The sequence below is a fragment of the Enterobacter sp. Cy-643 genome (genome assembly GCF_011752815.1).
Taxonomy (GTDB): domain Bacteria; phylum Pseudomonadota; class Gammaproteobacteria; order Enterobacterales; family Enterobacteriaceae; genus Cedecea.
The window spans coordinates 800,956-916,298 of sequence record NZ_VWWV01000002.1; the positions used below are offsets into that span (position 1 = coordinate 800,956).

General features: G+C 55.9%; 100 protein-coding genes (2 of these 100 only partly in view). 47 read left to right on the forward strand and 53 right to left on the reverse strand.

Annotated features, from left to right (window positions below; translation table 11 throughout):
- Positions 1 to 540: the final stretch of a muropeptide MFS transporter AmpG gene (gene ampG / locus F3J29_RS12145; RefSeq protein ID WP_166866350.1), read on the forward strand. It extends 936 nt beyond the left edge of the window; only the last 540 of its 1,476 coding nucleotides appear in the window; its start codon lies beyond the left edge, outside the window; it ends in the stop codon at positions 538 to 540.
- Between the two features lie 77 nt (positions 541 to 617).
- Here ampG and F3J29_RS12150 read toward each other — a convergent pair whose 3' ends face one another.
- The gene (locus F3J29_RS12150; RefSeq protein WP_166866352.1) at positions 618 to 3,395 is read right to left on the reverse strand and encodes a flavocytochrome c; all 2,778 of its coding nucleotides are present in this window, start codon (positions 3,393 to 3,395) and stop codon (positions 618 to 620) included.
- 645 nt (positions 3,396 to 4,040) lie between these two features.
- Here F3J29_RS12150 and F3J29_RS12155 point away from each other — a divergent pair.
- On the forward strand, positions 4,041 to 5,552 hold the full coding sequence (locus F3J29_RS12155; RefSeq protein ID WP_166866353.1) for an anion permease: 1,512 nt from the start codon (positions 4,041 to 4,043) through the stop codon (positions 5,550 to 5,552).
- A 47-nt stretch (positions 5,553 to 5,599) separates the two neighbouring features.
- On the opposite strand, the gene F3J29_RS12160 is transcribed toward F3J29_RS12155, so the two are convergent.
- Positions 5,600 to 6,919 (reverse strand): molecular chaperone DnaJ, encoded by a 1,320-nt coding sequence (locus F3J29_RS12160; protein ID WP_166866355.1) that lies wholly within the window; start codon positions 6,917 to 6,919, stop codon positions 5,600 to 5,602.
- Positions 6,920 to 6,921: 2 nt separating this feature from the next.
- Positions 6,922 to 8,622, reverse strand: a complete 1,701-nt coding sequence (locus F3J29_RS12165) for a molecular chaperone HscC (protein WP_166866357.1) — start codon at positions 8,620 to 8,622, stop codon at positions 6,922 to 6,924.
- A gap of 540 nt (positions 8,623 to 9,162) precedes the next feature.
- Here F3J29_RS12165 and cyoA point away from each other — a divergent pair.
- From cyoA to F3J29_RS12195, 6 genes are all read left to right on the forward strand, one after another.
- Entirely contained in the window at positions 9,163 to 10,125 is a 963-nt protein-coding gene (cyoA, locus tag F3J29_RS12170) for a cytochrome o ubiquinol oxidase subunit II (protein WP_008454597.1), read from the forward strand.
- 19 nt (positions 10,126 to 10,144) lie between these two features.
- Positions 10,145 to 12,136 (forward strand): cytochrome o ubiquinol oxidase subunit I, encoded by a 1,992-nt coding sequence (gene cyoB, locus F3J29_RS12175; protein WP_166866359.1) that lies wholly within the window; start codon positions 10,145 to 10,147, stop codon positions 12,134 to 12,136.
- On the forward strand, positions 12,126 to 12,734 hold the full coding sequence (locus F3J29_RS12180) for a cytochrome o ubiquinol oxidase subunit III (RefSeq protein ID WP_008454595.1): 609 nt from the start codon (positions 12,126 to 12,128) through the stop codon (positions 12,732 to 12,734). The genes cyoB and F3J29_RS12180 overlap by 11 nt, the downstream gene beginning before the upstream one ends.
- Positions 12,734 to 13,063, forward strand: a complete 330-nt coding sequence (locus F3J29_RS12185) for a cytochrome o ubiquinol oxidase subunit IV (protein ID WP_045781551.1) — start codon at positions 12,734 to 12,736, stop codon at positions 13,061 to 13,063. Before F3J29_RS12180 ends, F3J29_RS12185 begins: the two co-directional genes overlap by 1 nt.
- Positions 13,064 to 13,074: 11 nt before the next feature.
- Positions 13,075 to 13,962, forward strand: a complete 888-nt coding sequence (cyoE, locus tag F3J29_RS12190; RefSeq protein ID WP_008454592.1) for a heme o synthase — start codon at positions 13,075 to 13,077, stop codon at positions 13,960 to 13,962.
- A gap of 147 nt (positions 13,963 to 14,109) precedes the next feature.
- Complete coding sequence (locus tag F3J29_RS12195; protein ID WP_166866360.1) at positions 14,110 to 15,471, forward strand: MFS transporter; 1,362 nt, start codon at positions 14,110 to 14,112, stop codon at positions 15,469 to 15,471.
- A gap of 69 nt (positions 15,472 to 15,540) precedes the next feature.
- Here the strand turns inward: F3J29_RS12195 and F3J29_RS12200 are convergent, their stop codons facing one another.
- Complete coding sequence (locus tag F3J29_RS12200; RefSeq protein ID WP_008454581.1) at positions 15,541 to 16,032, reverse strand: YajQ family cyclic di-GMP-binding protein; 492 nt, start codon at positions 16,030 to 16,032, stop codon at positions 15,541 to 15,543.
- 141 nt (positions 16,033 to 16,173) lie between these two features.
- Here F3J29_RS12200 and panE point away from each other — a divergent pair, with 141 nt between their 5' ends.
- Both panE and yajL read left to right on the forward strand, forming a co-directional pair.
- Positions 16,174 to 17,091 (forward strand): 2-dehydropantoate 2-reductase, encoded by a 918-nt coding sequence (gene panE, locus F3J29_RS12205; RefSeq protein ID WP_166866362.1) that lies wholly within the window; start codon positions 16,174 to 16,176, stop codon positions 17,089 to 17,091.
- Positions 17,051 to 17,647, forward strand: a complete 597-nt coding sequence (yajL, locus tag F3J29_RS12210; RefSeq protein ID WP_008454578.1) for a protein deglycase YajL — start codon at positions 17,051 to 17,053, stop codon at positions 17,645 to 17,647. The genes panE and yajL overlap by 41 nt, the downstream gene beginning before the upstream one ends.
- Positions 17,648 to 17,902: 255 nt before the next feature.
- Here the strand turns inward: yajL and thiI are convergent, their stop codons facing one another.
- A complete protein-coding gene (gene thiI, locus F3J29_RS12215; RefSeq protein ID WP_166866364.1) occupies positions 17,903 to 19,351 on the reverse strand; it encodes a tRNA uracil 4-sulfurtransferase ThiI in 1,449 nt (482 codons plus the stop codon).
- Between the two features lie 221 nt (positions 19,352 to 19,572).
- Between thiI and xseB the strand changes: the two genes are divergently transcribed.
- From xseB to F3J29_RS12235, 4 genes are all read left to right on the forward strand, one after another.
- Positions 19,573 to 19,815, forward strand: a complete 243-nt coding sequence (gene xseB / locus F3J29_RS12220) for an exodeoxyribonuclease VII small subunit (protein WP_039290760.1) — start codon at positions 19,573 to 19,575, stop codon at positions 19,813 to 19,815.
- Position 19,816: 1 nt separating this feature from the next.
- Entirely contained in the window at positions 19,817 to 20,716 is a 900-nt protein-coding gene (gene ispA / locus F3J29_RS12225; protein ID WP_166866366.1) for a (2E,6E)-farnesyl diphosphate synthase, read from the forward strand.
- A 29-nt stretch (positions 20,717 to 20,745) separates the two neighbouring features.
- On the forward strand, positions 20,746 to 22,608 hold the full coding sequence (gene dxs / locus F3J29_RS12230; RefSeq protein ID WP_166866368.1) for a 1-deoxy-D-xylulose-5-phosphate synthase: 1,863 nt from the start codon (positions 20,746 to 20,748) through the stop codon (positions 22,606 to 22,608).
- Between the two features lie 183 nt (positions 22,609 to 22,791).
- The gene (locus F3J29_RS12235; RefSeq protein WP_166866370.1) at positions 22,792 to 23,766 is read left to right on the forward strand and encodes an aldo/keto reductase; all 975 of its coding nucleotides are present in this window, start codon (positions 22,792 to 22,794) and stop codon (positions 23,764 to 23,766) included.
- A 152-nt stretch (positions 23,767 to 23,918) separates the two neighbouring features.
- Here the strand turns inward: F3J29_RS12235 and thiL are convergent, their stop codons facing one another.
- From thiL to nrdR, 5 genes are all read right to left on the reverse strand, one after another.
- Positions 23,919 to 24,890, reverse strand: a complete 972-nt coding sequence (gene thiL / locus F3J29_RS12240) for a thiamine-phosphate kinase (RefSeq protein WP_166866372.1) — start codon at positions 24,888 to 24,890, stop codon at positions 23,919 to 23,921.
- Between the two features lie 63 nt (positions 24,891 to 24,953).
- The gene (gene nusB / locus F3J29_RS12245; protein ID WP_166866374.1) at positions 24,954 to 25,373 is read right to left on the reverse strand and encodes a transcription antitermination factor NusB; all 420 of its coding nucleotides are present in this window, start codon (positions 25,371 to 25,373) and stop codon (positions 24,954 to 24,956) included.
- A gap of 19 nt (positions 25,374 to 25,392) precedes the next feature.
- Positions 25,393 to 25,863 carry a 6,7-dimethyl-8-ribityllumazine synthase gene (gene ribH / locus F3J29_RS12250; protein WP_008454557.1) on the reverse strand — a complete coding sequence of 157 codons (471 nt, stop codon included), beginning with the start codon at positions 25,861 to 25,863 and terminating at the stop codon, positions 25,393 to 25,395.
- Between the two features lie 76 nt (positions 25,864 to 25,939).
- Positions 25,940 to 27,058 carry a bifunctional diaminohydroxyphosphoribosylaminopyrimidine deaminase/5-amino-6-(5-phosphoribosylamino)uracil reductase RibD gene (gene ribD, locus F3J29_RS12255; protein WP_166866376.1) on the reverse strand — a complete coding sequence of 373 codons (1,119 nt, stop codon included), beginning with the start codon at positions 27,056 to 27,058 and terminating at the stop codon, positions 25,940 to 25,942.
- Between the two features lie 5 nt (positions 27,059 to 27,063).
- A complete protein-coding gene (gene nrdR, locus F3J29_RS12260; protein WP_008454553.1) occupies positions 27,064 to 27,513 on the reverse strand; it encodes a transcriptional regulator NrdR in 450 nt (149 codons plus the stop codon).
- A 153-nt stretch (positions 27,514 to 27,666) separates the two neighbouring features.
- On the opposite strand from nrdR, the gene F3J29_RS12265 reads away from it, so the two are divergent.
- Positions 27,667 to 28,227 carry a SadB/YajI family lipoprotein gene (locus F3J29_RS12265; protein WP_166866378.1) on the forward strand — a complete coding sequence of 187 codons (561 nt, stop codon included), beginning with the start codon at positions 27,667 to 27,669 and terminating at the stop codon, positions 28,225 to 28,227.
- A 361-nt stretch (positions 28,228 to 28,588) separates the two neighbouring features.
- Entirely contained in the window at positions 28,589 to 29,443 is an 855-nt protein-coding gene (locus F3J29_RS12270; RefSeq protein WP_166866380.1) for a nucleoside-specific channel-forming protein Tsx, read from the forward strand.
- Positions 29,444 to 29,484: 41 nt separating this feature from the next.
- On the opposite strand, the gene F3J29_RS12275 is transcribed toward F3J29_RS12270, so the two are convergent.
- From F3J29_RS12275 to queA, 7 genes are all read right to left on the reverse strand, one after another.
- Entirely contained in the window at positions 29,485 to 30,186 is a 702-nt protein-coding gene (locus F3J29_RS12275) for a helix-turn-helix transcriptional regulator (RefSeq protein ID WP_166866382.1), read from the reverse strand.
- A gap of 60 nt (positions 30,187 to 30,246) precedes the next feature.
- Positions 30,247 to 30,612: a VOC family protein gene (locus tag F3J29_RS12280; RefSeq protein ID WP_166866384.1), complete on the reverse strand. Its 366-nt coding sequence runs from the start codon at positions 30,610 to 30,612 to the stop codon at positions 30,247 to 30,249.
- Positions 30,613 to 30,744: 132 nt separating this feature from the next.
- Positions 30,745 to 31,716: a protein translocase subunit SecF gene (gene secF / locus F3J29_RS12285; RefSeq protein ID WP_008454542.1), complete on the reverse strand. Its 972-nt coding sequence runs from the start codon at positions 31,714 to 31,716 to the stop codon at positions 30,745 to 30,747.
- Positions 31,717 to 31,726: 10 nt separating this feature from the next.
- Positions 31,727 to 33,574: a protein translocase subunit SecD gene (secD, locus tag F3J29_RS12290; RefSeq protein WP_166866386.1), complete on the reverse strand. Its 1,848-nt coding sequence runs from the start codon at positions 33,572 to 33,574 to the stop codon at positions 31,727 to 31,729.
- A gap of 27 nt (positions 33,575 to 33,601) precedes the next feature.
- The gene (gene yajC / locus F3J29_RS12295; protein ID WP_166866388.1) at positions 33,602 to 33,934 is read right to left on the reverse strand and encodes a preprotein translocase subunit YajC; all 333 of its coding nucleotides are present in this window, start codon (positions 33,932 to 33,934) and stop codon (positions 33,602 to 33,604) included.
- A 21-nt stretch (positions 33,935 to 33,955) separates the two neighbouring features.
- On the reverse strand, positions 33,956 to 35,083 hold the full coding sequence (gene tgt, locus F3J29_RS12300; protein ID WP_039290735.1) for a tRNA guanosine(34) transglycosylase Tgt: 1,128 nt from the start codon (positions 35,081 to 35,083) through the stop codon (positions 33,956 to 33,958).
- Between the two features lie 233 nt (positions 35,084 to 35,316).
- The gene (gene queA, locus F3J29_RS12305; protein WP_166866390.1) at positions 35,317 to 36,387 is read right to left on the reverse strand and encodes a tRNA preQ1(34) S-adenosylmethionine ribosyltransferase-isomerase QueA; all 1,071 of its coding nucleotides are present in this window, start codon (positions 36,385 to 36,387) and stop codon (positions 35,317 to 35,319) included.
- A 114-nt stretch (positions 36,388 to 36,501) separates the two neighbouring features.
- Between queA and acpH the strand changes: the two genes are divergently transcribed.
- Complete coding sequence (acpH, locus tag F3J29_RS12310) at positions 36,502 to 37,083, forward strand: ACP phosphodiesterase (protein ID WP_166866392.1); 582 nt, start codon at positions 36,502 to 36,504, stop codon at positions 37,081 to 37,083.
- Between the two features lie 200 nt (positions 37,084 to 37,283).
- Complete coding sequence (locus F3J29_RS12315) at positions 37,284 to 37,886, forward strand: peroxiredoxin C (RefSeq protein WP_008454530.1); 603 nt, start codon at positions 37,284 to 37,286, stop codon at positions 37,884 to 37,886.
- Positions 37,887 to 37,934: 48 nt separating this feature from the next.
- Here F3J29_RS12315 and F3J29_RS12320 read toward each other — a convergent pair whose 3' ends face one another.
- The 3 genes from F3J29_RS12320 to F3J29_RS12330 form a co-directional block, all read right to left on the reverse strand.
- Positions 37,935 to 39,803 (reverse strand): amidohydrolase, encoded by a 1,869-nt coding sequence (locus F3J29_RS12320; RefSeq protein ID WP_166866394.1) that lies wholly within the window; start codon positions 39,801 to 39,803, stop codon positions 37,935 to 37,937.
- Positions 39,804 to 39,823: 20 nt separating this feature from the next.
- Positions 39,824 to 40,369: an antibiotic biosynthesis monooxygenase gene (locus F3J29_RS12325; RefSeq protein WP_166866396.1), complete on the reverse strand. Its 546-nt coding sequence runs from the start codon at positions 40,367 to 40,369 to the stop codon at positions 39,824 to 39,826.
- A 66-nt stretch (positions 40,370 to 40,435) separates the two neighbouring features.
- The gene (locus tag F3J29_RS12330; protein ID WP_166866398.1) at positions 40,436 to 41,077 is read right to left on the reverse strand and encodes a hydrolase; all 642 of its coding nucleotides are present in this window, start codon (positions 41,075 to 41,077) and stop codon (positions 40,436 to 40,438) included.
- 164 nt (positions 41,078 to 41,241) lie between these two features.
- Between F3J29_RS12330 and F3J29_RS12335 the strand changes: the two genes are divergently transcribed.
- Positions 41,242 to 42,159 carry a LysR family transcriptional regulator gene (locus F3J29_RS12335; protein ID WP_166866399.1) on the forward strand — a complete coding sequence of 306 codons (918 nt, stop codon included), beginning with the start codon at positions 41,242 to 41,244 and terminating at the stop codon, positions 42,157 to 42,159.
- A gap of 24 nt (positions 42,160 to 42,183) precedes the next feature.
- On the opposite strand, the gene malZ is transcribed toward F3J29_RS12335, so the two are convergent.
- From malZ to phoB, 5 genes are all read right to left on the reverse strand, one after another.
- Entirely contained in the window at positions 42,184 to 44,001 is a 1,818-nt protein-coding gene (malZ, locus tag F3J29_RS12340) for a maltodextrin glucosidase (RefSeq protein WP_166866401.1), read from the reverse strand.
- Between the two features lie 548 nt (positions 44,002 to 44,549).
- Entirely contained in the window at positions 44,550 to 45,929 is a 1,380-nt protein-coding gene (proY, locus tag F3J29_RS12345; RefSeq protein ID WP_166866403.1) for a proline-specific permease ProY, read from the reverse strand.
- Positions 45,930 to 46,001: 72 nt separating this feature from the next.
- Entirely contained in the window at positions 46,002 to 47,321 is a 1,320-nt protein-coding gene (gene brnQ / locus F3J29_RS12350; RefSeq protein WP_166866405.1) for a branched-chain amino acid transporter carrier protein BrnQ, read from the reverse strand.
- Between the two features lie 425 nt (positions 47,322 to 47,746).
- Positions 47,747 to 49,054, reverse strand: coding sequence for a phosphate regulon sensor histidine kinase PhoR (phoR, locus tag F3J29_RS12355; RefSeq protein WP_166866407.1), 1,308 nt, complete (start codon positions 49,052 to 49,054; stop codon positions 47,747 to 47,749).
- 22 nt (positions 49,055 to 49,076) lie between these two features.
- Positions 49,077 to 49,766 carry a phosphate response regulator transcription factor PhoB gene (phoB, locus tag F3J29_RS12360; RefSeq protein ID WP_008454506.1) on the reverse strand — a complete coding sequence of 230 codons (690 nt, stop codon included), beginning with the start codon at positions 49,764 to 49,766 and terminating at the stop codon, positions 49,077 to 49,079.
- A 199-nt stretch (positions 49,767 to 49,965) separates the two neighbouring features.
- Between phoB and sbcD the strand changes: the two genes are divergently transcribed.
- Complete coding sequence (sbcD, locus tag F3J29_RS12365; protein ID WP_166866409.1) at positions 49,966 to 51,183, forward strand: exonuclease subunit SbcD; 1,218 nt, start codon at positions 49,966 to 49,968, stop codon at positions 51,181 to 51,183.
- On the forward strand, positions 51,180 to 54,335 hold the full coding sequence (gene sbcC / locus F3J29_RS12370) for an exonuclease subunit SbcC (RefSeq protein WP_166866410.1): 3,156 nt from the start codon (positions 51,180 to 51,182) through the stop codon (positions 54,333 to 54,335). Before sbcD ends, sbcC begins: the two co-directional genes overlap by 4 nt.
- A 457-nt stretch (positions 54,336 to 54,792) precedes the next feature.
- Here the strand turns inward: sbcC and mak are convergent, their stop codons facing one another.
- Positions 54,793 to 55,704, reverse strand: a complete 912-nt coding sequence (mak, locus tag F3J29_RS12375) for a fructokinase (protein WP_166866412.1) — start codon at positions 55,702 to 55,704, stop codon at positions 54,793 to 54,795.
- 125 nt (positions 55,705 to 55,829) lie between these two features.
- On the opposite strand from mak, the gene rdgC reads away from it, so the two are divergent.
- On the forward strand, positions 55,830 to 56,741 hold the full coding sequence (rdgC, locus tag F3J29_RS12380) for a recombination-associated protein RdgC (protein WP_008454497.1): 912 nt from the start codon (positions 55,830 to 55,832) through the stop codon (positions 56,739 to 56,741).
- A gap of 59 nt (positions 56,742 to 56,800) precedes the next feature.
- On the opposite strand, the gene ppnP is transcribed toward rdgC, so the two are convergent.
- The 4 genes from ppnP to aroL form a co-directional block, all read right to left on the reverse strand.
- Positions 56,801 to 57,094, reverse strand: coding sequence for a pyrimidine/purine nucleoside phosphorylase (gene ppnP / locus F3J29_RS12385; RefSeq protein ID WP_008454495.1), 294 nt, complete (start codon positions 57,092 to 57,094; stop codon positions 56,801 to 56,803).
- An 82-nt stretch (positions 57,095 to 57,176) separates the two neighbouring features.
- Positions 57,177 to 57,854: an AroM family protein gene (locus F3J29_RS12390; RefSeq protein WP_166866413.1), complete on the reverse strand. Its 678-nt coding sequence runs from the start codon at positions 57,852 to 57,854 to the stop codon at positions 57,177 to 57,179.
- Between the two features lie 249 nt (positions 57,855 to 58,103).
- Entirely contained in the window at positions 58,104 to 58,295 is a 192-nt protein-coding gene (locus F3J29_RS12395; RefSeq protein ID WP_166866415.1) for a YaiA family protein, read from the reverse strand.
- A 41-nt stretch (positions 58,296 to 58,336) separates the two neighbouring features.
- Positions 58,337 to 58,861 carry a shikimate kinase AroL gene (aroL, locus tag F3J29_RS12400; RefSeq protein ID WP_166866417.1) on the reverse strand — a complete coding sequence of 175 codons (525 nt, stop codon included), beginning with the start codon at positions 58,859 to 58,861 and terminating at the stop codon, positions 58,337 to 58,339.
- A gap of 351 nt (positions 58,862 to 59,212) precedes the next feature.
- On the opposite strand from aroL, the gene F3J29_RS12405 reads away from it, so the two are divergent.
- Positions 59,213 to 59,968: a DUF2076 domain-containing protein gene (locus F3J29_RS12405; RefSeq protein ID WP_166866418.1), complete on the forward strand. Its 756-nt coding sequence runs from the start codon at positions 59,213 to 59,215 to the stop codon at positions 59,966 to 59,968.
- Here F3J29_RS12405 and F3J29_RS12410 read toward each other — a convergent pair.
- Complete coding sequence (locus tag F3J29_RS12410) at positions 59,965 to 60,426, reverse strand: YaiI/YqxD family protein (protein WP_166866420.1); 462 nt, start codon at positions 60,424 to 60,426, stop codon at positions 59,965 to 59,967. The genes F3J29_RS12405 and F3J29_RS12410 overlap by 4 nt on opposite strands.
- A 324-nt stretch (positions 60,427 to 60,750) precedes the next feature.
- On the opposite strand from F3J29_RS12410, the gene proC reads away from it, so the two are divergent.
- Positions 60,751 to 61,560 (forward strand): pyrroline-5-carboxylate reductase, encoded by an 810-nt coding sequence (gene proC, locus F3J29_RS12415; protein ID WP_166866422.1) that lies wholly within the window; start codon positions 60,751 to 60,753, stop codon positions 61,558 to 61,560.
- 126 nt (positions 61,561 to 61,686) lie between these two features.
- Here the strand turns inward: proC and F3J29_RS12420 are convergent, their stop codons facing one another.
- The 4 genes from F3J29_RS12420 to F3J29_RS12435 all read right to left on the reverse strand — a co-directional run bounded on the left by F3J29_RS12420 (position 61,687) and on the right by F3J29_RS12435 (position 65,365).
- The gene (locus tag F3J29_RS12420) at positions 61,687 to 61,998 is read right to left on the reverse strand and encodes a PsiF family protein (protein ID WP_008454479.1); all 312 of its coding nucleotides are present in this window, start codon (positions 61,996 to 61,998) and stop codon (positions 61,687 to 61,689) included.
- A 102-nt stretch (positions 61,999 to 62,100) separates the two neighbouring features.
- Complete coding sequence (phoA, locus tag F3J29_RS12425; protein WP_039290692.1) at positions 62,101 to 63,519, reverse strand: alkaline phosphatase; 1,419 nt, start codon at positions 63,517 to 63,519, stop codon at positions 62,101 to 62,103.
- A 93-nt stretch (positions 63,520 to 63,612) separates the two neighbouring features.
- On the reverse strand, positions 63,613 to 63,873 hold the full coding sequence (iraP, locus tag F3J29_RS12430; protein ID WP_038475168.1) for an anti-adapter protein IraP: 261 nt from the start codon (positions 63,871 to 63,873) through the stop codon (positions 63,613 to 63,615).
- A 274-nt stretch (positions 63,874 to 64,147) separates the two neighbouring features.
- Positions 64,148 to 65,365: a multidrug efflux MFS transporter gene (locus tag F3J29_RS12435; protein ID WP_166866424.1), complete on the reverse strand. Its 1,218-nt coding sequence runs from the start codon at positions 65,363 to 65,365 to the stop codon at positions 64,148 to 64,150.
- Between the two features lie 232 nt (positions 65,366 to 65,597).
- Between F3J29_RS12435 and ddlA the strand changes: the two genes are divergently transcribed.
- Positions 65,598 to 66,698 carry a D-alanine--D-alanine ligase gene (ddlA, locus tag F3J29_RS12440; protein WP_166866425.1) on the forward strand — a complete coding sequence of 367 codons (1,101 nt, stop codon included), beginning with the start codon at positions 65,598 to 65,600 and terminating at the stop codon, positions 66,696 to 66,698.
- Positions 66,699 to 66,701: 3 nt separating this feature from the next.
- Here the strand turns inward: ddlA and F3J29_RS12445 are convergent, their stop codons facing one another.
- Entirely contained in the window at positions 66,702 to 66,914 is a 213-nt protein-coding gene (locus tag F3J29_RS12445) for a DUF2754 family protein (protein ID WP_166866427.1), read from the reverse strand.
- Between the two features lie 272 nt (positions 66,915 to 67,186).
- Between F3J29_RS12445 and F3J29_RS12450 the strand changes: the two genes are divergently transcribed.
- The gene (locus F3J29_RS12450; RefSeq protein ID WP_166866430.1) at positions 67,187 to 67,525 is read left to right on the forward strand and encodes a DUF2755 family protein; all 339 of its coding nucleotides are present in this window, start codon (positions 67,187 to 67,189) and stop codon (positions 67,523 to 67,525) included.
- A gap of 39 nt (positions 67,526 to 67,564) precedes the next feature.
- Here the strand turns inward: F3J29_RS12450 and F3J29_RS12455 are convergent, their stop codons facing one another.
- A complete protein-coding gene (locus F3J29_RS12455; protein WP_166866688.1) occupies positions 67,565 to 68,677 on the reverse strand; it encodes a DUF1615 domain-containing protein in 1,113 nt (370 codons plus the stop codon).
- A 135-nt stretch (positions 68,678 to 68,812) separates the two neighbouring features.
- Between F3J29_RS12455 and F3J29_RS12460 the strand changes: the two genes are divergently transcribed.
- From F3J29_RS12460 to F3J29_RS12470, 3 genes are read left to right on the forward strand one after another with little or no spacing between them, the layout of a single operon-like run.
- On the forward strand, positions 68,813 to 69,268 hold the full coding sequence (locus F3J29_RS12460; protein ID WP_166866432.1) for a transcriptional regulator, SarA/Rot family: 456 nt from the start codon (positions 68,813 to 68,815) through the stop codon (positions 69,266 to 69,268).
- A gap of 26 nt (positions 69,269 to 69,294) precedes the next feature.
- Positions 69,295 to 70,473 carry an HlyD family secretion protein gene (locus tag F3J29_RS12465; protein WP_166866434.1) on the forward strand — a complete coding sequence of 393 codons (1,179 nt, stop codon included), beginning with the start codon at positions 69,295 to 69,297 and terminating at the stop codon, positions 70,471 to 70,473.
- Positions 70,474 to 70,483: 10 nt separating this feature from the next.
- Complete coding sequence (locus F3J29_RS12470) at positions 70,484 to 72,019, forward strand: DHA2 family efflux MFS transporter permease subunit (RefSeq protein WP_166866436.1); 1,536 nt, start codon at positions 70,484 to 70,486, stop codon at positions 72,017 to 72,019.
- 219 nt (positions 72,020 to 72,238) lie between these two features.
- Here the strand turns inward: F3J29_RS12470 and sbmA are convergent, their stop codons facing one another.
- Positions 72,239 to 73,456: a peptide antibiotic transporter SbmA gene (gene sbmA / locus F3J29_RS12475; protein WP_166866438.1), complete on the reverse strand. Its 1,218-nt coding sequence runs from the start codon at positions 73,454 to 73,456 to the stop codon at positions 72,239 to 72,241.
- Positions 73,457 to 73,703: 247 nt separating this feature from the next.
- Positions 73,704 to 74,630 (reverse strand): kdo(2)-lipid IV(A) palmitoleoyltransferase, encoded by a 927-nt coding sequence (gene lpxP, locus F3J29_RS12480; protein ID WP_166866440.1) that lies wholly within the window; start codon positions 74,628 to 74,630, stop codon positions 73,704 to 73,706.
- A 412-nt stretch (positions 74,631 to 75,042) separates the two neighbouring features.
- Between lpxP and ampH the strand changes: the two genes are divergently transcribed.
- Complete coding sequence (ampH, locus tag F3J29_RS12485; protein ID WP_166866442.1) at positions 75,043 to 76,200, forward strand: D-alanyl-D-alanine-carboxypeptidase/endopeptidase AmpH; 1,158 nt, start codon at positions 75,043 to 75,045, stop codon at positions 76,198 to 76,200.
- A gap of 16 nt (positions 76,201 to 76,216) precedes the next feature.
- On the opposite strand, the gene F3J29_RS12490 is transcribed toward ampH, so the two are convergent.
- From F3J29_RS12490 to pheP, 5 genes are all read right to left on the reverse strand, one after another.
- Entirely contained in the window at positions 76,217 to 77,239 is a 1,023-nt protein-coding gene (locus tag F3J29_RS12490) for a sensor domain-containing diguanylate cyclase (RefSeq protein WP_166866689.1), read from the reverse strand.
- A gap of 133 nt (positions 77,240 to 77,372) precedes the next feature.
- The gene (locus F3J29_RS12495) at positions 77,373 to 78,275 is read right to left on the reverse strand and encodes an EamA family transporter (RefSeq protein ID WP_166866444.1); all 903 of its coding nucleotides are present in this window, start codon (positions 78,273 to 78,275) and stop codon (positions 77,373 to 77,375) included.
- 111 nt (positions 78,276 to 78,386) lie between these two features.
- Complete coding sequence (locus tag F3J29_RS12500; RefSeq protein WP_166866446.1) at positions 78,387 to 78,812, reverse strand: hypothetical protein; 426 nt, start codon at positions 78,810 to 78,812, stop codon at positions 78,387 to 78,389.
- The gene (locus F3J29_RS12505) at positions 78,805 to 79,509 is read right to left on the reverse strand and encodes a hypothetical protein (RefSeq protein ID WP_166866447.1); all 705 of its coding nucleotides are present in this window, start codon (positions 79,507 to 79,509) and stop codon (positions 78,805 to 78,807) included. The genes F3J29_RS12500 and F3J29_RS12505 overlap by 8 nt, the downstream gene beginning before the upstream one ends.
- Positions 79,510 to 79,761: 252 nt before the next feature.
- Entirely contained in the window at positions 79,762 to 81,156 is a 1,395-nt protein-coding gene (pheP, locus tag F3J29_RS12510; protein WP_166866449.1) for a phenylalanine transporter, read from the reverse strand.
- Positions 81,157 to 81,297: 141 nt separating this feature from the next.
- Here pheP and F3J29_RS12515 point away from each other — a divergent pair, with 141 nt between their 5' ends.
- From F3J29_RS12515 to F3J29_RS12540, 6 genes are all read left to right on the forward strand, one after another.
- Positions 81,298 to 81,693 (forward strand): VOC family protein, encoded by a 396-nt coding sequence (locus F3J29_RS12515; RefSeq protein ID WP_008454438.1) that lies wholly within the window; start codon positions 81,298 to 81,300, stop codon positions 81,691 to 81,693.
- Positions 81,694 to 82,019: 326 nt separating this feature from the next.
- Positions 82,020 to 83,729, forward strand: coding sequence for an ABC transporter substrate-binding protein (locus F3J29_RS12520; protein WP_502706558.1), 1,710 nt, complete (start codon positions 82,020 to 82,022; stop codon positions 83,727 to 83,729).
- Between the two features lie 53 nt (positions 83,730 to 83,782).
- Positions 83,783 to 84,742 (forward strand): ABC transporter permease, encoded by a 960-nt coding sequence (locus F3J29_RS12525; RefSeq protein WP_166866452.1) that lies wholly within the window; start codon positions 83,783 to 83,785, stop codon positions 84,740 to 84,742.
- Complete coding sequence (opp4C, locus tag F3J29_RS12530) at positions 84,742 to 85,689, forward strand: oligopeptide ABC transporter permease (RefSeq protein WP_166866690.1); 948 nt, start codon at positions 84,742 to 84,744, stop codon at positions 85,687 to 85,689. The genes F3J29_RS12525 and opp4C overlap by 1 nt, the downstream gene beginning before the upstream one ends.
- Positions 85,686 to 86,666, forward strand: coding sequence for an ABC transporter ATP-binding protein (locus F3J29_RS12535; RefSeq protein ID WP_166866454.1), 981 nt, complete (start codon positions 85,686 to 85,688; stop codon positions 86,664 to 86,666). The genes opp4C and F3J29_RS12535 overlap by 4 nt, the downstream gene beginning before the upstream one ends.
- Complete coding sequence (locus F3J29_RS12540; RefSeq protein ID WP_166866456.1) at positions 86,663 to 87,628, forward strand: ABC transporter ATP-binding protein; 966 nt, start codon at positions 86,663 to 86,665, stop codon at positions 87,626 to 87,628. Before F3J29_RS12535 ends, F3J29_RS12540 begins: the two co-directional genes overlap by 4 nt.
- A 9-nt stretch (positions 87,629 to 87,637) precedes the next feature.
- On the opposite strand, the gene F3J29_RS12545 is transcribed toward F3J29_RS12540, so the two are convergent.
- From F3J29_RS12545 to F3J29_RS12560, 4 genes are read right to left on the reverse strand one after another with little or no spacing between them, the layout of a single operon-like run.
- The gene (locus tag F3J29_RS12545) at positions 87,638 to 89,257 is read right to left on the reverse strand and encodes a cyclic peptide export ABC transporter (protein ID WP_166866457.1); all 1,620 of its coding nucleotides are present in this window, start codon (positions 89,255 to 89,257) and stop codon (positions 87,638 to 87,640) included.
- Between the two features lie 33 nt (positions 89,258 to 89,290).
- Positions 89,291 to 91,288, reverse strand: a complete 1,998-nt coding sequence (gene fhuB, locus F3J29_RS12550) for a Fe(3+)-hydroxamate ABC transporter permease FhuB (RefSeq protein ID WP_166866459.1) — start codon at positions 91,286 to 91,288, stop codon at positions 89,291 to 89,293.
- Positions 91,281 to 92,141, reverse strand: a complete 861-nt coding sequence (locus tag F3J29_RS12555; RefSeq protein WP_166866461.1) for an ABC transporter substrate-binding protein — start codon at positions 92,139 to 92,141, stop codon at positions 91,281 to 91,283. Before F3J29_RS12555 ends, fhuB begins: the two co-directional genes overlap by 8 nt.
- A 4-nt stretch (positions 92,142 to 92,145) precedes the next feature.
- A complete protein-coding gene (locus tag F3J29_RS12560) occupies positions 92,146 to 94,278 on the reverse strand; it encodes a TonB-dependent siderophore receptor (RefSeq protein WP_166866463.1) in 2,133 nt (710 codons plus the stop codon).
- 180 nt (positions 94,279 to 94,458) lie between these two features.
- Between F3J29_RS12560 and F3J29_RS12565 the strand changes: the two genes are divergently transcribed.
- The 3 genes from F3J29_RS12565 (at position 94,459) to dcuR (ending at position 97,626) form a co-directional block, all read left to right on the forward strand.
- A complete protein-coding gene (locus F3J29_RS12565) occupies positions 94,459 to 95,223 on the forward strand; it encodes an AraC family transcriptional regulator (protein WP_166866465.1) in 765 nt (254 codons plus the stop codon).
- Positions 95,224 to 95,287: 64 nt separating this feature from the next.
- The gene (locus tag F3J29_RS12570) at positions 95,288 to 96,910 is read left to right on the forward strand and encodes a sensor histidine kinase (RefSeq protein ID WP_166866466.1); all 1,623 of its coding nucleotides are present in this window, start codon (positions 95,288 to 95,290) and stop codon (positions 96,908 to 96,910) included.
- Entirely contained in the window at positions 96,907 to 97,626 is a 720-nt protein-coding gene (gene dcuR / locus F3J29_RS12575; protein ID WP_061277108.1) for a two-component system response regulator DcuR, read from the forward strand. The genes F3J29_RS12570 and dcuR overlap by 4 nt, the downstream gene beginning before the upstream one ends.
- Here dcuR and F3J29_RS12580 read toward each other — a convergent pair.
- Positions 97,607 to 98,575 (reverse strand): FAD:protein FMN transferase, encoded by a 969-nt coding sequence (locus tag F3J29_RS12580; RefSeq protein ID WP_166866468.1) that lies wholly within the window; start codon positions 98,573 to 98,575, stop codon positions 97,607 to 97,609. The genes dcuR and F3J29_RS12580 overlap by 20 nt on opposite strands.
- Positions 98,576 to 98,633: 58 nt before the next feature.
- Positions 98,634 to 101,414, reverse strand: a complete 2,781-nt coding sequence (locus F3J29_RS12585; protein WP_166866470.1) for a flavocytochrome c — start codon at positions 101,412 to 101,414, stop codon at positions 98,634 to 98,636.
- Positions 101,415 to 102,032: 618 nt separating this feature from the next.
- Here F3J29_RS12585 and F3J29_RS12590 point away from each other — a divergent pair.
- The 6 genes from F3J29_RS12590 (at position 102,033) to F3J29_RS12615 (ending at position 108,577) form a co-directional block, all read left to right on the forward strand.
- Positions 102,033 to 103,544 carry a DASS family sodium-coupled anion symporter gene (locus F3J29_RS12590; RefSeq protein WP_045781484.1) on the forward strand — a complete coding sequence of 504 codons (1,512 nt, stop codon included), beginning with the start codon at positions 102,033 to 102,035 and terminating at the stop codon, positions 103,542 to 103,544.
- Positions 103,545 to 103,599: 55 nt separating this feature from the next.
- Positions 103,600 to 105,249, forward strand: coding sequence for a class I fumarate hydratase FumA (gene fumA, locus F3J29_RS12595; RefSeq protein WP_166866472.1), 1,650 nt, complete (start codon positions 103,600 to 103,602; stop codon positions 105,247 to 105,249).
- Between the two features lie 111 nt (positions 105,250 to 105,360).
- Entirely contained in the window at positions 105,361 to 106,668 is a 1,308-nt protein-coding gene (locus F3J29_RS12600; RefSeq protein WP_166866474.1) for a sensor histidine kinase, read from the forward strand.
- Positions 106,668 to 107,285, forward strand: coding sequence for a response regulator transcription factor (locus tag F3J29_RS12605; RefSeq protein ID WP_166866476.1), 618 nt, complete (start codon positions 106,668 to 106,670; stop codon positions 107,283 to 107,285). Before F3J29_RS12600 ends, F3J29_RS12605 begins: the two co-directional genes overlap by 1 nt.
- 92 nt (positions 107,286 to 107,377) lie before the next feature.
- A complete protein-coding gene (locus F3J29_RS12610) occupies positions 107,378 to 107,875 on the forward strand; it encodes a GlcG/HbpS family heme-binding protein (RefSeq protein WP_166866478.1) in 498 nt (165 codons plus the stop codon).
- A gap of 18 nt (positions 107,876 to 107,893) precedes the next feature.
- Positions 107,894 to 108,577, forward strand: a complete 684-nt coding sequence (locus F3J29_RS12615; protein WP_166866480.1) for an outer membrane protein — start codon at positions 107,894 to 107,896, stop codon at positions 108,575 to 108,577.
- 35 nt (positions 108,578 to 108,612) lie between these two features.
- Here the strand turns inward: F3J29_RS12615 and zinT are convergent, their stop codons facing one another.
- Together zinT and F3J29_RS12625 are read right to left on the reverse strand one after the other, a co-directional pair.
- Positions 108,613 to 109,257: a metal-binding protein ZinT gene (gene zinT / locus F3J29_RS12620; RefSeq protein ID WP_166866481.1), complete on the reverse strand. Its 645-nt coding sequence runs from the start codon at positions 109,255 to 109,257 to the stop codon at positions 108,613 to 108,615.
- A 62-nt stretch (positions 109,258 to 109,319) separates the two neighbouring features.
- Positions 109,320 to 110,513: an MFS transporter gene (locus F3J29_RS12625; protein ID WP_166866483.1), complete on the reverse strand. Its 1,194-nt coding sequence runs from the start codon at positions 110,511 to 110,513 to the stop codon at positions 109,320 to 109,322.
- A 107-nt stretch (positions 110,514 to 110,620) separates the two neighbouring features.
- Here F3J29_RS12625 and F3J29_RS12630 point away from each other — a divergent pair, with 107 nt between their 5' ends.
- On the forward strand, positions 110,621 to 112,282 hold the full coding sequence (locus F3J29_RS12630) for an SgrR family transcriptional regulator (protein WP_166866484.1): 1,662 nt from the start codon (positions 110,621 to 110,623) through the stop codon (positions 112,280 to 112,282).
- 31 nt (positions 112,283 to 112,313) lie between these two features.
- Here F3J29_RS12630 and F3J29_RS12635 read toward each other — a convergent pair whose 3' ends face one another.
- Positions 112,314 to 113,417: a cytochrome P450 gene (locus F3J29_RS12635; protein WP_353620553.1), complete on the reverse strand. Its 1,104-nt coding sequence runs from the start codon at positions 113,415 to 113,417 to the stop codon at positions 112,314 to 112,316.
- Between the two features lie 599 nt (positions 113,418 to 114,016).
- Between F3J29_RS12635 and F3J29_RS12640 the strand changes: the two genes are divergently transcribed.
- Positions 114,017 to 115,343, forward strand: the 5' portion of a protein-coding gene (locus F3J29_RS12640; RefSeq protein ID WP_166866489.1) for an EAL domain-containing protein. It continues 125 nt past the right edge of the window; only the first 1,327 of its 1,452 coding nucleotides appear in the window; it begins with the start codon at positions 114,017 to 114,019; its stop codon lies off the right edge, out of view.

Consider the following 115,343-nt stretch of genomic DNA (forward strand, 5'->3'; position numbering starts at 1 on the left):
GATAAAGACATGATTACCATGGCGAGCGCGGTGTTCTTCGAAAACCTCTGCGGTGGCATGGGTACCGCGGCCTTCGTGGCGCTGCTGATGACGCTGTGCAATAAGTCATTTTCAGCCACTCAGTTTGCGCTGCTTTCCGCCCTTTCCGCCGTTGGCCGCGTGTATGTCGGCCCGATTGCAGGCTGGTTTGTGGAAGCCCACGGCTGGCCGACGTTCTACCTGTTCTCCGTGGTCGCCGCGGTACCGGGCATCCTGTTATTGCTGGTCTGTAAGCGCACGCTGGAATTCACACAGCAAAACGAAACCTTCATGTCACGTAGCGAATTTGCCCCGGCTTACCGCCTGGCGCTGCGTATTCTGGGCTTTGGCTGCCTGCTGCTGGCGGCGTGGCTGCTGGTCATTATCAGCAATGCGCTGGGGCTGACCGAATGGACGTTTGCTTTACAGCTGCTGGAATGGGGCGCTTTGTTCGCCATCGGTGGGATTCTGTTTGGCGGCCTGCTGGACTTCCTCGCCCTGCGCAAAACCGCGCTTATCTGATAAGAATAAAAAAATGGGCGGATGACCGCCCGGTAAGAGAAAGCCGGCGAGGTCACCCTTCCGGCTTTTTTATCGCCTTAAGCCAGCGCGTGGGCCGCTGCATTTTGCCCGGCAAGCGTACCAAAGATGATGATATCGGCGACGGCGTTGCCGCCAATGCGGTTGGCACCGTGGATACCGCCCACCACTTCACCCGCAGCCCAGACGCCCTGGATCACCTGATGCTGTTCGGTTACCACTTCTGCACTGGTGTTAATAGTCACCCCGCCCATCGTGTGGTGAACCCCCGGCGCAATACGGATCGCGTAATAAGGCCCGGTGTCCAGCGGGAAACGCATCCCGGTGGTACGCCCAAAGTCCTCGTCCTTTTTCTGCTTCACAAAACCGTTGTAGCGATCCAGCGTTTGCTGCAGCGCGTGCGCATCCATATTCAGCTTCACCGCCAGCTCTTCCGCCGTTGGCGCGCTGATTACAAACCCACGAGCGATGTATTCGTCCGCCGCTTTGTTGTTCTGGCGTACCTGCTCATCAAACAGGATCCAGGCACTTTTCTCCGGCAGAGCGATAATCTCTGCGGAAACCTTGTCACGGGTTTCCAGCTCATTGAAGAAGCGCTGTCCTTCCTGACTGACCAGAATAGCCCCGCCGCCGCGAATGGACTCGGAGATCAGATAAGAAGTCGTTTGCTCCACGGTCGGGTGGATCTGGATCTGATCCATGTCCACCGTACCGGCGCCGATCTTCTCCAGCAGAGCAATACCGCTCCCGGTCGCGCCTTTATGGTTGGTGGTCACAAAGCCTTTCAGTTCCGGGCGGTAGTGAACCACCATTTTACGGTTGGCGCTGAAGCCACCGGTGGCCACAACCACGCTTTTCGCCAGCAAAATATGGTGTTCGTTATATTCGTTAGCGACTTTAACCCCGGTTACCACGCCATTCTCATGCAGGATCTCTTCCACGGTGGTATCCAGCAGAACGTCGATACTGCGCTGGTTGACGTTGTTGACCAGGCCGCTTATCAGGAAGCCGCCGACGGCCGAGCGGTCTGCCGGGCGGTGTGTACGGTCAATGCTCATCCCGCCGGTGATGGTAATGTCGTTCAGGACGATATCCAGGCTTGCCAGCCAGTCAATGGCGCCGGGCGCGCGCTCGACGAACTCTTTGAGCAGTTCGGTATTGTTTCTGAATTTACCGCCTTTCAGCGTCTCATCGTAGAACAGCTCTTTGCTGTCTTTAATGCCCTTCATCGCCTGGAAGCGCGTTTCCGCGGCGTTCATGCCCACGGAGGCTTTGATGGTGTTGCCGCCGATGGTTGGCATCTTCTCGATGATCACCACGCGGGCACCGGCGTCAGCAGCACGAATAGCCGCCGCCAGGCCTGCACCGCCGCTGCCGATCACCGCCACATCGTAGCTTTGTGGCGCATCCGGGTTGCCGCCTTCTTCAATCACATGTTCTTTGCTGGAGGTGGTCATCGCGCGGGAGACCGCTTTCTTCAGGGCCTCACTTTGTGCCGTTGCCCCGGTCACCGCATCCACATACGGGCTGTTGGCCACCAGCATACGCGAGCGTAAAATTTCGAAACTTGGGGTGAAATCGACATCCACCGAATCGTCCTGAACCAGGGAAATGTCGGTAATACGGTCGGTGTCGAGCGTGACGCTGATTTTGAGCTTGAGCGCTTCGGCCTCTACTTTTTCCTGGAAGACCCCGGCTTTGTATTTGCGGCCAGTGGTGCTGGTGTCGCGGATCATGGCATCGACCAGCGAGAAGCGCCACAGCGGCTCAGGGATCAGCAATTCTTCGCGCTTAGTGCTGTCAATGAACAGATCAAGCGTTTCATTTTTTAGAATGCGATCGGCCCAGTCCGGGTAGGCAATACAGGCTTTCCCGACGGCAATCAGGTCGTACCCGAGGCCCAGCGCCTCTTCGGCATCAGTGCGGTTAACGACCCCGCCCACCCCGATAACCGGCACTTTCGCCAGCGTTTCAGACCGCATCGCCAGATACTTGTCGATCAGCATGGTCGGATCTTTGGTATCGACGATCGACGCACGCTTGAAGTAGCCCACGGAGAAGTGCACGTAATCAACGCCCCTTTCCGCCAGCTTTTCCAGCAGGTACATGGTGTCGTCGAAGCGAATGCCGGGCACCTCAATCTCTTCCGGCGAGAAACGGTAGCCGATAATAAAGGAAGCATCGGCGAAGCGGCTGGCCATTTTGTGGGTGATTTCGAGCACTTCCAGCGGGAATCTGGCGCGGTTGTCGCGGCTGCCGCCCCACTTATCGTCACGCTGGTTAGAGTTTGGCGAATAGAACTGCTGAATCAGGTAAGTGTTTGCGCCGTGGATCTCCACGCCGTCGAATCCGGCTTTGATCGCACGGTTCACGGCATCGCCAAACTTGGTGATCATCACATCCACTTCTTCGGCGGTAAGGGCTTCTGGCGTGGTGGCCCCTTCACGCGGTGCGGCAATGGCGCTCGGCGCGACGGGCTTCTTGCCGCCAATCAGCTCCGGCTCAACCATTCGGCCGCCGTGATAAATCTGCAGAATGGCTTTCGAGCCACGGGATTTAATCGCGCTGGCAATTCGCGCGAGTCCTGGAATTTTGTTGTCACTGTCGATAGCCAGTGCACCGGGGAAAGCGGGGCCTTTAGGATCGATAAAGCAGCATTCGACGATAACGGTACCGATGGTGCCCGCGCGTTCGCGGTAATACTCAACCAAATCGCTGGGCACGCTACCGTCGTAAAAACCGGTACAGGTGGTCATCGGCGCCATGATCAGGCGGTTTTTCAGCACCGCGCCGTTGGGCAAGGTGAGTGGCTTCAGGATCGGAGTTTTGGAGTTCATTCTTTATCATTCCAGCAGGTGAGGTCGACATTGTCCGGCACTCAATGAATAGCCCCGGCAGGCAACACAATTATCAGGGAGTAACGTAATTTGAATTAGAGAACAGAAACGGCAATTTTGCGGAATATATTTTTCGAATGTTAGTCAACGCCTTAAAAAAAGCAAATACAAATAATAACCATAAATAACAGAAGGTTTTATATCACTTTGCTTCTGCTGAATAGTCTATGGCAATCAGCGAAGCGGCTAATTTACATCAGGTTACGATTTGATCTTTAACCACCTAAAGACTATGGATATAAATGATGCAAATTTTTTAGTTAAATAAAATCGTTGGCTTTTTGCTATACAGAAACCAAAATCAAATACCGAGCACGGCCAGCAGGAGCGCAAAAGAAGGGATAATCTCTCATTGTTTCAGTATGATGAAGGATTCAAGAAACACTCGCTTATCACTTAATAAATATAAGGTTAAATGGAGTTCAGGAGTAGGTGCGATGAGCGGTCAGATTTGCACCGGTTAAAAAAACTATCATGAATGTATAAAATTCTGCCTATAAAAGATGAGGTGGAAATAAAAGTCGGGAAACAGGTTTTGCAGGGAATATTAATCGAATTCATCATGATAACTTTAAGGCACAGGCTATGACTAACACCTCAACAATAAGCGCGACGGCGAAAGCACCGCCCCCAGATGCGGGGAACAAAAAGCGCTTAATATTGCTATTTTTACCGATCCTGATCAGCATCATTATATTACTACTCCCGGTTCCGGCCGGATTAGAACCGTACGCATGGCACTTCTTCGCCGTCTTCGTCGGCGTGATTGTCGGGCTGATCTTCGAACCCTTACCTGGGGCCGTTATCGGGCTGACGGGCATCGTGGTTATCGCCCTTTTCAGCCAGTGGCTGTTGTTTAGCCCGGCCGAGCTGGCCGATCCTAAATTTAAGCTGGCGAGCCAGTCCTTCCAGTGGGCCGTCAGCGGCTTTAGTAACTCCACCGTGTGGCTGATCTTCGGCGCCTTTATGTTTGCCGCGGGCTACGATAAAACGCAGTTTGGCCGTCGTCTGGCGCTGATCCTGGTGAAGTACCTGGGCCGACGTAGCCTGACGCTGGGCTACGCGATCACCTTCGCCGACCTGCTGCTGGCCCCGTTCACACCGTCTAACACCGCGCGCAGCGGGGGGACTATTTACCCGATTATTGCCAACCTGCCGCCGCTGTATGGCTCTCTGCCTAACGACCCAAGTTCGCGCAGGATTGGCTCTTACCTGATGTGGGTGGCGATCAGCGCCGCCTGTATCACCAGCTCGATGTTCCTCTCCGCGCTGGCACCAAACCTGCTGGCGCTGGCGCTGGTGAAAAGCATCATCGGCTTTGAGATCTCCTGGGGGATGTGGTTCCTGGCCTTCCTGCCGCTGGGCGTGTTGCTGATCCTGACCATGCCGCTGCTGGCTTACTGGTTCTACCCGCCGGAAGTGAAGGTGAATGACGAAGTGCCGAAATGGGCTGCCGCAGAGCTGGAAAAACTGGGCAAACTGTCGCGCAACGAAATCCTGCTGCTGCTGTTTGTCTGTAGCGCCCTGCTGATGTGGATTTTTGCCGCCGCGTGGATTGAGCCTGCCATGGCCGCCCTGCTGGTTATCGTGCTGATGCTGTGGACCGGCGTGCTGAACTGGAACGACATTATCAGCAATAAACCGGCCTGGAATACCTTCGCCTGGTTTGCCACCCTGGTGGCGCTGGCCGATGGCCTGGCGCGCGTGGGCTTCATTGCCTGGCTGGGGAAAGAAGGTGCCGCGCTGCTGCACGGCTTCGACCCGCAGGTGTCGGCAGTGATGCTGCTGGTGGCGTTCTACCTGCTGCACTATCTGTTTGCCAGCACCACGGCGCACACCACCGCCCTGCTGCCGGCCACGCTGACCATCGCCGCATCAATTCCGGGGATTAATATGCCGGTCTTCTGCCTGATGATGGTGACCTCGCTCGGCGTGATGGGGATCATCACCCCTTACGGCACCGGCCCAAGCCCGATTTACTACGGCAGCGGCTACCTGCCCACCAAAGATTACTGGCGAATGGGTACCATCTTTGGCGCTATCTTCCTCTGTTCGCTGATGCTTATCAGCTACCCGTGGATGGTGCTGATGTTCTGATGCACAACGTTTGATGCAAAAGCCCCCGGCATACACCGGGGGCTTTTTTATTTTATGAAGTAAACCATTTCGATGGTGATGCCATAAAGCATAGGCAGCAATATCATGCCCAATAGATTCACCAGGGGAGGAAGCTGACGGATAAATAAAACCGGGAACATCAGGACAACAACCACAATCCTGACAGGTAAGTTACGCCAATCTCCACGTCTTTGCCAAAACGCCCATCCCACCGGGATAACAAGGAAGAGCAGGATAACCAGCGCCCGCATCGTTATGACATCTTTTCCCTGCCATGCACTCGCTCCACGCCATGCGCTATAAAATGCCATCGCAAGAAGCAGCCACGATGCCAGCCAGAAAACAGTATGGACGCATTTGCTTGCCGCTCCTCCGGATTTAAACCGGCGTTCAAGAAACGGATATCCCCAGAGAAAAGTCGCCACTACGGCCAGCATGACGCCTGACTGAAACGCGGCTTTCGGTGACTCATGGCCCGTTAGCCACGCCGTATACCCCCAGAAAACTACGGCAATAATGGCTCCCCAGCTTAGCGCCAGGCCAGGTTCAGACACACTTTCTAAAAGCTCTGGGTTAAGACGCTCCAGTAATGCAGGATGCTGCTGGCGTAATTCCCCCACCTGCTTCGCCAGCTGCGACAGCAGATCGGGAACCAGCCTTACCCACCCTGGAATCGCCATCCCTTTTTCCGTCAGCAGCCGCCATTTGAACTGAGCATAACGATTGCCTCCATATTGCCTGGCCAGATACTGCCAGTAGTTCTCCCGGTTAGTTATAGCAATTTGCTGTTCGAAGGCATGTACCAGCCAGTCTGGAAGTTGAGATGAGCGGTAGCTGTCAATCTGCCAGTCCATCACCGCAGAGACTTCATTTAACAGGCTGCGGTTAAGCCACTTCTGCTCGCTTAGTGCTTCGGCGAGCATCAGGCTAAACACGTGTCGGGCTTCAAGTGCATCGGGGATTTCATTATCAAGGTAACGATGCAGCGCCCCCAATCCTTCAAGTTCATCCCTGATTAACAGAGTCGAAACTGACTGCGCCTTTTCCCAGAGTTCATTTTTGCTCCAGAGTGTATGTGGCTGAGATGTCTGCTCCTGCATCAGTTCCCGAACATAATCCATCATCGGCGTAGGTTCAGGTTTATCAGGGAAATGCTCATCTTCGTCGTTCAGAACAACCGCCGAACTGGCATAGCGTTTGGCGCTATCAAACGCCTCGCGCAACGCCTGAAAGCCCTTCGGATCTTTGTCCGGCCGCCGTAGCTTTAGCTCCCGGGCATAAGCCCGACGAATTTCGCTTTCATCTCTTGTAGGCTCAATGCCCAGCACATCCCATATCGTCGCCATCTTTACAGTCCGTCGTTAAGCTGGTCTAACACCCGACGCAGGTCGTCCCGCGCGGCAGCAATAACACGCAGATCCTGGCGGTCCAGCGCCTGTTCAAACTGCGTCGCATAATGATCGATAATCTGGCGTCTGTCTCCCAGCGTCTGCTCATAGCGTTTTGCCGCTTCGGCAGCCAGTTGGCGATTTTCAGGCACGTCCCGGGGATGTTGTTTGAGCGCGTCCAGCTGTTTTAAGCGGTTTGCAATATCCTCAGCGCTGAGCATGCCCGGCGATTTCTCGATCACCATTGTGGACGCGGTTTGCTCGCCGCTGACTTTGCATTCCACTTCCAGGATGCCGTCAAGGGTATAGGTGAAACGCACGTCCACGCTAACTTCCCCCGCTTTGCGCGGCGGGATCTGAATCGACATGCTGTCCAGGCGCAGGTTGTCGCTGACTTTGCGGGATTCTCCCTGATAAACCTCAATATCGATCTTGCGCTGGTTATCATTCATGGTGCTGAAGGTCTGCATCACGCTAACCGGCACGAAGGCGTTGCGCTCAATCAGCGGCGAGAAAAAGCCTTCTTCTATTTTGTCCCCGTGCCGGCGGGCCACTTCGATCCCCAATGAATAAGGCATCACATCGGTGAGCACCACGTCGTCCAGCGCTTTGTCTTCCGCGATAAGTCCGGCCTGAACGCCGGCGCCCAGCGCCACCACTTCGTCAGGATTCAGTTCATTACGCGGGAAGCGACCAAACATGCGGGTCACCAGCTGGCGAACCAGCGGCATACGGGTTGCGCCGCCCACCAAAATAACGTGGTCGAGTTGCGCAACGTCAAATTGCGCATCCTGTAACGCCTGAACCACCGGTTTTTTCAGGCGGGACAGCAGCGCACTGCAACATTCCTGGAAAGTCTCTTCGGCCATATCCCAGCCGTACTCCTCACCGCCGTAAGTCAGTTTCGCAGTGGCTTTTTCCTGATTGCTGAGCTGGCGTTTTAACGATTCTGCCTGGCAGGTCAGTTCTGCCGCAAACGCCGGGTCATCAAGCGTTAGCTGGGGATAGCGGCTTAGCATCCACTGGCGGATGGCTTCGGTGAAATCATCGCCCCCCAGCCAGGCATCGCCGCTGCTGGCGCGCACCTCTATGACGCCTTCAAACATATCGACGATGGAGACATCAAACGTTCCGCCGCCTAAGTCGAAGACCAGGAATTTTTGCTCACGGCTGTCGGCCAGCCCGTAGGCCAGCGCGGCTGCGGTGGGCTCATTAAGAAGGCGCTCAACGTCCAGGCCGGCCATCTGCCCTGCAGCTTTCACCACTTTACGCTGGGTATCGTTGAAGTAAGCCGGTACGGTAATGGCCGCACGCGTGACGCTGCAGCCAAGCGTAACTTCAGCATCCGCTTTTAATTTTCTCAGCACTAATGCGGCAAGCTCTTCAGCACGAAATGACTGCTGGCCAAGAGTGAACGTTTTATCGGTGCCCATATAACGCTTGAAACTGGCGACGGTGAGATGAGGATGACTAACCAGTCGGGCCTTTGCCGCCTCGCCAACCAGCAGATGCCCATCGTCATCCAGCCCGACAACGGAAGGGGTTAAACGCTCACCGCGGCGGCCCAAAATTAACGTTGTCCCCGCGGCACTAAACCAGGCCACGGCGCTATTGGATGTGCCGAGATCGATACCAATAATGGGTGAAATATGTCCTGCCATGATCTTATCCCTGATTATAAAGTGGCTACTTAACGCCCTTAACCCTGTCGTTTTCACCTGCTTAGTGATTAAGAAAATGTAATTAATACCGGATAGTTACTTTTTTTGTCTATTAATTACCCAGGCCATAAAGTGTTACCGTCGAGGACTATTTATCGTAATTAAATACAGTTTTCTTTAATTACTTTGTTCAATAAGCATTAAAAGATTATCCTTAACGATTCAGCCCGGTGAGAAATTAATATTTGTTGGAAACATGTGACAAATGATGCTGCATTGTTAATTAAATGTATTTTAATTTGGCTGGTTATACTCATTTCCCCGGACTATTTCCGCCAACATAGGTTTTCGTTATAACCTGCGGAGCCCGCGCACCAACGCTAGATTTTACAGTTTGTTGCATTCTGTGTGACATCGTAGGCAGAACCCGGTAACACCCTACTGACACTGCGCCATTCATGTTTACAGTAATGTAACCTTCCCGTAAAATGCCGGCACACTTTAAACGACAATAGAGCTCCCTGGAATTGAGGTCGTTAAATGAGACTCAGGAAATACAATAAAAGTTTGGGATGGTTGTCATTAATCGCAGGCGCATTTTTACTCAGTGGCTGTGATTCTGCACTCCTGGATCCCAAAGGACAGATCGGACTGGAACAACGTTCACTGATACTGACGGCCATCGGCCTGATGTTGATTGTCGTTATCCCTGCAATTGCAATGGCTATCGGTTTTGCCTGGAAGTATCGGGCATCCAACAAAGACGCCAAATACAGCCCTAACTGGTCGCACTCGAACAAAGTAGAAGCTGTTGTCTGGACGATTCCTATCCTTATCGTTATCTTCCTCGCGGTACTGACCTGGAAAACCACTCACTCTCTTGAACCTAGCCGCCCGCTGGAACATGAAGCGAAGCCGGTGACCATCGAAGTTATCGCTATGGACTGGAAATGGTTCTTCATCTATCCGGAGCAGGGTATCGCTACGGTGAATGAAATCGCCTTCCCGGCCAATACCCCAGTGGAATTCAAAATCACCTCTAACTCGGTGATGAACTCCTTCTTTATTCCGCGCCTGGGTAGCCAAATCTACGCAATGGCAGGTATGCAGACCAAACTGCACCTGATTGCAGATGAAGCGGGCACCTACGACGGTATTTCGTCAAACTACAGCGGTAAAGGTTTCTCCGGCATGAAGTTCAAGGCTATCGCCACGCCGGACATGGACACCTTTAACCAATGGGTTGCCAAAGCGAAACAGTCTCCGGAAGTCATGAACGATATGGCGACCTACGAGAAACTGGCCGCGCCAAGCGAATACAACAAAGTCGAATACTTCTCCAGTGTTAAACCTGATTTGTTTAAAGACGTGATTAACAAATTTATGGGACACGGGAGCATGCACATGACCAAGCCGGAAGGTGAACAGGCTTCCCATGACGATATGAAAGGCATGGAAGGCATGGAAGGCATGGACATGAGTCACGCGGAAACCTCTCACTAAGGGGCCGAGGAATAATACGATGTTCGGAAAACTTACACTGGATGCAATCCCGTACCATGAGCCAATTGTCATGGTTACGGTTGCGGCAATCATCGTCGGGGGACTGGCGCTGCTTGCGGCTATCACTTACTTCGGTAAGTGGGAATATTTATGGAAAGAGTGGCTAACCTCCGTTGACCACAAACGCCTCGGCGTGATGTACGTTATCGTCGCTATCGTCATGCTGCTGCGCGGCTTTGCCGATGCGGTAATGATGCGTAGCCAGCAGGTGCTGGCTTCCGCGGGCGAAGCGGGCTTCCTGCCGCCTCATCACTACGATCAGATCTTTACCGCCCACGGCGTTATCATGATCTTCTTCGTGGCGATGCCATTTGTTATCGGCCTGATGAACATCGTTGTGCCTTTACAGATTGGCGCACGTGACGTTGCCTTCCCGTTCCTGAACAACCTGAGCTTCTGGTTCACCGTTGTCGGCGTGGTGCTGGTTAACCTGTCGCTGGGCGTGGGCGAATTCGCTCAGACCGGCTGGGTGGCTTATCCACCGCTATCGGGGATTGAGTACAGTCCGGGCGTCGGGGTCGATTACTGGATATGGAGTCTCCAGCTGTCCGGTATCGGTACGACACTGACCGGTATTAACTTCTTCGTGACCATTCTGAACATGCGTACCCCGGGTATGACCATGTTCAAAATGCCGGTGTTCACCTGGGCTTCGCTGTGTACTAACGTACTGATTATCGCTGCGTTCCCAATCTTCACCGTGACCGTCGCGCTGCTGACCCTTGACCGCTACCTTGGCACCCATTTCTTTACCAACGATATGGGTGGCAACATGATGATGTACATCAACCTCATCTGGGCATGGGGCCACCCGGAAGTTTATATCCTGGTGCTGCCGGTGTTTGGTGTGTTCTCTGAGGTGGTTGCAACCTTCTCTAAAAAGCGTCTGTTCGGTTACACCTCTCTGGTGTGGGCGACCATCGCGATTACCGTGCTGTCGTTCATCGTTTGGCTGCACCACTTCTTCACCATGGGCAGCGGGGCGAACGTAAACGCCTTCTTCGGTATTGCCACCATGATTATCGCCATCCCGACCGGGGTGAAGATCTTCAACTGGCTGTTCACCATGTATCAGGGCCGCATCGTCTTTAACTCTGCGATGCTGTGGACCATTGGTTTCATCGTCACCTTCTCTATCGGTGGGATGACCGGTGTTCTGCTGGCCGTGCCGGGCGCGGACTTCGTGCTGCACAACAGCCTGTTCCTGATTGCACACTTCCACAACGTTATCATCGGCGGCGTGGTCTTCGGTTGCTTCGCGGGTCTGACCTATTGGTGGCCAAAAGCGTTCGGCTTCACGCTGAACGAAACCTGGGGCAAACGCGCCTTCTGGTTCTGGATTATCGGCTTCTTCGTAGCGTTTATGCCGCTGTACGTGCTGGGCTTCATGGGCATGACCCGTCGTCTGAGCCAGCAGATCGATCCACAGTTCCACACCCTGCTGGTTGTTGCAGCCTGCGGTGCGGCGCTGATCGCTCTGGGCATTCTGTGCCAGCTGATTCAGTTCTACGTCTCTATCCGTGACCGCGAGCAGAACCGCGATCTGACCGGTGACCCATGGGGTGGCCGTACGCTGGAGTGGGCAACCTCTTCCCCACCTCCGTTCTATAACTTCGCCCACTTGCCGCACGTTCACGAGCGTGATGCATTCTGGGAGATGAAAGAGAAAGGTGAAGCGTACAAGCAGCCTGCGCACTATGAAGAGATTCATATGCCGCGCAACAGCGCAGCCGGTATCATCATCGCTGCATTCAGCACCGTGTTTGGCTTTGCCATGATCTGGCACATCTGGTGGCTGGCGATTGTTGGCTTTGCCGGCATCGTTATCACCTGGATTGCGAAAAGCTTCGACGAAGATGTGGATTACTATGTTCCGGTGGCTGAAGTCGAAAAACTGGAAAATCAGCATTTCGAAGAACTCACCAAAGCAGGGCTGAAAAATGGCAACTGAGACTGTAAATAACGCCCACGCCGCGGAGCACGGGCACCACGATGCGGGAACCAATAAGGTCTTTGGTTTCTGGATCTACCTGATGAGCGACTGCATTCTGTTCTGTTGCTTGTTCGCGACCTATGCCGTTCTGGTGAACGGCACCGCAGGTGGCCCGGCAGGGAAAGACATCTTCGAGCTGCCGTTCGTGGCCGTTGAAACTGCCCTGCTGCTGGTGAGCTCCATCACCTACGGCATGGCGATCATCGCCATGAATAAAGGCAACAAAAGCCAGGTTATCTCCTGGCTGGCGCTGACCTTCCTGTGCGGTGCGGGCTTCGTTGGGATGGAAATCTATGAATTCCATCACCTGATCAAAGAAGGCTTCGGCCCGGATCGCAGCGGCTTCCTGTCAGCGTTCTTCGCGCTGGTCGGTACCCACGGTCTGCACGTCACTTCCGGTCTGGTGTGGATGGCATTCATGATGATTCATGTTTCCCGCCGCGGCCTGACCAGCACCAACCGTGCGCGTCTGATGTGCCTGAGCCTGTTCTGGCACTTCCTTGACGTGGTTTGGATCTGCGTATTCTCTGTAGTCTATCTGATGGGGGCGATGTAATGAGTCATTCAACTGAACACAGCGGCGCCCACCACGGTAGCGTGAAGACCTACATGACAGGTTTTATCCTGTCTATCATCCTGACGGCTATCCCGTTCTGGATTGTAATGGAAGGCACGGCCTCTCACGGCACCATGCTTGCCGTGATCCTGGTGACTGCAGTCGTCCAGATTCTGGTGCACCTTGTGTGCTTCCTGCATCTGAACACCTCGTCGAGTGAGCGCTGGAACCTGGTGGCATTTGCCTTTACGGTGCTGATTATTGCCATTCTGGTGGTCGGCTCGATCTGGATTATGTGGAACCTCAACCTGAACATGATGGTTCACTAAGAGCGGCATGTATGATTAAGCAATACCTGCAAGTAACGAAACCAGGAATTATTTTCGGTAATTTAATTTCTGTCATTGGGGGATTTTTACTGGCCTCGAAGGGCAGCATTAATTACCCGTTGTTCCTCTATACGCTGGTTGGCGTGTCACTGGTGGTCGCATCGGGTTGTGTTTACAACAACTTTATCGACCGCGACATCGACCAGAAAATGGAGAGAACAAAAAATCGGGTGCTGGTTAAAGGCCTGATTTCACCGAAAATTTCGCTGGTGTACGCCACCGTGTTGGGTATTGCTGGCTTCATGCTGCTGTGGTTTGGTGCAAATCCGCTGGCGATGTGGCTGGCCGTGATGGGCTTCGTGGTCTACGTCGGGGTGTACAGCCTCTACATGAAACGCCACTCGGTCTACGGCACGCTCATCGGCAGCCTGTCCGGTGCTGCTCCTCCGGTTATCGGCTACTGCGCCGTGACCAACGAGTTCGACACCGGGGCCGCTATCCTGCTGGCTATCTTTAGCCTGTGGCAGATGCCGCACTCGTACGCGATTGCCATCTTCCGCTTTAAAGATTACCAGGCCGCCAATATTCCGGTTCTGCCGGTGGTAAAAGGCATTTCCGTCGCCAAGAACCACATCACGCTGTACATCATCGCTTTTGCGGTGGCGACGCTGATGCTTTCTCTGGGCGGCTATGCCGGATACAAATACCTGATCGTCGCCGCGGCGGTCAGCGTCTGGTGGCTGGGTATGGCGCTGCGGGGCTATAAAGTGGAAGACGATAAGGTCTGGGCGCGCAAGCTGTTCATCTTCTCTATCGTGGCCATTACCTCGCTGAGCGTCATGATGTCGGTCGATTTTATGGTGCCAGACTCACATAATCTGCTGACTTACGTCTGGTAAGTCGCGAAAAGCATAAAAGGGCACCTCGGTGCCCTTTTTTATCAGTATCATCAAAGCACCTGCCCTGTAATATCTGCTAAATAACTAACGATTTACCCTCCCCTGCCCTCGCACTACACTAAGGCCGACTTTTTATCTGAGGTGGTAATGAACGATTACAAAATGACGCCCGTCGAGCTGCGTGCGACGTGGGGTTTAGGCACTGTCTTTTCCCTGCGTATGCTGGGTATGTTTATGGTATTGCCGGTTCTTACCACCTGGGGTATGGCGCTGCAGGGCGCAAGCGAAGCGCTCATCGGCCTGGCAATCGGCATTTATGGCCTGGCGCAAGCCGTCTTCCAGATCCCTTTCGGCCTGCTTTCTGACCGTATTGGCCGCAAGCCGCTTATCGTTGGCGGGCTGGCTATCTTTGTGCTCGGCAGCGTTATTGCCGCCCTGAGCGACTCCATTTGGGGCGTCATTTTAGGCCGTGCGCTGCAGGGCTCTGGCGCAATCGCCGCCGCTGTTATGGCGTTACTCTCCGATCTAACCCGTGAACAGAACCGAACCAAAGCGATGGCCTTTATCGGCGTCAGCTTCGGGGTAACCTTCGCCATCGCGATGGTGCTCGGCCCGATCATTACTCAGGCGCTTGGCCTGCAGGCGCTGTTCTGGATGATTGCCGTCTTAGCCAGCTGCGGCATTCTGATTACGATTTGGCTGGTCCCGAATAGCAAAACGCACGTGCTTAACCGCGAGTCGGGGATGGTGAAAGGCTGCTTCCGCAAAGTGATGATGGAGCCGAAGCTGCTAAAGCTGAATTTCGGCATCATGTGCCTGCATATCATGCTGATGTCCACCTTTGTCGCCCTGCCGGGCCAGCTTGAACAGGCGGGCTTTCCAGCGGCTCAGCACTGGAAAGTCTATCTTTGCACCATGCTGATTTCGTTTGTTTCGGTCGTACCCTTTATTATTTATGCCGAAGTTAAACGCCGCATGAAGCACGTCTTTGTCGGCTGCGTGGCGGTACTTTTGATTGCTGAGATCGTGCTTTGGGGCGCGGGCCCGCACTTCTGGGATCTGGTGATTGGCGTGCAGCTGTTCTTCCTCGCCTTTAACCTGATGGAAGCGATTCTGCCTTCGCTTATCAGCAAAGAATCTCCGGCGGGCTACAAAGGCACCGCCATGGGCATCTACTCCACCAGCCAGTTTATCGGCGTGGCGATTGGCGGGTCGCTCGGCGGCTGGCTGAACGGGCTGTTTGATTCGCAAACCGTCTTCCTGGCGGGCGCGGTGCTGGCGATGGTTTGGCTGTTCGTCAGCTGGACAATGCAGGAGCCGCCTTACGTTAGCAGCCTGCGCATTGAGCTGCCGGAAAGCAGTGCGACCGACGAACATTTGCGTGAAAGGTTGCTGGCTCAGCCAGGCGTGAGTGAAGCGAACATCATTCCAGAAGAACGCAGCGCGTATGTGAAAATCGACAGCAAGCTGACGAACAGATATGAGATTGAGCAGGTGGTAAAAGGATAGAACATCCCTCACCTGATGCGGTGAGGGATTAAGCAAGGTTCCCTCTCATGTTTCAGGAGAGGGAATGGATCAGTCGCGGAAGTTCTTAAACTGGAACGGCTGCCCCAGATTGCCGCCACGAATCAGCGCCATTACGGCCTGTAAATCATCGCGAGCTTTACCCGTCACGCGGATCTCTTCGCCCTGAATCTGGGTCTGAACCTTCAGCTTGCTGTCTTTAATCAGCTTAATGATTTTCTTCGCAACGCTTGCTTCAATACCCTGTTTCAGCTTAGCTTCCACGCTCCAGGTTTTGCCGCTGTGAACAAACTCTTCAGGCACATCAATAGAGCTGCCTTCGATGCCGCGCTTAAGCAACTTGGCGCGCAGAATATCCAGCAGCTGGTTTACCTGGAAGTCAGATTCGCTGGCAACTTTGATGGTCTGATTTTTTTCATTCAGCTCAAAGCTTGCCGGCACGTTACGGAAGTCAAAACGGGTCGCCAGCTCGCGCTCAGCGTTCTCTACCGCGTTGTTCACTTCCTGCAGATCGATTTCAGAAACGATATCAAAAGATGGCATGTGTTTTCTCCCTCTCTGGTTTGCGTTGCATAATACCCGCTGGGCTGCGCAAAACAACCTGTTAAAGAGCCGGAAAGCCGATAACGCTATAATAGAAAGTAAGTTTAGCATTCGCGCAGTGTGCGAATGGGGGAGGCAATAATGAAAATCACCGTGCTGGGTTGCGGTGCGGTGGGTCAGCTCTGGTTGACCGCACTTCACAAGCAAGGGCATGAGCTTCAGGGCTGGCTGCGTGTGCCGCAGCCGTATTGCCACGTCAATCTGCTCGATACCACCGATGGCAGCGTCTTTAACGAGTCCTTCACGGCTAACGATCCCGAATTTCTCGCCACCAGCGACCTTTTGTTAGTGACTCTCAAAGCCTGGCAAGTTTCCAATGCCGTGCGCACTTTGGCCGCCCAGCTTCCTGCGGGCTGCCCAATATTGCTGCTACATAACGGAATGGGGACGCTGGATGAGCTAAGCGGCCTGCCACAGCCTTTGTTGCTTGGGTTAACCACTCAGGCTGCGAAAAGAGACGGGAATGTGATTGTGCACGTTGCTTCCGGCATCACTCACGTTGGCCCGGGTAACGCGAAAGCCAGCGACTACAGCTACCTTGCAGATACACTTCATGCCGCGCTGCCCGATGTGGCCTGGCACAACAATATCCAGCCGGCGAGCTGGAACAAACTCGCGGTAAACTGCGTGATAAACCCGCTTACCGCGCTGTACAACTGCACTAACGGCGAGCTGAAGCATCATCTCGATGAGGTGACCAGCATTTGTGAAGAAGTCGCCCAGGTGATGACGCGCGAGGGCCACCATACCTCACCCGAAAACCTGTTGGATTATGTCGGGCAAGTGATAGAAAGCACGGCAGAAAATACCTCATCAATGCTGCAGGACATTCGCCTGGAGCGCCACACGGAAATTGACTATATCACCGGCTATCTGCTGCGCAGAGCGAGAGCTCACGGCGTTCCAGTGCCGGTGAACGCCCGGCTTTATGAGCAGGTTAAACGTAAGGAGAATGAATATGAGCGCACAAGCGCTGGTCTGCCTGGCACCTGGCACTGAAGAGACCGAAGCGGTTACCACTATCGATCTGCTGGTCCGCGCCGGGATCAAAGTGACGACCGCAAGCGTCGCCCCCGATGGCGACCTTAAAATTGTTTGCTCTCGCGGCGTGAAATTACTGGCGGATGCACCGCTGGTTGAAGTGGCCGACGGCGATTTTGACATCGTGGTGCTCCCCGGTGGCCTGAAAGGTGCCGAATGCTTCCGCGACAGCCCGCTGCTGGTCGAGACCGTGCGCCAGTTTCATCTGTCAGGCCGGATCGTAGCCGCCATTTGTGCGGCGGCGGGCACTGTTCTGGTCCCGCATGAGCTGTTCCCGATAGGCAACATGACCGGTTTCCCTGGCCTGAAGGACACCATTCCCGAAGGGCAATGGCAGGATAAACGCGTCGTCTGGGACCCACGAGTTAACCTGCTCACCAGCCAGGGGCCGGGAACCGCGATTGATTTTGCACTGAAGATTATCGACCTGTTGGTCAGCCGCGAAAAGGCTCATGAAGTGTCGCAGCAGCTGGTGCTGGCGGCGGGGATTTATAGCTTCAGGGATTACCAGTAAGAGCCCCTCACCCTAACCCTCTCCCCAAAGGGGCGAGGGAACCAGAACGGTGTGCTCCCTCTCCTTTTTAGGGACAGAATACTCCGGCTGAATTCTCCCTCTCCCTTCAGGGACAGAATACTCCGGCTGAATTCTCCCTCTCCTTTCAGGGACAGAATACTCCGGCTGAATTCTCCCTCTCCCTTCAGGGACAGAATACTCCGTCTGAATTCTCCCTCTCCCTTCAGGGAGAGGGCCGGGGTGAGGGTCAGTCCTTTACGGGCGGTAAACCTTAATATTCTTAAAGCCCTGCTCGCTCAGATACAGCGCCTGCAGGCGGCTCATCACGCCACGCTCGCACCACAGCAGGTAGGTTTTGCTCTGGTCGAGATCGCCAAACTTAGTGCTTAACTTGTAGAACGGCAGCGCCACGACTTCAACGCCTTCCAGCGCAAAAGGTTTCTCATCGACTTCGTCGTTGGAGCGAATGTCCAGCAGCACCTCGTTGGCCCCAAACGCATTAACCGTTTCGACTTCCACAACGTCCTGCTGCGTCTGGGTCGCAATATCGCGAATATCAATATTGGTCGCCTCGGCAACCACGCGATCCAGAATCGAGAAGTCAAACTTCTGTTCTTCTTCCTCAATCTTCGCCTTCACCGCTTTCACTGTCGGGCTTTTCGAGATCACGCCGCAGTATTCTGGCATAGTGCGAGCGAAATCAGCGGTACCGATTTCACGGGCAAGATCGATAATGTGCTCTTTGTCGTGGGAAATCAGCGGGCGTAGGATCAGCGTATCGGAAACATTGTCGATCAGGCGCAGGTTGGTCAGCGTCTGGCTGGACACCTGGCCTAACGCTTCGCCGGTCACCAGCGCCTGAACGCCGTAACGCTCGGCCACCTGAGAGGCAGCACGCACAAACATACGTTTCAATACCACGCCCATCTGCCCGTCTTCGACTTTCTCCAGGATCTCGCCGACCACGGGCTCAAAGTTAATGGCAACAAAACGCACGCGGTGAGAGCTGCCGAAGCGGTTCCACAGATAATGTGCCACCTGCTTCACGCCGATCTCGTGGGCAGCTCCGCCCAGGTTGAAGAAGCAATAATGCACGCGGCAGCCACGGCGCATCAGCATGTAGCTGGACACGCCGGAGTCGAAACCGCCGGAAATCAGCGACAGCACGTCTTCCTGAGTCCCGATAGGGAAACCGCCAATGCCTTCATAGCGGCCTTTAACCAGCAGCAGGCGATCGTTTTCGATCTCGAGATTGACCGTCACATCCGGATCGTTGAGCTTAACGCGCGCGGATTCGATGTGCTGATTCAGCCCGCCGCCTACATAGCGCTCAACGTCAATGGAGCTAAATTCATGTTTCCCACGGCGTTTTACGCGCACGCAGAAGCTTTTGCCTTCCAGCTTGTCGCGGTACAGCTCCAGCGCCTGCTCAAAGATGTTGTGCATGTCGGTGTACGGCACATCTTCAACTTCAAGAATGTGGTGGATACCCGGAATGCGGGTCAGCGCTTCACGAATGGCAATACGCTGGTTTTCATCTTTGGCGCGAACTTCAATGTTGTCCCAGTGGCGAACAACCGCCAGGCTCTCATCGTAGTGTTTTAAAACGTTACGAATATTCCCGGTGAGCATCTTAATAAAGCGTATGCGCACAGATTGGCTCTTGATGGTGATTTCCGGGAACAATTTAATGATAAACTTCATGGCGGTAAGGGTTCGTTTAGTCAGCCGGGCTGGCTGCGCAGCACGCGGGCATAGAAAGAAGTACTTGCAGCGGCGTCATGCCACCTGCATCCGAGGCGCGCAAGTATATCACCATCCCACAAAGACTGCGCACCTTAACCGACTTACACGAGCTAGCTTGATAATCACATTGACTCCGCTACCATGTCGGCGTCGAATTAAAACAGAGTCAGACATTCACCATGCCGAAAAAAACCGAATCTCCGGCCAGCTTCGAAACCGCACTGGTCGAACTGGAGCAAATAGTTACTCGTCTGGAAAGCGGCGATCTCGCCCTTGAAGAGGCGTTAAACGAATTTGAGCGCGGCGTGCAGCTGGCTCGCCAGGGGCAAGTGAAACTCCAGCAGGCAGAGCAGCGCGTACAGATTTTACTGAGCGACAGCGAAGACGCCCCTCTGACTCCCTTTACCCCGGACGCCGAGTAATATGGATTTTAATCAACAGCTTCAGGCCCATGTTGTTCGGGTTAACGACGCTATTGCGCGTTTCCTGGCGCCGCTGCCGTTTCAGAACAGTCCACTGGTTGAAGCGATGCACTATGGCGCACTATTGGGCGGTAAACGTCTGCGCCCGTTCCTCGTGTACGCCACCGGGGAAATGTTTGGGGTCGCCGACGAAGCGCTCGACGCGCCAGCCGCGGCAGTGGAATGCATTCACGCCTATTCCCTGATTCACGATGATTTACCGGCCATGGACAACGACGATTTACGTCGCGGGCAGCCGACCTGCCACATTAAATTTGGCGAAGAGAATGCTATTCTGGCGGGAGATGCCCTGCAAACGCTGGCGTTTTCTATACTGAGTGATGCGCCAATGCCCGGCGTTAATATTGCCGATCGCTTAGCCATGGTTTCGGAACTCGCCGCCGCCAGCGGCGTGGCAGGTATGTGTGGCGGCCAGGCGCTGGATTTAGAAGCCGAAGGCAAGCAAGTTGACCTGGCTTCCCTGGAGCGCATTCACCGCCATAAAACCGGGGCATTGATTCGTTCCGCCGTTCGCCTGGGCGCGCTGAGCGCCGGTGAAGCGGGCCGTAAAGCCCTGCCGATTCTGGACCGCTATGCCGCAAGCATTGGTCTCGCTTTCCAGGTTCAGGATGACATTCTGGACGTTATCGGCGATACCGCCACGATAGGCAAACGCCAGGGCGCCGATCAGCAACTGGGCAAAAGTACTTATCCGGCGCTGCTGGGGCTTGAACAGGCGCAGGCAAAAGCGCAGGATCTCTATCAGGAAGCACTGCAGGCTCTGGCTGAACTTGCCGAGCTGTCGCTGGACACGGCGGCACTGCAAGCGTTAGCCAACTACATTATCCACCGTGATAAATAACGTATAACAACGATGAGTTTAGATTTCTGATGAGTTTTGATATCGCCAAATACCCGACCCTCGCTCTGGTGGATGCCAGCCCGGATCTGCGAGTGCTGCCTAAGGAGAGCTTACCCAAGCTTTGCGATGAGCTGCGCCGTTATCTGCTCGACAGCGTAAGCCGCTCCAGCGGGCACTTTGCCTCCGGCCTCGGCACGGTCGAACTGACCGTGGCGCTGCACTATGTCTATAACACGCCGTTCGATCAACTCATCTGGGACGTTGGCCACCAGGCCTACCCGCACAAAATTCTGACCGGCCGCCGCGATAAAATTGGCACTATTCGCCAGAAAGGCGGCCTGCATCCATTCCCGTGGCGCGCGGAAAGCGAGTACGACGTGCTGAGCGTGGGTCACTCGTCCACCTCCATTAGCGCGGGTATCGGGATCGCCGTTGCCGCAGAAAAGGAAGGCAAAGACCGCAAAACCGTCTGCGTGATTGGCGATGGCGCCATTACCGCCGGTATGGCCTTCGAAGCGATGAACCACGCCGGTGATATTCGCCCGGATATGCTGGTGGTGCTTAACGACAACGAGATGTCGATCTCCGAGAACGTCGGCGCGCTGAACAACCATCTGGCGCAGCTGCTTTCCGGCAAGCTTTACTCCACGCTGCGCGAAGGCGGCAAAAAAGTTTTCTCCGGCGTGCCGCCTATCAAAGAGCTGCTGAAGCGTACCGAAGAACACATTAAGGGCATGGTGGTGCCGGGCACGCTGTTTGAAGAGCTTGGCTTTAACTATATCGGGCCTATCGACGGCCACGACGTGATTGGACTCGTGAATACGCTGAAAAACATGCGCAGCCTGAAAGGCCCGCAGTTCCTGCATATCATGACCAAAAAAGGGCGTGGCTACGCCCCGGCAGAAAAAGATCCGATCAGCTTCCATGCGGTGCCGAAGTTCGATCCACAGAGCGGGACGCTGCCTAAAAGCTCCGGCGGCCTGCCGAGCTATTCGAAGATCTTCGGTAACTGGCTGTGCGAAACCGCAGCCCACGATGACAAACTGATGGCGATCACGCCTGCCATGCGTGAAGGCTCCGGCATGGTGGAATTTTCACGACAGTATCCTGACCAGTACTTTGATGTGGCGATTGCCGAGCAGCACGCGGTGACCTTCGCAGCGGGCCTGGCGATTGGCGGCTACAAGCCGGTCGTTGCCATCTACTCAACTTTCCTGCAGCGTGCTTACGACCAGGTGATTCACGACGTCGCGATTCAGAAGCTGCCGGTGATGTTTGCCATCGATCGCGCAGGCATTGTCGGCGCTGACGGCCAGACGCATCAGGGCGCTTTTGATATCTCCTTCCTGCGCTGCATCCCGGATATGGTTATCATGACCCCGAGCGACGAAAACGAATGTCGCCAGATGCTACACACGGGTTACCACTACAGCGCAGGCCCAAGCGCCGTGCGTTACCCGCGTGGCACCGGAACCGGCGCAGAGCTGGAACCGCTCGCAGAGCTGCCAATAGGTAAAGGCGTAGTGAAACGCGAAGGCGAAAAAATTGCGCTGCTCAACTTCGGCACTTTACTGCCGGAAGCCGCAGCGGCAGCCAAAGCGCTGAATGCCACGCTGGTCGATATGCGTTTTGTGAAGCCACTGGATGAAGCCCTGATTCTCGAACTCGCCGCCAGCCACGACTCGCTGGTCACGATTGAAGAGAACGCCATTATGGGCGGGGCCGGCAGCGGCGTGAACGAAGTGCTGATGGCCCACCGTAAACCCGTTCCCGTGCTTAATCTCGGCCTGCCAGATTTCTTTATTCCTCAGGGCACGCAGGAAGAAGCACGGGCGGCAATCGGCCTTGATGCGGCCGGCATCGAAGCGAAGATCCGGAGCTGGGTGGGTTAACTTCATCCGTACACTAAATAATTCAACCCACAGCACGACGGCAAGTGAGCATATCCCGATGAGCTTACTTAGGTAAGTGATTCGGGTATGAGAGCGCCGCCAACACCGCTGTGGGTTGAAGGATGACGTGTACGGCCTGCTATGCTTTTAGGATAACCCTACAACATCAGCAGGAGCGATATCATGCAATACAATCCTTTAGGCACCACCGACCTTAACGTCTCCCGCCTTTGCCTCGGCTGTATGACCTTTGGCGAACCGGACCGCGGCAGCCATGCCTGGACGCTTCCCGAAGAGAGCAGCCGGGAAATAATCCGCCGCGCGCTGGAAAACGGCATCAATTTCTTCGACACCTCAAATAACTACTCCGACGGCAGCAGCGAAGAGATTTTAGGCCGCGCGCTGCGCGACTTCGCTCGCCGCCAGGACGTTGTGGTTGCCACTAAGGTTTACAACAAAGTTGGCGATCTGCCTCAGGGTCTCTCCCGCCCACAGATCCTGCGTTCAATTGACGAAAGCCTGACACGGCTTGGCACCGACTACGTTGATCTGCTGCAAATCCACCGCTGGGACTACAGCACGCCCATTGAAGAGACGCTAGAGGCACTTAACGACGTGGTTAAGGCCGGGAAAGCTCGTTATATCGGCGCCTCTTCAATGCGCAGCGATCAGTTTGCTCAAGCCCTGACTATGCAGTCTCAGGCAGGCTGGGCGCGATTTGTCACCATGCAGGATCACTACAACCTGATTTATCGCGAAGAAGAGCTGGAGATGCTGCCGCTGTGCTACAAAGAAAAAATTGCGGTGATCCCCTGGAGCCCGCTCGCGCGCGGCAAGCTGACTCGCCCATGGGGAGATACCACGGCAAGATCTGTCTCGGATGAAGTAGGAAAATCGCTCTACCAGACCAATAACGAAAACGACGCGCTTATCGCCGAGCGCCTGGCAAATATCGCCGCTGATAACGGCGTTTCACGCGCGCAGGTAGCGCTGGCCTGGCTGCTCAGCAAGCCGGGTATTGCCGCGCCGGTTGTCGGACCTTCCCGCCAGGAGCAGCTGGACGACTTGCTTGGCGCGGTAGATTTAACGCTGAAGCCTGAGGAAATTGCCGAGCTGGAGACGCCGTATCAGCGGCATCCGGTGGCAGGATATAAATAATGCCCCTCACCCCGGCCCTCTCCCAAAGGGAGAAGGGGAAAACCGTTGCCGCCTTTAAGTCCCTTTCTCTTTAAGACTGAGAAGAAACCTTATGGTTTTAATTCCCCTTTCCCTTTCAGGGAGAGGGCTGGGGTGAGGGTCACGGTCAGCCACTACGAAAAGTGGTCATAACCCTTCATCTCCAGCGTCACCGGCTTGCCTTCCCGGGTAAACTGCAGCCCTTCAGAAGCGGAAACAATCTGCCCAATACAGGTATAAGGCACGCCCAGATTGCCGATAGCCACTTCCAGCGCGCCACGGTTTAGCTCGGGCACGGTGAAACACAGCTCGTAGTCTTCGCCCCCGGACATCGCCCATTTTAGCGCCTGTTCTGGCTCAACGTGCTCGCGTAATGCGTCGGAATACGGCAGTAAATCGAGGTCGATACGCGCCCCGCACTCGCTGGCCTTCAGGATATGGCCGAGATCGGAAATCAGGCCGTCTGAAAGATCGATGGCGCTGTTGGCCAGATCGCGAAGCGCCTGGCCGTGCAAAACTCGCGGCGTTGGGCGCAGATGTCGCTTAACCAGATAATCCGCATGCTGTTCATTCGCAACCTGCAGACGCTTCTGCAGGATCGCAAGACCAGCCGCGCTGTCGCCCGGCGTACCGGTGACATAAATCCAGTCCCCGGCTTTTGCACCGCTGCGCTTCAGCGCCCGACCGGCCGGGATCATGCCGTGAATACCCAGCGTCAAAGAGAGCGGGCCGCGGGTTGTATCGCCGCCAATCAGCTGCATATCGTAATAATCCAGCTGCTCAAACAGGCTGTCGCTGAATGCCTCCAGCCAGGCTTCATCCACTTCAGGAAGCGTTATCGCAAGCGTTAGCCAAGCCGGATCTGCGCCCATTGCCGCCAGATCGCTTAAATTCACCGCCAGCGCCTTGTAGCCCAAATCGCGCGGGTCGATATCCGGTAGGAAATGATTGCCGCTCACCAGCGTATCGGTGCTGATCGCCAGCAGTTTTTTTTCGGGTACCGACAGCAACGCACAGTCGTCGCCAATACCGGCTTCCACATCACGACGAGAACTTGTAACGCGATCGAAGTAACGGGCAATCAGGGAAAACTCACCGCATGCCATGCGTGATACCTCAGGAATGTCAGTTGCAGGAAAAAAGAAGGCCGGGAAAACCCGGCCAGGAGATTACTTCTTGTGGGGACGAATAGCGGGAGCGGCTTTGTCGAGAACGCCGTTAACGAACTTATGGCTGTCTTCGGCACCGAAGGTTTTCGCCAGCTCAATCGCTTCGTTGATGGCCACTTTGTAAGGCACATCATCACGTTTGGACAGTTCAAACAGCGCAATGCGCAGTACCGCTTTTTCCACCTGACCCAGCTCATCAAGCAGACGTGACAGGTAAGGCTTCATCAGCCCATCCAGATACGCGCTGTTGGTAGCCACGCCGCTCAGCAGCTCGCGGAAATAGACAACGTCAACGTCTTTGACGTCCTGTTCCGCCAGGAACTGGTATTCGACATCAGCGATGTCGTTTTTAGACAACTGCCAGGAGTAGAGCGCCTGGACGGCACACTCACGGGCGCGGCGACGAGCAGCAGGTTTCACGGATTTCCCCTTACAAAAATCAGGCCTTGATGGCTTTCAATACATTAATCATTTCAAGCGCGGTCAGTGCAGCTTCTGCACCTTTGTTACCGGCTTTGGTGCCAGCGCGTTCGATGGCTTGTTCAATGCTTTCAGTGGTCAGCACGCCGAAGGCAACGGGAATACCGCTGTCCTGGCCTACGCTTAACAGACCGTTGCTGGCACCGCCGGCAACGTATTCGAAGTGTGCAGTGCCTCCGCGAATCACGGTGCCCAGCGCGATAACAGCATCGTATTTACCGGTTTTTGCCAGTGCATCAGCGGCCAGCGGCAGCTCGTAAGCGCCCGGCACCCAAACTACGGTGATGTTTTTGTCTTTCACCTGACCAATGCGTTTCAGGGCGTCGATAGCACCTTCCAGCAGGCTGTCATTGATGAAGTTGTTAAAACGCGCGATGGTGATGGCGACGCGAGCGTCAGGAGTAGCAACAGCAGCTTCAATAATGTTCATAATCTTCCTTTACGGGTTCTGTTTAGCCCCGCAGGGGGGCGGATTTTATCATAATCTTTTCGTGACTGCTTACGTTTTACTGGCGTCCGTAAATGGGCGTCAAATGCAGGCACAAATCGGGGCCGACCTGGCGGACTTCGCTAAAGCTGAATTCCGGCGCATCAGCAAGTTTTTCAAGGCCGGGAAGCTCGCACAAACCGCGGGCATCGTTGCCTAATAATTTTGGCGCAACATAGACAATCAGCTCATCCACCAGGCCTGCCTGCAACAGCGCTCCGGCAAGCGTAGACCCAGCTTCAACCCAGACAGAGTTCACCTGGCGTTTGCCAAGCTGCATCATTAACACCACCAAATCAAGATGGCCGTTATGTTCAGGCACCAGCAGTTGCTCAACGCCCTCCGGCCAGGACTGTTCATCCGCCTGACTGCGGGCAAGCCAGGTTTGCCCCGGATTGGCAATAATTTGGTGCTGTGGCGTTACCCGGTTTTGACGATCCAGCACAATACGAATCGGCTGACGCAAATCCTGTTGGGCATAAATAGCCTGGCTGGCGCTATCCAGCTCATCCCAGCGCACCGTTAATGACGGATTATCCGCCAATACGGTCGCGTCGCTGGAAAGAATCGCGGCACTTTGCGCGCGCTGGCGCTGCACGTCGCGACGCGCCTGGGGAGAGGTGACCCATTTACTCTCTCCGCTTGCCATAGCCGTACGGCCGTCCAGCGAGGCACCTAACTTGAGCTGAATATATGGGAATCCGGTGCGCATACGCTTGAGGAACCCGCGGTTCAGCGCTTCGGCTTCGTTCATCATCAGGCCGTGGCTGACTTCAATGCCCGCCTGCTGCAAGCGGTAGAGGCCCCGGCCGGCAACCTGCGGATTAGGGTCCTGCATAGCGGCCACCACGCGAGAAACGCCCGCGGCAATCAAGGCATCGCAGCACGGAGGCGTGCGGCCATGGTGGCTGCAGGGTTCGAGCGTAACGTAAGCCGTTGCGCCCCGGGCCTGCTCACCTGCCATACGCAAAGCGTGCACTTCTGCATGAGGTTCACCGGCGCGAAAATGGAACCCTTCTCCCACAATATTGCCGTCTTTGACAATCACGCAGCCGACATTCGGGTTCGGTGCGGTGGTAAAACGCCCACGCTTAGCCAGCTCAAGCGCTCGAGCCATAAACTGTTCATCAAGGGACATCGGCATTAATCCTGTAAACGGGCGATTTCTTCACCAAATTCTTTGATATCTTCAAAGCTGCGGTAGACCGAAGCAAAGCGAATATAGGCGACTTTATCCAGCTTTTTGAGCTGCTCCATCACCAGGTTACCGATGAGTTTACTCGGGATTTCGCGTTCGCCGGTTGCTCGAAGGTGCGACTTAATATGGCTGATGGCCATTTCCACGTCGTCAGAATTGACCGGACGCTTTTCCAGCGCTTTCAGGATGCCGCTGCGCAGTTTGTCTTCGTTAAACGGCTCGCGCACCTCATTACTCTTCACCACTCTCGGCATCACCAGCTCCGCAACCTCAAAAGTCGTGAAGCGTTCGTGACAAACCAGGCACTGGCGCCGACGGCGTACGGAGGAACCTTCCCCCACCAGGCGAGAGTCGATAACTTTGGTGTCCACGGCGAAACAGAATGGGCAATGCATAGCGTTTCCTGCTGGGATTATAAAGATGAACAATAGTTTACCGCGAAGTTGCGGGAGTACAAAGACAGCGCCGACCCTGCAACGTCAAATATGACTTTTCAAGCGCGAAGAACTACGCTTAAATCAGCCAACTTTAACAAGGAAAAACCAACCATGACAAAGACTTACTTAAGAATCATCCTGGTTTCAAGCCTGATGAGCCTGACCGCTTGTGCCCAGCAAACTGAAGTGCGTCAGATGCGCAGTCAAATTGGTTCGTTGAATCAGGAAATGACCAAACTTAGCCAGCAAACGGTGAAACTGACCCAGCAAAATGCCCTGAACGCGAAGTCGACCAGCGGCGTTTACCTGCTACCGGGCTCAAACACGGCAGCACGCCTCAATAGCCAGATTGGTAACCTGAAAATGTCGCTGACAAACGTTGCGGCAGAAGCCAACGGCACCCGCGCCACGTTGCTGATTCAGGGGGAGTCGAACGATCCGCTGCCGGCATTTAGCGGCAAAGTAGAATGGGGGCAGATCCAGGGCACCACCGACAGTTTCCAGGAAGTTAACGTGCAAACTCAGTCCATAGATGCCCCGGCCAGCATTCTTGCCCCAAGCGACGTGTCGATTCCGCTCCGCCTTCCCGGCATCACGCCCGCTCAATTAGGGTTTGTGCGCGTCCACGATATTCAGCCAGTTTCTGCCGCACAGCCAGCGCCCGCGCAATAACTTGTCGCTCCCTTGCCCGGCGAGGGAGCCTGTCACACTCTTTCACATGCCCCGCACAATATGTGAAGCAAATCCTCTATTACCCCCACACTTCTACAGTGATCTGAATCACACTTATATGTAACAACCTGGCATACGTTTGCGTAATTTGACGAAGCAGGTACAATCACGCCGTTTTTAATGTGCGCAAACGTGAACGCAATCGATTACGCATATGAGAAGAATGTGAAATAGAACATATTTTTGTGAGCAGGGATTTCTATAATAGTCGCGCTGCAAAGGTCCTTCCCTGAGACCGGCGGCCAGGGATGACATCTCACATCCGCATCGCACCAAAATTACGTAAACAGTGGCTAAAAATATGAAAAAAATTATTCTGGCAGCCGGCACCGTTCTGGCGCTTTCCAGCTCTTTCTCTGCCAGCGCAGACGAAGCAAAAAACAGCGAATACCTCTCCGACTGGTGGCACCAGAGCGTTAACGTTGTCGGCAGCTATCACACCCGTTTCGGGCCGCAGCTGCGCAACGATACCTACCTGGAATATGAAGCGTTCGCCAAAAAAGACTGGTTCGATTTCTACGGCTACGTGGATGCGCCCGTCTTCTTCGGCGGCAACACTCAGGCGAAAGGGATCTGGAACCACGGCTCCCCACTGTTTATGGAAATCGAACCGCGCTTCTCCATCGACAAGCTGACCGGGACCGACCTGAGCTTTGGTCCGTTCAAAGAGTGGTACTTCGCGAACAACTACATTTACGACATGGGTCGTAACCAGGCTAACCGCCAGAGCACCTGGTACATGGGTCTGGGTACCGACATCGATACCGGCCTGCCGATGAGCCTGTCGATGAACGTGTATGCCAAGTACCAGTGGCAGAACTACGGTGCGTCTAACGAAAACGAGTGGGATGGCTACCGCTTCAAGGTGAAATACTTCGTGCCGATTACCTCCCTGTGGGGCGGTAAGCTGAGCTATATCGGTTTCACCAACGTTGACTGGGACTCTGACCTCGGCAACGAGCAGTACCGTACCAATAACTCCGTTGCGTCAAGCCACATCCTGTCGCTGAACTACGATCACCTGCACTACTCCTTCGTGGCCCGTTACTTCCACAACGGCGGCCAGTGGAAAGATGGCGAGCAGCCGTTCTTCATGAATGAACGCGTGAAGTCTACCGGCTTCGGCTACTACGTGGTTGTCGGTTACAACTTCTAACTGTCACTGCAAACGTAAAACCGGCCCGCTGGCCGGTTTTTTTATTTCTCCGGCAGATAGCCTTTAGCCTTCTGAAGCGCAATAAAAGCCTGCAGAGAACGATCGTGGCGCTCCTGAAACAGCCGCCCGGTTAAATGAATATCCCGGCAGCGATCCAGCCTGAAGCTACGATAATCATTCCGTGCCTCGCACCAGGCCACCAGCAGCCAGACCTCACCCCAAAATGACAACCCTAACGGATGAATATCCCTCTCCGTCAATTCCCCTTTTTCATCCTCATACAGCAGATGAACAATCTGGCATTTGTCGATGGCGGAATGAAACAAATCGAACCGGGCTTTCACCTGCGGGAACTTATTAAAATTCGGCGAGATAATGCGGCTACGCTCGGCAACCCGGCGTTTTTCTGGGGTAAGCACCGCGAGCAGTTTTTCATGCACGGACTCGGCAGATTTCGCCAGCGATTCTCCGCTCCAGGTTTGCACCATTCTTAACGCCGCCATCACCGCCTCAACCTCTCCGGTCGTCAGCATCAGCGGAGGAAGATCGTACCCGGCCAGCAGGCGATAGCCGCAGCCCGCCTCCCCTTCTATCGGCACGCCGGAGAGAGAAAGATCCTGAATGTCGCGGTAGATAGTTCGCTCCGAGACTTCCAGCCGTGCGGCAAGCTGTGCAGCCGTCGTCAGGCGCCTGCCGCGCAGGATTTGTACTATCTGAAATAATCGATCGGCTCTTCGGCTCATGGGCGTTCCGGGAATAATAAAGCCTGCCCAAACGGCAGGCTTTAGCGTCAGTATTGAGGCTTAAACCGGCTGATGCAACCCAACGCGATTGCCTTCGCTGTCGATCATTAACGCAATCGTGCCGATATCATAGGGCAGCACCTGCGGACCAAAATCAAGACGTCCACCCACCGCTTCTACCTGCTGTAATGCCTGAACGATATCGGGCGTATAAAGATAAATCACCGCGCCTGTCTCAGAAGGCACAAACCGCTCCCCCTTCACTAAAGAGCCACCGGTAGCCGGTTGGTTATACGAAAATATAGCATTCTCCACGCCGGCTATCGTTTCGCGACGAAATTCAGCGTTCAGTACTCGTTGGTAAAAAGCGACCGCTCGCGCCATATCGGTAACGGGGATCTCAAACCAGTTGATGAGTGTGCTCATTGTTTTTCTCCTGTGTTGTCAGTAACCACGAGTCTACTGCCCCCCTCCTGACACCATACTGTCAGGAGAAAAACACAGGGCGAAAAAAAACCGCAGCTCGAAGGCTGCGGTTTTATCAAACGCTTAACGCTATTACGGCAGAATGGACGGCTGATCCGCCCCTTCTTTCTCTACCTTTTGCTGCAGCATGTGCTCGCGCTTCATGCCAAGCTTCAACGCCAGCGCAGAGGCGACGTAGATAGAAGACACGGTACCGATGGTGACACCGATAAGCATCGTCAGGGAGAAGCCTTTCAGCAGCGCCCCACCGAACAGATACAGCATCAGGATAACCACTAAGGTGGTACCGGAAGTGATCAAGGTCCTTTGCAGCGTCTGGGTCAGGGAAACGTTAAAGATCTCGTAAGGCGTCCCGCGGCGGATCTTGCGGAAGTTTTCACGAATACGGTCCGAAACCACGATGCTGTCGTTCAGCGAGTAGCCGATAACCGACATCAGCGACGCGACGATAGTCAGGTCAATTTCGATATGGAACAGCGACAGCACGCCCATGGTAATCACCACGTCGTGCGCCAGCTTGATAACCACACCAGCAGCCAGACGCCACTCGAAGCGGAACCCAACGTACACCAGAATCGACAGCAGCGCGACGAGCAGCGCCATCGCACCGTTTTGAGCCAGATCCGCACCCACGCTTGGGCCGACAAATTCAATACGCTTCACTGCCGCATTCTGGCTGGTCGCTTCGTTAATCACGCTCACAACCTTGCTGCCGAGCACCTGGCCACCGGTTTCGCCTTTAGCAGGCGGCATGCGCACCATGATGTCACGGCTGCTGCCAAAGTTCTGCACCAGCGGCTCTTCAAAGCCCGCTTTCTGCAGCGCGGCGCGCATGGTGTCCAGCTCGGCTGGTTTTTCCAGCCCGATTTCGATAACCGTACCGCCGGTAAAGTCCAGGCCCCAGTTGAAGCCTTTCACGCCGATAATCGCGACGGAAAGGATCAGCAGGATGCCGGAGATGCCGAAGGCCCAGTTGTCCCAGCGCATAAAGTCATAGACTTTACGGCCGTGGTTCAATTGTTCAACAGTATATTCCTGTGCCACAACGCACTCCTTAGATAGACAGCTTGTTGATGCGTTTGCCGCCGTACAACAGGTTCACGATGGCACGGGTGCCGACGATTGCGGTAAACATCGAGGTCGCAACGCCAATACCGGTGGTAATAGCAAACCCTTTGATCGCCCCGGTGCCCACGGCATACAGGATGATAACTTTGATAAGCGTGGTGATGTTGGCATCGAAAATGGAGCTGAACGCGCCTTTGTAGCCTTCATCAATTGCCTGCTGTACCGAACGCCCGTTTCGCAGTTCTTCTTTGATACGTTCGTTAATCAGTACGTTGGCATCCACCGCTACCGCAAGGGTTAAGACGACACCCGCAATACCCGGCATGGTCAGCGTCGCCCCAGGCAGCAGGGACATGATCCCCACAATCAGCACCAGGTTAGCCAGCAGCGCAGAGGTGGCAATCAGGCCAAACTTCTTATAGAAGAAGACCATGAAGATGATAGAGACCACCAGACCGGCCAGACACGCTTCCAGGCCCTGCTTGATGTTTTCCAGACCCAGCGTTGGACCGATGGTACGTTCTTCAACAATCTGAATCGGCGCAATCAGCGCACCAGCACGCAGCAGCAGAGAGAGCTGACGAGCTTCATTCGGATTGCTGATCCCGGTGATACGGAAGCTGTTACCCAGGCGAGACTGAATGTTCGCCACGTTGATAACTTCTTCTTCTTTCATCAGAACGGAACGGCCATTCGCGTCTTTCTTACCGCTGTCCTTGTACTCCACAAAGAGGGTTGCCATCGGCTTGCCGATGTTGTCTTTAGTGAAGTTAGACATGATGTTACCGCCAGCGCTGTCCAGGGAAATGTTTACCTGTGGCTGGTTGTATTCATCCATGCTGGACGTGGAGTCAGTGATGTGGTCCCCGGTCAGAATCACGCGCTTGTACAGCACAACCGGCTGGCCTTCGCGAGTCTGCTTCACTTCGGAGTCACCCGGCACACGGCCAGAGGCTGCCGCAGAGGCATCCACGTTGGTGTTCACCAGGCGGAATTCCAGCGTAGCGGTCGCACCCAGAATTTCTTTGGCGCGCGCGGTGTCCTGAATACCCGGCAGCTCAACCACGATGCGGTCAGCACCCTGACGCTGCACCAGCGGTTCGGCAACGCCAAGCTGGTTCACACGGTTACGCAGGATATTAATGTTCTGCTGGACAGCGTACTCACGCGCTTCGCTCAGGCGAGCATCGCTCATCACGGCACGCAGCGTATTGCTCCCCTGGTTGGAGAACACCAGATCGCGATGGCGGGAGGAGAGGTAATCTCTTGCTGAGTCACGCGCGGTCGAGTCACGGAAGACGATGTCTACGCCGTAATTGTCGGCTTTACGCACGTTGGTATAAGCAATGCCCTTGTCACGCAGGTCGCTGCGCAGGCCATCGATATTTTGTTCCTGGAGTTTGCCCAGCGCTGTGTCCATATCGACTTCCATCAGGAAGTGGACGCCGCCGCGCAGGTCAAGGCCGAGCTTCATCGGGTTCGCACCGATAGTCGACATCCAGCGAGGGGTAGCAGGAGCAAGGTTAAGCGCCACGACATAGTTGTCGCCCATCACGCTCATCAGCGCTTCACGCGCGCGGAGCTGGGTATCGGTAGAGTCGAAGCGAGCGAGAATAGCGCCCTCTTCCAGCGCTACAGACTTAGCGGTGATATTTTCTTGTTTTAAGGTGTTTTCGACCTGGATCAGCGTTTGTTCACTGGCGGCGGCACCGCGCACGCCAGTTAACTGAACTGCCGGATCCTCACCATACAGGTTGGGAAGCGCATACAGCAGGCCAATCGCCAGCACGGCGATCAGCATGATGTACTTCCACAAAGGATAACGGTTTAACACGTGTAGTTCCCTTAGGGAAAACGAAAATTACAGCGCCTTCATGGTGCCTTTCGGCAGAACGGCAGCTACGAAATCACGTTTGATAACCACTTCGGTGGTATCGTTCAGCGCGATAGCAACATAGCCAGTTTCAGCTACTTTGGTCACGCGGCCAACCAGGCCACCGTTGGTCAGCACTTCATCCCCCTTGGAGATGGAGTCCATCAGTTTCTTATGCTCTTTGGTACGCTTTTGCTGCGGACGCAGGATCATAAAATAGAAAATCAGGCCAAACACCACCAGCATAAGAATCAAAGAGTACGGGCTACCCTGCGATGGAGCACCTGTTGCAGCTACCGCATCAGAAATGAAAAAGCTCATTAAAATTCCCTCATTATTAAATTAATCAACGTTCAAAGGTGGAACCGGCTTACCTGTCCGCTCGTAAAAATCCGTCACGAAGTGGTCTAATTTACCCTCTTCAATGGCCTGACGTAAACCAGCCATTAAACGCTGGTAATAGCGCAGGTTATGAATGGTATTAAGACGCGCGCCCAGTATTTCGTTGCAACGGTCAAGATGATGCAAGTAGGCACGTGAATAATTGCGACACGTATAGCAATCACACTCGGCATCGAGCGGGGCGGTGTCATCTTTATGCTTAGCATTGCGGATTTTCACTACGCCGTCCGTCACGAACAGGTGACCGTTACGCGCATTACGAGTTGGCATGACGCAGTCGAACATATCGATACCGCGACGTACCCCTTCAACCAGGTCTTCCGGTTTACCTACGCCCATCAGGTAACGTGGTTTGTCGGCAGGGATTTGCGGGCAAACGTGCTCCAGAATACGGTGCATGTCTTCCTTCGGCTCGCCTACCGCCAGGCCGCCGACAGCGTAGCCATCAAAGCCAATCTCTACCAGACCTTTTACCGAGATATCTCGTAAATCTTCGTAAACGCTGCCCTGGATAATGCCAAACAGCGCATTTTTATTTCCAAGGGAATCAAAGCGATCGCGGCTACGCTGCGCCCAGCGCAGGGACATTTCCATGGAGCGCTTCGCGTAATCCCAGTCTGCGGGGTACGGCGTACATTCGTCGAAGATCATCACGATGTCGGAACCCAGATCGTACTGAATTTCCATGGATTTTTCAGGATCGAGGAAAATCGGATCGCCGTTGATCGGGTTGCGGAAGTGCACGCCCGCTTCGGTGATCTTGCGGATATCGCCCAGGCTGAACACCTGGAAACCACCGGAATCCGTCAGGATTGGGCCTTTCCACTGCATAAAATCATGCAGGTCGCCGTGCAGTTTCATGATTTCCTGGCCTGGGCGCAGCCATAAATGGAAGGTATTGCCCAGGATAATCTGCGCGCCCGTGGCTTCAACTTCTTCCGGCGTCATCCCTTTTACGGTGCCGTAAGTGCCCACCGGCATGAAGGCCGGGGTTTCAACAGTGCCACGTTCAAAGACCAGGCGACCGCGTCGTGCGCGGCCGTCGGTGGTATCTAATTCAAATTTCACATTTCCTCCAGCACCAGAGAAACAGTCTGGTGAGTCAATTAACGCCGTGGGCGGTGCTCACGGCGGAATAAGCGGGGGTGGGTTACCCTCACCCCGGCCCTCTCCCTGGAAGGGAGAGGGGGAATACTTTTTCTGTTACCCAATACTCTTATGGGGCAAAGAGGATACATCCCTTATTATCCCCTCTCCCCTCTCCCCTCTCCCCGCGGGGAGAGGGCCAGGGTGAGGGGCAATCACGCCCCCGGGCGTTCGTTTATCGCCTGCGGATTACAGGTAATGAACATCGCATCGCCGTAGCTAAAGAAGCGATATTCCGCTTTCACCGCCTCGTGGTAAGCGCGCATTGTGTTTTTATAACCGGCAAACGCGGAGACCAGCATAATCAGCGTAGACTCCGGCAGGTGGAAATTCGTCACCAGCGCGTCGATCACTTTGTACTGATAGCCCGGATAGATAAAGATTTGGGTATCGCCGAAGAACGGCTCGATCAGGTCGTTTTTCGCGGCCTGAGCGGCGCTTTCCAGAGAACGAACCGACGTAGTTCCTACCGCAATAACGCGGTTGCCGCGCGCTTTACAGGCCAGCACTGCGTCCACAACGTCCTGAGGCACTTCGGCATACTCAGAGTGCATGATGTGGTCTTCGATGCTGTCTACGCGCACCGGCTGGAACGTCCCCGCCCCAACGTGCAGCGTGACGAACGCCATATCGACACCTTTATTACGCAGCTTTTCCAGCAGCGGCTCGTCAAAGTGCAGGCCCGCTGTCGGCGCAGCAACCGCTCCTGGCTTTTGGCTATAAACCGTTTGATAAAGCTCGCGATCCGCTTCTTCATCCGGGCGGTCGATGTAAGGCGGCAGCGGCATATGGCCGATGTTATTCAGAATATCCAGCACGGCGCGTTCGTCGTTAAACTCGACTTCAAACAGCGCATCGTGGCGCGCAACCATGGTGGCGTGTACGCTTTCATCATCGCCCAGCAGCAGCTCGGCGCCGGGTTTTGGCGCTTTAGAGGCGCGAATATGTGCCAGAATGCGTTTATCATCCAGCATACGCTCGACCAGCACTTCAATTTTCCCGCCGCTGGCTTTACGGCCAAACAGACGAGCCGGAATAACGCGGGTGTTATTAAACACCAGCAGGTCGCCGGGGTTGAGCTTGTCGAGCAAATCGGTGAAAGTGCCATGCGTCAGTGCGCCCGTCGGCCCGTCAAGTGACAGCAAGCGGCAGCTGCTGCGCTCGGCTTGCGGATAATGAGCAATCAGGGATTCAGGCAGTTCAAAGGAAAAATCAGCAACGCGCATGGTATAGCACTCAGACTTAAAAACAGGCGGCTTAGTCTAGTGGCAGGGGGCTTTCCCTGCAACACGTTTACCCCACTCGGGCCGTTTTAACGCCATAAATGGAATAACTATTCGATGAATTTTCTCGCCCACCTGCATCTGGCGCATCTGGCCCAAAGTTCACTGCTGGGAAATCTGCTGGCGGATTTCGTACGCGGCAGCCCGGATGACAGCTTTTCGCCCGAGGTCGTGGCCGGCATTTATATGCACCGCAGAGTCGATGCTCTGACGGACGGACTGCCGGAAGTCGCCCTCGCCCGCGGCTGGTTCAGCCTGAAGACGCGGCGAGTGTCGCCGATTTCCCTGGATGTCATGTGGGATCACTTCCTGTCGCGTCACTGGCATAAAGTCTGCCCGGATATCGGGCTTGAAGAGTTTGTCGCCTATGCTCGCGGGAAGATTGAGCCCAGGCTTAATGACACGCCGCCGCGTTTCATTAATCTTAATCACTATTTATGGCGCGAACGCTGGCTGGAGCGTTATCAGGATATGGACTTTATTGCTGACGTTCTCAATGGGATAGCGAGCCGTAGACCAAAACTTGATGCCCTGCGAGATTCCTGGCACGATCTCGATACCCATTATGACCAGCTGGAGGACTTGTTCTGGCAGTTCTACCCGCGCATGATGGCAATGGCGAAACAAAAAAGTTTGTGATCGTTCCGGGTTCACGTTAGAACAACTTGCCCTTTTCGAAAAAAGGGCTATCTTGGTTACCGGCATCAACATAAACGCCTTTTTGATAGCCAAAACCTATCTGATTGATTGGCAAGATGCCATTGAGCTACATGGAATGGAGCCCCTATACTCCCCCCGTTGCGTTAACATTCACTTTAACAAAATTAACAGGAGTACATATGGTCCTGGTTACTCGTCCAGCCCCTGACTTTACCGCTGCTGCCGTTCTGGGCAATGGCGAAATCGTTGAAAACTTCAACTTCAAAAAACACACCAACGGTAAAGCCACCGTTGTGTTCTTCTGGCCGATGGACTTCACCTTCGTTTGCCCGTCTGAACTGATCGCGTTCGACAAGCGTTACGAAGAATTCCAGAAACGTGGCGTAGAAGTCGTTGGTGTATCTTTTGACTCCGAGTTCGTCCACAACGCATGGCGTAAAACCCCGGTTGATAAAGGCGGTATCGGCGAAGTGAAATACGCGATGGTTGCTGATATCAAACGTGAAATCCAGCAAGCCTACGGCATCGAACACCCGGAAGCGGGCGTGGCGCTGCGCGGCTCCTTCCTGATCGACAAAGCCGGTATCGTTCGCCACCAGGTTGTGAACGATCTGCCGCTGGGTCGTAACATCGACGAAATGCTGCGTATGGTTGACGCGCTGCAGTTCCACGAAGAGCACGGCGAAGTGTGCCCGGCTCAGTGGGAAAAAGGGAAAGAAGGCATGAACGCGTCTCCGGACGGCGTTGCTAAGTACCTGAGCGAGAACGTTGCTAAGCTGTAATCGCTAAGCACACTCGAAGAAAAGGCCGCGATTGCGGCCTTTTTTTTGTCAGAAGGCGAAGCAGGAACAGCCCATCACGCCCCAGAATGCCGTCTCATCGCCGACGGGAATCGAGGAATTACGCGCCATATCATGTTGATGCCCGTGGACGTTGCAGCTCCCGCAGCACTGATGCACCGATGCCATCATTCCCACTTTTGCCGCAGCGGGCGGCGCGGAGCGGTAATGCCCCGGCACGGTCACCACAGGCGACCAGTCCGGCAGAACGGGAATGGCAGGCGGAGCCAAAGGAGTAAAGGCTCCGGTGGCATAAACCACTTTCCCATCCACCACGGTCATCACCGATTCAATGCCCTTAATGGCCTCTTCCGGCACGCTGAAATAGTCCTGTGACAGCACGACCAGGTCCGCCAGCTGCCCCACCTGAATCCGCCCTTTCTTGCCCTGCTCGTTAGAGAACCAGGCGCTGCCTGCGGTCCATAGCTCAAGGGCGACGTCGCGGGACATACGGTTATTCTCGTCGTACATCTGCATTCCGCCCACTGTGCGCCCGGACACCAGCCAGTAAAGCGCCGTCCACGGGTTGTAGCTGGCCACGCGCGTGGCGTCGGTGCCGAGCCCCACGGGTACGCCGGCCGCGAGCATTTTCGCCACCGGCGGCGTTTGTTTCACCGCCTCAATCCCATAGCGCTCCGCATAGTATTCGCCCTGGAAAGCCATACGGTGCTGAACCGCAATCCCACCGCCCAGCGCCTTAACCCGGTCGATGTTACGTTCGGTAATCGTCTCTGCGTGGTCAAACAGCCAGTGCAGACCGTTGAACGGGATATCGCGATTAACCTTTTCGAACACGTCCAGCATGCGGCTGATGGATTCGTTGTAGGTCGCGTGCAGCCGGAACGGCCAACGGTGTTCCACCAGATGACGCACCACGCGCTCCAGCTCCTGCTCCATGCCGTCCGGCAAATCCGGGCGGGGCTGCAGGAAGTCTTCAAAGTCCGCCGCCGAGAACACCAGCATTTCACCGGCCCCGTTGGCGCGGTAGAAGTCGGTGCCTTGCCCCGGCGTCAGCATGTCGGTCCATTTTTCAAAATCTTCCAGCTCATGCTGAGGGCGCTGGGTAAACAGGTTATAGGCAATGCGCACCGTCATCTGCTTTTTACTGTGCAGCTCGTCGATAACCTGGTAATCCTCAGGGTAGTTCTGGAAACCACCGCCCGCGTCAATCGCGCTGGTCACGCCCAGGCGGTTCAGCTCGCGCATAAACTGCCGCGTTGAGTTCACCTGCATCTCCAGCGGCAGTTTCGGCCCTTTTGCCAGCGTGGAATAAAGGATCATCGCGTTAGGCTTCGCCACCAGCATTCCGGTTGGATTCCCGTTGCCGTCACGGACAATCTCGCCGCCAGGCGGGTTTGGCGTCTCTTTGGTGTAGCCCACCGCTTTCAGCGCGGCGCGGTTGAGCAAGGCTCTGTCATACAGGTGCAGAACGAATACCGGCGTATCGGGCGCGGCCTCGTTAAGTTCTTCGATGGTGGGCATGCGGCGTTCGGCAAACTGGAACTCTGTCCAGCCGCCCACCACGCGAACCCACTGCGGAGACGGCGTGCGCAGCGCCTGTTCTTTTAGCATGCGCAGGGCATCGGCCAGCGAAGGCACGCCTTCCCAGCGCAGCTCAAGGTTGTAGTTCAGCCCGCCGCGAATCAGGTGCAGGTGCGAATCGTTCAGGCCGGGGATCACCGTGTGGCCTTTCAAATCGACGACCTGGCTACCTTCTCCGGCAAAGCTCATCGCATAGGCGGTGCTGCCCGCTGCCAGAATTTTACCGTCTTTAATCGCTACCGCTTCGGCCAGCGGATTCTCTTTATCCAGCGTGTGAAACTGGCCATGAGTTAAAATCAGTGAGGCATGTTGAGACATAATCAGGGACTCCTGAGAAATCATGCTTTTTTTAGCCAACCGGCAAACAGCTTCGTCACCATCGGCATCCAGAGCCAAACCACCAGCGCTACCACGCAGGCATCGTTAAGCAAGTGCCCGGGAAGCGTGCCGCGTAAACCAGGGAACAACATACCCGTCACCCACGGCACAAGGTTGGTGCTGGGGAAGATAACCAGCAGGGTTATCAGGAACTGCTTCCACTGCGGCGGGCGTTTCACCGTGGCGCTTTCCGGGGTAAACCAGAAGGCCGTTTCGGTGTGCACCTGCACTTTGTCATCGTCGGTAAGGGAGGATTTGATCTCTGCCACAAGACGATGGCGTTCAGGGGAGTCAGTCCAGGCATTGAGATGCTCGAGCGTGTCGAAGCGAATCACCACGTTATAGGTGTCGTTCCCGGCCGTGGGGCGGATCACATGCACCCCAAGATGACCGGGGAAACGAGCGGCGGTCGGCATGATCTTTTCCAGCCATTGTTCGTAGCGAGCGGCCTCGCCGGGCCGGATTGCGTGGGTGATCACCAGCGTAACGGTATTGTTGTCGGCCATGCCGCAATTCCTGAGTCAGAATGGGGAGGAAAAACGGAGCGGTGAACCCGCCCCGAGTGTGATCCATCAGGCTTTACGTTCCGGGGCGCCGTGAACCATCGTATAAGCGTAGTCGACGCCCATGCCATAAGCCCCGCTGTGCTCACGAACCAGGTTCATCACCGCGTCGTAAGTTTCTTTGCGTGACCAGTCGCGCTGGTACTCCAGCAGAACCTGCTGCCAGGTCACCGGCACGGCACCAGCCTGCACCATCCGGTCAATGGCGCGCTCGTGGGCATCCACAGAAGTCCCGCCGGACGTGTCGGTCACCACATAGACTTCAAAGCCTTCTTCCAGCGCCATCAGCGCCGGGAAGGTCAGGCACACTTCGGTCCACAGCGCTGAAATAATCAGTTTTTTACGGCCCGTCGCCTTCACCGCCTCAACAAAAGCTTTATCCTCCCAGGAATTCATGGACGTACGCTCAATGGGCTTAATTTCAGGATGAACGGCTAATAATTCAGGCCAGATATAGCCGCTGAAGCTTTTGGTTTCGACGGAGGTATAAATCGTCGGCACCTTAAATATTTTTCCCGCCTTTGCCAGCGCCACGGCGTTATTTTTCAGGGTCTGGCGGTCGATATTCGCCACGCCGAAAGCCATTTGCGGCTGGTGATCGATAAAAATAAGGGCGGAGTTAGTTGGGTCAATCAGTTCACGAATAGACATTTTATTCCCTCAGCTATCAATGAGTTATTAAGGTATCCATCTCTGGATGACGCCTTTATTTTCTGCATACTGCCGCAGGGTTGATAGCCGGAATTTTCTAACGTCTTATTTAATTTTTTGGTGATAGACTTTTGCAAGGACAAAGCCCCGAACGGACCATTACTATGCGCGTGAATTTAGATGTGCTGCTTATTCTTGATGCCTTAGACAAGCACGGCAGTTTTGCCGCCGCCGCTGAATCGCTGTTCAAAACGCCTGCAGCGCTAAGTTATATGGTGCAGAAGCTGGAAAACGATCTCAATATCAAACTGCTGGATCGCTCTGGCCATCGGGCAAAATTCACCGATACCGGCAGGATTGTGCTGGAAAAAGGGCGGATGGTGCTCAGCGCCGCAAAGGATCTGGAAAGCCAGGCTTTACGCTCCACATCCGGCTGGGAAAAAACGCTTACCATTGCGCTGGACGGTTCATTTCCCTTCCACCTGCTGCTGCCGCTGATGGACGAGTTCTACGCTCTCGACCAGCAGACCACGCTTAATTTTACCCACCATACGCTGGCAGGCGCCTGGGAAGAGCTGACCCACAACGGCGCGAACATCATTCTCGGCGCCATTAACGAGCCGCCGACGTCATCCGAGTACGCCTACAAGATGCTGGGCACGCTGGACAACGTGTTTGTTGTCTCCCCCAAACACCCGCTGGCAAAAGCGGAACATATACTTTCCAGCGACGAAGTCTGCCGCTATCGTGCGGCCATCATTGGCGATACGGCGCGTTACTGCCAGACAATCAACACCAATTATATTGAAGAACAAGAACGCGTGGTGGTGTACGACTTCCCCAGCAAGGTCGCGATTCTGGTATCGGGCCTGGCCTGTGGATTTTTACCCCGCCACATTGCTCAGCCACTCCTGAACAGCGGCAAATTGATTGAAAAACCGGTTGTGTCGTTCCGTCAGACGGACGTGGCCTACATCGGCTGGCATAACCGGGGTGAAGGCCTGGCTGCACGCTGGTGGCGTGAAAAGATCATTGAAGGGGATTTGGTCAACGCCCTTTATCAGCGCCCGACGGAGAGCTAAACCTCTCCCCGCCGGGTTGCAGACCTAAAGACTACGCCAGACCGCAGCACTGACGGCAGGCAAGCTCAGCTCGCGGTTATCAAGTGCCGCTTCACCTTCGGTCTGCGCCCAGACCCTGCCGCTCAGCAGGGCATCCCACGGGAGGATGACCTGAACTGCATTGCCGCGGTTGATGGCCACCAGAACACGTTCGTTTTGATAAGCACGCACGAACACGACGACGTCCTGCTCAGCGTAGATGACCCGGCAACCACCGTGACGAAGCGCCCGGCTTTGCTTGCGCAGCTTGCCGAGCCGCTGATAAAGCGCCAGCAGATCTGAATCCTGATCCTGCTTCTTCCACGGGAAAGGCTTGCGGCAGAAAGGATCGTTGTTGCCATCCAGCCCCACCTCATCGCCATAGTAAATACAAGGCACCCCGGGCCAGGCGTACAGCCAGATGACGGCCAGCGGCAGGCGGGCAACATCTTTACCAAGAATCGACTTAAAGCGGGCGGTATCGTGGCTGTCGAGCTGGTTAAACATGCGCAGCTGCTGCTGATGGGAAAGCGCCGAGCGGTACTCTTCCATCCACGCGATACAGGTTTGGGCGTCAATATCCTGCGGCTCGTAAGAGATATCGGTGTTTGCCAAAAATCCCCACAGCGGGAAAGTAAAACCGCGATAGTTCATGGCGGCATCTTCGGCATCGGCCTGCAGCCACTGCCGGGCATCGCCAAAGTGCTCGCCCAGAACGTAAGCATTTTGCCGGGTTTCTTTTGCTGCCCGGGTAATCCCGCTGACGTGCAGCAGATTGTTTTTCGCTCCGCCCGCTTCACCCAGCATATGCACCACGTCCAGCCGCCAGCCGTCGATGCCCCAGGGCTCACGCAGCCAGTGCCGCACAATGCTTTGCTCGCCCCGATAAATTTCATCCACCAGCGTGGCCGAGCGGTAGTCCAGCTTAGGCAGACTGGAATAGCCCAGCCAGTCCAGCGCCAGCCCTTCGTCAGAAAAGCTGTACCAGTCGCGCCAGGGAGACTGCGGGTGATGGCAGGCGCCGTTATCACCGTACTGATGCCTGTCAAACCAGCCGTGCGTATCGCCGCTGTGGTTAAAAACGCCGTCCAGCATCAGCTTCATCCCCTGCCGGCGCGTATTTTCCCTCAGCCGCAGGAAAGCGGCGTTACCGCCAAACTGCTCGTCCACCTGCCGGTAATCCTGAGTGTCGTACTTATGCACGCTGGGCGCGGTAAAAATAGGGTTCAGATAAAGCGCGGTCACGCCGAGCTTTTTCAGGTAAGGCAAGTTTTCGCTGATACCGTCGAGATCGCCGCCGTAAAACGTCGATCCTCCAGCTTCCCCGGTTAAAGGCTCATGCCATTCCCGGCGGACGATATCCCGCCCGGCCGCATGATGGAAATAAACGTTATCCTGTTCCGGATGGCGATTCGATCCTCGAGCAAAACGATCCGGGAAGATCTGATAAAACACCTGATCCTGCACCCAGTCCGGGCCGTCATCCGGCGTATCAAAGGCGAACTGTTCCAGCCGGGCCGGCGGTGTTTTCCGGAAGCCCTGAGGCGTGTACCAGCGCTGCCTGTCCTGCCAGAGAAGCTTGAAGCTATAGCGACGGCGCGGCTGCCCTTCGGCGGTATCGAGGATAGCTTTCCAGGCGACAACGCCTTCAAGGGAAGCCTGTTTCTGGCGCACCATGACCAGAGAAATCTCTTCGTTATCTTTTTCGCCGCGCAGAATCACTTTTTCCGGCAGGTCGTCCCCCGCCAGCCACAGGGTAATGACAAGGCTGCGTTCCCGCTTCTGGATAAACGGCGCCACCGGCAGGTGCCAGGCATTCAACATAGTAACTTTCCCATCGCTTAAAAATGACGCTACCTTGCCACAGCATAAGGCTTTATCACTCATCATTCCGGGTTAATTTGGGGGAGGACAGGAGGGGTGGAGGCGGGAGAAATTATTCCCCTCACCCCGGCCCTCTCCCCAAAGGGGCGAGGGGGATAAAACGAATGAGGGGAACGCTATTTATCCCCTCTCCCGGCCAGAGAGAGGGCAAAAAAACAGAAGCGACGTAGTGGCTGGGTGAAACGTTGGGCGAATAGCGAGGCACGGTTCCGGCTTAAATCGCCTCCGTTTTCTCTCCGACTGGCCAGGGTCCGGCCGTCGGGAACGGCCGGAGGCTGAGAGTGTCGGGAATACATCTCAGCCGACCCAGGACTGGGAGATAAAACGGAGGTCTGCCGCTTTAGCGGTCGATTTATTTCGCCGGGAGTCCGGGGCCTCGGGGGAATGACGGTGATTCCCCCGAGACGTTCACCAGTGCGATGGCTGCATGTAAAATAAGGCTGGAAGTGAACGGAATATCAGCCGTCCCACATGAAAGTTATTTGAGGCTAAGGAACGATGCTCTCCGATGCCTGCGCCTTAACCCGGCGCTTAACAACCCAGCCAATAAGCAGCAGCGCAATCCAGCCGCAGCCCACGTACAGCGAAATACGGGTATCCGGGTGGTAACCAATCAGCCCGATAATAAACACCAGGAACACCAGGCCCACCACGGTCGTCGCTACGCCACCGGGGATCGGGAATTTCAGCGCTTTCGCTTCTTCCGGCGACAGGCGGCGGCGGAAGGCAATCTGCGACAGCAGGATCATAATCCACACCCAAACGGTGGCGAACGTTGCCAGCGACGCAATCACCAGGAAGACGTTTTCCGGCATGATGTAGTTCAGGTAAACCGCCAGCAGCAGCGCGCAGGCCATCACCACAACAGTGACCCACGGAATACCGTTGCGGGAAGTCCTGGCGAAGATTTTAGGCGCGCTACCCTGCTCGGCCATGCCGTGCAGCATGCGGCCCACGCCAAACACATCGCTGTTAATCGCCGAGAGCGAAGCCGTGATAACCACAAAGTTCAGAATGCCGGCTGCAGCGGTAATGCCCATATGCTGGAAGGTCATCACAAACGGGCTGCCTTCGGTGCCCACCTGGTTCCACGGATAGATGGACATGATGACGAACAGCGTGCCCACATAGAACACCAGGATACGCAGCGGCACGGAGTTGATGGCGCGTGGAATGGATTTTTGCGGATCTTTTGCTTCACCTGCGGTGATACCGATAATCTCAATCCCGCCGTAGGCAAACATCACCATCTGCAGAGACATGATCATGCCCAGCCAGCCGTTGCTAAAGAAGCCGCCGTTGCTCCACAGATTATGGATGCCGGTCGCCTGGCCGCCGTTGCCAATCCCCCATACGATAATGCCAATGCCGGCAACGATCATGATGATGATAGTGGCGACTTTAAAGAACGAGAACCAGAACTCCAGCTCGCCGAACACCTTCACGCTCATCAGGTTAATGGCGCAGATAATCAGCACCACGCTCAGCACCCAGACCCAGTGCGGTACAGCCGGGAACCAGATACCCATGTAGATCCCAAACGCGGTCACGTCGGCGATGGCAACAATCAAAATCTCAAAGCAGTACGTCCAGCCGGTAATGTAGCCAGCCAGCGGCCCAAGGTTGTCCTGAGCGTAGCGGGAAAACGAGCTGGCAGCAGGATTGTGCACCGACATTTCGCCCAGCGCGCGCATGATGATATAGGCCGCGACGCCGCCGATGATATACGCCAGTAAAACGCTCGGCCCCGCCATTTTGATGGCGTCCGCCGAACCGTAAAACAGCCCTGTGCCAATCGCCGACCCCAGCGCCATAAATCGAATGTGCCGGGTGCTCAAACCGCGCTTGAGCTTGTTGGTGTTTTCCATGAATCCAGGTTCCACGCTTTACAATAAAAAAACCACGGAGGACGACTCCGTGGTTACTTAGCAATCAAAAACTTAGTGGGCGGCGGAGGTGACCTGGCGCCCTGCCGCTTTGTCCCAGATAGCGGTGATCACAATCATCGCAACGGTCGGCAGCAGCCAGGCAAGTCCCTGATCCGCCAGCGGCAGTTTCGCCGCCCACCCAGGCAGCATGTCGCTGATGGCCGATGCCTTAATGCCGTCAATGATACCAAACAACAGGCTTATCAGCATTGCCGGCGCAATAACGCGGGTGGAGTTGTTCCACCACGGACGGGTGAAGCTCAGCACCACCAGGGCGATACAAGGCGGATAGATTGCCGTCAGCACCGGGATCGAAATCTGAATCAGATGGCTCAGGCCCAGGTTAGACACCACCATCGAGAACAGGCCGAGGATAAACACCAGCGAGCGGTAAGAGAGCGGCAGATACTGACTAAAGAACTCCGCACAGGCGCAGGTCAGGCCAACCGCGGTCACCAGGCAGGCCAGGAAAATCAGCGCCGCGAGGAAGAAGCTCCCGGCTCCGCCGAAGGTATGCGCCACATAGGCGTGCAGAATAGCCGCGCCGTTGGCTTTCTGATCGACCAGATTCGCGCTGTCGGACCCGAGGTGGAACAGTGCCAGGTAGATAATCGTCAGGCCGATACCGGCAATCAGGCCAGCCCAAATCGTGTAGCGGGTCAGCAGGCGAGATTCGGTCACGCCACGAGAGCGCGCGGCATTCACGATAACAATCCCGAACACCAGCGACGCCAGCGTGTCCATCGTCAGGTAGCCGTTCACGAAGCCGTTAGAAAACGCCGCATTCTGATAGGCTTCAGTTGCCGTACTCAAACCACCGGCTGGCCACAGCACCGCCCCGGCCGCCAGGATCAGCAGCGCGATGATTTTCACCGGCGCCAGCACGTGGCCCACGGTATCCAGCAGCTTACCCGGATAAAGAGAAATCCCGATCACCAGCGCGAAGTACACCAGGCTGTAGATAAACAGCGGCATATCGCCCATACCGGTCAGCGGGGCAATCCCCACTTCAAAGGAAACGGTGGTCGTACGAGGCGTGGCAAACAGCGGCCCTACGGCGAGGTAGCAGACCGTCGCCAGCAAAATACCGGCGCGGCGGCCAATCGGCGAACTAAGGCTATCAATACCGCCGCCCACGCGGGCAATCGCCACGATAGTCAGAACGGGTAAACCTACCGCCGTGACCAGGAAGCCAAGCGCCGCCGTCCAGACGTGCTCGCCAGCCTGTAAGCCAACCATAGGAGGGAAAATGATGTTGCCCGCGCCCACAAACAGCGCAAAGGTCATAAAGCCCAGAGCGATGATGTCACGAGATTTCAAATGATAGGTCATAAAATAAAGCAGCCTGTGGATGTGTGGTGTTGAAAATGCTCAAATTTTTAAACCGACGTTCAGTCCAAATAACGTTCGGTAAAAACGCGGTTATTACCGGTAACGACAGCGGAATATGCTTCTCCGGATCGGTGGCGAAGAATAGTTAGTCGAATTACCACTCAATTTCAGTCGGTCTGGTAATAACAGGGGGGCAATTAAAACGCTTATAGCGTTTGAAGACAAGAAGGGATCGGGAAACCAGAAATATATCCTTTAAAAATACGCATAACCAGTGAATAAAGTTGATTATACGCTTTTGTTATGGCTTATCATGCGGACAAAAAAGCATCAATTCGATATTCATCGCTTAACGAGTGGTGAAAATACAAACAAAAAGGCCAGAAAACTGGCCTGTGGAAAGCGTACTTGACGGTTGAGGTTAATTAATGTGCAGCCACCGCTGACTCATGGGCAATCAGGCGCTCTGGCAGAATAAACGAAAACGTCGAGCCCTGCCCCGGCAGGCTTTCGATATCCAGCCGCGCATCATGATGGCTAAGAGCATGCTTGACGATAGCCAGACCAAGCCCGCTGCCCCCAGTCTGCCGGGAGCGCGCTTTGTCTACGCGGTAGAAACGCTCCGTCAGGCGCGGAATGTGCTCGGCGGAGATCCCCGGCCCGGTATCCTTGACGCTAAACGCTACGCCGTGAGGCAGCCGGCGCCAGGTGACCGTAATGTGCGTCCCGGCCGGCGTGTGATTCACCGCGTTATACACCAGGTTAGAGATCGCGCTGCGGAGCTGTTCTTCGTTGCCGTAAACCTGCAGCCCGGGTTCAACGTTAAAAGTGAGCGTTTGCTTCTGCTGGCTCAGCGTCTGCGCCTCACGTTCCACCACGCGCAGCATCAGCGGCACGTCGATTTTCTCATTCATCGACAGCGTGGGCGCGGCTTCAATACGCGACAGCGTTAACAATTGCCTCACCAGCCCTTCCATGCGTGAAGTTTGCTCGCGCATGGTATGCAGCGCTTTATCCCGCAACGGCCCTTCCAGAGCCTGATCCTGCATCATCTCCAGGTAACCCTGTAACACGGTCAGCGGCGTGCGCAGCTCATGACTAACGTTGGCAAAGAAGTTGCGGCGAGCGCCTTCAAGCTGGTGCATCTGCGTGACGTCACGCGCCACCATCAGCCACTGCCCGTCGGCGTAGGGCATCACGCGGAACTCAAGATGGCGGCCATTGTTCAGCACCAGCGTCAGCGGGCGACCAAACTGCTGCTTCGCCACGTATTGCGAGAATTCAGGGTAACGCAGCAGGTTGAGGATATTTTGGCCGCTGTCGTCCGGCCAGCGCAGGCCAAGCAGCTGTTGTGCCAGGCCGTTACACCAAAAAATGGTGCCTTCTTCGGTGGTCAGCACGACGGCATCGGGCAGCGATTCTGCTCCGCTTCGGAAGCGCTTGATCAGGTTGCCTAACTCTTTGCGGCGCTTTTTATTACGCAACTGCATCTGGTGCAGCCCGTACAGCAAAGGCTCCCAGCTTCCCCGCCCGGGCGGCGGGGTCATGCTGCGGTCAACCCACAGCCACCAGGAAAGACGAAGTAAATTCCAGAAATGCCAGCTTAACAGGGCGGTCACTGCCGCCAGTAAAAACCACGGCAGGTGGCCAAAAATCAATCCAAGAATTGCCGCTGGCATACAACAGAGCACCAGCTCCAGTACCAGCCTTTTCCATGACAGCCGTTCCAGCACGCGTCACGCTCCTGTCAGCATATTAAAAACGGGTTGAAAAACGATAACCCGTGCCGCGAACTGTTTGCACCATTTTGTCATGACCACTTGTTTCCAAAGCTTTACGCAGGCGACGAATATGCACGTCTACGGTACGGTCTTCAACGTAAACGTTCGTTCCCCACACGTTATTGAGCAGCTGTTCACGGCTGTAAACGCGCTCCGGGTGAGTCATAAAGAAGTGTAACAGCTTAAATTCAGTTGGCCCCATGTCGAGCGGATCTTCGCCGGTCATCACGCGGTGTGAGGACGGGTCAAGGCTCAGCCCCTGCATCTCAATCACTTCTTCCACCGCCATCGGGGAAATACGGCGCATCACCGCCTTGATACGCGCCACCAGTTCTTTAGGCGAGAACGGCTTAGTGATGTAATCATCGGCACCGACCTCAAGGCCACGCACGCGATCTTCTTCTTCGCCGCGCGCGGTCAACATCATCACCGGGATTTCGCGGGTCAGCGCTTCACGCTTCAGGTGCTTGATAAACTGGATCCCGGAACCGCCTGGCAGCATCCAGTCCAGCAGGATCAGGTCGGGGAAAGGTTCAATCAGCAGGTTAACCGCGCTGTCATAATCTTCCGCCTCTACCGACTGGAAGCCATTTTGCTCGAGCACAAAGCTCACCATTTCACGAATCGGAGCTTCATCTTCTACGACTAAAATGCGTCTCGCCATGATTTACCCTGTTGAAAAGAGACCATCTCTTATTAATTGTGCGCCAGTATGCGTCAGATTTGTGACAGATTTATGAAAAAGATGACGGCCAGATATTTCACCTTTCTGAATTATGACAGCCGCTGATTTTGACTGGCGGTTACGCTGCCAGCTCAATAGCTTATAATCGGTAATTCGCCTCTTTGCCATGGGACAGGTTATGCGCATTCTCCACACATCAGACTGGCACCTCGGCCAAAACTTCTATACCAAAAGCCGGGCTTCTGAACATCAGGCCTTTCTCGACTGGTTGTTAAACGCCGCGGTCGAGCATCAGGTGGATGCGATCCTCGTCGCGGGAGATATCTTTGATACCGGCTCGCCGCCGAGCTACGCCCGTGAAATGTATAACCGTTTTGTCGTGCAGCTGCAGAGCACCGGCTGCCAGCTCGTGGTGCTGGCGGGGAATCACGATTCCGTAGCCACCCTGAATGAATCCCGCGAGCTGCTGGCCTGCCTGAACACCCGCGTCATTGCCAGCGCCCGCCACAGCAAAGACGAACAGGCGCTGCTGCTCAATCAAAAAGACGGCACGCCGGGCGCGATTCTCTGCCCGATTCCTTTCCTGCGTCCTCGCGACATTCAAAGCAGCCAGGCCGGGCTGTCCGGCCATGAAAAACAGCGCTCTTTAATGGAAGCCATCAGCGAACATTACCAGCAATGCTATGCCGCCGCCGTGGCGCTCCGCGGTGACCAGCCGCTGCCGATTATTGCCACCGGGCACCTGACCACGGTAGGTGTCACGAAATCCGATGCGGTACGCGATATCTATATCGGCACGCTGGATGCCTTCCCGGCGCAGCACTTCCCGCCCGCCGACTATATTGCGCTCGGGCACATTCATCGTGCACAAAAAATTGGCGGCACGGAGCACATTCGCTACAGCGGCTCGCCGATTCCGCTGAGCTTCGACGAAACCGGCAAAGCAAAAACCGTTTTTCTGGTGACATTCAACGCCGGAGCGCTAACCAGCGTCGAGCCTCTGGAAGTCCCTGTCAGCCAGCCGCTGGCCATTGTGAAAGGGTCGCTGCGTGACATCGAGCAGCAGCTAGAGCAGTGGCGAAACGCGCCTGCTGAACCCAAAGTCTGGCTGGATATCGAAATTGCCACCGACGAATACCTGCACGATATGCAGCGACAGGTACAGGCGCTCACCGACGATTTACCGGTCGAAGTTGTCCTGCTGCGCCGCAGCCGCGAACAGCGCGAACGGGCGATCGCCAGCCAGCATAAAGAGACGCTGAGCGAGTTAAGCGTTGAGGAGGTCTTTGAGCGGCGGCTAAGCCAGGAAGAAAACAGCGAGGAGCGCGCCGCCAGGCTAAGAACGCTGTTTGCCCAAACCCTTTCAGATTTGCACCAGCAGGAGGAACAGGCATGAAAATCCTCAGCCTGCGGTTAAAAAACATTAACTCCCTGAAAGGCGAGTGGAAAATTGATTTCACCCAGGAGCCTTTCGCCAGCAACGGGCTGTTTGCCATCACCGGCCCCACGGGCGCGGGCAAAACCACCCTGCTGGATGCCATTTGCCTTGCGCTGTACCACAAAACACCGCGTCTCAACACCGTGTCACAATCGCAAAATGACCTGATGACCCGGGACACGGCGGAATGCCTGGCCGAAGTCGAGTTTGAGGTAAAAGGCACGGGCTACCGCGCTTTCTGGAGCCAGAATCGCGCCCGTAACGCGGCAAACGGCAATCTTCAGGCGCCGCGCGTGGAGCTGGCCCAAATCAACGACGGCAAAATCCTCGCGGATAAAATCAAAGACAAGCTGGAGATCATCGCCTCTCTCACAGGGCTGGACTACGACCGCTTCACCCGCTCAATGATGCTCTCCCAGGGGCAGTTCGCCGCCTTTTTAAACGCCGATGCCAACGACCGCGCCTCGCTGCTTGAAGAGCTGACCGGCACGGAGATTTACGGCACCGTTTCCGCCGCGGTGTTTGAAAATCATAAGCAAATCAAAAGCCGCCTTGAAAACCTGCTGGCTCAGGCTTCCGGCGTCGCGCTATTAACCACAGAGCAGCAACAACAGCTTACAGAGAGTTTGCAGGCGCTCACTCAGGAAGAGAAAAAGCTTTCCGTGGAGCACCAACAGCAGCAGCAACACCAGCAATGGCTCGCTCAGCTAACCCGGCTTTCTGCCGATAAAGTCCAAAAACAGCAGGCGCTGGACGGCGCCAGTCAGGCGCTCAAGGACGCAGAGCCAGTGCTGGCGAAACTCACCCGAGCCCTGCCCGCTGAAAAACTTCGCCCTGACTGGCAGCGGCTGCAGGAAAAGCAGCAGTCGCTGAAGCAAAACAGCGAGGCGGCGGAAAAAGTGAATACCCGCTTACAGCAGCTTTCCGTTCGCCGACAGCAAACCCGGATGCTGGCAGCCGAACAGGCTCAGCGGCTGAAGAGTGAAGCCCGGCAGGTCGAAGACTGGCTCGCGGCAAATGACCGCTACAGGCTGTGGTCAGCCGAACTCACGGGCTGGCGCATGGCGTTCACGCAGCAGCGGCGCGACGAAAAACAGCTTACAGAGCTAACGCAGGCGCTTGAAGCCAGTCGGAAAAAGCTGCAGGCGCTGCCTGAGCCAACGCTCAGCCTTTCGCCTGATGAAGTGAGCGCTCATTTACAGCGAATGCTGAAAACCCGGCCTGCCCGCCAGCTGCTGGCCACTTTGCAGCCGCAGTTTGCCGCGCTGGAGAAACGTAAATCCGAGCAGCAGCGCGAGCTTGCCGAGCTGGATAAACAGATTGCCGAGCGTGACGTTGAACTGGGGCAAAAGCGCCAGCAGTACAAAGACAAACGTCAGCACGAAGCGGATCTGGAAAAAGTCGTCGAGCAGGAAAAGCGCATCCAAAGCCTTGAAGCCGAGCGCGCGCGCCTGCAGCCTGATTCGCCGTGCCCGCTTTGCGGCTCAACCCAGCACCCGGCTGTAGAAGCGTATAAGACTCTCGAACCCGGGGAGAACCAACAGCGCCTTGCCGCTCTTAAGCAAGAAGTGGCTAAGCTCGCAGAGCTTGGCTTTGCCCTTAAAGGCCAGCTGGATACCCAGCGCCAGCAGCGCGAAAAACTGGTGCAGGCCAGCACCGCCATTGAGGCAGAAAAAACGTTGCTCTCGGCCCGCTGGCAGCAGCAGTGTGCAGAACTGGCTATCGCTTTAACGCCTCAGGACGATCTCAGCGCTTGGCTTGACGATCAGGAACAGCGCGAGCTGATGCTGCGCCAGCTTGGCGAGCGTCAGGCGCTGGAGGCGCAATACCAGCGCGACGGTCAGCAGCATGAAAAGCTGAACGCAGACTTTGTGGCGCTGCGCACTTCGCTACAAACGGCGCTGGAACAGGCTGGCCTTCAGCGGCCTGAGTCGGGCGAAGAACAAACCTGGCTGGAGGCACGCCAAAAAGAATCTCAGCAATGGCTGCACCAGCAGGACAAGCTGCCGCAGCTTCGCCAGCAGCTCTCCGCTCTCGAGATGTTGCTCTCGACCTTCGCGGACGATGGCTCCACCCCGCTGCCGCTGGATGAACACGAGCATCAGGCTGCTCTGCAAAACTGGCAGGCATTGCATAACGATTGCAACCTCCTTGAAGGGCAGCGCCAGTCCCTGCAACAACAGCTGAAGCAAAGCGAAGAAGAAAGCACGGCGGCGCAAACGCAGTTCAGGAATGCGCTTTCGGCCAGCCAGTTCAGCGATGAGGCCGATTTCCGCAGCGCCCTGCTGGAAGAGCCAGAGCGCCTTGAACTGGAACAGCGTCAACAGCTGCTGGAGCGCCAGCATCAGCAGCAGGTCACTCTGCTGAAACAGGCGGAAAGTGCGCTGACCCAGCACGTATCGGCGCGGCCAGAAAATCTGCATGACGAAATAGACCTTAGCGCGCTGGAGACACAAATTTCAGCGCTTGGCCTCCAGCTGCGTGAGAATGCCTCACAGCAAGGTCAAATCCTCCAGCAGCTACGCCACGACGAGGAAAACCGGGTTCGCCAGCAAACGCTGATGCAGGAAATAAAAGCCTGTGAAGCGCAGGCAGAAGACTGGGGCTACCTCAACGCGCTTATCGGCTCCAAAGAAGGGGATAAATTCCGCAAATTTGCACAAGGTCTGACGCTGGATAACCTCGTCTGGCTGGCAAACAATCAGCTCAATCGCCTGCACGGGCGCTACCTGCTGCAGCGCAAAGACAGCGAAGCGCTTGAATTACAGGTGGTCGATACCTGGCAGGCCGATGCGGTACGCGACACCCGCACGCTTTCCGGCGGCGAAAGCTTCCTGGTAAGCCTGGCGCTGGCGCTGGCGTTATCCGACCTGGTCAGCCATAAAACCCGCATTGACTCTCTGTTCCTGGATGAAGGTTTTGGCACCCTGGACGCACAGACGCTGGATACCGCACTCGACGCCCTGGATACGCTGAACGCCAGCGGCAAAACCATCGGCGTTATCAGCCACGTTGAGGCGATGAAAGAGCGGATCCCGGTGCAGATTAAGGTGAAGAAGATTAACGGGCTAGGTGTAAGTCGCCTGGATAAGGCTTTCGCGGTGGAGTGATCCTTGCCAGGCTCTCACCAAAGGGAAGGCTCTTTAAGTCACAAGTACGCTTATGAAGGAACGGTTAAGGTTCCGTTCACTTCCAGTTCGGTTTCATATGTCACCACCGCATCGGTGAACGTCTCAGGGGAATCACCGTCATTCCCCTGAGAACCCGGACTCCCGGCGAAATAAATCGACCGCGTGAGCGGCAGACCTCCGTTTTATCTCCCAGTCCTGGGTCGGCTGAGATGCGTTCCCGACGCTCTCAGCCTCCGGCCAGTCGGAGAGAAAACGCAGGCGATTTAAGCCGGAACCGTGTTTCGCTTTAAACCCGGTACTAACTTCAACTACGCTGTCGCTTCTGGTTTTTCAACTCCCCCTACTCCTCTCCCAGAGGCATAGGGAATAAACCACATTTCCGGCATCTGTTTTCCCCCTCTCCCCCACGGGGAGAGGGCCGGGGTGAGGGGGGAATTTACTTCTCTATCGGCCACAGCCACGCCGCACCGCGAACGCCGCTGGAATCCCCGTGCACCGCTTTGCGAACAGGCGTTTCACACTCGCCGCCAAACACCCACGGTTTAATCAGCTGCGGCACCGTCCGGTATAAACGCTCCACGTTACTCATCCCGCCGCCCAGCACGATCACGTCCGGATCAAGAATGTTGACGATATGCGCCAGCGACTTCGCGAGACGCATCTCATAGCGGCTGATAGCCAGCTCCGCCAGCGGATCCTGCTGCTCTGCCAGGCTGATGATTTCGTGCCCTTTCAGCGTTTTTCCGCTCAGACGCTGATAGTCCGTGCCAAATCCGGTGCCGGAAATAAAGGTCTCAATGCAGCCCTGCTTACCGCAGTAGCAAGGCACTTCTTCCCGAAAACGCAGTTCATCTTCATCCATCCACGGCAGCGGGTTATGTCCCCACTCGCCCGCGGTGCCGTTGCCGCCGATCAGGCTCCGGCCATTGATCGCCACGCCCGCGCCGCAGCCGGTACCGATGATCACCGCAAAGACAATCGGCGCCCCTGCTGCTGCGCCATCGATAGCTTCCGACACCGCCAGGCAGTTAGCATCGTTCGCCAGCCTGACCTCACGTTTAAGCGCCAGGCTGAGATCCTTGTCAAACGGCTGCCCGTTCAGCCAGGTTGAGTTCGCATTTTTCACCACTCGGGTATAAGGGGAGATCGATCCCGGGATCCCAAGCCCTACCGTACCGGTCTCGCCCGTGGCTTCTTCCGCCAGCCGCACCAGCTCAACAATGTTTTTGATGGTGGCCTGGTAGTCGTTTTTTGGCGTGGGCAAACGGTGGCGATAAAGTTGTTTACCGTCGTCTGCCAGCGCGATCACTTCTGTTTTAGTCCCACCGAGATCGATACCTATGCGCACAAGAACTTCCTCATTTGGTGATAATTATCAACTACCTAAAATGCAGGCCAAGCAAAGACAATGAAACGAGGCCGTCAATTCGTTATCATGCCCGCTGCGTTTAACTGACAACCTGGGACAGAATCATGCTGTGGTTTAAAAATTTAATGGTTTACCGTTTAAGCCGTGACATCACGCTGACGGCGGATGCAATGGAAAAACAGTTAGCCGCCTTCACCTTCACCCCTTGCGGCAGCCAGGACATGGCCAAAACCGGCTGGGTGTCGCCGATGGGCTCGCACAGCGATGCATTAACCCATGTTGCCAACGGCCAGATTGTGATTTGCGCCCGTAAAGAAGAAAAAATTCTGCCCGCTCCGGTCATCAAACAGGCTCTTGAAGCCAAAATCAATAAGCTCGAAGCGGAACAGGCCCGCAAGCTGAAGAAGACCGAGAAAGATTCCCTCAAAGACGAAGTGCTGCACTCCCTGCTGCCGCGCGCTTTCAGCCGCTTTAGCCAGACTATGATGTGGATAGACACCGTCAACGGCCTGATCATGGTTGACTGCGCCAGCGCCAAAAAAGCGGAAGATACGCTGGCCCTGCTGCGTAAAAGCCTGGGTTCTCTGCCGGTGGTCCCGCTGGCGCTGGAAAACCCTATCGAACTGACGCTGACCGAGTGGGTACGTTCAGGGGATGTTCCGGCAGGCTTTGCGCTGATGGACGAAGCTGAGCTCAAGGCAATCCTTGAAGGCGGCGGCGTGATCCGCTGCAAGCAGCAAGAGCTGGTATGCGATGAAATCGCCGCGCACATTGAAACCGGTAAAGTGGTCACCAAGCTGGCGCTGGACTGGCAGGAGCGTATTCAGTTCGTGCTGGCGGACGATGGCTCTGTCAAACGCCTGAAGTTTGCCGATATCCTGCGCGAACAGAACGACGATATCGACCGGGAAGATTTTGGCGGGCGTTTTGACGCCGATTTTATTCTGATGACCGGCGAGCTGTCGGCGCTGATTACCAATCTGGTGGAAGCTCTCGGCGGAGAAGCTCAGCGTTAATCGCTGCGGCTGACGCATAAAAAAGCCCCTCGCGATGAAACGAGGGGCCTGAAACTCAGTTATTTATCGGCCAGGTAGCGGCAAAGATAGGACGTTGGCTCGGCAACCTGCAGATGAAACTCGCTGTGGCCAGGAACGTTAAAGACTTCGCCCGCAGCATAGGTTTTCCACTCTGTTTCCCCCGGCAGCAAAACGTGCAGTGCGCCACTCACTACGGTCATCTCTTCCGGCTGGGCGGTCCCGAAGGTGTATTCCCCCTCCGCCATCACTCCAACGCTCGCACGGCCAGTGCTGCTGCTGGTAAAACCGATGGATTTTACTTTACCGGAGAAGTACTCGTTACTCTGAAGCATGGACAGGCCCTTTATCGACATTAGTAAAAAAACCACTATAGAGGCCAACTCTCCGGCCTGTCACGCAAATTGTTAATTCCGTTCAGATAAGCAATTCCGCGGCTAATCTGGCCACCAGCACGTTGGACAACAGCACCGGCACATCCAGCTGCTTTTGCAGTAAATCCCGGTGTTTTTGATGGTAGCCAAGGCAGTCCAGGACCAGAACATCCGCCCCCTCAGCCATCAGTTTTTTCCCCGCCTCCAAGAGATCGTTTTCACTGCCGTGTATCGGGTTCGCGAGCGCGTATAGCGGCGGACGGGTCAGCTTGCGCCACTTCAGCTCCTGAAACTTAATCATTTCGGCTACCGGCAGAATGATCCCCACCTGATGCCCATCGACAATCGACGCCACCAGCGGAGGAATAATACGCTCAGGCTCGAGCAGGATGGCATTGCGGGCGCTCAACCCCGTCAGCGGCATCGTGCTCATCAGCAGGATAACTTCGTAGGCCTGGTTATCCAGCTGTTCGATGATGCCCTGCATCGCAATGGAGATTTTGTCCCGCCCGACTGACGTAATGGTGTTATCCGCCAGGAGCGTGAGCAGCGTTTCTTCGCCGGGGGAAGGGGAAAATTGACGGCGAATCTCATCGGGGGAGAGGTTGCCCAGCAGGCTAACCTGGGAGATTTGTTGTTCAGAGATATGTTCAGTTAAAAAAGGTAAAACCTCACTGACTGATACTTTGCCGACGGTGAGAATGGCTACAGTTGGTTTCATGCTTCGCTCCGCTATTACTCAGTTACCGCCCTCTTCGCTGCACTGCTCCACGTCCGCTATGAAATAACTCCGCCGGGATCGATCGTTTTTCGATCGCCACGATCCGCAGCATACAACCAGAGCGACATCGAAATCCTTAACGAAACATCAACTACTGAGCAACATCTCTAATGGAATATATTTTAGCTAAATGAATAAGATAAAAGTTTCTCTTATGAGAGGTGAAACGCTCACGCCCGCATCCATCCTTCAGGATTTATCAGGATCTTCATAGCGCTGTTTTGCGTCCAGAGCTTCCTGGCGCGTTTCGTGTTCGCTTATCAGCGTATCCTGATGGGGATGATCTGCCCGCAGCTGGTATCCGGTCACGGTTGAACCCGGCACACCTTTCTGCACTTCGACAATTCGGGCTTCACGGGGATAGGGAGGTTGAATGGCCATCGCTCGTCCTCAATGTCTTATGGATGAGCGTTAAGTATAGGCTAACTGGCGCGGGCCATTTGTAATGCGCTGAGGATAGCTTCCACCACCGCATCCGGAGAGCGGGTAGCGTCCACAATATGGCGGGCAACCTGCCGGTAGAGCCCTTCGCGAGCGGCGAGCACGTCAACGATTTCATCGGTAACGCCTTTCCCTGTCAGCGTTGGGCGCTGCCCTTCTTCCGGGGAAGCGGTCAGGCGTGAAGCCAGGACCTGTGCCGGAGCATGTAACCAAACCGGGGTGCCGTTTTCCTGCATAAACTGCCGATTGCCTTCTGCCAGCACCATACCGCCCCCGGTCGCCACAACCGTCGCCGGGGCCGTCACGCGCTGAAGCGCATCAGATTCACGAGCACGAAACCCTTCCCAGCCCTCTTCGGCCACAATCTCCGCCACGCTCTTACCGGTGTGGTTCAGCAGGAAACTATCGGTATCGACAAAGGCGTAACCCAGCGTTCTCGCCAATGCCTGACCGACGGTCGTCTTACCACAGCCGCGAGCGCCGACTAAGAATAGGGGTTGAGTCATCAAAGATAATCCTCGGAAATGCGGGCCTGAGGCCACTGGGGGGTAAAAGCAGGAAAACAAAATGCGATAATACCACTAAACTAGTACACAACAAGTGTAAACTTTTTATTACAAAAGTGAAGTTTATCGCTTAAAAGCTAGCTATTACGGCATTAACTGATACATAACAAGTGTAAACTAAATCCACCACTCGCTAACTGCGCCACAATACTTTAAACGCCAGGCCAATGACAACCCTTAATCTGAGATTCGGTAACACATTTATGGTTAGCTTTACGATTAAGGCGTTTCACCTACGCTGAATGTGATCCAGACTCGTTTTAAGATTTCATCATGACAGAGGTATGAACCATGCAAGCTGAAGAGCAGCGTCTTATCGACGGGCTTTTTGACCGTCTGAAACAGGCTGAAAGCCAAAGTGCCACCCGCGATGCGGCCGCCGAACAGCGGATTGCGCAACACCTCAGCCAGCAGCCGGGTGCCGCTTACTACATGACCCAGACGATCCTGATTCAGGAAGCGGCCATGAAGCAGCTGAATGGCAAAATTCAGGCCCTGGAAGCGCAGGTCAGCGAACTGGAGCAGAAGTCTCGCCAGCAGCAAAGCAGCGGCGGCTTCCTTGCCGGATTGTTCGGCGGCGGCGGCAGCAATAATACTGCTCGCGGCTCCGATCCGATTCCTGGCAGCCAGAACTATGGCGCCTCTTCTGCGCCAGGCTACGGCGCACCGCAACAGGGCGGATACAACGCCCCGGCCGGGTATGGTGCGCCACAGCAGCAGGCAGCCCCTGCCAGCGCGCCGCGTGCCGGAGGCGGGTTCTTATCTGGCGCGCTGCAAACCGCAGCGGGCGTAGCCGGTGGTGTCGTGGTGGCAGAAATGCTGACCAGCATGTTCCACCGCAGCCAGCCGGAAGAGATCGTCAATATTATCAATGAACCGGCGCCCACCTTCGACAACAGCTCATTCGATTCGGTCAACGACTACAGCCAGGTCGACGACCGCCAGTTCCTGAACCAGGGCGGCTGGCAGTCGCAGGACAACACCGATTACGGTAACGATGATTTTGGCGGCGACGATTACGGCGACGACGACGACAGCTTTATCTAAGACTTCTGCACCCGCGCGACCTTCAGCAGCCATTTTTCCAGCTCATTGGCAAACTGCTGGCGGTCGCGCTGGCTCAGACTGTCAGGCCCGCCGGTTTGCACGCCGCTGGCGCGCAGAGTATCCATAAAGTCACGCATCGTCAGGCGTTCACGAATGGTTGCAGGGGTATATAGCTCGCCCCGGGGATTTAGCGCCACCGCCCCTTTCTCCAGCACATCTGCCGCCAGCGGAATATCGGCGGTGATCACCAGATCGTCTTTTTCACAGCGACGTACAATTTCGTTATCCGCCACGTCAAATCCTGAGGCAACCTGAAGACTGCGAATAAAGCGCGACGGCGGCGTTTTCATCCCCTGATTGGCCACCAGCGTGACCATAACCTGAGCACGATCTGCCGCGCGAAACAGCACCTCTTTGATGACTTTTGGACACGCATCGGCATCCACCCAAATTTGCATTATGGCTCCTGACTTTCGTTGGGAATGGGGCGATTTTGCCGTGCTTTTGCTGAATGGCAAAATTTATCTGTTTCCACCCCGGCCCGCTCGCCGTTGCGTGCAAACATAGCCTAAGCGGCAAAAAGCGCGTTAAGCGATTGCTGACAAAGAGGGAAAAAGCGTGGTTTTTCCCTCTTTGTGGTTATCTGCCGAAAATCAATGAATTGATTTTCCAGTTTATTTTTATGGCGACACATTGCAGAATTTTATCCGCATTAGGTTTGTCAGAAGGCGGGTTAAGCTATTACCATCAAATAACAAAACACATCACCATGGAGTCATGCTATGGACAAGAAAATAGGGTTTATTGGCTGCGGTAACATGGGCAAAGCCATCCTCGGCGGCCTGATTTCCAGCGGCCTTGTGCCTGCCGGCAATATCTGGATCTACACTCCGTCGCCGGACAAAGTTCAGGCCTTATGCGAAGACTACGGCATTAACCCGGCGCAGAGCGCGCAGGAAGTCGCGCAGATAGCCGACATCGTCTTTGGCGCCGTGAAGCCAAATATCATGCTTAAGGTGCTGAGCGAAGTTAACTCCGACCTGAACAAAGACACCGTGATTATCTCCATTGCCGCAGGTATCACTCTGGAAACCCTGGCCAAAGTGCTGGGTCATGACCGGAAAATTATCCGTGCGATGCCGAATACCCCCGCGCTGGTGAACGCGGGCATGACGTCGGTCACGCCAAACGCGCTGGTCACGCCGGAAGATATCGCCGATGCGGTGAGCATTTTCCGCAGCTTTGGCCAGGCCGAAGTGGTAAGCGAGGCGATGATCCACCCGGTCGTAGGCGTCAGCGGCTCTGCCCCAGCCTACGTCTTTATGTTTATCGAAGCCATGGCCGATGCCGCCGTACTGGGCGGTATGCCGCGCAAACAGGCCTATCAGTTTGCCGCTCAGGCGGTGATGGGCTCCGCGAAAATGGTGCTGGAAACCGGTACCCATCCGGGCGAACTGAAAGACATGGTCTGCTCCCCCGGCGGCACCACTATTGAAGCTGTCAAAGTGCTGGAGGAGAAAGGTTTCCGCGCCGCCGTGATGGAAGCAATGGTGAAATGCATGGCGAAGTCGGAGCTGCTCGGGAAGTCCTGATTTTGATATAGCCCCTCACCCTAACCCTCTCCCCGCGGGGGAGAGGGGATTAGATCGAGCATAAATCTGCCGTTTCCCCCTCTCCCTTTCAGGGAGAGGGCCGGGGTGAGGGTGATTCAAAACAACTTATTTTTTCTTCAGGCAATTACTCATAAAGGTTTTTCTGGCGTCGCCCTTCAGCGATTGCTTCGCGGCGTCCGCATTACAGTCCTTCATTTTTTGCTGCTGAGGCGTCAGGGTTTTCCCCGCTGCGGCAGGCGCTTCCCCTTTGAGACAGCTACTCATGTAGCTCTTACGCTGATCCCCTTTCAGAGATTGCGAAGCCGCCTGCTGATTACAGGTCGTCATGCGCTGCTGCTGCGGCGTCATCGTTTTATCCGCCGCCGTTGCTGACCCAACCAGCCCTACCAGTAACACCGCTAATAATGAAAATTTCATACCTTATTCCTTTTTTATTGTGACGTTTAAAGCCTGGCCTAAGGCAAAAAAAATGCGACGTTTCCGCCGCATTTTTTTCTTACCTGTTACGCAAGCTCACTTTTACTCCAGCGCCATAGCCGATTTCATGGTGTAGAACAGATCGGTCTGGTCGGTCAGCCCCACCACATTGGCTGCATGTGGCCCATAGGCCGCCACGCGTAGCTGGGTGCCGGTATGCTCCTGAGATTCCCCCTCGGAGTTGCCGTAGCTGATGACCATTACCGCGCCGTCTTTGGTGTTAAGCGCCTGAGTCAGGCCAGGCGCTTTAGTGTCCGGCGCCACAATCTGGCTGGAATGAGCGTGGTCTGCGGTGACGATAACCAGGGTATTGCCGTCTTTACGCGCGAATTCCAGCGCTTTTTGCACGGCTTCATCGAGGTCGACCGTCTCACCTATCTGCCCGCATGGGTTAGCGGCGTGATCCTGTTTATCAATAGACGCCCCCTCAACCTGCAGGAAGAAGCCTTTTTCGTTGCCTTTCAGCAGGTCGATAGCTTTTTCGGTCATCTGCGCCAGGGTCGGTACGCTGCTGTCGCGCTTCGGATTTGGCGTACAGGTCACGGCTGGCTGATCGATATTCCCGTGGTAAGTTGCCTTCGGCCCTTCCCAACGCACAGGCATATTGCCGTCGGCGAACATACCGATCAGCGGTTTTTGCTGGTTAGCTTCTGTCACCGCCGCAAGACCGGCAGCGTTATCCACCCACTGATAGCCACGGGCATCGGCCTGCTCGCGCAGCGTTTTCCCGTTCCATTCACCGGCTTTTGCCGTTTCGCTAAAGGTTTTTGCCCCACCGCCAAGCGTCACGTCGGCGCGGGTATTCAACAGTTGTTCGGTAATGGAGCCTTTGCCCCCATTTTCCAGCGCATTAGTGGCACATTTCTCGCTGGTCGCGCTCGGGCCATAGCATTTACGCCCCGTCACGTGGGAAACCAGCGCCGCCGGCGTGGCATCCTGAATTTCCGCCGTGGATACGTTGCCCGTCGCCTTACCGGCCGCCTTCGCCAGTTCGAGGATGGTGACGTGATCTTTCCCGTCAACGTCCACGCCCAGCGCACCGTTATAGGTTTTCACGCCGGTGCTCCACGCCGTGGCGGAAGCAGCAGAATCGGTGACGTAATCCGGCTTTTTCGTTTTCTTGTCTAAAGAATAGTGAGTGTATTGCCCGGTCAGCGGTAAGGCATCAATTCCTTTAAAGAAACCACCAGCCCCTTCGGCATAGTTTCTGGCGGCGGTAATTTCCGAATCGCCCATACCGTCGCCAATCAGCAGAATAATGTTCTTCGCTGTTTTATTGTTGAGCGAGGCACGGATCGCTTCAGTTTGATCGCCTGTAATACGGCGAGCACCACCCGGCTGAGTTAAATCTCCCTGAGCGGCGCGATTTTCCAGAGGGGAAGAGGATGTTTCTTGTGATTTTGATGGGGCGCTGACAAGCAGCAAAGGCAGCAGGCTGGCGATAATTACGCTCTGTTTCACTTTATTTTCTCCATGTAGTAACTACTGAATATAAATAAAAACAGAGCGAGTATAAAAATGACTTATGACACTAATATGACAGTGAAATTTGATTCAACTACGGGGATGGATAAGGAGCTTTTTTAAATATTGACGGAGTAATTCGGTATCCTGGACCGGCACTGCCGTCTTTGGGGAGGCATCATCTAACGCCCCTTCAATGCTGGCAACCAGTGCCGAACGTTCTCCCTGTTCAAGGCGTCTCAATAAGGCTGTGACCACTATTTCCAGCGCTTCAACCTGAGCAACCAGCTCTTTCGATTCTTCTTCCTTTTCGGCGAGCTTAACCAATAACTCAGCAATAAGATTTTTCATTTTCTCAGTCCCTGCGGGGTTAAGACATGACGTTAACACTCAGATCCACCTAAGAGCAATATCTCAGGTTAAATATGTGCGTCACAGCAAATAGCTGCAATATTAAAATGATTCCGTCTGATAATAATCCCGGCAGCGAATTTTTTGCACCACAAAAAAAGAATAATGGAATATTATTCTCTACATCGACCGCGGCGACGAAACGAATAATAAGTCGAAATCAATCTTCATATTTCGCTCAATAATATTCCACGCAGTGAAACTGACCGGCAGCTTAAGTGCTTTTGTTGACCTGCGCCTGACGGGCATTTTTGCGCTTTAAAGCCAGCGCCAGTTGCCAGACATTGAGCAGCACAACCACGGCGGTTGCCGCAAAAACGTAACGAAAACCAGCCATTGCGGATACCCCGGCCCCCATTAAAGGCCCGGCGACATTCCCCAAATACATAAACGACTGGTTATAACCGAAGATGCGCCCGGTGACCTGGTCGCTGCAGTATTTGAGTAATAACGTTTGTACCGCAGGTAACATCGCCCCGTCGGCAAAACCTAACAAAAAGCGCAAAATGCCGAGCTGCACCGGCGAGGTGACAAAGGACATCGCCAGGAATAACACCACGGCGCAGCACAGCGTTGCCATCAAAATACGTTCGGTGCCAATCCGGTCGCCCAGTTTGCCCAGTTTAGGCGCGGCAAAGAGCGCGGAAATGCCCGGCAAGGCGGCAATAAATCCGCTCATAAACGCAATATTGTTACTGTCCGGCGCCAGCTGTTTGATAAACAGCGCCAGAATTGGCCCGATCGAACCGTTGCAGAGCTGGATCACCAGCGTGGTGATAAACAGACTGAGGATCAGCCACGGATACGGCAGCGTGGCGAACACCTCTTTCCCGGTCAGGCGCTCATCTTTGCTGATTTTTGGGCGAGCACCTTCTTTAATCAGCAACAGCGTCACCAAAAAGCTGACCATCAGCAGCCCGGCGGTGGCAAAGAAAACCGGCCTTAGCCCAAGATGATCCGCCATAAAGCCGCCGAGCAGCGGACCCACGATCACGCCGCTGATTTGCCCGGTAGACAGCGTGCTAATCGCCCAGCCGCTGCGCTCGCGCGGCACCTGAGAGGCAACCAGCGCCATAGCATTAGGGATATAACCCGACGTCAACCCCATCACCGCCCGGAGCAAAAAAAGCTGCCAGACGTTGGTGGCAAAGGCCTGCAGAAGAATCGCCACCGCCATACCAAACGAGGCGCGAAGCAACATCAGCTTGCGCCCTTTGCGGTCGGCCAGGCTGCCCCACATCGGCGAAACAATGGCCGAAACCAAAAACGTGACGCTGAACGTCAGGCCGGACCAAAGGGAAAGGGCTTCGTGGGAAGTGACGCCAAGCTGCTCAACGTAGAGCGGAAGAAAAGGCAAAATTTGGCTGATCGCAAGGCCGGTAAAAAAACAGCCGAACCAGACCGAAATGAGATTGACCTTCCAGGACTCCATAGCGCGCTTTTTCAAAGGGGATGCAACCAGAATAGAACGATTTCTGGAAAGCTTATCACACTAATGAATATTGCCGTCAGCGCCCCGGCGCTGTCATTACGATCCAGACATGATTGCTTACTAAAGCACATATCCTGCCCGACCGGACAGGTTGTTGCAGGAACCACATGAATCCCCGGAATGAGCGTGCTATGTTGTCCCCTTTCGTAAAGTTTATGGGTGGATTAAAGGCATGGCAAAACTGCGGGTTGGTATCGTGTTTGGTGGAAAATCGGCAGAACACGAGGTGTCGCTGCAGTCGGCAAAAAATATCGTCGACGCCATTGATAAGTCGAAGTTTGATGTTGTGCTGCTGGGGATTGATAAGCAGGGCCAGTGGCATATCAACGATGCGTCCAGCTACCTGCTGAACGCCAATAACCCGGCGCTTATCGCCCTGAACCGGTCAGAGAAAAACGTGGCGCTGGTCCCCGGCCAGACCGAACACCAGCTGATTGAAACCAGCACCGCAGAACAGCTTTCCCAAATTGACGTGATTTTCCCGATTGTGCACGGCACGCTGGGCGAAGACGGTTCCCTGCAGGGTATGCTCCGCGTCGCCAATCTGCCGTTTGTCGGCTCCGGCGTACTGGGTTCAGCGGTCAGCATGGATAAAGACGTCGCCAAGCGCCTGCTGCGCGACGCGGGTCTGAACGTCGCGCCGTTTATTACGCTAACCCGCGCTAACCGCGCCAAAATCAGCTTCGCCGAGGTCGAAAAACAGCTGGGTCTGCCGCTGTTTGTGAAGCCAGCCAACCAGGGCTCCTCCGTCGGCGTCAGCAAAGCCAGCACCGAAGAGCAATATCATGCGGCGGTGGCGTTAGCCTTTGAGTTTGACCATAAAGTGGTGGTTGAAACCGGCATCAAAGGCCGTGAAATCGAGTGCGCCGTGCTGGGGAATGATTACCCGCAGGCCAGCACCTGCGGCGAAATCGTGGTAAACAGCGAGTTTTATTCGTACGACACCAAGTATATTGACGAGCAGGCGGCGCAGGTTGTCGTCCCGGCGGCGCTCGATGCCGACGTTAACGATAAAATCCGTAAAATCGCGGTTCGCGCCTATCAGGCGCTGGAGTGCAGCGGTATGGCCCGCGTCGACGTGTTCCTGACGGAAAATAACGACGTGATCATCAATGAGATCAACACGCTGCCCGGCTTTACCAATATCAGCATGTATCCCAAGCTGTGGCAGGCCAGCGGTATCAGCTACCAGGAGTTGATTACCCGCCTGATCGAGCTTGCCCTTGAGCGTCACCAGCAGGACTGCGCGCTGAAAAGCTCAATCACGTCTTAATGCTTAAGGCTCCGCCGTGTCCGACTCTTCCCGGGGGCGGCGGATAATAAAGCCCGCAAGCCAGAAACCGATCGCCCAGGTCACCAGCCCCACCGCATAATTTTGCCAGCCCTTCGTTTCCAGCCCCAGCAGACCGACCACGCCATTCAGAATAAAAATCAGCCCAATCGCCACCGCATAGTAGTGCCAGTCCCGACGCATTTTCAGGGTTAACATAGCCGCCTCACGCATTCAAAAATAAGCCTGCAGGCATTGTCGCACATCGGCGGCAGAGAAACGCGCGGTTGCTGCGCACTCCGTCAGCATAATGTTAACGAGATTTACCTTAAGTTACTAAAATGTGAACTCGAGCAAAAAATGCAAATCCAGGAGGATTCTGGCCTTCAAATTACCAGCAATCTGATATTGACAATGCTTATCACCTGCCAGAATTCGCGCTATGAGATGCCACACATTCGGTTCAGATTGCGCTTTTACGGGAGGTCGTGATGCCTGATATTTCATTGTCGAAAGCCGTTATTCCGGCTACTCGGGTCATAATGACAGCAAAATCAGAAAGATCGGTGCCGGGCAACATTGCCTATGCGCTGTTCGTTCTCTTTTGCTTCTGGGTGGCCACCCAAATGCTGAATCTTATTGTGCAGGCCCCCGGCCTGCTGGAATACCTGGCGCAAGGCAACGATGCCAGCCGCCCGCGCATTGAGATGGGCCTGGCTGTCAGCACCGTATTCGGGCTGATTCCCTTCCTGCTTGGCGCTGCCGCCATCGGCATGGTCGCCCTGACGATACGCCTGAGACATCGCCGCCACTCTGCCTGGTATTACTGATGAAGATGGCGGAAGCTTTGCCGCTTCCGCCCAGTCTGGCTAGCGCTGCATGCAGCTTGCCCGCCTGTCGTCCACGCGTTTTGCAAACCATGCCGTGGTCAAATTACGGGTGATTTTAGGGCTTTCAAGCACGATCCCCGGCAGGATTTCTCTGGCCAGCGGCTGCCCCGCCTTTTTCTCCGCTATCGCAAAGACCTGCTTGTAAAGACTGGTTTTTTCAAACCCAATGCTGTCGCCTTTTTGCAGCGCCCGGCGGATTTCGCTGTCGCTCATATCCAGCTGTTTCGACAGCTTACGCACCGCCAGTTCGGTGCTGCTCGGTTTGTCGCTGGTGTAAAGGATCAGATCCCCGTCCAGCGCCAGCTTCACGCCCGTCGCCTTACTCACGGCACTCTGGAATGCCGCATTGCGGCTGGCGTACCAGCCCGCGTTGTAGTCGGCGAAGCGATAAAGCGGTTTCGTATAGTTAGCCGGGTAATTCAGCAAATGGTAAGTCCCGAACCAAAGCCCACCGCGGCGGGTGAAAACTTCCTGGCGCACCGTCCCTTCTATTTTCCACGGGTAGCCATCGGTATGTTTCTCGGCAAAGGCCACGCTGACCTGCATCGTGCCGCCGGTGCGTACCGGGTTAAAGCTGCCGAACAGCTTTTGTCCCATCGGCACCATCGTCAGGAAATCATCGAAAATAGCGCTGAGCTGCCCTTCGGTTTTGACGTTATCCAGCCGCTCGCTATAGCTTTTGCCGTTGGGGGAATTAATGCGCAGCGCGGTGTGCACCAGCAGCGGCGGAATGTGCATTTTCTCCGCACGGCGATCGATCTCTTTCCAGGCAATTTTATTTAACCCCGGCACAGCCGGATCGGCCTGCAAATTAGACTCCTGCAGCGCCACCGCCAGCACCGAACAGATATTCTCTTCGCTCTGCTCGAGGTTCTGGCTTTTCAGGGTCGTCAGCAGATCTTTTGCCAGCCCCGCCCGGTCCTTCACCCCGTCAGGGATTTTGCGCTGGGCCAGGGTTTCGATATCCACCGGTTTTGCCGCCGTTGTTTTGGTGCCCGGCGTTGTAGTTTTGGTTGTACAGCCGGCCAGCACAAGCAGTGACAGCAGCCCCGGCACGGCAAGCCGCCGGGCCGGAAAGAAAGAACCCACCATGTTAATTTCACTCCCTTTCATCATCAACCGCACCACCCTGCCTGTTTTTCAGTTTGTGCGCTACTGGAAATCACCGATTGACAACTATATGCCTGGTCAGTAATTTCATTTGCAACTACTGACCAGGCAAATATCATGAGTAACACTACGGGTAATCCCTCTTCCAAACTGCACCTTGGCCTGCTGATTCACCTGTCGAACCAGTTCAAAGACCAGCTCATCACCCAGTACTTTTCGCCGATGGGCATCACCGGTGCGCAATTTAAGGTCTTGATAAGCATCTTTAAGGGCTTTAACAGCCCGGTAGAAGTCAGCAAAAATCTGGTGATGGATACCGGCGCCATGAGCCGCATGCTTGAACGAATGGTGAAGCGAGGTCTGATCGTGCGTAACGTGAATCCCGAAGATAAACGCCAGGTTATTCTGGCGCTGACCGAGAAAGGGCAAGAGCTATGCGAAGCTTTCCAGAACGACGCGCTGGCGTCGATCATCGGCACCCTTACCGAGCGCCTGACGCCTGAAGAATCAAAGCAGCTCAATGAACTGCTGATCAAAATGCTGCCGGATGAGATCACCGAGCGCCACCTCTAAGCTTTCTGATTAAGGCCACATACAAAATGCAAACCTCTACCGAGCAGGTTGAACGCGCGCCGAGCAAGCGCAAGCGTAACTTCGCCATTTTTCTCATTATCCTGCTGCTGATCGGCGCAGGCTGCGTGGCATGGTACATGCTTTACGCGCGCTATTACGAAACCACCGATGACGCCTACGTCAACGGCAATCAGGTCACGCTGACGCCGCAAATCGGCGGCACGGTGACGCAGGTCAGCGTCGATGAAGGGGACTACGTCGAAAAAGGACAGCCGCTGGTGCAGCTCGACCCGAGCGACACCGAAATCGCGCTCCAGCAGGCAGAAGCCAACCTGGCAAATACCGTGCGCCAGGTACGTGGGCTTTACAGCACTGCGGATAACTACCGGGCTCAGGTGGCCGCGAAGCAGGTTGCGCTGCAAACCGCGCAAAGCGACTACGCTCGTCGCCAGAAGATTTTTGCCACCGGCGCCATCGCCGCTGAAGATTTGGCCCACTATCGCGATGCCGTCACCAGCGCGCAGAGCGATCTCACCGCCGCCCAGCAGGCATTGCGCACTAATTTAGCGATGGTGGATGACACCGTTATCGACAGTCATCCGGAAATTAAAAGCGCCGTAGCCACGCTGCGCCAGCGCTTCCTCGATAACGCACGCAGTACCATCGTGGCGCCGGTGAGCGGCTTTGTGGCTAAACGCGCTGTTCAGCTGGGAATGCGGGTTGATTCCGGCACCACCCTGCTGGCGATCGTGCCGCTGGATCAGGTCTGGGTCGACGCCAACTTCAAAGAGAGCCAGATGCAGGCTATGCGCCTGGGGCAGAAAGTGACGCTCACCGCCGATCTCTACGGGGACGACGTGGAGTATCACGGCACCATTGAGAGCCTCGGTATCGGCACCGGCAGCGCCTTCTCGCTGTTACCGGCCCAGAACGCCAGCGGGAACTGGATCAAAATCGTTCAGCGCCTGCCGGTGCGCATCACGCTTGATCCGCACGACATGCAAAAGCACCCGCTGCGGGTAGGCCTGTCAATGTTCGCTCGCGTAGATATTCGCAATGCAGACGGCCACCTGCTGCCGCAAAAAACCGTCGCCGCGCCGCGCTTCACCACCGACGTTTACCAGAACGCGCTGGACGAAGCCGACAAACTGGTCACGAAAATCCTTCATGACAACAGCCAGCCGGTAGCGTCAGCCAACCGCTAAGAGAGACGTTATGCAAGATAAGGCGGCGTTTACGCCTCCCAGCCTGCTGCTGGCGACTATCGCGCTGTCGCTGGCGACGTTTATGCAGGTGCTGGACTCCACCATCGCTAACGTGGCGCTGCCGACGATTGCCGGTAACCTCGGCGTCAGCGCCGATCAGGGGACCTGGGTTATCACCTCGTTCGCGGTGTGTAACGCCATTGCCCTGCCGCTGACCGGCTGGTTTACCCGCCGGTTCGGGCAGCTCAAACTGTTCGTCGGCTCGGTGGCGCTGTTCACCCTCACTTCGTTCCTGTGCGGCTTTGCCCACAGCATGACCGAGCTGATTATCTTCCGCGCGCTGCAGGGTTTTTTCGCTGGGCCAATGTTCCCGATGTGCCAGACGCTGCTGCTGATTATCTTCCCGTCCAGCAAGCGAAGTATGGCGCTGGCGCTGCTGTCGATGGTGACGGTTGTCGCGCCGATTGTCGGGCCAATCACCGGCGGCTGGATCACCGATAACTATTCCTGGCCGTGGATCTTCTACATCAACGTGCCGATTGGGATCTTTGCCGCCATCGTGGTCTGGACGCAGCTGCGCGAGCGAGAAGAAACGACCACCATCGCCCCTATCGACTACATCGGTATTGCGCTGCTGGTGCTGGGCGTAGGGTTGCTTCAGGTGGTGCTGGATAAGGGGAACGATCTCGACTGGTTCGCCTCGCCGGAGATCATCACCATGTCGGTTATCTCGGCGGTTTCGCTGGTGTCGTTTGTTATTTGGGAACTGGGCGAGCGCCACCCGATAGTCAACCTGCGGCTGTTCGCCGACCGCAACTTCGCCATCGGCACGCTGTCGCTGACGCTGGGCTACGCGGCGTTCTTCGCCATCAACATTATCCTGCCGCAGTGGCTGCAAACCCAGATGGGCTACACCGCAATCTGGGCCGGGCTGGCCGCCGCCCCGATGGGCGTGCTGCCGCTGTTGCTGACGCCGATTGTCGGGCGCTACGCCAATAAGGTTGATATGCGCCTGCTGGCCACGCTGTCGTTCGTGACCATGGGCGCTTCATGCCTGCTGCGCGCGCAGTTTAATACCAACGTGGATTTCCGCACCATTGCCGAGGTACAGCTGTTTATGGGCATTGGCGTGGCGTTCTTCTTCATGCCGATCACCACCATCGTGCTGTCGAACCTGCACGGCGTTGAGGTCGCGGAAGGCTCCGGCCTGGCAACCTTCTTCCGCGTGCTTGGCGGGTCGTTTGCTTCCTCCCTGACCACCTGGATTTGGTCGCGCCGCGAGGTTTATCACCACGCCAACCTGACGGAGAGCGTATCGGTCTGGAATCCGTCGGCGGTGGATTATCTGCACAAGATGGGCGGTGCCACGCAGCAGCACCTGGCCGCGGTGGATAAAACCATCGAGCAGCAGGCCTATATGATGTCGACCATCGACTACTTCTGGCTACTGGGCTGGGGCTTTATGGCGCTGATTGTCGTGATTTGGTTTGCCCGTCCGCCGTTTGTGCGGGCCGGTGCACCGGGTGCCCCTTCCGCAGGGCATTGATCAGAAAGAACCAGTAAAAAGGGATGGCATTGCGCCATCCCTTTGCGGTTTCTGACGAAGAGGGAAAAAGCGTGGTTTTTCCCTCTTCGTGATTATCAGCCGAAAATCAATGAATTGATTTTCCTGATTTTTTAACAAGCTGTCCGGTATTTCTTCTGTCCACAGTGTTTATCACCCGTCTGAAAGGGATGGCATTGCGCCATCCCTTTTCTTTTAGCCTCAGACGGCTTCTTCGGTACCCGGCACCGGCACATCCTGCAGCGTTCGCTCGAAGCTACGCAGACGTTTGTAGATCGACATCAATTCAACCAGCGTGGTCCAGGAACTGATCAGGTACTGGAAGGAGCCACGCACCTGACCAAAGGCGTTGGTGATCTGCTGCATCAGCCCCAGGGTAATGGCACCTGCGGCTATGGAAGGGAACAGCAGGAAAAGACCAAACACGTTGTCTATCTGCAGATAAAGAATGCGCACAATATTAAAATAGGTGTAGTGGAAGTAGAGGCGGAAATAGTTATGCCGCACATCGCCAAACAGCGCTTTAACTGTTGGTGGCGTAGCACGATTGCCGTCATCTTCCCCGTAAACCAGCTCTTTACGGTAGGCAGCCTCAACCTTCTGGTTATTAAACTGCAGCCCCGGCAGCTTTATCCCCACCGCGGCCAGCAGACCCGTTCCCATCAGCGACCAGATAATTGCCGCAATCACCAGGCCATAAGGCACCGCTCCGACAATCGGCAATTCTTTAACGTGTGGAGACAGCGCGACAAGAATCGGCAGGAAAGCAATCAGCGTCATCACCGACTGCAGCAGGCTCACGCCCATGTCTTCAAGCGTCGAGGCAAAGCGCATGGTGTCTTCCTGCACACGCTGGGCCGCCCCTTCGATATGGCGCAGCTTCTGCCAGTGCTCCATATAGTAGTCGTTCATCGCCGTGCGCCAGCGGAACACATAGTGGCTGATAAAGAAGCTGTTCAGCACCCCAACGGTGACATAAATCAGCGCGATGCCAAGGAACACGCCGGTTTCGCTATAAAAACGCTGCAGCGGGACTTTATTCGGGGAGGCTAACGCGGTTTGGATAAGGTCAAAGAACGGCGCATACCAGGCGTTGATCGCCACGCCCAGTTCGACCATAAACCAGGTCACAAAGACGATAAGCGAAGAGCCGAGAATTGACCAGCGCTGCCACGGATGCGGACTCACCAGTGCCCATACACCGGCAAAAAGGCCCACACTGACAGCATAAAAAGCATAAAAAACAAATGCTTTTAACGTCCAGAAACGTGCCGCACTGATCGGTATTTGCTGGCTGGCACCCGCAAGGTTTTCCAACCACAGGCCGCCGCCGGCCTGCCAAAATATGACTGCGAGTAGTCCCCATATTGCCGCCGAAAGAAAAAACAGCTTCGGCGACGGGAAGAAAGATTTGAACATGACAACACTCCTGGGACGACTTTTTGTTGTTATATCTGCTGGTTATAGCGAACGTTCTACGATAATGCTTGCGGAATGTTGTATCAAGGAGTGAGAGAGGCTTACATAAACTGGCGCCAGCCTTTGACAATGGCCTCGGCCGTTTTTATGCGGGGGCCAGGAGACCGTTGTGCCCCTTCCCCGCCACCACAAGGCCGGGTTCAGGCCTGCCAACGCACTTCAAAAACGTAGTACACCTGCCTGAAGATTAAACCGTGTAGAGCCCGGCGTGACCGAAAGGCCGGGTTTTAAAACGGCGGTGCAGCCACAGATATTGCTCCGGCGCGCGCATAATTTCGTGCTCAATCTTACGGTTCATATAGGCTGCGGCAGCCTGCTCATCTTCGCCAGGATAATCACAAAACTCCGGCTCGATGACCAGCTGGTAGCCCGTCCCGCAGGGTTTGCGGATCAAAACCGTGGTCAGAATGGCAGGCTTTGCCAGGCGGGCAATGGTAAAGGTGCCGTTGGTTGTTGCCGCCTGCTGAACCGCGAAGAAAGGCGCGAAGGAACTGCCTTTTGGGCCATAGTCCTGATCCGGGGCGAACCACACCGCCTCACCGGATTTCAACGCTTTCACCATCCCCTTCAGGTTGCGCCTGTCGAGCATCGCTTTGTTGGAACGCGAGCGCCCACGGGTTTGCACGTATTCCATAACCTTATTGTTGTGTGGCCGATACATCGCCATCATTGGGCGACATAACCCCATCACGCGCCCGCCCAGCTCCAGCGACATAAAATGCACGCCGATAACCATCACACCTTTGCCATTATCGCAGGCGGTATTGATGTGCTCCAGGCCGCGGACGTCAAACCATTTACGTACCCGATCGTCAGACCAGAACCAGGCCATACCGGTTTCAATCAACCCCATGCCGAGAGAGCCAAAATTTTTCTGCACGATCATCTCGACCTGCGCCTCAGTGTAGTGAGGGAAGCAGAGACGTAGATTCTGGCGGGCAATGGTCACCCGACGCTTCAGAAAACGCATGGAGAAACGACCAATCAGGTCGCCCATTTTCATCAATATCGGGTAGGGAAGCTGCACCCATAGCCAAAGCACACCCAGTCCAAACCAGGTCAGCCAATAGCGGGGATGCAGGAGACACTTATTAAACAGCAGGTTAGTAGACATATTCACTTCTTTAATGCGATGAGATGATGTATCGCATAAAGAATTGAATCGATCGCGGTACGCCTTAAGCCGTTACTAAGATTCCGGAGTTCAGCAATAGTTGCACTCAGGCCGTTAATAACGGGCAGGATAATACGCACTTTTTGCTTAAGCAGCGTAGCGAAATCATCTGTCTCTAATATTATTTAAGATCTTTCTTTGTAACCGCCGGGCAACCGCGCCAGCCGGAATCTACAAACGGGCAAAAAATGCTTTATTAAGCCGCAACTGACAAACTTTTGTGCGTCATCTGGTGATGTAACGCACGGTTACGCTTTTCAGGCCGTAAAGGCTGAATTGACGCTTTGCATAAGGGCGCAGAGTAGTATAAATACCTGCAATACCGCCTTATTTTTCTAACTGGATTTTTGCGTTGAAAACTCGTCTTCCTCGTCTTCTTTTGCTGGCCGCGGCGCTGCTGCCGGCGCTCAGTTTTGCGCAGCCGTCTCCGGCACCTGAATTTGCCGCTGACGTTGTCGATCGCTATGCCAACCATATTTATTACGGCAGCGGGGCGACCGGCATGGCTATCGTGGTGATTGACGGTAACCAGCGGGTGTTTCGCAGCTTCGGCGATACCCGACCGGGCAATAACGTTCGCCCGCAGCTGGATTCGGTGATCCGCATCGCCTCACTGACGAAGCTGATGACCAGCGAAATGCTGGTAAAAATGCTCGACCAGGGCAAAGTCCAGCTCAACGATCCGCTCAGCAAATATGCGCCTCCCGGCGCCCGGGTTCCGACCTTTAACGGCCAACCGATTACGCTGATTAACCTGGCCACTCACACCAGTTCCCTGCCGCGCGAACAGCCCGGCGGCGCAGCACACCGCACGGTGTTCACCTGGCCGACGCGGGATCAGCGCTGGAACTGGCTCTCGCAGGCCACGCTGAAAGCGGCTCCTGGCACCGTGGCCGCTTATTCAAATCTGGCGTTTGATCTGCTGGCCGATGCCCTGTCCCGCGCAACCGGCAGGCCGTATGCCGACCTGTTCGATGAACAAATTGCCCGCCCGCTGGGGATGAAAGACACCACCTTTACCCCTTCGCCAGACCAGTGCAAGCGACTGATGATCGCCGAAAAAGGCGCCAGCCCTTGCGATAATACGCTGGCGGCAGTGGGCAGCGGCGGCGTCTATTCTACGCCCGGCGACATGATGCGCTGGATGCAGCAGTTCCTCTCTTCCGACTTCCACCATCGCGGCAGCCAGGCAGACAGAATGCAAACGCTGATTTATCAGCGCAGTCAGCTGCACAAAGTGATTGGCATGGACGTGCCGGGAAAAGCTGACGCGCTGGGCATGGGCTGGGTCTGGATGTCACCGAAAGAGGGCCGCCCGGGCATTATTCAGAAAACCGGCGGCGGCGGCGGCTTCATTACCTATATGGCGATGGTGCCGCAGAATAACGTGGGCGTTTTTGTGGTAGTCACACGCTCATCGCTGACGCGCTTCGTCAACATGAGCGACGGCGTGAACGATCTGGTGACTGAACTCAGCGGCAATACGGCCGTAGAAACACCAGCATCCTGAGGATTGCGCGCGGCGTTTAGCTTACCGCCGCGCCATTTTTACGGCGCTTTTTATCCACATACATAAGCGTGTCCGCCTCGCGTATCGCATCGTCCGGCGTGATAGTAGCCGGATTAACGGCAATGGCACCGATGCTGGGCCCCGCATAATCAATCACGCAGGATTTTAGCTGATACTCGCCGCTCAGCAGCTCTGTCAGTCTGGCACGAAAAGCCCCCGTCGCTCGAAGGGCTTCGCTGTATTCACTCGGCCCCGCGCCGGCGACGATAAACTCATCGCCCCCCAGTCGCCCTAAGACTTCATCGCCCCTGACGCCCTCTTTCAGCCGCTTACCTATGGCGCAAAGGAAGTCGTCCCCGGTTTCATGCCCGTGCAGATCGTTTATCTGTTTAAATCCATCCAGATCGGCAAAGGCTACCAGCACGTAGCGGGCATCATCTTTAGCGCGCGAGAACAAGCGAGGCAGCTGATCGAAAACCGCGCGGCGGTTAGGCAACCCGGTTAATTCATCAGTGTAGCTGGCGGTCGTCAGCGCGACGTTGGCCTGCTGAAGCTTTTTCAATAGCTGCTCATTTTGAATCTGCTGTGCAATCAGCTGAGAAAACAGCTGCAAGACCTGTTCGCTATGATCGGTCAGCTCGCGCTGTTCAGAGCTGGCGGCGCAGAGCGTGCCGTAGAGCGAACCGTCGGCAAGGGTCACGGGCGTGCTGACGTAGGTCACAATCCCCAGCGCCTTTGCCGCTTCAGAGTCACCCCAAACGCTGGCAACATCGCAGGTATAACGGCGGCCTTCGTCTAACGCGCGTTTACACAGCGTGTCTTCCCAGGGCACGGAAAGCCCTTCGGGAATATTCATCGCCCTGGTATTGCGGGAGAAAACAATTTGCTGCTGGCTGCCCTCCGCATCAATGCGGGTCAGGTAGGTGGATTCCATGTTAGTCACCAGCTCCAGCATTTCCAGCAGCTGTCTGACCAAACCTTCCAGGGTGTATTCGGCGTCTAAAGCGGAAGAGATTCGCTCAATCAGATTATCAATCATCACACTGAAATACCTTTATCGGAGGTGCAGACTTGCGCCGGGAAGCGCACTTTTTACCGTATCACAACGGCAACTTCTACCCCTCAAAATATGATATTTCCGCCGGTAATTAAACCTTGCAAAATGTAGCGACTTAGTGTGAATGCAGCTTGCCCCGGGAATCCAGAGAGATAAGTACCACCGAAGAGATAATCAGCAGCGACCCCAGCCAGTCCGGCAGCGTAAAGCTAATGCCCAGCAGCAGCACCGAGAGCAAGGCGCTGCTCAACGGCTCCGCGCAGCTAAGAATGCTGGCCTTTGGCCCACCAATCATTTGTGCGCCGGTCAGGTAGAGGCTGAAGGTGATCGCCGTGCCGACTATCACCAGATAGAAGAAGGCCAGCAGCGTGCCGCCGGTCACGGTGAAACTGCCGATTTGGCTGGCGTAAAACGGTAGCAGCGCCGCGCCGCCCAGCAGCATACTCCAGCCCACCACGGGTAAGGTACCGTAGCGCGCAATCAGCTTCGAGGGCCAGGTCGTGTAGAACGCTGCGGCAAACGCGGAAGCAATCCCCCAGAACAATGCGCTGCCGGAAATGGTAATCGACGCCGGGTTACCGTGGGTCACCAGCACAAACGTCCCGATGAGCGAAGTCCCAATCGCGGCATAAACCAGTTTGCCGGAACGCTTTTTCCGCACAAAGGCGAACCAGGCCACGATAATGGTCGGCGAAAGGAATTGCAGCACGGTTGCTGTCGCGGCGTTGGACTGTTCGATGGTCAGCAGGAACGTCAGCTGCACCGTCAACGCGCCGCAGAGGGTAAAAATCAGCAGGGAAATCAGGTCGTCACGCTGTTTAAACACGGCGAAGATTTTGTCCCCGTGCATAAACGACAGCATCAGCAGAATCAGGCCGGAGAACAGCAGCCGTAGCATGGTCAGCGACGCCGAGGAAATATGGCTTTGCTCCATGATGTACTGCGCACAAACCCCGGAGCTTCCCCACAGCACCGCCGCGAACAACACATACAGCATCCCTTTCCGACTAACGCTCATTCCCCTGCCCTTTTAACACCCGTTTCTTTAGGGCAGCATGATAGCGTAAATCAGGGAGGATTAGTTGCCAGACGTTGCTATCGGCAACGTCTGGCACAGCATAATCAGCGGCTATCGTAGATTATAAATGACACTTACCTGAATGAAATTTTTTTTCTCGTGGTGTGCAACCGTAATCGTCTCCTCAGGATCGCTTCCTTTCCAGCACGTTCCATCGATAAAACAATCATCCTGTTTTGTATATCCTTTTCCCTCCAGATAAAGATCAACTTTGCTGGAGTCAGCAATATCATAAAAGCTGACTACATGGATAAATGCGGCAGGCCCGGTAATATTCACATAATTAAAGTCGTAGCGGGGTGAAATACGCGGCATTTCTCGCAGAATATCGGGGGTATAAAATTTATATTCCCGCTTGTCCTGTTCGGTGTAATGGGCGCTACCCTCAAAGCTCATCTCTATATAGGGCCAGGACCAGACCAGCCCGGCGGTAATCACCACAGCGACCGCGATAAGCACTTTTAAAGCGTTACGCATAAGGCAACGTCCCTCCCTTGGCTTTATCGATATATGAGCCATCGGCGCTGGCAATCCTGACAATGCCTGAGCGGAAATCGCTCCACGGCCTGACGGTTTGCATAAAATTTGGCAAGTTGCCTTTATAGGGCCTGCCGTTGGGGAAGATATCGGGGTCGGGAAACAGCAGCGGCCGGAATGACTCGTTTTTCCAGCTGCCTATTTTGCCGTAATGATCCCAGCGTTTAAGCGCCTTTTCTCGGCTGACTACACCTAACATAGCAAAAGGTTTTGGGATAGAAACAACCCGATAGAACCCCAGCAAATTTGACACCAGATCCTCGCCGCTGAATCCACTGTCCGTCACCAGGCTAACGGGGAATGACGCCTGCAGCCCTTCGAACTTACGCGTCAACGACATCATCATTGCCAGTGCAATACTTCTGCGCTCAAGCAGGGTACGGCCACGTTTAATCCGCCATTTAATAAACTTGCCCATCTTTATGTTACTTACCTGTTCAGACATAGACTGTGAGTAGCTCACATCGTAATATTCTTTCCCCTGCCTTTCCCCCGAGTCAATATCCCGCAACAAATTTCGTATATCGGTCCCCTGCGCATGGCCTAAATCGATCCACCCCAGGACTTCGGTATAAATCAGTCCATAGGTAGCTATATGTGCTGAATCACTGCCCTTTATATCGCTCCGCTTGCTCATCGCTTCACACTCCTTGTTCAATGGATGAGATTTAATCTATGCAGTCACCTATTTTATTCATCAGGATTATATTACCCAGACATCACATCATTAAATATGATAACTCATAAAACAAATCCCTCTCGATTATATATAATCTCTCAAACCAGGAGGTAAATTGCCATTGGCGAATATAAAATAAGAACTTAATTAATTTTTAATTATAAATAACGCCAACCCGATTAAAAGCAGCTGGCGTTATTTGGGGGGACTTTAGTGGGTTTTACGGCGCAGCAGCTTAAAGGCAATAAACAGGCAGACGATCCAGGCCGGCAGCAGCATGGCAGACAGGCGCATCCCGTCGATGGTACACATCAGCCCCAGCACCATCATCATAAAGGCGATGCACAGGTAGTTACCGAACGGATAGAGCAGCGCCTTGAAGCGGGTTTCATGCCCCTGGCTGCGCATCGCGCGGCGGAACTTGATATGCGCCAGCGAAATCATAATCCAGTTCAGCAGCAGCGTCGCCACCACCAGCGCCATCAGCAGGCCAAAGGCGTCATGCGGCAGCACATAGTTGAGGACAACAACCAGCGAAGTGATCGCGCCAGACAGCAGCAGTGAATTCACCGGCACGCCACCGCGGCTGACTTTCGCGAGGAATTTTGGCGCATTGCGCTGCACGGAGAGGCCGAACAGCATGCGGCTGTTGGAATACACGCCGCTGTTATAAACCGACAGCGAAGCGACCAGAATCACGAAGTTGAGCGCCGAGGCAACCACATTGCTGTTCAGCTCGTGGAAAATCATCACAAACGGACTGCTGTTGGACTTGATCTCCAGCCACGGGTAGAGCGAAAGCAGCACCACCAGCGAGCCGATATAAAACAGCAGAATGCGATACACCACCTGGTTTACCGCCTTCGGAATGGTAGTTTGTGGCGAACGCGCCTCGGCCGCCGTAATGCCGATAAGCTCCAGCCCGCCGAACGAGAACATGATCACCGCGAGGGACAAAATCAGCCCGTGCCAGCCCGTAGCGAGGAAGCCGCCGTGCTGCCAGAGGTTGCTGACGCCCGCGCGCTCGCCGCCGTGCCCGGAAGCCAGCAGCCAGATGCCGAAGCCAATCATGCCGACAATCGCCAGCACCTTAATCAACGCAAACCAGAACTCCATTTCGCCGTAGAGGCGCACATTCACCAGGTTCGCGGCATTAATCACCACGAAGAACAGCGCCACCCAGGTCCAGGTCGGCACGTCCGGGAACCAGTACTGCATGTAAATGCCACCGGCGGTCAGCTCTGCCATGCCGACCAGCACGAACATCACCCAGTAGTTCCAGCCGGACAGGAAGCCGGCAAACGGCCCCCAGTATTTATAGGCAAAATGCGAAAACGAGCCGGAAACCGGCTCTTCAACCACCATTTCACCGAGCTGGCGCATGATCAGAAACGCGATGATCCCCGCCACGCCGTAGCCCAGCAGGACGGCGGGACCCGCCATTTGTATCGCCGGGCCAATGCCGAGAAAGAGTCCGGTGCCTATCGCACCGCCCAGCGCAATCAGCTGAATGTGGCGATTCTGCAAGCCGCGCTGTAATTGATGGCCATCCTCCGGCCCCGCACCCTGGCCCTGTGGCTCAGAGGCGACTGACGTGTTTTTCACGCCCTGCTCCTTTGTGATTTGTCAAAGGGGCACCTTTTAACACCTGAAGCTAAGAGTGGCAAGGAATGGTTACACTTCGGAAATAATCCCCGGTGAATGTTATGCTCGCCCCCGTTTATCACCGGAGGAAAGGAGCAGGTATTGAAAACGCAAAAACGGGCGCTGGGCTGCGTGGCTATCGTCGTGGATGATTACGACAAGGCGATTGAATACTACACCCAAAAACTGGGCTTCACGCTCGTGGAGGACACGCCTCAAGAGGGGAAACGCTGGGTTGTGGTCACGCCAAACCCGGAAAGTGATTGTCACCTGCTGCTGGCCAAAGCGACCAACGAGCGCCAGCAGGCCTCTATTGGCGATCAGTGCGGCGGCAGGGTTTTCCTTTTCCTTCATACCGATGATTTTTGGCGCGATCACGCCATGATGACGGCCAACGGCGTGCATTTCTGCGAAGTTCCACGAGAAGAAGAATACGGCACGGTTGCGGTCTTTGAGGATCTCTACGGCAACCGCTGGGACTTGCTCCAGCACAACTAATACGCTTTGTGGGGGCTACGGAAGTAAAAAGTTAAATACTCTAAATAATTCAAGCTACAACAAGGCGGCAAGGCCAGTCATCCCCAGGAGCATAGCTAAACTATGTGACTGGGGTGACAAATCCGTCGGGAACGGATTTGAACGCTGCTCGCAGCGGCCCTTTACGGTGAGGCTCATGGATAAGCCGAATAACAGGTACAGCCAACGCAGGTGTAGCTTGAAGAGTGACGAGTATAAGGCATAGCGTTTCGTTATTAGACAGGCAAGATCCGGGCTTTTATCTTTCGTCATGATTTGTAAATTTTACAGCAAAAAATCTTGAGGGAATGCTATTGGCCAGGTTACTTGACGCATTACAAACAAAACCCACGCGCTTTCGCCTGGCCTTACAGGCAGCCCTGATTAGCAGCGTGGTGGTTTTCTCCGGCGCGGCGGCGGCCGATGACCTCTTAAAAGAGGGCATCACGCCCGCCACCGACGCCAGCCAAATCCCGGCCACGGCCAAGCTGCGCAAAGACACCGTGGTCGCCGGGATTTCCGAACCTCAGGGCATCTTCAACCCTTACTTCTTCGTTAACGGCTGGGATGAAAACGTCACCAACGTCATTTTCTCGCGCCTGATCGACTGGGACAGCCACGGTAATCTGGTCCCTGGCCTCGCCGAAAGCTGGACGGTCAGCCCGGATGGCAAAGTCTATACCATCAAACTGCGCCCTGGCCTGACCTTTAGCGACGGTTCCCCGCTGACCGCCGAAGACGTCGCGTTCACGCTCACCGTGCTGTATGACCCGAAATATGACGGCGATACCGACATTACGCTGGCCAACATCGCGGGTGGGGCCGAATACAAAGCCGGGAAAGCCGACAGCGTCAGCGGCCTGAAGGTGATTGACCCGCTCACGCTGCAGGTCACCACCACCCAGCCGGGTGCGACCACGCTGGGCAAAATCGGCGGCCCGGTGCTGTCGAAGGCCTACTACGGCAAAGGCTACCAGCGCGGCAATCTGGATTACCTGCGTACCCTGCACGGCAAACCGCTGGGCAACGGCCCGTATGTGTATGAAAAATACATTCCCGGGCAGGAAATTCGCTTCCATGCCAACACCCATTTCTATCGCGGTACGCCGCCAACGCCGCGCTTTATCTATCGCGTCACTAACCCATCTACCAACTTCCAGCTGTTCCAGACCGGCGAGACGGATTACGACGCCTTTACTTCCCGCCCGGACGATGTTGAGCAGCTAAAACTACTGGGCTTCGCCAATATCAACCTGTACGGCTCCAGCGACTACAGCAAGGTTGAGTTCAACGTTCGCCGCCCGGCGCTGCAGGACGTAAAAGTTCGCCAGGCGCTGATCTACGGTCTGGATCGCCAGAAACTGATCGACGTGGTCTACCAGGGCTACGGCACGGTCGCCAACGAGCCGATCTCGCCGATCTCCTGGGCTTATAACCCGGAGGGCGTGAACCCGTATAAATTCGATCAGGCGCAGGCGAAAAAACTGCTGGATGAAGCAGGCTGGAAGCCTGGCCCGGACGGCATCCGCGTGAAGGACGGCAAGCGCCTGGAGCTGACGCTGCTGGTCAGCAAAAAAGTGTTGAACGATGCGCTAATCCCTATCGCCAAAGAGAACTGGCAGCAGATCGGCGTGCTGCTGAAGCCGCAGGTTGTCGACTTCAATGCTCTGATGGCGCAGCGTAAAGCGGGCAACTACGACCTGGCCTCCTTTAGCACCAGCACGCTGAACGATCCGCACGACGGCGTGTGGGATTACTACAGCACCGAAGCCAAAGAGTCCGGCTATAACAATCCGCAGGTGGACAAGCTGATTAACGAAGGCAACGCCACGCTCGACGAAGAGAAGCGTAAAGCTATCTACCACGAGCTGTACAAAGTATTGGCGGCAGATCCCCCGGTGATTCTGCTCGGCAACCGCAAAATCCTGTCCGCCAGCAGCGCCCGCGTCACCGGCTTTAAGCCAGACATCTACAACGGCCTGACCGGCAGCCTGCCGGATGTGAAAATCGTTAAGTAACGCAGTCACCCTTGCCGTCGCCCTTTCACCGGGGCGGCGGCAGTGAGAACGTAATGAAAAATTTTATTCTGCGCCGCCTGCTGCAAACCCTGCCGATGCTGCTGCTCGCCTCGTTTATTATCTTTATGCTGTTTGCAAAAACGCCCGGCGACTTTATCGACGGTAACATTACGCTGACCGCCGCCCGCGCTGCCGAGCTCAAAGCAATTTACGGCCTCGACCAGCCGCTGTTCACCCGCTATATCCACTGGCTTGGGCAATTGCTGACGGGAGACCTGGGCTTCTCTCTGCAATATCAAATCCCCGTTAGCCAATTGCTGAACCAGTACATCTGGAACTCTTTCCTGCTGGCCGCTATCGCGCTGGTGTTCTACTGGGGGATTGGTCTGGCGGTGGGGATTGTTTCGGCCATGAGACCCAATTCGCTGTTTGATCATCTGGTCAGCGTGCTGGTGTTCGCCGCCATGTCTTTCCCGACCTTTTTCCTCTGCCTGCTGCTGATCAAGTGGTTTGCGGTAGATCTGCACTGGCTGCCGGTCGGCGGCATGACCAACACCGGCAGCGACGCCACCGGCTGGGCCTGGGTCGTGCAGGTTGCCGCCCACCTTGTGCTGCCCGTACTCGCGCTGGTGATGCTGCAGGCGGGCAGCCTGACGCGCTACTTCCGCGCCAGTATGCTGGACGTCGTGAAGATGGATTTTATTCGCACCGCTCGCGCCAAAGGGCTGCGCGAACGCACCGTTATTCTTAAACACGCCCTGCGCAATGCGCTGCTGCCGATCATCACTCTGCTGGGCTTTGAGCTGCCGGGGCTATTCTCCGGGGCAATAATTACCGAAAAAATCTTTAACTGGCCGGGCGCCGGCCACATTCATATTGATTCCCTCGCCGCCCGTGACTACCCGGTTCTGATGGGCTTCACGCTATTTCTGGCGGTGCTGACCATCCTCGGCAATCTGATTGCCGACGTGCTTTACGCGTGGGCCGACCCGCGCATTCGGGTGAGGTCGTGATGCTCAGTTCTCTGTTTTCGACTAACCGCCGCCTGCGCAAGGCCGAAATTCCGGCGCTGGCACAGGTGACGCCTTCCCCGTGGCGCCAGGCCTGGCAGGCGCTGAGGCGCAACCGCCTGGCGATGTTCTGCCTGATTCTGTTGATTGTGATGGCGGTGTGGTGCGCCCTGGGGCCGCTCTGGTCGCCGTGGAAGGACGATGCCACCGACGCCCTGATGATCAACAAGCCGCCGGGCGAAATCCACTGGCTGGGCACCGACTTCCTCGGGCGCGATGTCTATACCCGCCTGCTGCTGGCCGGGCGCATCTCATTAATTATCGGCCTGCTGACCATGCTGCTCTCGGTCACCCTCGGCTACCTGCTCGGCGCGGTTTCCGGCTACCTCGGCGGCTGGATCGACAAACTGATTATGCGTCTGGCGGATCTGGTGATGACCATTCCCAGCCTGCCGCTGCTGATCGTCGCGGGCGCGATGCTGTCGGAACTCGACTTCTCGCCGGACTCGCGCATTTACATGGTGGTTATCATGCTGAGCCTGCTGGAGTGGCCGAAGCTGGCGCGCCTGGTGCGTGGGCAAATCCTCTCCCTGCGCGAACGTGACTTTATGCTGGCGACCCGCGTATTAGGCCTTTCCGCCCGCCGCCGCCTGTTCGGGCACTTGCTGCCGAACACCATTCCGATTCTGGTGGTCATGGCGACGATGGCGGTGGCTAACGCCATTCTGATGGAGTCAGCGCTGAGCTACCTCGGCCTCGGCGTCGTGCCCCCAACCCCTTCCTGGGGCAACATGATGGACAGCGCCAACAGCCTGATCGACTTCCAGCGCCGCCCGTGGCTGTGGATGCCGCCGGGCATCGCCATTTTTATCACCGTGATCGCCATTAACGTGCTGGGCGACGGCCTGCGCGATGCGCTGGATCCGAAAATGAAGCGAGGGGCGAAATGAACGAAGCGCTGATTGAGTTTAATAACCTCTCCCTCTCCTTCGCCGGGCAACCGGGCCGCGTGCGCGCCGTGCAGGACGTGTCGTTTACCGTTCGCGCCGGGCAAACCGTCGGCGTCGTCGGCGAGTCAGGCTGCGGCAAAAGCGTGACCGCCATGTCGCTGATGGGGCTGCTGCCTCCGCAGGCGGCGCGTATCGACGGCGGCGAAATCCTGTTTCAGGGAAAAAACCTGCTGGGGCTGAAGCCCGCGCAGATGGCAGATTTGCGCGGCAACGAACTGGCGATGATTTTCCAGGAGCCGATGACCGCCCTGAACCCGGTGCTGACTATCGGCGACCAGCTTTGCGAACCGCTAATTCGCCACCGGGGTGAAACGCCAAAAGCCGCCTGGCAGCTGGCGACGCAAATGCTGACCGACGTCGGGCTGGCGCGAGCGGAAAGCCTGATGGCCAGCTACCCGCACCAGCTTTCCGGCGGAATGTTACAGCGGGTGATGATCGCCATGGCGCTGAGCTGCAGGCCAAAACTGCTGATTGCCGATGAGCCGACCACGGCGCTGGACGTCACCGTTCAGGCGCAGATCCTCCGCCTGCTGCGGGATCAGGCGCGCCAGCACCGCATGGCGCTGATGCTGATCACCCACGATCTCGGCGTTATCGCCCAGATGGCGGAACACGTCGTGGTGATGTATGCCGGACGCATCGTCGAGCAGGGGCCAACGGCGGAGGTGCTCCGCCAGCCGCTGCACCCGTATACCAAAGGGCTGATAGCCTCCCGGCCTGTTCCCGGCGAGCGCCGCCGCAGGCTCTATTCGATCCCCGGCCAGGTGCCTGATTTAGCCGCCCTGCCGCCTTACTGCGCCTTTACCGATCGCTGCGAACGCGCCACCGAGCGCTGCCGCCAGGGCATTCCGGCGCTGCTCGGCCAGCAGCGACAGGCCGCCTGTTTTTACAGTGAGTTAGCGGAGTCCGCATCGTGAACACTCAGTACGTTATTGAAGTCGAAGGACTCAAAAAACACTTCCCGCTGCGCGACGGGCTGTTCGGCCAGCAAACCGGCGAACTGCGCGCGGTTGACGGCGTCAGCTTTAACATTCGCCAGGGCACCATTTTCGGCCTCGTGGGCGAGTCCGGCAGCGGGAAAACCACCGTTGGCCGCACCCTGCTCGGCCTGTATGACAAAACCGCCGGCAGCGTGAAGTATCGCGGCAAAGAATTGAGTGAGTTGAGCGCCAAAGAATCGCGGGCGCTGCGCCCCAAAATCCAGCTGGTATTTCAGGATCCTTACAGCTCTTTAAACCCGCGCATCCGCGTGGGCGATGCCATCGGGGAAGCGATGCTGGAGCACAAGCTGTGCACCCGCGCCGAACTGCGGGACAACGTGCTGGAAGTGATGAAAATTTGCGGACTGGCGCCGCAGCATTACACCCGCTTCCCGCATGAGTTTTCGGGCGGCCAGCGTCAGCGTATTGGCATCGCCCGCGCGCTGATCCTTAACCCCGATTTTATTATTGCAGACGAACCGATCTCGGCGCTCGACGTCTCCATTCAGGCGCAGATCATCAACCTGTTTTCCGATCTGCGCGACGAACGCGGCGTGACGTTTCTGTTTATCTCGCACGATCTCGGCGTAGTGGAACACCTGTGCGACGACGTGGCGGTGATGTATCTCGGCCAACTGGTGGAAACCGCCAGCCGCGACACGCTGTTCAGCCGACCACTGCACCCGTATACACAGGCGCTGTTAGCCGCGGTTCCGACGCTGGATCCGAACAGCGAGCCGGTGGAAGCCATTCAGGGCGAAATCCCCGATCCTTCTCGCCCACCTTCCGGCTGCCGCTTCTCCTCGCGCTGCCCGCGGGTCACCGACCGCTGCCGCCAGGAAGTTCCGGCGCTGCGAGAAGTGGGCGACGCTCACCGCGTCGCGTGTCATTTGGTGTAGCTCTGCGATTCAGGCAGACAGTGGCCTGAGCACGCTGTCTGCCACCACCAGCCCGGACTCCAGTTTGATCAGCCTGTCCGCCAGCGGGAAATAGCGGTCATCGTGGGTAATGGCGAGCACCGTTTTCCCTTCCGCCTTCAGCATCGGCAGCAGCACTTTGTAGAACACCTCTTTAAAGCCGGGATCCTGATCCGCCGCCCATTCGTCAAACAGATAAAAAGGCCGGTTCTCCAGCCACGCCTGCAGCAGCGCAAGGCGTTTACGCTGCCCCTGGGAGAGCGCGGTGGTCGAGAAACGTCCGTCCCGGAAGGCCACTTTGTGGTCAAGCTTCAGCAGGTGCAGCAGTTTGTCCACCTGATCCGCCGTGCGCTCGTGGACGTTATCCACGTCATCAAACAGGAAGAAATCATTGAACACTACGGCGAAGTGCTGGCGGTAGATCTCACGCTGATCGGGCGTTATCAGCCTGCCGTTAAGCCGAAGCTCGCCGCTGTCCGGCGGGTAAAGGCCCACCAGCAAATTTGCCAGCGTGGTTTTCCCGCTGCCGTTGCCGCCCACCAGAAAGACCAGCTCGCCCTGAGTGAAACGAAGATTAAGCGGCCCGAGGGTAAAACGTTCCCCCTCTTCGCCCTGATACTCGTAGCGAATATCGGCCAGTTCAAGGCCGTCAAAACGCGGCAGGCTTTTTAGCGGCAGCAGCTTTTCCTGCGGCAGGTCGGTTTTAAGCTGGGCGATTCGCTGGAGCGCGATGCGGGCGCTGGTCACCGTCGGCAGCGCCGATAAAACGCCTTCCACCGGCACAATCATGTACAGAAAAATCATCGTGTAGCCGGTCATCACCGCCGAGCTCAGCGCCAGCGACTCCCGCAGCCAGTAAAGCACCACGCCGATAAACGCGAAGAACAGCACGCTGCCCCAGCTTTTCGCCAGGCCGTAAAATACGTACCCGCGAGTACGTTCGATGCGCACCGCCTCGATATTCTCGCTCAGCGGTCCGTCGACGAAATGCCGTCTGCGCGACGGATTCAGCCGAAACTCGCGCCCGCCATCGAACAGTTTTTTACACTGGGCAATCAGCGTATCTTCCCGCTGCCGCGAGCTACGCAACAGCCCCAACGCTTTACCGTGGGCGGCGCGGTAGCCCATCGCCCCCAGGCCAAGCACCAGCAGCGCCAGCAGCAAGACCTGCCACGACAGCGTGCCGAGATAGATCAGGCAGCCGACAATCGCCGCTCCGTAGATAAGCAGCCCCGGCAGGCTAACGAAAAAGACCACGAGCGTGTCGAGATCCTGGGTCAGAATGGACACCGCCTTTGCCATGCCGGTTTTCTCCAGCTGCGCCCAGGCTGTTTCGCTGACGTGATTCACCACGTCTTTGCGCAGCCTGGCCTTCACTTTTTGCCCGAGCCACATAAACAGCGTTTCGGCCAGCACGCGGGTGCCCAGCATTAACGCGGCCAGCAGCACAAACTTCAGCGCCACGTCGGCCAGCCCGCCGGGCGGCAACGTCAGGCTATGGTTGATCACCGCCAGCAGCGAGGCGTTGCTTAGCCCGCTGACCACGCCGGCAAACGCCGCCAGCACCAGCCAGCCGCCCACCAGGCGAAACAGCATCATTAACAGAGACATTGTTGCTTCCTTTTCGACATTACTCTCCCGGCGCTATTGTTGATGTGTATGCGCCCGGCTTCGGATCAGCGGCCATACCAGCAGCGGTACGCCGACCAGCGACGCCATCAGCCCCACGGGCAGCTGGCGCGGATAAAGAAAATTGCGGCCCATCCAGTCCGCCAGCACCATAATCAGCGCGGACAACAGCGCGGCGGTGAACAGCTGTGCCACAGGCCGTTTCGCGCCGGCTTTACGCGCCAGATGCGGCCCCAGCAGCCCGACAAACGACACCGGTCCGACGATCAGCGTGGCCAGACCGGTCATCAATGCGGCCAGCGCCAGCACGCTAATCCTTGCCCGGGCGACATTCACGCCCAGCGAGCCGCTCACCTGCCCGAGCGGCAGCAGCAGTAGCCAGCGTTTGCACAGCGGAGAAACCGCCAACAGCAGCAACATGGCAAAGAACACCCCGATGGCGATGCCGTTGTTGACGTAGTAGGTGCTGCCGGTCATCAGCTGCAGCAACATAGAACTGGCCTGGCGGTTATTCAGCATCACGACACTGGCTATGGCCTGGAATAACGCATTCAGCGCCAGGCCGTTCAGCAGCACCCGCTGGGGGTTAAAGGCGCTCTGGCGGCTGCTCCACAGCGTCACCAGCAGACTGATCAACGCCCCGGCGGCGCTGCTGAGGATCATCAGCCCCGTCCCGCCCGTCGGGAATAGCAGCAGAAATGCCGTCACGCCCATCGCCGCTCCCCCGCCGATGCCGAGGATCTCCGGGCTTGCCAGCGGATTACCGCTCACGCGCTGCATCAATACGCCCGCCGCCGCCAGCAAAGCTCCGGCGCTCAGTGCCGCCAGCAGGCGCGGCAGGCGCATGGGCAGCAAAGCAGGCTGTTCCGCAAGGGTCGTCCAGTGCCAGCCGTGCAGTCCCTGGCCGACAAACAGCGACAGCACAACAGCTACCAGCAGCAGCGCAAAAGCCATGCCCGCCGGAAAGCGCACGCCGCCCGCTTCGCCTTCGTAAGCCGAAGGCGTGGTGTCCAGCACCTGATGCCGGGCCTTGCCCGCCAGCAGGATCAGCAGCGGCCCGCCGGTCAGGGCAGTTAACATCCCCACCGGCAGCAGCTGCCCGTCCAGCAGCGTAATACGGCTGACGCACAGGTCGGTAAACCACAGTAAACCGGCCCCAATAAGCAGCGAATGGCAAAGCATTTGCCGCGTGGTGCGCGCCCCGCCTAAGCGCGCCAGATGCGGGGCAGCCAGGCCGATAAAACCAATCACCCCGACGCTGTTAATGATTAGGGCACTCATCACCAACGCCAGCGCCATTGCTGCCGAACGGATCAGCAGCGGAGAAGCCCCCAGGCTGCTCACCATCGCCTCCGGGAGCCTGAGCAGCGCCAGCGGGCGCAGCAACAGCAGCAAAGCCAGGCCGCACAGCCCGAGCCAGGGCAAAATCGCCGTCACGCCCCCCCAGTCCTGCTGCGCCAGCGAACCGCCGCCCCACATCAAAACCGACAGCAGAAAGCGGTCGTTGATCACCGCCATGATCATCGTCAGCGAGCCGCACCACAGGTTGACCAGCATCCCCGCCTGAATCATCACCAGCGGCGACAGGCGCTGCCGCCAGGAAAGCAGCAACACCAGCAGCAAGGCGGCAACTTCCCCGGCAATCACCACCCCGGTACGCGCCGACAGCAGCGAGGCCGGGAACCACATCGACGCCACGCCTAACGCCAGCGTCGCGCCGGAAGTCATGCCGAGGGTAATAGGCTCCGCCAGCGGATTACGCAGCGCCCGCTGCATTAGCCAGCCGCAGAGGGCCAGCGCACCGCCACCGAGCCAGGCCATCACCTGGCGTGGGAACCACATGGAATGCAGGATCACCGCCTGCGCGTCAGGCATTTGCGCGCTAAACAGCACGTTCAGGCCGTGCAAAAGCCCGCCCTGCTGCGCCACGTTTTGCAGCGCCAGGACAATGCTCGCCAGCCAAAGCCCGGCGATCAGCAGCCAGGCAGCCGTCGTTTTTCCCGTCTCAGCCATGCCGCCACCCCGCCACGATTTGCCCTAATGCTTCGGCAATGCGCGTGGCCGTCACCAGCGCGCCACCGGAATTAAATTTTTGCGCCGGGAAAGCCAGCTGAGTCTGAGAGGTGAGCGGCAGGCGCTGCCAAAGCAGTGAACTCCGCCAGCGTTGGATCTGCGGCCATTGCCCGTCCTCGGGCAAAAGAATCAGCCCGGCATTGTCTGCCCCAATGCGCGTCAGCTCGACCATTGCCTCGCCCTGCGCGTTAACGCCGCCGCGCCAGGCATTGCTGAACCCACAGCGGGACAGCACATCTCCGGCGAGGCTGCCCGCGCCGTAAAGCCGCATATGCAGTGCGTCTACCGGCGTGGCGATAAACAGCGGACGTTGATAAGCCGGGGCGACCTCTCGGGCACGAAGCGCAGCCTGTTCAAAAGCCGCAGCGATCGCACGGGCCTGCGCCTGCCGCTGGAGTACAGCAGCCAGCTTGTCGAGGGAAATTTGCCATTCCGCGAGGCTGCCGGTCGGCAGAGTCAGCGTGGGCGCAATACGATCCAGCTGCGGCTTAAGCAGCGCGTGGCCGGGGGTGATAACGATCAGATCGGGCTTCAGAGCGTAAAGCGTTTCGAGGTTTGGCTGAAACAGCAGGCCAATATCCACCACGCTGGCGGGCAGTTCCGGCGTGCCTATCAGCTTGCGGTACCAGTCGGGCGCAGATACCGACTGCGGCGTCACGCCGAGCGCCAGAATCAGCTCGGTTAACCCCCAGTCCAGTACCGCCAGGCGCTGCGGAGGCCCGGAAACGGCACCAGCCGCCCCGATAAACGGAGCGGCCAGCGCAAAGGTCAGTAAACGTCTGCGGGAGAGCATTCGCTTACCACTGGTAGCTTAACGTTGCCACGTACTGACGCTTAACCGCGTACTCACAGCCGTTGTTTTGGCAGGCTGCAAGGTAGGTTTTGTTCGTCAGGTTAGCGGCGTTAAGGGCAACCTGCCACTGGCGGTACTGCCAGCCGATGCGGGCGTCATACACCGTGGCGCCCGGCACCTGCAGCGAGTTGTCGGTTGTCGCATAGCTTGGGCCAACATAGCGCACGCCGCCGCCGAGGGAGAAACCATCCAGCGGGCCGCTGAACGCGTACTGGCTCCAGAGCTTGGCCAGGTTACGAGAAATCCCCATAGGATGTTTCCCCTCGCTGCCGTCGTTCGCCTGCAGCACTTTCGGGTCGGTCAGCGAGTAAGAGGCGAGGATCTGCCAGGCTGGCGTGACGTTCACTTTGCCTTCCAGTTCGATCCCGCGAGAACGGATCTCCCCAGTCTGCACGCTGTAGTTCACGTGATCGGGATCCGGCGTGGCGACGTTGGTTTGACGCAGATCGAACAGCGCCAGGGTAAACAGCGCGTCCATCCCAACCGGATCGTACTTCAGCCCGACTTCGGTTTGCTTGCCCTTTGTCGGCTTAAACGCGTTGCCGTTAAAGTCGGTACCGGCGCTCGGCACAAACGAAGTGGAGTAGCTGATGTACGGCGCAATGCCGTTATCAAAGTGATACAGCAGTCCCGCCCGACCGGTTGTCGCGTAGTCGTTTCGGGTCTGATGAGTATCGTTCAGCAGGTTGGTGGCTTTGGTCTGCGCCTTATCGTAACGCCCCGCCAGGCTCATCACCCAGTTGTCCAGCGCCAGCTGATCCTGCAGGTAAAGCCCCATTTGATCCATCGTTGAATGGCTGTTGCTGGTAAACGCCGGGATCTCCACCGGGGTGCTGTAGTCCGGGTTGAGGTAATTCAGCGGCGAAGCGTCGCCGTAGCCCGCCTGGCTGCGCACCGAAGAGTGCATTACGTCCACGCCCAGCAGCGCGGTGTGCGACACCGGGCCGGTATCAAACCGAAACTCGCCCTGGTTATCCGCCGCAAAGTTGCTCATCGTCTCTGTAAGGTTCATCGAGTAGCGGTCAACCAGCGGCTGGGTTGGGTACGTCCCGAACGGGTACACCATGCGGTAATCGGCGCTGCTGCTGATGTAGCGCACGTTCTGGCGCAGCGTAATGTTATCGTTCAATTCGGTACGGAACTGATAGCCGATGCTGCCCTGCCTGCGGGTGTAGGAATCAAAGCCCGGCTGACCACCGTAGAAATGGGTGCCGATGTTGCCGTTCGGGTTGTTCACCAGCGTGCCCTTCACCGGCAGCATGTTATAGAAACCGGTGTCAGGATCCTGGCGCAGCTGGGCCAGCAGCGTCAGGCTGGTGCGATCGTTTGGCTGCCAGGTCACGGACGGAGCGATGTCGTAGTGCTGGTAGCGGGTGTGATCGACCTGCGTTTTGGTGTCGAAGAAGGTGCCTGCCACGCGGCCAAGCCATTCTTTGCTGTCGGTCAGCGGGCCGGTGACGTCAAAGCCGGTGCCAAACTGGCTGTTATTCCCGGCGCTGACGTAAACCTGGCCGCCCGGCTGGGCCTGGGGCGTTTTGCTCACGAGGTTCACTACGCCGCCGGGGTTCGCCTGACCGTAGAGCACAGAAGCAGGCCCTTTGACCACTTCAATGCGGGAGAGCAGGAACGGGTCCCACGCCGGGCGGCTCCACCAGGCTTCGCGCGGCAGGCGCAGGCCGTCCAGATATTCGTCAGCTTCAAAGCCGCGCACCATGATGGTGTCGAAGCGGGTATCCGGGCCGGCATCTTCCGAGGAGACGCCCGCGATATAGCGCAGCGTCTGGGGAATATTTTTTGCCGCCATGGCCGCGATTTGCGCCTGCGTCACCACCGAAATACTCTGCGGCGTACGGCTAATCAGCGAACTGGATTTCGTCCCGGCTACCGCCTCATGTGCCACCACATTGGTTTCATCTTCCTGCCCGGAAGAAGAAGGCGCCGCAGCCGTAACCACCATCGTGCTGTCCTGTGCCGCTGCTTTATCCGCCGCATGGGCAAAGCCCGCGCACGCCGCAAAGACCGCACAACTTAACGCCTTTAAAGGCATATTCCCGTTTACCCATCCGCCCTGTTTCATATCGACCGTATCATGTTATAAGAAGAGGATCGAAATGATAATTATTCACCTTTAAAAGAGAAGAGCACCCGTGGCAGAATAGCGCGACCTGATGGAAAGATATCGCAAAGCGGACAGAGATTGTCTTATCGCGCTACTGCATCATGAAATGGCGAGAATCGGACGAACGGCAGGCAACAGATGATAAAGCAATTCACACAGCAGAGTCCGCAGGAAGCGTTTCTGGAAGTACGAGAACTTCATTATAGCGCAGGAAGCCAGGAGCCGTTTCACGCCCACGAACAGGGCCAGCTCATTTACCCGGTCAACGGCGTGGCAAAAATCCGCAGCGAGCAAAACGTCTGGGTGGTCGCCCCCGGCCACGCGCTTTGGCTGCCGGGGCGCCTGCCTCACGGCCTGGAAGCCATCGGCAACGTGGTCACCCACAATCTCTACATGACGCCTGCCGCTTCCGCAACGTTCAGCCGCCACAGCCGCAGCCTGGCCGTCACGCCGCTGTTTCAGTCCCTGACCGTCGCTGGCCTGGAAAAAACAGCCGACCCGCAGCGAAGCCAGCTATTGCACGACCTGCTGCACAACGAGCTGCTGCGCCTGCAGGATATTGCCCTGTGCCATATCACCCTTCCCCACGACAGGCGTATTCGCCAGCTTTGTGATGCGCTGTGCAGCGACCTTTCCCAGCGGGAAACCCTGGCCTGGTGGGGCAAACGGGTGGGCGCGAGCGAAAGAACCCTGGCGAGGCTGTTCCGGGAAGAAACACAGCTCAGCTTTACCGAATGGCGGCAGCAAATGCACCTGGTGGAAGCCGTCTGCCACCTTGCGCGCGGCACCACCATCAGCAACCTCTCGAGCACGCTCGGTTACGCCAGCAGCAGCGCGTTTATCGCTATGTTCCGGAAAAAGCTGGGCGTTTCCCCGCAGAGGTATATTGGCCGCTATCTCTGACACGGCTTTTACAATCCGGTTCCATCGGCGATAATCACCGTTTGCGCCCCGGACCGGAACAACCATGAGCGACACGAAGCCCCCGCAAACGACGGCCAAGCGCCCGATGAAACTCAGCACCTCGGTAACGCTGATGCTGTGCGCCGTTATCGGCTCGGTGCTGCTTGTGGTCTACGCGCTGTACTTTATCCAGATCAGCAATGCCACCCGCAGCGGCCTGAAAGATACCGCGCTGGCGGTGGCGAGAACCCTGGCCGACGATCCGACGATCAAATACGGCCTGACGCAGCCCCACAGCAAGGACATTATTCCGCCGGTAGCCACCCGCGTGCAGGAGCGTAACGACCTGCTGTTCGTGGTGGTGACCGACATGAACGGCATTCGCTATTCGCATCCCCAACCCGGCAATATTGGCTCGCATTTTATTGGCGACGACATTTTCCCGGCGCTGGAGGGCAAAGAGAATGTCTCGATCAACCACGGCGTGCTGGCAGAAGCCCTGCGCGTCTTTACGCCGGTCTATAACGAACAGCATAAGCAGATAGGCGTGGTCGCCATCGGCATCTCGCTGAGCAAAGTGGACGAGCAGATCAGCAAGAGCCGCTGGAGCGTGCTCTGGACGGTGTTATTCAGCGCCCTGTTTGGCTCGCTCGGCACCTGGGTGCTGGTGCGCGTGCTGAAACGCATTCTGTTCGGCTTCGAGCCGTATGAAATATCCGCGCTGTTCGAGCAGCGCCAGGCGATGCTGCAATCCGTTAAAGAGGGCATTATCGCCGTCGACCGCGAAGGCCGGGTAACGCTCATCAACCACGCGGCGCGCAAAATGCTGCTCTCGCCGGACGATTTCCGCCTCGGCAAAACCGTGCCGCCGGGGCCGCTGGTGGCCACGCTGTGCGAAGTGCTGCACACCGGCACGCCGATTCAGGACAGGCAAATCATCAGCTATGGCCGCCTGGTCTTGTGTAATGCGGTGCCAATTCGTATAAATAATCAGGTAATCGGCGCCATTAGCACCTTCCGGGACAAGACTGAAATCAATTTGTTGACCCAGCGTGTAGACGGCATGGTCAATTATGTCGACGCGCTGCGCGAGCGCTCACACGAATTTATGAATAAACTGCACGTCATTCTTGGCCTGCTGCAGCTTAAACATTACGACAAGCTTGAAGAGTACATTCTGCAAACCGCCAGCAATTACCAGACGGAAATTGGCACGCTGCAGAGCAAAATTAAGTCGCCGGTGATTGCCGGATTCCTGATTGGCAAGATCAACCGCGCCCGGGAAGCGGGCCACCATCTGGCGCTTGCCGACGAATGCCAGCTGCCGGACAACCCGAACGAACTTCAGGTGATGGCGTTGATTACCGCGCTCGGCAACCTGATTGAAAACGCGCTGGACGCGATGGGCGACCAGCCTGATGGCGAAGTAGGCGTGCTGCTGCACTACCAGAACGGCGTGCTAAGCGTGGAAGTCAGCGACGACGGGCCAGGGATCGATCCGGACCATATTCAGTCTATTTTTGACAAAGGCTACTCCACCAAAGGCGAGCAGCGTGGCGTGGGGTTGTTCCTTGCCAGGCAGCAGCTCGAGCGCCTTGGCGGCAGTATTCAGGTGGAGTCAGAACCCGGCGTCTTCACCCAATTCTTTGTGCAGTTACCCTGGGATAGTGAAAGGAACAATGCGTGATTAATGTCTTAATTGTTGATGATGATGCGATGGTCGCGGAGCTTAACCGCGCCTACGTCAGCCAAATCCCGGGCTTTACCTGCTGTGGTTCCGCCTCCACGCTGAAACAGGCGCGGGAGATGGTCAGCAACCCGGAGCTAAAAATAGATCTGATCCTGCTGGATGTTTATATGCAGCAGGACAACGGTCTGGATCTGCTGCCAACGCTGCGTGAAGCGGGGAAAACCATCGATGTGATCGTTATCTCGTCGGCGGCGGACGCGGCGACTATTCAAAAGTCGATGCACTACGGCGTGGTGGATTACCTGATTAAACCGTTCCAGTTCCCGCGCTTTGAAGAAGCGTTAACCAACTGGCGCGAAAAGAAAAACCTGATGGGCACCCACAAATACTACGAGCAGGCGGACGTTGACCGGCTGCTGCACGGTGGCTCGCCGGTGGTGGCGGACGCCAAGCGCCTGCCGAAGGGGCTGACGCCGCAAACGCTGCGCACCATTTGCCAGTGGATCGACACCCACCCGACGGAAGAATTTTCCACCGACGAACTGGCGGCGGCGGTGAATATCTCTCGCGTATCATGCCGTAAGTATCTGATCTGGCTGGCGCAGATTAATATTCTGTTCACCAGCATTCATTACGGCATGACCGGCCGCCCGGTGTACCGCTATCGCCTGCAGGCCGAACAGCTTGGCCTGCTCAAGCAGTACTGCCAGTAATCAATTGGTAGCTGTCATCCAGTAACGTAAAGCGGAACTGGCTGGCAGAAGAGAGGATAATCTCTCGCTGTTTGGTGACAAAAATCGCCTCGATATCGGGGCGATTCGCCAGCACGGCACAGCCCTTTTCTATGCCCATCCCGTAAATCAACGTCGTCCAGATATCCCCGTCTAAAGAGTCAGTCGACACGATCGTCACGCTATCCAGCTCATTGTCCAGCGGGTAGCCCGTGCGCGGGTCGAGAATATGGTGATAGCGTTTACCGTCCAGCTCGAAATAGCGCTCGTAAACGCCGGACGTCACCACCGATTTGTTCGCCACCTCAATCACGCCCAGCATCTCTTCCGGGCCGCTAAACGGCTTTTTCAGCCCGATAGACCAGCCGCCTGCCGGCGAGCCAAGCGTCTGCACGTTGCCGCCGAGGTTAATCAGCCCCTGCGCCACGCCCTGCCGCTGGAGAAAATCACGAACCCGGTCTGCAATGTAGCCCTTGGCTATCGCGCCCAGGTCGATTTCCATCCCGCTATGTGCCAGGTAAACGCTGCCTTCGGCTTCGTCCAGCACCACCTGATGCGGCTGCGTGCGCGGCAATAGCGCGGCAATGTCCTCTGCCGGAGGCACGCTGTCGCCCTTGAAACCAATCTTCCAGCGCTTTACCAGCGGGCCAATGGCGAGATTAAAAATACTGTCGGGAAACTGACTGGCGGCTTTGGCGCACTTGATCAGCTCAAACACCGGGCGGCTGACGGCAACCGGATGCTTGCCCGCGGCGTGATTGATACTCATCACCTGGGATTCGGCCCGGTTCACGGTGAGCAGATCTTCGTAGTGTTTGATCAGGCGGAATACCTGAGAGGCAAGGGTTTCATTGGGTTCGAACAGCTTGAGGAGAATGGGCGAGCCCATTAAAACGGCGGAGTAGCCATAAACACCTTCGGGTTGTGACATAGCGGGCTCCTTTTGCTGAAAAGGTTGCGCCCCGGCAAAGGCCGGAGCGCAGTTGGGCTTAGCGTTTTGCCCAGCTTGCCGCTTGATGGCCCGCCAGGGTACCAAAGACAATAATATCCGCCACCGCGTTACCGCCGATACGGTTGCCGCCGTGAATCCCCCCGGCCACTTCACCCGCCGCGAACGCGCCAGGGATAACCTGATGCTGTTTATCCAGCACTTCGGTTTCGGCGTTGATGGTCACGCCGCCCATGGTGTGGTGCACCCCAGGAGCGATGCGGATGGCGTGGAACGGGCCATCTTTAATCGGGTTACGCAGCGCGGTTTTACGGCCAAAATCTTCGTCGTACTGATTTTCCACAAAGCCGTTGTAACGCTCAAGCGTGGCGAGGAAGGCGTGGTAATCCATCCCCAGTTTCTCCGCCAGTTCGCGAGGCCCTTGGGCGCTGACCACAAAGCCTTTGGCAATGTACTCATCCGCCGCTTTGTTTTTGGTGCGAACGTTCTCGTCGAACACGATGTAAGCGTATTTCTCCGGCAGCGCGATAATCTGCGCCGACACTTTATCGCGGGTTTCCATTTCGTTGAAGAAGCGGCTGCCTTTTTGATTCACGAGGATAGCGCCGCCGCCGCGAATGGACTCGGAAATCAGGTACGAGGTGGTTTGTTCCACGGTGGGGTGAATCTGAATTTCGCCCATATCCACGGTGCCTGCGCCCAGTTTTTCCAGCAGCGCGATGCCGCCGCCCGTGGCACCTTTGTGGTTAGTGGTGACAAAACCTTCCAAATCCGGGCGGTATTTCACCACCATCGAGCTGTTGGCGCTGAAGCCGCCGGTCGCCACGATAACGCTTTTCGCGTGGATGGTCAGCGCTTCGTTTTCGTCCGTGAGCAGCGCCACGCCGCTCACCGCGCCCTGGTCAAACAGGATTTCCGTTACCGCCGTTTCCATCAGCACGTCGATGCTGCGTTTGTTGATGTTACGCAGCAGGCCGCTGATCAGGTAACCGCCAACCGCCGATCCGTCGCGTGGGCGGTGGGTGCGGTCAATGCTCATCCCGCCAGTAGTGGTGATGTCGTTCAGCATGATGCCGCGATCCGCCAGCCACTCAATGGCCTGTGGCGCGTTTTCCACAAAGCGGTGCAGCAGCTCCGGATTGTTTTTGTTATAGCCACCTTTCAGCGTTTCGGCATAGAACAGCTCTTTGCTGTCGAAAATGCCTTTGACGCGCTGGAAGCGGGTTTCCGCCGCGTTCATCCCGGCAGATGCCTTAACGGTATTCCCGCCAATGGACGGCATCTTCTCAACGATCAGCACGCTGGCGCCTTCGTCATGCGCCTGAATCGCCGCCGCCAGACCGGCACCGCCGCTGCCAACCACAACCACGTCGTAGCTCTGTGGGGCGCTAACGCCGCCGCTTTCTTCAAACGCCTGCTGCTTGCTGGATTTCACCATCGCTTTAGAAACGGCTTTTTTCACCGCTTCGCTCTGGGAAGTCGCGCCGGAAATGGCATCCACAAACGGTGAGTTGGCGGTCAGGATGCGGGTACGAATTTCTTCGAAGTGAGTGGTGAACTCTACGTCGTCCTGCGGGCCAGCAGCCAGCGCGATATCGGCGATGCGATCGCTGTCGAGGCTGACGTTAATCACCAGCTGGTTGACGTCATCGCTGACGGTTTCTTCGAAGATCCCGGGTTTAAATTTAGAGGCGCCGCCCATGCTCATGTCGCGAATCATCGCCTCGACCAGCGAGAAGCGCCACAGCGGCTCAGGGATGGTCAATTCTTCGCGTTTGGTGCTGTCGATGAACAAATCCAGCACTTCGCCGTTGGCGATGCGGGCAGTCCAGTCCGGGTAGGCAATGCAGGCGCGGCCTACGGCCACCAGGTCATACCCGTGCTCCAGCGCGGTTTCCACGTCGGAAGCATTCACGATGCCGCCCACGCCCATCACCGGGATTTGCGCCAGCGCGTCGGAACGCATTGCACAGTATTTGTCGATCAGCGGCGTCGGATCGGTGGTGTCGTTAATGGACGGACGCAGCGAGTAACCCAGAGAGAAGTGCAGGTAGTCCAGGCCTCGCGCGGCCAGTTTTTCCAGCAGGTACATGGTGTCGTCGAAACGAATCCCAGGCACTTCAAGCTCTTCCGGGGAGAAACGGTAGCCGATGATGAAGGCATCGTCGGCGTACTGGCGCACCATCTGATGGGTAATATCCAGCACGGCGAGCGGGAATTTAGCGCGGTTGTCGCGGCTACCGCCCCATTCGTCGTCACGCTGGTTTGAGTTCGGGGAGTAGAACTGTTGAATCAGGTAAGTGTTCGCGCCGTGGATTTCCACGCCGTCGAAACCGGCCTGAATAGCGCGGCGAACGGCCTCACCAAATTTAGTCACCATGCCTGCCACTTCTTCTGTGGTCAGGGCAAGCGGCGTTGCTGCGCCGTCGCGAGGTGCGGCCAGCGCACTCGGGCCAACCGGCGTACGGCCACCGATGAGTTTAGGGTCGACCATGCGGCCGCCGTGATAAATCTGCAGCAGGGCTCTTGACCCTTCGGCCTTGATTGCGGCGGCGATTTTAGCCAGCCCGGCAATTTTTTCATCGCTATCTATTCCGATAGCGCCAGGGAAGGCCAGGCCCAGGTCATCAATGAAGCAGCATTCCACCACGATGGTGCCGATGCTCCCGGCGCGGACGCGGTAGTACTCCACCAGCTCTTCGGTCACGGTGCCATCAAAATACCCGGTACAGGTGGTCATCGGTGCCATAAGCAGACGATTTTTTAATGCCGTACCGTTGGGTAAAGTAAATGGGCTTAACATGTTTTTGTCGGTGCTCATAATGTCGACTCCAAACTTTAAATTTAAAACTGAGAATTCGGTTGCTGGCACTATTTTGGTTCTGGTTATTGGCCATTTCGCATATCAACAATATAAGACTATTTTTAGTTACCAAACTATTTACGTTAGTTTAAAAACTATTAAAGAACCGCAATAACACAATTACCCATAACGTGTTATTAATTAAAATATAAAAGATAACAGCTTATTAAATTAATATAACATTTTAGTTACCTACCAGATGCACGCCGTGAACACACGCCAGACCATGCGGCAAGCGGAATCGAGTCAGCCAGAACCGCTAAAAAAGACCTGAAAGGCGCATTTTTAATGATCAAACTGATAACTTTTTCGCACAAATAACCCTGCAAACATACGAACTATTATTTTTTTATAAAAGAATAAACAGAATGCTGTTTCTTGATCTCGATCAATTGTCATATACCTCGAAAGCGCAATATATAATTATCCAAAGAATTTAATTCGCCGCTAATAAAAAGCGATGAATGGTTATTTTCGCCACGACTGAAAACCAACATTTAATTAATAAAGAAAGTTTAAAAACTAAAGTAAGCGAAAATAAAAACAGAATCCTTAACTCCTTATAACGGTGTCATTATGAGTGTAATAACCACCAATCTACCGCCGCTCAAAGAGAGCACTAAAAAAGCAGGCAGCAACAAACGTTGGCTGATGATGGCCCTGCCCATCATTGTGGCGCTGTTGCTGATGCTGGTTCCGGTTCCGGACGGCCTGCCGCCGTACGCCTGGCACTTCTTCGCCGTCTTCGTCGGCGTCATCGTAGGGCTTATCTTCGAACCGCTGCCGGGCGCCGTTATCGGCCTGACCGGGATCGTTGTCATTTCGCTCGGCAGCCAGTGGCTGCTGTTCAGCCCGGAGCAAATGGCCGACCCGAAATTCAAGCTGGCGGGCGCCTCCTTTAAATGGGCGGTCAGCGGCTTCGGCAACTCCACCGTCTGGCTTATCTTCGGCGCATTTATGTTTGCCGCCGGCTACGATAAGACTCAGTTTGGCCGCCGCCTGGCGCTGATTCTGGTGAAATACCTTGGCCGCCGCAGCCTGACGCTGGGCTACGCCATTGCCTTCGCCGACCTGCTGCTGGCGCCGTTTACTCCGTCCAACACCGCACGTAGTGGCGGGACCATCTACCCGATTATCGCTAACCTGCCGCCGCTGTACGGCTCAAAACCTAACGATCCAAGCGCGCGTAAAATCGGTTCTTACCTGATGTGGGTGGCTATCACCGCGGCCTGTATCACCAGCTCAATGTTCCTCTCTGCGCTGGCCCCTAACCTGCTGGCGCTGGCGCTGGTGAAAAGCATCGTTGGCATCAACATCTCCTGGGGGATGTGGTTCCTTGCCTTCCTGCCGCTTGGCCTGCTGTTACTGCTGACCATGCCGCTGCTGGCTTACTGGCTCTACCCGCCTGAAGTGAAAGTGAACGACGAAGTGCCAAAATGGGCGAGCCGTGAACTGGAGAAACTGGGCAAACTGTCCCGCAACGAAATCCTGCTGCTGGTGTTCGTCTGCTCCGCGCTGGTGATGTGGATCTTCGCGGCAAGCTGGATTGAACCTGCGCTTGCGGCTCTGCTGGTTATCGTCCTGATGCTGTGGACCGGCGTGCTGAACTGGAACGACATCACCAATAACAAGGCAGCGTGGAACACCTTCGTCTGGTTCGCCACCCTGGTTGCCCTGGCCGATGGCCTCTCTTCTACCGGCTTTATCTCCTGGCTGGGTAAAGAAGGCGGCGCGCTGATGACCGGTATCGCCCCAGGCACCGCGACCATTGTCCTGCTGCTGGCGTTCTACCTGCTGCACTACCTGTTTGCGAGCACCACCGCGCATACCACCGCGCTGCTGCCGGCGATGCTGACCATCGCCTCCACCATTCCGGGCATGAATATGGAAGTGTTCTGTCTGCTGATGGTGACCTCGCTGGGTATCATGGGCATCATCACCCCGTACGGCACCGGCCCAAGCCCTATCTACTACGGTAGCGGCTACCTGCCAACCAAAGACTACTGGCGCCTGGGCACCATCTTCGGTGGCCTGTTCCTGGTCGCGCTGCTGGTGATTGGTTATCCGTGGATGTCCCTGATGTTCTGATTTAAAGCCGCTGGGGGGCAACCTCCGGCGGTTTATTTTTATGGAGTAACGAGCTATGTCGAACAAACCTTTTGTTTACCAGAATCCCTTCCCGCTGGCGCATGACGACACCGAATATTACCTGTTAACCCGCGACCACGTTTCCGTCAGCGAATTTGAAGGCCAGTCCGTGCTTAAAGTTGAGCCGCAGGCGCTGACCCTGCTCGCTCAGCAGGCGTTTCACGACGCTTCGTTTATGCTGCGCCCGGCCCACCAGCAGCAGGTGGCGGACATCCTGAGCGACCCGGAAGCCAGCGAGAACGACAAATACGTTGCGCTGCAGTTCCTGCGTAACTCCGACATCGCCGCCAAGGGCATTCTGCCGACCTGCCAGGACACCGGCACTGCCATCATCATGGGCAAAAAAGGCCAGCGCGTCTGGACCGGCGGCGGCGATGAAGCGGCGCTGTCTCAGGGCGTGTACAACACCTATATCGAAGACAACCTGCGCTACTCCCAGAACGCCGCGCTGGATATGTACAAAGAGGTGAATACCGGCACCAACCTGCCGGCGCAGATTGATCTCTACAGCGTGGACGGCGACGAGTACAAATTCCTTTGCGTCGCCAAAGGCGGTGGCTCCGCCAACAAAACCTATCTCTACCAGGAAACCAAGGCGCTGATCACCCCGGCGAAGCTGAAAAATTACCTGGTGGAGAAGATGCGCACGCTCGGCACCGCAGCCTGCCCGCCGTACCACGTGGCGTTTGTGATTGGCGGCACCTCCGCAGAATCCACGCTGAAAACCGTGAAGCTGGCGTCGACCCATTACTACGACGGCCTGCCAACCGAAGGCAACGAGCACGGCCAGGCGTTCCGCGACGTGCAGCTTGAGCAAGAACTGCTGGAAGAAGCGCAAAAGCTCGGCCTGGGCGCACAGTTCGGCGGCAAATACTTCGCCCACGATATCCGCGTCGTTCGCCTGCCTCGCCACGGCGCATCCTGCCCAATCGGCATGGGCGTGTCCTGCTCTGCCGACCGTAACATCAAGGCGAAAATCAACAAAGACGGCATCTGGATTGAGAAGCTGGAAAGCAATCCGGGCAAGTACATCCCGGAAGAACTGCGCCAGGCGGGGGAAGGGGAAGCCGTGAAGGTCAACCTGAACCGCCCGATGAAAGAGATCCTCGCGCAGCTGTCCAACTTCCCGGTATCCACTCGCCTGTCGCTCAGCGGCACCATCATCGTGGCACGCGACATCGCCCACGCGAAGCTGAAAGAACGCCTCGATAACGGCGAAGCGCTGCCGCAGTACGTGAAAGATCACCCGATCTACTACGCTGGCCCGGCTAAAACGCCGGAAGGTTACGCTTCCGGTTCCCTGGGCCCAACCACAGCAGGCCGCATGGACTCCTACGTGGACCAGCTGCAGGACAACGGCGGCAGCATGATCATGCTGGCCAAAGGTAACCGCAGCAAGCCAGTGACCGACGCCTGTCACAAACACGGCGGGTTCTATCTCGGCAGCATCGGCGGCCCGGCGGCGGTGCTGGCACAAAACAGCATCAAGAGCCTTGAACTGGTGGAATACCCTGAGCTGGGTATGGAAGCCATCTGGAAAATCGAAGTGGAAGACTTCCCGGCGTTTATCCTCGTGGATGACAAAGGCAATGACTTCTTCCAGCAGATCCAGAACAAACAGTGTGCGGGCTGTAACAAGCCCTGATATCAGCGATGACTGATAATAAGGCGGACGCTCAGGCGCCCGCTTTTTTTTACCCTAAAGTTACCCCATACTTAGGCCACATTTCAGCCAACGCCAACGCAAGGACTTCGCATGTTAAGGATAATCAGCTGGCTACTGCTCACGCTGCTGAGCTGTGCGGGACTTGGCGCGTGGTTTTTGCAGCAGCAGTTCGAAGACAAATCCGCCGACTTTCGCATTCTCTACCGGGAAATAACGGTGAAGCTGTCCCAGCACGATGCCATTATCCCGCTGCTGCCGGTGAGCCAGGACGCCAGCGAAGTGCAAAAAATCCTGCCGCAGATAGTCCTGTGGCGGCGGCATAACAACCTGGAGCCGCGTCGGCCGATAGTTCCCGAAGCCAATGGCCGCTACTGGCTGAATCGCCCTAACCTCTCGCTGCTGATTGATCTCCCGACGCTGCTCGACACGCTGGGGGAGAAAAAAACTTTTCAACATCTCAGCATCAGCTGGAATAACACTCTTCTTTGCGAACAGGGCACTGCCGCCAGGAGTTACTGGCAATGGGACAAAACGGTGGCCAGCCGGACGCAACCGTTTTTAGTTTCGGCCAGCGACAGCCCGGCATGGGCGAAACTGCCCTGGTGGCTGATAGCGTCCCCGGCGCTGTTTTGGGCGCTGGTTATCTATTTACTGACGCAATATCAGGCGAACAAACGCCGCCAGGACATTGCCGACCTCCGAGCACGCTATGCCGAACTGACGCGCCTCAATAGTATGGGAGAGCTGGCCGCCGGCATGGTGCATGAGCTAAACCAGCCGCTGACCGCCATCATGAGCTATAACCAGGCGGCGGTACGGCTCATTAAACAGGACAATCCTGCCCAGGTACCAGAATTGCTTGATGCCGCCGTGCTGCAGATAAAGCGCATCGACGCCCTGCTCAGCCAGTTCCGCCAGAAGCTCACCAGCGAACGCACCGGGTATCAGCGGATCGATCTCCCGACGCTCTGGCAGCGCGTGTGCAAACTGCTGGATAACGAACTGAAAAGCGTCAAAATCCGGGTGACCAGCCATTTTGCCGATGACCTGCCGCCGCTGTATGCCCCGCCGCTGTGGGTGGAGCAAATCCTGCATAACATCGCCAGCAACGCGATTCAGGCGCAGGCCAGCGGCGCGGGCTGGATACATCTGGAGGCAAGTTCAGACAATAACGGCATCGCGCTGACGGTGACGGACGGCGGGCCGGGGCTTTCCCCGGAGGCGCTGGAACAGGTCTTTATTCCGTTCTTCACTACCCGTGGGCAAGGCGTCGGGCTGGGGATGGCGCTCGCCGACACGCTGGTACAGCGCCTGAACGGCACCATTGAGGCCGGCAACACGTCCGAAGGCGGCGCCTGCTTCCGCCTGTGGTTTCCGCTTAAGGATGAGGAGAAATAATGTCCCCAGGTATCTGGCTGATTGACGATGACGCCGCCATTCGCGACTCGCTGAGTCTGCTGCTCGCCACCGTCGGCTGGCAAACCCAGGCTTTTGATAGCGCCCTGGCGTTTCAGCGAAGCGTCGGCGATCTCAGCCAGCTCGACGGCTGCATGCTGCTCGATATCCGCATGCCCGGAAAAACCGGGCTGACGCTGCTGGAAGAGTGGACGCAGCAAGGCCTGGCGCTGCCGGTGATTATCATGACCGGGCACGGCAACATCGATCTGTGCCGCCGCGCGTTTAAGAACGGCGCTTTTGAGTTCCTGACCAAGCCGGTTGACGCCGACCTGCTGTTCGAAGTTGTGGGCGCGGCCATGGAACAGCAGCAAGCGAGAATTGAAGCCCGGCAGCAATGGCAGCCGCTGCAGGAAAAACTGGCCACGCTCACCGCCCGGGAAAAAGAGATGCTGGATCAGCTGATTCAGGGCTATTCCAGCAAGGAAATCGCGCAGCAGTGCTCGCTCTCGCCGCGCACCGTGGAGGCCCACCGCGCCAATATTTTCACCAAGCTTGAAGTCAACTCCCTACCTAAGCTGCTAAAAATCTACGGCGATATCGCCAAAGAGACCAGGTAAAACTACCTGGAAAGTTAGGTGTTCGCGCCAATTTCCCGGCAAAGCCCCGTTGCATAGTATTGCCCCATTGCCAACAACTCTGGAGCAACATCATGAAACGTCTTCTGTTAAGCGCCCTGCTGCTGGGCGGTCTTGTCTCCACGGCCAGCGCCGCCACCGGCGTGCTGAGCCAGAAAAACATCTCCCTCGACCTCGCCGATAAGCTGGCGCAAAGCGTCCTTCAGGCCTGCGCCAAAGATAGCTACAACGTGGCGGTCACCGTGGTCGATCGTGCCGGCACGCCGCTGGTAATGAAGCGCATGGACAACGCCGGACCGCATACCGTGGAAGCCAGCCGCATGAAGGCCTTCACCTCGCTGACCACCAAAAACCCAACCGACAACGTGATGAAGGGTTCCCAGTCCAATGCGGGCGCGGCCAACCTGCGTGATATTCCCGGCTTCCTGCTGCTGGCGGGCGGCGTGCCGGTGAAGTCGGGTGAACAGGTGATTGGCGCGGTCGGCGTCGGCGGCGCACCGGGTGGCCATCTGGATCAGGCCTGTGCCCTGGCAGGCTTAAACAGTATTGAGAAAGAACTGAACGCGGGATAACACCACAAGGAGCAGGACATGCATGACAAGAAAAGCTTACTGACGCTGGCGCTTCTGCTGAGCGCAGGCCATGCCGCCGCAGCCAGCAGCGATGAAGGCTACTACGCTTCGGCGAAATATGTACACAGCGAGCAGCGCGCCAGTGACCAGGACACCAGCAGCCGTCCCGGCGTCGGCCAGTTTGTTGACGGTAAAGAGAAAGACAGGCTCGGCGGCGCGTCACTGGCGGCGGGCTACCAGTACGGCAACGGCTGGCGCACCGAAGGAGAATACACTTTCCGCCAGAAAACTGAGTTTACCAGCGGCTCCACTGTCTTCCCGACGAGCTTCAACCACCTGAAGCTGAACACCGAGCGGCTGATGCTGAACGTCTATCGCGATTATGACATTGGCTATGGCGTGTCGCTGTTTGGCACCGCTGGCTTAGGTATTGCGAAAGTGAAGGCCGGCGGCTGGCAGGGCAACGCCGCCCGTGAATACGCCGACAGCACGCAAAACAATCTCGCTTATTCGTTGGGCGCGGGCATCAGCTACTCACCGGTCGCTCGCCTGAGTTTCGACGTGGGCTATCGCTACGTGGATATGGGAAAAGTTGAAAGCGGCTATAACACCTTCGGGAACGTGCGTGGCCTGAAGGATGAGCAGATGAAAGCTCGCCTGGCCTCCAGCGAGTTCACTCTGGGTGCTCGCTACCTGTTCTAACAATAAGGCGGCCACCGGGCCGCCCTTTTACATTGTTAGTGATGCAGCATCTCGTCCACAACCTGCGCTTTGGTCATGTTGTACGGGTAATACGTCGGCCAGTTATCCATCTCTTTGAGCAAAGCATCTTGTGATTCGCTCCCCATAAAGATATGGAAATGCTGCGACTGGCGCGGGGCGATAATATGGTCGCTAAACTGCACGAACTTTGGCGCTTTGGACTGCGCATCTTTACACTCAAACAGGTAGCGAACGCCCTTCTTTCCCGAGGCATAGGTCAGGATTTTATGCCCGGCGTAATCATAGCGGCAGCTTTGCACCGCTTTGCCGACGTGAAACTCGATGACATTATTCTCAATCCCTATCATCTCTACGTCAGTCGCATAGCCCTTTTGATAATACGCCCGATACTCCGCCACGCTTTTACCGCTCTTTTTGGCTTTTTTCTCCAGCACCGGGTCGAGGTCGCCGCTGAGCAGCAAGGGATTGACCGACTGCCAGATCCCGTCCCAGTCGGACAGCGCGCGATCTTTCACGTTAACGTCGTCAAAGATCCCTTCGCTCGCCTTTTGTTCGACTTCCGTGAGCGGTTTGCCGTGATGGTGGCCGTGCGCCAGCGCCTGATGGCTCGCCAGTAATACGCCCATGCCCAGAATAAACGCCGATTTTTTCATGATCATACTGTTCCCCTGTGTATTCCTTACACGAAAAAGAAAACGTTATAACATAACATGTCACGAAATCAACTCCAGCCTGCGGTGAGCGTGCCCGGCGCCTGCCGAAGACGCACTCTTTCGCTGTAAAGCGCCAGCAGCATACCGGCCAGGCAAAGCGCGCCCATCAGCAAAAATATCCCTCTGTCCAGCCCGGCCATCAGCCCTAAAGAGAACACCATTGGCCCCAGGCTACTGCCCAGTGAGGAGAGATTTTGTGCTCCATAATAGCTGGCCTTTAGCGCCTCAGGCGCGATGTCGTCGATGTAGATGTATTCACTGGGGATCAGAATAATTTCGCCCAGGCTGAAAACAAACATCGCCACACACAGCCCCGGCAGCGTATCCAGCCCGCTCATCGCAGTAATAGCGACCGCCAGCAGGGCAAAGCCCACCACAATCAGTTTAATTAACGGCCTGCGATGCAGCAGCCAGAGGCTGACAGGATATTGAAGCAGTATCACCGTCAGAGAATTACAGCTAATCAGCACCGAGACAAAGCGCATTGCTTCGGGCTTGCCCATGCGGGTTAAGAACCAGAGCGGCAGGTAGTCAGAAAAACGCCCCATCACCACCCACGCAAATACGGTACTCAGGGTAAACCAGATTAAGACGCGATCTCTTGCCAGCACGGACAGCGTCTTTAAAAATGATTCAGGCCGGTTGCCTGTGAACGCATTCTTAAAACGAGGCTGGAATAACACCCCCAGCAACGAGCAGACTCCCGCGGCCAAATAGACACTTTCAACATTCGGGGATAATACAAACGTGGTCAATAACGGGCCTGTCGCCCAGGCGACATTAATTAAGGTATAGCGAAGAGAAAATACTTTGGTTCTTTCGCTCTGAGGAACCAAATCGCTCAGGGAAGCCTTAACCCCAATGGCATAAAACGTATTCGCGACCTCACTCAGGGTCAATACGAACAGCACGCCAGCCAGACTTTCCATCCAGCCAAGCAGCAGCCAGCCAACGGCCATCACCAACCCACAAAGCCTTAAAATAAGCGAGCGTGACAGCCTGTCCAGCCAGTATCCGCCATACACGCCCAGCCCGGAAGAAACCAGCAGCGCGCCGCCGAGCAGAAGTCCCGCTGACTCGAATGAAATATGTAAATTCTTACCGAGCGTAAGTACCAAAACAGGGGCAATCATCGCCCGGGAAATAGAGGATAAAAATGAGGACGCCAGAAGAAAATAAACGGTTAAAGCCCGACCTGACATTTTTTAATTCCGTTGACGGCTAAAGAGGAATTCACTATAGATAAAAAAGAGGAACACAAAAACGGATGAATAAAGATGAAATTTATTCCTCTTTTTAGAGAAAAGTCATGGCGCTGATCGATAAATTCAACGTGTTATACCGACGCTTCGGGGATGCACCGGCCCAGCCGGGATTAGAGCAACTGGCAGACTTACTGCATTGCAGCGAACGCTATGCCCGTATCCAGCTGACTAAAATGCGCGAGCTGGGCTGGATTGACTGGCAGCCCGGTATCGGGCGAGGAAAACGCTCGACGCTACGGCTGGTGACCAGCCCGGAGCAAATTGAATGGTTACGGCTCAGGGATCTGGTCGCCAAAGGGCAGCTGGAAGCCGCCTTCGCGCACCTGACATCGCCGCAGAGAAAGCGGCTACTTGCCGATCTCAGCAGCCATCTTGGCGTGGTGGGCAAAGAGGTCAGAATCGCCATTCCAACCCTGCCAGCTACCCTGGATCCACGGCGCATCAAAAACAGGATTGAGTCATATCTGGTCCGGCAAATTTACGACAGGCTCGTGGATTACGATGAAATAAACCAGCGAATCACCGGCGCCCTTGCCCACCACTTCGAAACAAATGCTCAGGCCACGACCTGGACATTTTGGCTGAGGCCCGGCGTCACGTTTCACACCGGAGAGCGCCTGGACGCGAGTATCGTCGCGCAAAGCCTGCTGCGGCTGAAAGAGCCGCCGGGACACTATGCCGGCCTTTTTCAGTCGTTAGATCGTGTTGAAGTTCTGAGCAGCGAGGTACTGACTTGCTATCTCACGCACACCGACTGGCTGTGGCCCCACAGGCTGGCGACGGCGACCGCCTCTATCACGCTTCCTTCGTCCCGGCACGGACAGCCCATCGGCAGCGGTCCATTCCAAATGGAGCAACAGAGCAAACAGCGCATTGTGCTGCGGGCGTTCGATCGCTACTACGGCACACGCGCTTTAATTGAAAAAGTTGAGTTTTGGTCCCTGCCGGAATCCCATCACCCCGCGTCAGACATTACCTTTGATCCGGGGGCTGCAACTCAGCAAACCGATGTTCAGAACGGGTGCACTTATCTGATAGTGAGCACCCGCAGTCGGCTTATCCCTGCGAGAGCGCGCCAGGCGATACTGGGATTACTGAGCCACGCGCTTCCACCGGCAAACGACGCGGAACGAACGCCAGCCCTCAGCATTATCCCCGGCTGGGAAAGCCCACGTTCTTTGAGGCAAAATTCACCGCCAGACATAACCGGCACGCTAAAAATCTACTCTTACGATCTGCCGTGCTTCACTATGCTGTTTGCCCGTCTGCAGCAGGTTCTTACCGCCGCAGGCATAAAGGCTGAACATATCATCCTTGGAAGCGAGGCTTTTCTTCGCCCGGAAGAGTGGCTCAGCGAGGCCGACCTGATCATGGGGAGTGAAATCCTCTACCACCGCGGTGCCTACGACATTTACGAGTGGCTCCACAGCTCAAAACTGTTGAACGCGGGCATGACTAAAACGGAGTGCGAACGCCTGCATGACAAGCTCGCGCAGATAAGAACCGATCCCCACGAGCAATCCAGGCAGGCAAAGTGCAAAGCGCTGGCGGACTGGCTGATTGCCGAAGGCATCATGCTGCCTTTGTCCCATGAGCGAGTGGGCTACACGGCAAACCATCGCCTGCACGGCACCGGGCTGGCAGGCTATGGCTGGGTCGACCTCGCCCGTATCTGGATTAAAAATAATGAACTGAGTGTGTCCTGAGGCCGCGCCGGTAAAATCTGAGTGAAAAACCTTAGCTTTTTGTCATACGCAGCGGGAGCTTGTTCAGCGTGCGAAGGATCATACTTCGCCGTGACCATTCGGCCTGACCGTCTAACGAAAACGATCCTCTGGCGCAAAGTAACGCGGCCAGGTGCTCAGCCTGAAGCTGGGCCAGAAGCTGCCCGATACACTGATGTGCCCCAGTGCCAAACCCGAGCTGGCGCTGCGCATTTTTTCTACCCGGAATAAAACGAGAGGCATCTTCGAAAACAGTTTCATCCCGGTTGGCCGACCCCAGGCACAGCAGAACATTATCCCCGGCGAGCAGCCTGCGGCCGTGCAAAGTCACCGGGACGCCAACCCTTCTTCTGGCCATCTGTAGCGGCGATTCAAAACGCATGGTTTCGCTGACCACGTCTTTGATCCGGACAGACTGAGTTCGGATCCCAGCCTGAAGTTCTGGGTACTTCGCCAGCATGAATAACATGTTGCCGCTCAGCGCTTCGCTGGTCTCGCTTCCGCCGATGAGCATAGTGATACAGTCCGTACTGAACCTTTGGGCCAGCGCCTGCGTGTCCCCGCCGTACCCTTTCAGGAGGCTGCGATAAAAAAGAGAGTCATGCCCTGTCTGGTGTTTCAGGCAGAGCCGACAGAACATCGAATCAAGGTTTGAAAGCGCGGTCAGCAACCGCGCCAGGCCCGTACTATCTATCCCGCTGGGATCCAGCAACAGACGAATGGCGCTTTTTTCTTGCGCCACCACCCTCTGCTCCCCGGCGGATAAATTCAGCCAGGCGGGAAACAGTTCAGCCCAGAGCGGGGCGGCAATCTGCCCTATGCCGTCGATAAGCCGCTCGTCCGGGAGCTTTTCAATCAGCATTGTCGCTTTGCTGGCGACAAGCAGGGATAACTCAGCCCAGGCTTCGCCGCTGAGCACGGCCTGTAATGCCTGACGGTGCTCACGGTGCACATCGCCGTCTTCAAGCAGCACAATCCCGTACAGGATCGAACGTAACGCCGGGGACAGAATCAGGTCTTGTTTTTCCAGAGCAGCATGCAAATCTTCGGGGATCCCGGACGAGAGAAAGGTTCTGTCTTTCAGAACCTGGCAGATATCCTGATAGCGCGTCAGCACCCAGGTTCTCCCCAACTTTACAACGGGCAGATTGATCCGCATATGCTGATAAACAGCATGGAGATTCGTCTGAAAGAATGGCGAACCGGGATTAAAGCGGAGTGTTTTATCCACGCTAACCATTGATGACCTCTTTTCATTCCGTATATATCCGAAATAATTAAAAGGCAGAGTCCAGAGTTAATCACAATCTAATATCCGATCGGTGAAAAATCTGTATTTTAAAATCGCTCAAAGAAAGTCTTTAATGTAGATGTTTTTGCCGATAAAAACAAAGCCGACGGCGCACAGCCGTAGGCTCATACCCGGAAATGGGAGAGTCGCGCCTACAAATCACGATTTAAAATGTGAAACATGCCTGGTATTGCTCTGCTGTACGATTTTTTAAACCAGCCAAAGTCCTGTTTCAGGATATAAAATCGATTATCTTAAGCGATCGGAAAGAGCGTTGTTATCTGGAGCCATTCGGTAATAATTATTGTCTATCATGATTGCGTCTGAACGACACCTGCCTGGAAATGAGGTGATTCTTTCGGGGCAACAAAATTAATCTCACCAACGCCATCCCACCTCAAATATAAACACAGTGAGTTATCAACATGTTCAAACGAAAAAAAAGCTCAAGCTTTTATTATTACATAACAATGGCATTAGTCATTGTTATTTTTATTATCTACACGGCATGGAACAATGATAAAGAGGAGAACAATAAAGCTATAGCCAACAGCGTGGTGGAAGTGTTGGACAGCGCGTTAAAACGAAATAGCGCAATGGCATTATTTGCCAGTCGCTATATTAACAGTGAGTGTACGCCCGAAACCGTCAGGCAGCTCAGCCACTACGCCGCATTAAATGGCACACTTCATTCCGTCAACATTGTGAAAGACAACAAATGGCGGTGTTCATCTTTAGAAGGAAGCCACCCCGTTGATATTGAATTAAAAAATGATAACAACCAATTTCATATAGACCAGGTCACAAAAGATGGCATCGAACTATATCTGGTGTTCTATCCATTTAAAAATGGCTCGGTGGTCGTGTCGGTGTACAAGTCCTCGCTGGACAGGCTGCTGCAAGCCTTTGCGATGGAGATGAAAATAAATATTGATGCAAGCCTGACGCCTCTAAGCGGAAGCCACACGCTCGCTTCCGCTGAGTATCCCTTCTGGATTAAGATTGACAGCAACAAAAGATTCTCTTCATTCCTTCGGGACGAATATATCCCATTAATTATTACACTTCTGTGCTATATCGCAGCGCTGGTAATTTATGCGCAATACCGGCGTCATTCGCCGGTGTTGGCTATCAAACTCGCCATCAAAAATGGCGAGATGGAACCCTACTATCAGCCTATTGTGGATATTCAAACCGGTTGCATAGTCGGTGCCGAACAGCTGGTCCGATGGTTACCGCACAATCATGACATTATTTACCCCAATGAATTTATCCCCATCGCGGAGAAGTATAAAATTGTTAGCAACCTGACCATTGCCTTAATGCATAAAGCCGTCGATGATTTAAAAGAAATAAGAATAAAAACGCGGCATTCATTTTACATTACCATTAACGCCTCCCCTACATCCCTGGAGGAAAACGTATTTATTAATAAGTGCATTTCATTTGGAAAAAAGGTAAAACAGCTTGGCGTGCAACCCTGCATTGAAATCACCGAGCGAGAAAAAAATAATATTCCGGCAGATGTCATTGACCTGTTAATTGCCAATGATATTCGTATCATTCTGGATGACTTCGGCACGGGGAACTCTAACTATGAGTCAATTTCAAGGATGAAACCGGCCTGTCTAAAGATTGACAAAATATTTATTGATAGCATCGGCACGAAGAGTATTAACGAATCAATACTGAGCCATATCGTTCAATTTTCTCAGGAAGTGGAGATACCGAATGTGGCCGAAGGCATTGAAA

Coding starts and splice junctions, on each gene's coding strand:
- F3J29_RS12150 (WP_166866352.1), bottom strand. CDS start 3,395: ATGAACTCCAAAACTCCGATCCTGAAGCCACTCACCTTGCCCAACGGC.
- F3J29_RS12155 (WP_166866353.1), top strand. CDS start 4,041: ATGACTAACACCTCAACAATAAGCGCGACGGCGAAAGCACCGCCCCCA.
- F3J29_RS12160 (WP_166866355.1), bottom strand. CDS start 6,919: ATGGCGACGATATGGGATGTGCTGGGCATTGAGCCTACAAGAGATGAA.
- F3J29_RS12165 (WP_166866357.1), bottom strand. CDS start 8,622: ATGGCAGGACATATTTCACCCATTATTGGTATCGATCTCGGCACATCC.
- cyoA (WP_008454597.1), top strand. CDS start 9,163: ATGAGACTCAGGAAATACAATAAAAGTTTGGGATGGTTGTCATTAATC.
- cyoB (WP_166866359.1), top strand. CDS start 10,145: ATGTTCGGAAAACTTACACTGGATGCAATCCCGTACCATGAGCCAATT.
- F3J29_RS12180 (WP_008454595.1), top strand. CDS start 12,126: ATGGCAACTGAGACTGTAAATAACGCCCACGCCGCGGAGCACGGGCAC.
- F3J29_RS12185 (WP_045781551.1), top strand. CDS start 12,734: ATGAGTCATTCAACTGAACACAGCGGCGCCCACCACGGTAGCGTGAAG.
- cyoE (WP_008454592.1), top strand. CDS start 13,075: ATGATTAAGCAATACCTGCAAGTAACGAAACCAGGAATTATTTTCGGT.
- F3J29_RS12195 (WP_166866360.1), top strand. CDS start 14,110: ATGAACGATTACAAAATGACGCCCGTCGAGCTGCGTGCGACGTGGGGT.
- F3J29_RS12200 (WP_008454581.1), bottom strand. CDS start 16,032: ATGCCATCTTTTGATATCGTTTCTGAAATCGATCTGCAGGAAGTGAAC.
- panE (WP_166866362.1), top strand. CDS start 16,174: ATGAAAATCACCGTGCTGGGTTGCGGTGCGGTGGGTCAGCTCTGGTTG.
- yajL (WP_008454578.1), top strand. CDS start 17,051: ATGAGCGCACAAGCGCTGGTCTGCCTGGCACCTGGCACTGAAGAGACC.
- thiI (WP_166866364.1), bottom strand. CDS start 19,351: ATGAAGTTTATCATTAAATTGTTCCCGGAAATCACCATCAAGAGCCAA.
- xseB (WP_039290760.1), top strand. CDS start 19,573: ATGCCGAAAAAAACCGAATCTCCGGCCAGCTTCGAAACCGCACTGGTC.
- ispA (WP_166866366.1), top strand. CDS start 19,817: ATGGATTTTAATCAACAGCTTCAGGCCCATGTTGTTCGGGTTAACGAC.
- dxs (WP_166866368.1), top strand. CDS start 20,746: ATGAGTTTTGATATCGCCAAATACCCGACCCTCGCTCTGGTGGATGCC.
- F3J29_RS12235 (WP_166866370.1), top strand. CDS start 22,792: ATGCAATACAATCCTTTAGGCACCACCGACCTTAACGTCTCCCGCCTT.
- thiL (WP_166866372.1), bottom strand. CDS start 24,890: ATGGCATGCGGTGAGTTTTCCCTGATTGCCCGTTACTTCGATCGCGTT.
- ribH (WP_008454557.1), bottom strand. CDS start 25,863: ATGAACATTATTGAAGCTGCTGTTGCTACTCCTGACGCTCGCGTCGCC.
- ribD (WP_166866376.1), bottom strand. CDS start 27,058: ATGTCCCTTGATGAACAGTTTATGGCTCGAGCGCTTGAGCTGGCTAAG.
- nrdR (WP_008454553.1), bottom strand. CDS start 27,513: ATGCATTGCCCATTCTGTTTCGCCGTGGACACCAAAGTTATCGACTCT.
- F3J29_RS12265 (WP_166866378.1), top strand. CDS start 27,667: ATGACAAAGACTTACTTAAGAATCATCCTGGTTTCAAGCCTGATGAGC.
- F3J29_RS12270 (WP_166866380.1), top strand. CDS start 28,589: ATGAAAAAAATTATTCTGGCAGCCGGCACCGTTCTGGCGCTTTCCAGC.
- F3J29_RS12275 (WP_166866382.1), bottom strand. CDS start 30,186: ATGAGCCGAAGAGCCGATCGATTATTTCAGATAGTACAAATCCTGCGC.
- F3J29_RS12280 (WP_166866384.1), bottom strand. CDS start 30,612: ATGAGCACACTCATCAACTGGTTTGAGATCCCCGTTACCGATATGGCG.
- yajC (WP_166866388.1), bottom strand. CDS start 33,934: ATGAGCTTTTTCATTTCTGATGCGGTAGCTGCAACAGGTGCTCCATCG.
- queA (WP_166866390.1), bottom strand. CDS start 36,387: ATGCGCGTTGCTGATTTTTCCTTTGAACTGCCTGAATCCCTGATTGCT.
- acpH (WP_166866392.1), top strand. CDS start 36,502: ATGAATTTTCTCGCCCACCTGCATCTGGCGCATCTGGCCCAAAGTTCA.
- F3J29_RS12315 (WP_008454530.1), top strand. CDS start 37,284: ATGGTCCTGGTTACTCGTCCAGCCCCTGACTTTACCGCTGCTGCCGTT.
- F3J29_RS12320 (WP_166866394.1), bottom strand. CDS start 39,803: ATGTCTCAACATGCCTCACTGATTTTAACTCATGGCCAGTTTCACACG.
- F3J29_RS12325 (WP_166866396.1), bottom strand. CDS start 40,369: ATGGCCGACAACAATACCGTTACGCTGGTGATCACCCACGCAATCCGG.
- F3J29_RS12330 (WP_166866398.1), bottom strand. CDS start 41,077: ATGTCTATTCGTGAACTGATTGACCCAACTAACTCCGCCCTTATTTTT.
- F3J29_RS12335 (WP_166866399.1), top strand. CDS start 41,242: ATGCGCGTGAATTTAGATGTGCTGCTTATTCTTGATGCCTTAGACAAG.
- malZ (WP_166866401.1), bottom strand. CDS start 44,001: ATGTTGAATGCCTGGCACCTGCCGGTGGCGCCGTTTATCCAGAAGCGG.
- proY (WP_166866403.1), bottom strand. CDS start 45,929: ATGGAAAACACCAACAAGCTCAAGCGCGGTTTGAGCACCCGGCACATT.
- brnQ (WP_166866405.1), bottom strand. CDS start 47,321: ATGACCTATCATTTGAAATCTCGTGACATCATCGCTCTGGGCTTTATG.
- phoB (WP_008454506.1), bottom strand. CDS start 49,766: ATGGCGAGACGCATTTTAGTCGTAGAAGATGAAGCTCCGATTCGTGAA.
- sbcD (WP_166866409.1), top strand. CDS start 49,966: ATGCGCATTCTCCACACATCAGACTGGCACCTCGGCCAAAACTTCTAT.
- sbcC (WP_166866410.1), top strand. CDS start 51,180: ATGAAAATCCTCAGCCTGCGGTTAAAAAACATTAACTCCCTGAAAGGC.
- rdgC (WP_008454497.1), top strand. CDS start 55,830: ATGCTGTGGTTTAAAAATTTAATGGTTTACCGTTTAAGCCGTGACATC.
- ppnP (WP_008454495.1), bottom strand. CDS start 57,094: ATGCTTCAGAGTAACGAGTACTTCTCCGGTAAAGTAAAATCCATCGGT.
- F3J29_RS12390 (WP_166866413.1), bottom strand. CDS start 57,854: ATGAAACCAACTGTAGCCATTCTCACCGTCGGCAAAGTATCAGTCAGT.
- F3J29_RS12395 (WP_166866415.1), bottom strand. CDS start 58,295: ATGGCCATTCAACCTCCCTATCCCCGTGAAGCCCGAATTGTCGAAGTG.
- aroL (WP_166866417.1), bottom strand. CDS start 58,861: ATGACTCAACCCCTATTCTTAGTCGGCGCTCGCGGCTGTGGTAAGACG.
- F3J29_RS12405 (WP_166866418.1), top strand. CDS start 59,213: ATGCAAGCTGAAGAGCAGCGTCTTATCGACGGGCTTTTTGACCGTCTG.
- F3J29_RS12410 (WP_166866420.1), bottom strand. CDS start 60,426: ATGCAAATTTGGGTGGATGCCGATGCGTGTCCAAAAGTCATCAAAGAG.
- proC (WP_166866422.1), top strand. CDS start 60,751: ATGGACAAGAAAATAGGGTTTATTGGCTGCGGTAACATGGGCAAAGCC.
- F3J29_RS12420 (WP_008454479.1), bottom strand. CDS start 61,998: ATGAAATTTTCATTATTAGCGGTGTTACTGGTAGGGCTGGTTGGGTCA.
- iraP (WP_038475168.1), bottom strand. CDS start 63,873: ATGAAAAATCTTATTGCTGAGTTATTGGTTAAGCTCGCCGAAAAGGAA.
- F3J29_RS12435 (WP_166866424.1), bottom strand. CDS start 65,365: ATGGAGTCCTGGAAGGTCAATCTCATTTCGGTCTGGTTCGGCTGTTTT.
- ddlA (WP_166866425.1), top strand. CDS start 65,598: ATGGCAAAACTGCGGGTTGGTATCGTGTTTGGTGGAAAATCGGCAGAA.
- F3J29_RS12445 (WP_166866427.1), bottom strand. CDS start 66,914: ATGTTAACCCTGAAAATGCGTCGGGACTGGCACTACTATGCGGTGGCG.
- F3J29_RS12450 (WP_166866430.1), top strand. CDS start 67,187: ATGCCTGATATTTCATTGTCGAAAGCCGTTATTCCGGCTACTCGGGTC.
- F3J29_RS12455 (WP_166866688.1), bottom strand. CDS start 68,677: ATGGTGGGTTCTTTCTTTCCGGCCCGGCGGCTTGCCGTGCCGGGGCTG.
- F3J29_RS12460 (WP_166866432.1), top strand. CDS start 68,813: ATGAGTAACACTACGGGTAATCCCTCTTCCAAACTGCACCTTGGCCTG.
- F3J29_RS12465 (WP_166866434.1), top strand. CDS start 69,295: ATGCAAACCTCTACCGAGCAGGTTGAACGCGCGCCGAGCAAGCGCAAG.
- F3J29_RS12470 (WP_166866436.1), top strand. CDS start 70,484: ATGCAAGATAAGGCGGCGTTTACGCCTCCCAGCCTGCTGCTGGCGACT.
- sbmA (WP_166866438.1), bottom strand. CDS start 73,456: ATGTTCAAATCTTTCTTCCCGTCGCCGAAGCTGTTTTTTCTTTCGGCG.
- lpxP (WP_166866440.1), bottom strand. CDS start 74,630: ATGTCTACTAACCTGCTGTTTAATAAGTGTCTCCTGCATCCCCGCTAT.
- F3J29_RS12490 (WP_166866689.1), bottom strand. CDS start 77,239: ATGATTGATAATCTGATTGAGCGAATCTCTTCCGCTTTAGACGCCGAA.
- F3J29_RS12495 (WP_166866444.1), bottom strand. CDS start 78,275: ATGAGCGTTAGTCGGAAAGGGATGCTGTATGTGTTGTTCGCGGCGGTG.
- F3J29_RS12500 (WP_166866446.1), bottom strand. CDS start 78,812: ATGCGTAACGCTTTAAAAGTGCTTATCGCGGTCGCTGTGGTGATTACC.
- F3J29_RS12505 (WP_166866447.1), bottom strand. CDS start 79,509: ATGAGCAAGCGGAGCGATATAAAGGGCAGTGATTCAGCACATATAGCT.
- F3J29_RS12520 (WP_502706558.1), top strand. CDS start 82,020: ATGCTATTGGCCAGGTTACTTGACGCATTACAAACAAAACCCACGCGC.
- F3J29_RS12525 (WP_166866452.1), top strand. CDS start 83,783: ATGAAAAATTTTATTCTGCGCCGCCTGCTGCAAACCCTGCCGATGCTG.
- opp4C (WP_166866690.1), top strand. CDS start 84,742: ATGCTCAGTTCTCTGTTTTCGACTAACCGCCGCCTGCGCAAGGCCGAA.
- F3J29_RS12535 (WP_166866454.1), top strand. CDS start 85,686: ATGAACGAAGCGCTGATTGAGTTTAATAACCTCTCCCTCTCCTTCGCC.
- F3J29_RS12545 (WP_166866457.1), bottom strand. CDS start 89,257: ATGTCTCTGTTAATGATGCTGTTTCGCCTGGTGGGCGGCTGGCTGGTG.
- fhuB (WP_166866459.1), bottom strand. CDS start 91,288: ATGGCTGAGACGGGAAAAACGACGGCTGCCTGGCTGCTGATCGCCGGG.
- F3J29_RS12555 (WP_166866461.1), bottom strand. CDS start 92,141: ATGCTCTCCCGCAGACGTTTACTGACCTTTGCGCTGGCCGCTCCGTTT.
- F3J29_RS12560 (WP_166866463.1), bottom strand. CDS start 94,278: ATGAAACAGGGCGGATGGGTAAACGGGAATATGCCTTTAAAGGCGTTA.
- F3J29_RS12565 (WP_166866465.1), top strand. CDS start 94,459: ATGATAAAGCAATTCACACAGCAGAGTCCGCAGGAAGCGTTTCTGGAA.
- F3J29_RS12570 (WP_166866466.1), top strand. CDS start 95,288: ATGAGCGACACGAAGCCCCCGCAAACGACGGCCAAGCGCCCGATGAAA.
- F3J29_RS12580 (WP_166866468.1), bottom strand. CDS start 98,575: ATGTCACAACCCGAAGGTGTTTATGGCTACTCCGCCGTTTTAATGGGC.
- F3J29_RS12585 (WP_166866470.1), bottom strand. CDS start 101,414: ATGAGCACCGACAAAAACATGTTAAGCCCATTTACTTTACCCAACGGT.
- F3J29_RS12590 (WP_045781484.1), top strand. CDS start 102,033: ATGAGTGTAATAACCACCAATCTACCGCCGCTCAAAGAGAGCACTAAA.
- fumA (WP_166866472.1), top strand. CDS start 103,600: ATGTCGAACAAACCTTTTGTTTACCAGAATCCCTTCCCGCTGGCGCAT.
- F3J29_RS12600 (WP_166866474.1), top strand. CDS start 105,361: ATGTTAAGGATAATCAGCTGGCTACTGCTCACGCTGCTGAGCTGTGCG.
- F3J29_RS12605 (WP_166866476.1), top strand. CDS start 106,668: ATGTCCCCAGGTATCTGGCTGATTGACGATGACGCCGCCATTCGCGAC.
- F3J29_RS12610 (WP_166866478.1), top strand. CDS start 107,378: ATGAAACGTCTTCTGTTAAGCGCCCTGCTGCTGGGCGGTCTTGTCTCC.
- F3J29_RS12615 (WP_166866480.1), top strand. CDS start 107,894: ATGCATGACAAGAAAAGCTTACTGACGCTGGCGCTTCTGCTGAGCGCA.
- zinT (WP_166866481.1), bottom strand. CDS start 109,257: ATGATCATGAAAAAATCGGCGTTTATTCTGGGCATGGGCGTATTACTG.
- F3J29_RS12625 (WP_166866483.1), bottom strand. CDS start 110,513: ATGTCAGGTCGGGCTTTAACCGTTTATTTTCTTCTGGCGTCCTCATTT.
- F3J29_RS12630 (WP_166866484.1), top strand. CDS start 110,621: ATGGCGCTGATCGATAAATTCAACGTGTTATACCGACGCTTCGGGGAT.